A 113068-nucleotide genomic window follows, 5' to 3' on the forward strand; every position below is an offset into this window, starting at 1 on the left:
CAGGGCATGGCCATGGCCAGCACCCTGCTGCGGCTGCGGCCGGCGCAGTTCCGGGCCGCCGTCGGTCTCTCCGGCTTTGTCCTGGAAAACGAACTCCTCGCGATGAGCGAATCGTTCGAGTCACGCCCGCCGTTCTTCTGGGGCCGGGACCGGGACGACCTTGTGATCAACGACGCCGCCACGGAACACACCGAGGAGTGGCTCCACGCGCACACCAGTCTCACGGCGCGGACCTACCCCGGAATGGGCCACTCCATCTCGGCGGCCGAACTGGTGGACGTCAGCGCGTTCCTCCGCCACTACGTGCTGCGCCGGGACGGCCCACCCGGAGCTGCCTAGCCACCAGTACACCGGTGCGGCAGGGCCAAAGGACCTTTTCTTTGTTTATCCACTTGCGCGCCAATTTTGTAAGCGTTTACACTCGACCTTGGCCATGTTTCCGGCCCACGACTTCAGGGGGAAGAAAGGGCTGAGCCCGTGCTGCAGGCCAAGGCGCCGCGCGCCACCATCCAAGACGTCGCCGCACTCTCCGGACTCTCCATCTGCACCGTCTCCCGGGCCCTCCGCAACCTTCCGAACGTCTCCGTCAGCGCACAGGCCAAGGTCAGCGACGCCGCCGCGAAACTCGGGTACAAAGCCTCCCCGGCAGCCTCCCGGCTGGCCGGCGGCAGCACCGGTTCCATTGCCATCATCGCCCCCACCGCCACCGCATGGTTCTTCGCGCAGGCCGTCGAAGCGGCAGAGGAAGTGTTCGCCGGCGGAGGCTACGACACCGTCCTGATCAGCCTCCGGAACCGGCAAAGTGTGCACCGCAAACTCTTCGGCGACCTGGCCGGGCTGTCCCAGCGGGTGGACGGCGTCCTGCTCCTCAATATCGCCCTCAGCGAAGCCGAACTTGCTGACCTGGCCGGCTCCGGACTGGCCGTGGCCAGTGTGGGCATGCACGACGTGCCCTGGGACAACGTCGGAATCGACAACGCCGCAGCGGCCCGCGCCGCCACCGAACACCTGCTGGGACTGGGCCACTGGGACGTGGCCATGCTCTCCGGCAGCGAGACCGGTGAGCCTTCCCTCATCACCGCCAGCGAGCGGCTGCGGGGCTTCGAACAGGCGCTCGGCGCACATCACCTGACGGTCGACCCGGACCTGGTGCTCGACGCCGGGTCCAGCATCGAGGGCGGCCGGCGGGCGATGATCGAGCTGATCGAAAACCGCCGGATGCCCTCCGCGATCCTCGCCGGCTGCGACGAAACGGCCTTCGGCGCCCTCATGGCCCTGAGGGATCTTGGTTTGTCTGCTCCCAAGAACGTGTCCATCATAGGAATAGACGATCATCAGATGAGCTGTTTCCTGGGACTGAGTACCATCTCCCAGCCGGTGGCCGACCAGGGCGCATTCGCGGCCAACCTGCTGATTGACCGGCTCCACCGCTCGGGGCTCCCGAATCCGCCGTCCAGCCACGTGCTGGAGACCAAACTGATAGAGCGCAAGAGCACCCGCCGCCGGCGCTGACCGGCGCCCTCCACTACCCGCCGGCCGGCCTGCGCCGTCCGCATGGTGCCGCCGTCCAAGAGTTTCCGGGCCCGCCCCGGTGCGCCCGACACAACGGCCGCCGGCCCGCCCGCCGATTTAGATACCCCGTCTGAAAGGACCATCGACCATGACTGAGATTTCCAACAGCACGCCATCGAGCTGGACCAGCGCCTCCGCCATCCTCTTTGACCTCGACGGCGTCCTGACGCCCACCGCAATTGTGCACGAGCGTGCGTGGCAGGAACTCTTCGACGGGTTCCTCCGGACCGTCCCCGAGGCGCCCGGATACCGCGAAAGCGACTACTTCGACCATATTGACGGCAAGCCGCGCTTCGACGGCGTCCGCGACTTCCTGGCCTCCCGCAACATCGTGCTGCCCGAGGGCCCGCTGGATGACGACCCGGCGCACAATACCGTCCACGGCCTGGGCAACCGCAAGAACAAGGTCTTCAACGACATCGTCGAGGCAGGCGGCGTCAAGCCCTACGAAGGTTCCGTCCGGTTCATTGACGCCGCGCTGGCCCGCGGGCTCAAGCTCGCCGTCGTCTCCTCCTCCCGCAATGCCCCGGCCGTGCTCAAGGCCGCCGGGCTCTCGGACTATTTCCCGGTGGTGGTTGACGGCATCGTCGCCGTGGCCGAAGGACTGCCCGGCAAGCCCAGCCCGGCCACCTACCAGTACGCCGCCCGGCTGCTGGGCCTGCCCAGCGAGGCCTGCGTCGTCGTCGAGGACGCCGTCTCCGGGGTCCAGGCCGGAAGCGCGGGACGTTTCCACTCGGTGATCGGCGTGGATCGCGGCGCCGGCCGGCAGACCCTGCTGGCCGCCGGCGCCACCCTCGTGGTCAACGACCTCGACGAGCTCCTCTAGCCTTCCCATCCGCCCGGCAGCCACGTTCACCGCAGCACTTTCACCGCCCACAAGGAAAGCCCCCACTATGGCCCTCATCACCTCGGACCGCGCACGGTTCCCCAACGACCCCTGGCAGCTGGTGGAGACCGTCCACCTCCCCGGCAACGCCGGCACCCTGGAGACGCTCTTCAGCCTGGGCAACGGGCACCTCGGCATCCGCGGCGCCCACTGGGCGGCCGCCGACGCCGAGCTGCCGGGCAGCTTCATCAACGGCTTCCACGAAACCTGGGACATCAAGCACGCGGAGAACGCCTACGGCTTCGCCCGTACCGGCCAGCGGATCCTCTACGTCCCGGATGCAAACAACTTCACTGTGATCATCGACGGCGAAAGCCTGAGCCTGGACGAATCCACCGTGCTGGATTACCGGCGGAACGTCGATTTCGCGACCGGAGTCTACGAGTGCCGGATCACCTGGCAGTGCCGCTCCGGCGCCACTGTGACCACCACCGAACGCCGGGCCGTCGGCTATGAGTCCCGCGGCGCGCTCGGCATCTCGCTGGAAGTTGCCGCGGACCGGGACGTCTCCGCTGACGTGACCTCCTCGGTCATCAACCGCCAGGACCAGCCGGTGGAGGACCACTCGGCCCACGACCCGCGCCGCGCGGGCAGGCACGCCGGGCGCGTGCTGCTTCCGGTACGGCTCGACGGCGGCGACGGCTCGCTGCGCCTGTCCTGGGAGACGGCCGAATCCAAACAGCGGATCGGCCTGGCCGTGGACCACTGGACGAACGCCGGCGTGCAGCCTTTCGACACCCAGGTGCACGAGGACGACAGCAGCGTCCGCTACGTCCTGGCCGTCGGCGCCGACGAGCCGTTCGTGCTGGAGAAGAGCGTCAGCTACGCCGTCGGGCAGGCCTCTGCGGACCTGGCCGACGACGCCGAAGCCGGCCTCAAACCGCTCGCGGACATCTTCGCTGAAAGCGCCGCGCACTACCGCAACTACTGGACCACGAGCGACATCGTCCTCGCCGGGCAGACCGAACTCCAGCAGGGGGTCCGCTGGAACCTCTTCCAGCTGGCCCAGGCCACGGCGTGCGCCGACGTCGCCGGCATTCCGGCCAAGGGGGTCAGCGGCTCAGGCTACGAGGGGCACTACTTTTGGGACCAGGAGGTGTACCTGATGCCGTACCTGACGTACACCAGCCCGGGCAACGCCCGCCAGGTCCTCGAGTTCCGCCACAACATGCTGCCCGAGGCCAAGATCCGCGCCAAAGAGCTCAGCGTGGACGGCGCCCTCTTCCCCTGGCGCACCATCAACGGCCTTGAGGCCAGCGCCTACTACGCCGCCGGCACGGCCCAGTTCCACATCGCCGCCGCGATCGCTTTCGCCACCAACCGCTACATCTGGGCCAGCGGCGACCAAGAGTTCCAGGAGACCCTGGGCTCCGAGCTGCTGATCGAGACCGCCCGGATGTGGGCGTCCCTGGGCTTCTTCGGCAAGGACGGACTCTTCCACATCCACGGCGTCACCGGCCCGGACGAGTACACAGCCGTCGTCAATGACAATCTGTACACCAACGTCATGGCGCGGTTTAACTTGCGCGCCGCGGCGGCGCTGGACCACCCGGAGATCGACGACGCCGAACGCGAGTTCTGGGAGCAGGCAGCCACCCGGATGCAACTGCCCTACGACGAGGACCTCCAGGTGCACTCGCAGGACAACGACTTCATGACCCTGGAGCCGTGGGACTGGAGCACGCCGCGGTCCAAGTACCCGCTGCTGCTGCACTTCCACCCGCTGGTGATCTACCGGCACCAGGTCCTCAAGCAGGCGGACAGCGTGCTGGCCATGTTCCTGCAGTGGCAGGACTTCTCCGCCGAGGAAAAGCGCCGCGCCTTCGACTTCTACGATCCGATCACCACCGGCGATTCCACGCTCTCCGCCTGCGTGCAGGGCATCATGGCGGCCGAGGTGGGCTACGGCGAGGCCGCGCTGAACCACTTCACCCATGCCTTGTTCATCGACCTTGACGACACACACGGCAACACGATCGACGGCGTGCACATCGCCTCCACCGGTGGGGTCTGGAGTTCGCTGGTCAGCGGCTTCGCGGGCCTGCGGGACCAGGGCGAGGTGCCGTACTTCGACCCGCGCCTGCCCGCCGACTGGGACGGGCTGTCGTTCCACCTGAAGATCCAGGGCCGGCTCCTGAAAATCGAACTGGACCAGGGTGCCATCAGCCTGACCGTGCGTGAGGGCGCACCGCTCGACGTTGACGTGCGCGGCGAACTGTTCACGGTCGGCGGCGACCCGGTCCGGGTCCCGTTGGCCCCGGTCGCGGAGCCGGAACCCACGATCTTCCCGAGCGGACTTCCGACGGCGTCCATCCCGATCGTGCGCGCGGCGGTCTGAGCACGCCATAGCAACGCGGGGTCACTCCCATGATCCCCGCCGACATGGGCGCTAGCTGTCCCCGCGTTGCTTAGGAGCGGGCCCCGGTGCCGCCGGGGCTCCCGTCCGCGCCGATGCTCTCGCGGCCGTCCTCCAAGGGGTGGGCTTGTTCATCGGCCCGCATTCGCGCGGCGATCATGGCGACGACAGCCATGACCGGGCACACGGTCCCGGCGACCAGGAAGATGAGGCCCACCGGGATCACCTCCGCGGCCGGTCCGGCGAGGGCCATGGAGACCGGCATCAGGGCCAGCGAGACAAAGAAATCCAGGCTTGAGACTCGGCCCAGCAGGTGCGGCGGCACGCGGCGCTGCAGCAGCGTGCCCCAGATGACCATGCCCATGCCGCCGGTGGCGCCGAAGATGAACAGGGCGGCCGCCAGCGCCCAGAAGCTGTCCATGATGCCGACGGCGGCGAGCGGCAGGCTGCCGGCGCCCCAGCCCACCATCATCACGGTGAGGTAGCGGCGCGGCAGCGGGAACGAGGCAGTGGCCAACGAGGCTGCGGCGCCTCCGATGCCCATGACCGCGAGCAGGAAGCCGAACGTGCGCGAGTCGCCGCCGAGCTGATCGCGGACCACGAACGGCAGGAGCACCTCGATGGGGCCGATCAGGAACAGTACGGAGATGCAGGCCCACAGCAGGGTCCACAGCAGCCAGGGGGTCCGGACTGTGTAGCTGACGCCCTCGCGGAGGTCGTGCAGCACGGACGTCTTCGCGCGCGGGCCGGGTGCAGTGCCGCCTTCCGCGGCTGTCAAGCTTTCGGTCCCCGGGAGGGGCTCGCGCCGGAGCAGGTTGAGGATGCAGAACGCCAGCAGGTGGCAGGCCGCCACACCCGTCACGGCGTGCGCGGGGGAGAGGGCGGCCACCAGGATGCCCGCGACGGCCGGGCCGGCGGCCTGCTGCAGGACGGGCCGCATGGTCCCCTCCAGGCCGTTGGCCGCGAGCAGGTCCTCCGGCGGCAGGATCCGCGGGAGGATGGCGGAGTAGGCCGGGAAGAAGAACGCGGCCCCGACTCCCAGCACAAACGCTCCTACCGCCAGATGCCAGAGCTGCAGCCAGCCCAGCATGGCCAGCCCGCTGATGCTGGCGATCACGGCAAGGTTGGCGCCCTCCACCGCGATGATCAGGAGCCGCTGCGGGAACCGGTCCGCCGCGATGCCGCCCGCCAGCAGGAAAGCGACGAGGCCCACGCTGCCCGCGGCCGCCACGAGGGAGAGCTCCAGCGGGCCCCCGCCCAGATGGATCACCTCGTAGACCATCGCCACGGCCCACATCCCGGAGCCGAAAATGGAGATGGCCAGGGCCGCTATCAGCACACGGTATTCCCGGTGCACGAACGGACGGAAGGCCCTCGGTGAGCGCATGGCTCCAGTCTAGGGGCCGGCCCGGACCCGTCCCAGCCCGGCGGACGCGGGCCGTCCCCCGGGGACCGGATGGAATAGCAGGACAGGTGCCGGGGTTGCCGCCTAGTGGGGCGGGTGACCTTATCGGGGCAGCCCGTTCCGACGTACCGGGCCCGGAGGGCCGGACTGCCGCAACAACGCGGCGGCGGCCGGGGACCGGTTGGGCTGGACTACTCAGAAACGGAGATGGTGGATTAATGACTGCCTACAAAACAGTGAACCCCGCGACCGGAGAAACGTTGAAGGAATTTCCCCTCGCCACCGCGGCCGAGGTGGAGCACGCGCTGGCGGACTCGAAGGCGGCCTTCAAGGGCTGGCAATCGGCGCCGGTAGAGGCCCGCGCGAAGGTGATTGCCCGGGTGGCCGAGCTGTACCGGGAGCGCCGGGACGAGCTGGCCCGGCTGATTGCCACGGAGATGGGTAAGCCCCTGGCCCAGTCCCGCGGCGAAGTGGGCCTCGTGGCTGACATCTACGCCTACTACGCGGACGAGGGCCCGTCCTTCCTTAAGGACGAAATCCTTGAGGTCAAGGGCGGCGGCGAGGCCATCGTCCGCTCCGCGCCGGTCGGGCCGCTGCTGGGGATCATGCCGTGGAACTACCCCTACTACCAGGTGGCGCGGTTCGCCGCCCCCAACCTGATCCTCGGCAACACCATCCTGCTCAAGCACGCCGGCAGCTGCCCCCAGTCGGCCCTCGCCATCGAGCAGATCTTCAAGGATGCCGGGCTCCCCGAAGGGGCCTACATCAACCTCTTCCTGAGCAACGACCAAGTGGCGGAGGTCATCGCCGATGACCGGGTCCAAGGAGTCTCGCTGACCGGCAGTGAGCGGGCAGGCTCGGCCGTTGCCGAGGTGGCCGGACGGAACCTGAAGAAGTACGTGCTGGAATTAGGCGGCAGCGACCCCTTTATTGTCCTGGACTCCGAGGACCTCGACGCCACCGTCAAGGCTGCCGTCAGCGGACGGATGGGGAACGCCGGGCAGGCCTGCACCGCCTCTAAGCGGTTCATCATCCTCGAGGACCTGTACGAGGCGTTCGTGGAGAAATTCACCGCCCGGATGTCCGCGATCAAGCCGGGCGACCCCCTGCTGGCCGACACCCGGTTCGGCCCGCTCTCCTCACAGAGTGCCGCCGACGGCCTCATAGAGCAGATCCAGGATGCTGTGGACAAGGGCGCCACCCTGCGGACCGGCGGTCACCACGTCGAGGGCCCCGGCGCCTACGTCGAGCCCACGGTGCTGACTGATGTGATCCCCGGGATGCGGGCGTTCTCGGAAGAGCTCTTCGGCCCTGCGGCGGTCATCTACAAGGTCGCCGGCGTGGAGGAAGCCATCGAGCTGGCCAACGGTTCCCCGTACGGCCTCGGCGGCGCGGTCTTCAGCGCCGATGCCGAGAAGGCCAAGGATGTGGCTGATCAGCTGGATACCGGGATGGTGTTCATCAACTCCGTGGCCGAAACCCAGGCGGATCTGCCGTTCGGCGGCGTGAAACGCTCCGGCGTCGGGCGCGAACTGGCACGGTTCGGCATGAATGAGTTCGTCAACAAGAAGCTCATCCGGACACCGCGCTAGATCCGGAGCCGGCGGGGCGCTTCAGCGCAGCGGAGGCGCCCCCGGATAGGCTCCTGTCATGAACACATCGGCCACCGTGACGGCGCGGCGCAGCCTGGCATTCATCGGCACCAACGCGTTCTTTGCCGCGTCCCTGGCCACCGAACTGACCCGCCACTTCCCGGAGGCCGCCCGGTTCCCGCTGGACGGCATCAGCCACACGGGCGACGAGTTCGACGTCGAGCTCGACGCCGGGCAGGGTCTGCGGGCCACCGGACGGAAAGCCGAACTGGAGATCAGCGGTGTTCTGGACCGCCGGCAGTTCGCCGCTCCCAACTTCCAGCTCGGCAACGCCAGCGCCGCGCTCAGCAACGTCTACCTGCCGTGCAGCACCGGGCGGCTCACGGAATTCGGAGTCGAATGGCCCGGCGCCGCCACCATGTACCCCGGACCGCTGGGCCCGGCGTCATCGGCCTTCCTGGCCGTGGCCGAATCGTGGGCGCTTTAGCCGCGTTGCCATTCGGCGGCAGAGGCGCGGGCGGAAGGGCCGGTGGCCTAGTGTTAATACCGGATGAAACTCAGCACACTTACGGTTCACGGAGAGGCGATGATGGCCAAGCTACGCAACCCGGCAATAAATATTGCCCAGAAGTCAGCACACAACGCGATGTTCGATGCCCAGGGCAATCCCAAGCCTGGCGTCCACAATGTGCTCCTGCGGGCCGTTGAAGTCCAGCGCCCGTTGGTGCTGGCGAACCTCCGCCGGCTCCAGCGCAGGCACCCCCAGGCCACTGCGGCGCAGCTCGCCGCGACGCTGGAACGGGACTATCTCCTCGCCGTCACCGGCGGCGGTGCGCTGGTGGGCGGGGCGGCCGTTATCCCCGGCGTCGGGACCGCAGCGGCACTGGGCCTCTCGGCCGCCGCCACGGTTGGGTTCCTCGAAGCCACCGCACTGTTCTCCACCTCCCTGGCCGAACTCCACGGGGTGCGGCTGGTGGATCCCGAGAAGGCCAGCACCCTGGTCATGGCGATCATGCTGGGCGAGGAGGGCACCGCGCTGTTGAGCTCCCTGAGCGGGCAGGCAGCCGGGCAGGGCAGGGGCCCCACGCAGGCGTGGGGTTCCCTCTTCTCCCGCCGGGTACCGCTGGCCGGCTTCGGCACGGTGCGGGAACGGATCCAGACGATGTTCCTCCGGACCCTCCTGAAACAGCAGGGCACGGCCTGGCTGGGCCGGGCGTTGCCGTTCGGCATCGGCGCCGTCGTGGGCGGCGTCGGCAACCGCGTGATGGGCCGCGCCGTCGTCGCGAACGCCAAGGAGGCGTTCGGCCCGATGCCGCTCGTCATTCCCGGAGAGCTCGGGGGCCCGCCGCAGGCGGGGCACCCGGAAGCCCTGCAGGAGAAGGACACGAAGGACAGCTCTGCGGAGAAAGGCGGCACGTTTTGGATCTGAATGCTGATCTGGGGGAGTCCTTCGGGACCTGGACCATGGGCGACGACGCCGCGATGCTTCCGCTGGTCACGAGCGCCAGCGTGGCCTGCGGGCTGCACGCCGGGGACCCCGTGACCATGCTGGACACGTGCCGGGAAGCCTACGAGCTGGACGTCCGGGTGGGCGCCCACCTCGGGTACCCGGACCTGGCCGGATTCGGCCTCCGGGCCATGGACATCACTTTCGATGATCTTTTCGGCGCCGTGCTGTACCAGCTCGGCGCCCTGGACGGGGTGGCGCACGCCGTCGGGGCCTCCGTGGACTACGTCAAACTGCACGGGGCTCTCTACGACCGGACAGTGCGCGACGCCGAACAGGCCTCCGCCGTGGTTGCCGCCATCCAGGCCTACGATCCGGGACTCCCCGTCCTGGGCTTCCCGGGCTCGGCCCTCTTGGGGATCGCCAAGGACGCCGGACACCCGGTCTTCTCCGAGGCTTTCGCTGACCGCGCCTACCTGCCCGACGGCACGCTCGTGCCGCGCTCGCAGGACGGTGCCCTGCTGCACGACGTCGGCCGGATCGCCGAACGGGCCCTCCGCCTCGCCACCAAGGGCGAAGTGGAGGCCGTCGACGGCACTGTGCTCCGGATCGAACCGGATTCTCTGTGCATCCACGGCGATAGCCCCGGCTCCATCGAGACGGCCACGGCGATCCGCGCGGCCCTGGTAGGCGCCGGAGTGGAGCTGGAAAGCTTCGCCTGAGCCCTGCCCGACGGCCGGCGCCAGCACCCCGCCCGGCGGATTCTGGCCAGTGCCGCAAGGCCCTATCCGGGTCCGAAACGGCAACCTAGCTTGAAGGCATGACTGCCGGAGGCTCCGCGGGGTTAGACGGACCCGCCTCGGACGCAATGTTGAAGCTGGGCCGATTCTTCACAAAATGGGACCAGACCGGCGACGGCAGGGCGGTGTTCCGGGAAGGCGGCCGCAAGGGCGACATCTTCTACCGGGACCGGTGGAGCCACGACAAGGTGGTCCGCTCCACCCACGGGGTGAACTGCACCGGCTCGTGCTCCTGGAAGGTGTACGTCAAGGACGGCATCATCACCTGGGAGTCACAGCAGACCGACTACCCCTCCGTGGGCCCGGACAGCCCGGAATACGAGCCTCGGGGGTGCCCGCGCGGCGCGGCCTTCTCCTGGTACACCTACTCGCCGACGCGCGTGCGTTTCCCCTACGCCCGGGGTGTCCTCGTCGAAATGTACCGCGAGGCGAAGGCCCGGCTGGGCGACCCGGTGCTGGCCTTTGCCGACATCGTGGGAGACCCGGAGCGGCGCCGCCGCTACCAGCTGGCCCGCGGCAAGGGCGGCCTGGTCCGGGTGTCCTGGCAGGAAGCGATCGAAATCGCGGCTGCCGCCCATGTGAACACGATCAAGAACTACGGCCCGGACCGCTGCGCCGGCTTCTCTCCGATCCCCGCGATGTCGATGGTCTCGCACGCGGTCGGAACCCGCTTTATCCAGCTGATCGGCGGGGTGATGACGTCCTTCTACGACTGGTACGCGGACCTGCCCGTGGCCAGCCCCCAGGTCTTCGGCGACCAGACCGACGTCCCGGAATCCGGCGATTGGTGGGACGCGGGCTACCTCATGATGTGGGGATCCAACGTCCCCGTGACCCGCACCCCGGACGCGCACTGGATGGCTGAGGTGCGGTACCGCGGCACGAAGGTGGTCACGGTCAGCCCGGACTATGCGGACAACACGAAGTTCGCCGACGAATGGCTCCCCGCCCAAGCCGGAACCGACGCCGCGCTGGCCATGGCGATGGGCCACGTGATGCTCAAGGAATTCTTCGTCGAGCGGGAGGTCCCGTTCTTCTCAGACTACGTCCGCCAGTACACCGACCTGCCGTTCCTGGTCCGGCTCGAACGGCGCGACGATGGCTCCCTCAGCCCGTCGAAGTTCCTCACCGCCCGGGACCTCCCGGCCGAGGCCGGGGCCGAGGACGCGGCGTTCCGCACCGTAATGTTCGACAAGGCGGCCGGGCGCCCGGCCGTCCCCAACGGCTCCCTGGGGTTCCGCTACTCCGGCAGCGGCGAAGGCAAATGGAACCTGGACCTTGAAGGGATCGAACCGGCGCTGTCGCTGCGCGAAGTGTCCGCCGAGAGCGCCGAGATCCTGTTGCCCTGCTTCGAGGAAGCGGACGGCACCGGCAGCGTACTCCGGCGTGGAGTACCTGTCCTGGAGGTGGAGGGCCAGCTTGTCACCACCGTGTTCGACCTCATGCTGGCCCAATACGGCGTGGGCCGTGCCGGGCTCCCGGGGGAGTGGGCCGCTGGCTATGACGACGCCGCGACGCCCTACACCCCGGCCTGGCAGGAAGAGATTACCTGCGTCCCCGCGCAGGCCTGCATCCGGGTGGCGCGCGAATTCGCCCGGAACGCCGAGCAGTCCAAGGGCCGGTCCATGATCATCATGGGCGCCGGGATCTGCCAGTGGTTCCACGGCGACACCACCTACCGCGCGGTGCTGGCGCTCGTGATGCTGACCGGCTGCATGGGCCGCAACGGCGGCGGCTGGGCGCACTACGTGGGGCAGGAGAAGACCCGGCCGGTCACCGGCTGGCTGTCGCTGGCCAATGCCCTGGACTGGTCACGCCCGCCCCGGACCATGATCGGAACTGGCTACTGGTACATGCACACGGACCAGTGGCGGCAGGACGGCTACTCCGCGGACGCGCTGAAGTCCCCGCTGTCCACCGGGGCCATGGACGGCATGCACACCGCCGACGCACTAGCCCAGTCCGCCCGGCTCGGCTGGATGCCGTTCTACCCGCAGTTCGACCGCAACCCGCTGGACCTCGCGGACGAGGCGGAGGCCGCCGTCGCCGCCGGCACGGCGAAGGACACCCCGGGCTACATCGCGGACGCGCTCAAGAACCGCACCCTCAACCCGGCGATCGAGGACGTGGACGCCCCGGAGAACTGGCCCCGAACCCTGGTGCTGTGGCGCTCCAACCTGTTCGGCTCCTCCGCCAAGGGCAACGAGTACTTCCTGCGGAACCTGCTGGGAACCCACAACAATGTGCTCGGCCAGGACCACGCCGAAGGCCTCAAACCCCGGGACGTGAAATGGCACGATCAGGCGCCGGAAGGGAAACTGGACCTGCTGGTCTCCGCGGACTTCCGGATGACGTCCACCACGCTGCTGTCCGACGTCGTGTTCCCGGCCGCCACCTGGTACGAGAAGCACGACCTGTCCTCCACCGACATGCACCCTTTCGTGCACGCCTTCACGCCGGCGATCGACCCGCCGTGGGAGACCAAAACGGACTTCGACATGTTCCACCTGCTGGCCCAGGAGTTCTCCCGGCAGGCCGTGACCCACCTAGGCGTGCGCCGGGACCTCGTGAGCGTGCCGCTGCAGCACGACACCCCCGGCCAACTCGCCCAGCCCGGCGGAATCGTGCGGGACTGGCGGGACACGTCCATCCCCGCGGTTCCGGGGCAGAACATGCCCGTCTTTTCCGTCGTGGAGCGTGACTACACGGCCATCGCGGACAAGCTGGCCGCCGTCGGGCCGCTGGCCGACAAACTGGGCTTCACGGTTAAGAACGTCAGGTACAAACTCGCTGGAGCGTTGGACCGGCTCAGCCGCTCCAACGGGGTGATGCTCGGCGGCGCCGCGGACGGCCGCCCCGCGATCGACACCGACGCGAAAATGGCCGAGGCCATCCTGGCCTTCTCCGGCACCACCAACGGCGCCCTGTCGGTGCAGGGATTCAAGGACCTGGAACTGCGCACCGGGCGGAAACTGGCGGACCTGTCCGAGGGGTCCGAGGAAAAATTCATCACCTTCGCCCAGACCCAGGCCGGCCCCGTCCCGGTGATCACCTCCCCGGAATGGTCCGGCTCCGAAACGGGCGGGCGGCGCTACGCCCCGTTCACCATCAACGTCGAACGGCTCAAGCCCTTCCACACCCTGACCGGCCGGATGCACTTCTTCCTCGACCACGACTGGATGATCGACATCGGCGAAGCCCTGCCGATCTACCGGCCGCCGCTGGACATGCACAAGCTCTTCGGCGAACCCAGACTCGGCCAGGACGGGGCCATGGAGGTGGTGGTCCGCTACCTGACGCCGCACTCCAAATGGTCCATCCACTCCGAATACCAGGACAACCTGCTGATGCTCTCCCTCTCCCGCGGCGGGCCAACGGTCTGGATGAGCCCCGCCGACGCGGAGGCCATCCAGGTCAAGGACAACGACTGGGTGGAGTGCCTGAACATCAACGGCGTCCTGGTGGCCCGGGCCATCGTCAGCCACCGGATGCCGGCCGGCGTCGTCTACGTCCACCACGCGCAGGAACGCACCATTGATGTGCCCAAGTCCGAGGCCACCGGACGCCGCGGCGGCATCCACAACTCCGTGACCCGGCTGCTGGTCAAACCCTCGCACCTGATCGGCGGGTACGCCCAGCAGGCCTACGCGTTCAACTACCTCGGCCCCACCGGGAACCAGCGCGACATGGTCGCCACCGTCCGCCGTCGTTCCCAGGAGGTGCAGTACTGATGCGTGTTATGGCTCAAATGGGCATGGTCATGAACCTGGACAAATGCATCGGCTGCCACACCTGCTCCGTGACCTGCAAGCAGGCCTGGACCAACCGTGCGGGCACCGAATACGTCTGGTTCAACAACGTCGAAACCCGCCCCGGGCAGGGGTATCCGCGCCGCTACGAGGACCAGGACAAATGGAAGGGCGGCTGGGCGCTGAACAAGCACGGCAAGCTGGTCCTCAAGGCCGGCGGCCGGGTCAAGAAACTCCTGGGGATCTTCGCCAGCCCGGTCCAGCCCGAGCTCAAGGACTACTACGAGCCGTGGACCTACGACTACAAGACCCTCGTGGACGCGCCCCTGGGCGACGATTTCCCGGTGGCCCGGCCCAAGTCGCTGATCACCGGGAAGGACACGAAGATCACCTGGTCGGCGAACTGGGACGATGACCTGGGCGGTTCCACCGAAAACGGGCACCTGGACCCGATCGTGGAAAAGGTCCGGCGGGACTCCGAAGACAAGATCAAGTTCGCCTACGAGCAGACCTTTATGTTCTACCTGCCCCGGATCTGCGAGCACTGCCTCAACCCCTCCTGCATGGCCTCCTGCCCCTCCGGCGCGATCTACAAGCGGGTGGAGGACGGGATTGTCCTGGTGGACCAGGACAAGTGCCGCGGCTGGCGCCAGTGCGTCACCGGCTGCCCGTACAAGAAGATCTACTTCAACCACAAGACCGGCAAGGCCGAGAAGTGCACGTTCTGCTACCCGCGGGTGGAAGTGGGGCTGCCGACGGTCTGCTCGGAAACCTGCGTGGGCCGGCTGCGGTACCTGGGTCTGTTCCTGTACGACGCCGACGCCGTCACCGGGGCGGCGTCCGTCACGGACCCCCAGGAACTCTACGACGCCCAGATGGATGTGCTGCTCGACCCGAACGACCCCGCCGTCCAGGCCGAGGCCAGGGCCCAGGGCATCCCGGAGGACTGGATTGACGCCGCCCGGCGCTCGCCGGTGTACGCCCTGGCGAAGGTCTACAAGGTCGCCCTGCCGCTGCACCCCGAATACCGGACAATGCCGATGGTCTGGTACGTCCCGCCGCTCTCACCCGTGGTGGACCTGCTGCGGGACCAGGGGCACGACGGCGAGGACGCCGGCAACCTGTTCGGCGCCATCGACGCGCTGCGCATCCCGGTGGAATATCTCGCAGAACTCTTCACCGCCGGCGACGCCGACCGGGTCACCGCGGTGCTGAAGAAACTCGCGGCCATGCGCTCCTTTATGCGCGGCATCAGCCTCGGCAACGACCCCGACGACTCCATCCCCGAAGCCGTGGGCATGGACAGCCAGACCATGTACGAGATGTACCGGCTGATGGCGATCGCGAAGTACGAGGAGCGCTACGTCATCCCGAAGGCCCACGTGGAACAGGCCCACGATCTGGAGGAGATGGGCTGCTCGCTGGACTTCGAGGGCGGGCCTGGCATGCAGGATTCCGCCCCGTTCGGCGAGGCCAGCGGCAGGCCCGTCCCGGTGGCCGTGGAAACCTTCAACGCTCTCCGCGACCGGCAGACGTCCGGCTCCGCGCCCGGCGACACCACCCTGCGCGGCAGGGTGAACCTGCTGAACTGGGACGGTACGGGGGCGCCGACGGGGCTTTTTCCGGAGAAGCCGCCCGCTGGCTCCGCAGCGGCCCCGCCGGCGGCGGGGGAACGGCCGTGAGCCGGCGCGAGCAGGTGGTCTACCTCGCGGCGGCCTGGTGCCTGTCCTACCCGGACGAGGACCTCATCGGCCGGGTGCCGCTCATGCGCGCCGCGCTGGGCGAGTTCCCCGGCGCCGCCGCGGACTTCCGGGAGGTGCTGGATTCGCTGGAATTCACGCCCCCGATGGAGAGCCAGGCCCATTACGTGCGCGAGTTCGACCTCGGCAAACGCCACGCCCTGCATCTGTCCTACTGGACGGACGGGGACACGCGGCGCCGCGGCGAAGTCCTGGGTAACTTCAAGAAAACCTACCGGCAAAGCGACATCCTGGTGGACACCCACGGGGAACTGCCGGACTACCTCCCGATGGTCCTCGAGTACGCCGCGCTGGTGGACCTCGCCGCCGGCCGCGACCTGCTGACCCGCTTCCGGGCGAGCCTGGAGATGCTCCGCTTCGGGCTCCTCCGGGACGAACTTCCGCACGCCCGGATCCTGCAGGCCATCTGTGCCACCCTGCCCGGGAAATCCCCGGCAGACGAGCAGGCTGTCATGCGGATGGCCGGTTACGGCCCACCCACCGAGGCGGTGGGCCTGGACCCCTACGATCCGCGGCTGCTGCCCGTGAAGGGGGCCTGACCATGCTGGCATCCGAAGCCGAGCCCGGATCCGCCGTCGGAATCTCCGCACTGGACATCGTGCTCTGGGGCGTGCTGCCCTACGTCATGGTGGTTGTGCTGGTGGGCGGGCTGGTCTGGCGCTACAAGTACGACCAGTTCGGCTGGACCACAAGGTCTTCCCAGCTGTACGAATCCCGGCTGCTCCGGATCGCCTCACCACTGTTCCACTTTGGCCTGCTCGCCGTGATCGCCGGCCACTTCTTCGGCCTGGTCATCCCGATGGCGTGGACCCAGGCGGCGGGGATGAGCCAGGACTTCTACCACTTCAATGCCCTGCTGGTGGGCGGGATCGCGGGGGTGGGGACCTTGGGCGGGATTCTTCTGCTGATCTACCGCCGCCGCACCACGGGGCCGGTTTTCATGGCCACCACCACGAACGACAAGACCATGTACGTGGTGCTCACTGCCGCCATTGTGTTCGGCCTGTGGACCACCCTGGCCAGCGTCTTCGAGGGCGAGCACGGACACAACTACCGCGAAACCGTGGCCCCATGGTTCCGCTCCCTGTTCATCTTCCAGCCGGACCTCGCGGCGATGGCGGCTGCGCCCTTCTCCTTCCATCTGCACACCCTAATGGGCATGGCGCTCTTCGTGATCTGGCCCTTCACGCGGCTGGTCCACGCCTTCACCGCCCCGTTCCACTACCTCTTCCGCCCCTACATCGTCTACCGCTCGAGGGACCGGGACCGGGACGGCAGCACAACCGGCCCCGCGGGCGCCCGGACCTCCAACGTCGCGGCCCGCCGCGGCTGGTCCGCCGTCGGGACCCGCGACCGGGACACCCGGAACCGCTGAGCCGGACCGGTGCCGCCCTGTTGAACTGACGTCGAACTGAGAGGAAGACCAGTGGCCGGATCCGGGCCTGTTCCTTCAACCGCCACTGCGGGGCGGACGCTCAACCTCGTGCTCGCCACCTCGGCGTCGGTGGCCGGATTCTGGGCTTGGAACTCGGTGGCCACCCTCGGCGCCTTCTATACCGTGAATCTTCAGCTGACCCCGGCCGCTACGGGCGTGCTCGTGGCCATGCCCGTCTTCGTCGGCTCGCTGGGCCGGATCGTCGTCGGCGCCTTGACGGACAGGTACGGCGGCCGGGCCATGTTCACCTTCGTGCTGCTGGCCTCCATCCTGCCGATCCTGCTCGTGGCCGTCGGCGGGGTCCTCAGTTCCTTCGCCCTGGTGCTCGGTGCCGGGCTGCTGCTGGGCGTCGCCGGGACCGTTTTCGCCGTCGGGATCCCGTTCGTCAGTGCCTGGTACGAGCCGTCGCGACGCGGCTTCGCCACCGGCGTCTTCGGCGCCGGGATGGGCGGCACGGCGCTGGCCGCCTTCCTGAACCCGAGGCTGGTCGCGGGAATCGGCTACTTCCCCACGCACCTGCTGATCGCCGGGATCCTCGCGGTCATGGCGGCCCTGGTGTGGTTCCTGATGAAGGAAGCACCGGGCTGGACCCGCAACAACCTCCCCGTCCTGCCCAAGCTGCTCGATGCCGTGAAGACCCCGATCGCGTGGAAGATGTGCTTCCTCTACGCCGTAGTCTTCGGCGGCTTCGTTTCCTTCGCGACGTACCTGCCGACCTACCTCCGCGACGTGTACAGCTTCGATCCGAGCGGCGCCGGCGCCCGCACCGCCGGCTTCGCGCTGGCGGCCGTGCTGGCCCGGCCGGTGGGCGGCGTGCTCGCGGACAGGTTCGGGCCTAAGCCCGTCGTGATCACCTCACTGACCGGCGTCGCGGTCCTGGCCTGGGTGGTGAACCTGCAGCCCGACGGCGAAGTCCCCGCCGGCCTGACGTTCGTCGCCATGGCGGCGGCGCTGGGCCTCGGAACAGGCGGAGTGTTCGCCTGGGTGGGGTTGCTCGCCCCGCCGGGGAAAGTCGGCAGCATCAGCGGCGTGGTCAGCGCGGCCGGGGGCCTGGGCGGCTACTTCCCGCCGCTGATCATGGGAGCGACGTACGATCCCGCGACGCACAGCTACTCGATCGGGCTGCTGCTCCTGGTCTTTACGGCGCTGGCCGCGCTGGCCTTCACGATCGTTGCCCTGCCCGGCCGGGCAAAGGCCAAGGTCATGGCCGCCTAGCCGTACTTCCCAAGGAGTGGCGGATTGTCAGCCGAAGACCAGATGCGCCACCGTGAAAATGGCGAGCCCGGCAAGGGCCCCCACCACGGTGCCGTTGATCCGGATGAACTGCAGGTCCTTGCCGATCTGCAGCTCGATCTTCTGCGAGGTCTCCTCGGCATCCCACCGGGCCACGGTATCGGTGATCACGCCGGCAATGTCCGAGCGGTACGTCCGGACAAGGTAACCCGCGGCGTCCCCGATCCACTTGTTCACCTTGCCGGCCAGTTCGGGATCGACCACCAGGCGGGTGCCGAAGTCATGCACGGCGGCTTTGAACCGTACGGTGAGTTCGCTGTGCGGGTCGTCGACGGCGGACAGCAGAGCGGCTTTGATGGTGCCCCACGTGCGGGAGGCCAGTTCGCGGATCTCGGGATCGCCGAGCACCTGGGCTTTGATGCCTTCGGCCCGGGCGATCATCACCGGATCATGCTGCAGATCCTGCGCGAGGTCCTTGAGGTACTTGTCGATCGACAGGCGGACCTGGTGCTGCGGATCCGACTGCACGGCCCGGGTGAACTTCAGGATCTCCACGTAGACTTTGTCGCCCACAAGCCCGTCCACGAACGACGGCACCCACGTCGGCGAACGGTCGGTGACCAGCCGGTTGACCGTTTCCTGGTTGTCCCGCACCCAGTCCACGGTGCGGTCCACCAGCACGTCCACCAGGGCGTGGTGGTGCCCGTCCTCGAAGATCCGCTGTGCCACCCGGCCCACCGGGGGACCCCACGGCGGGGCGAGCAGATGCCGGCGGACCATGCCCTCGATCACGGCCTGGACGTCGTCGTCGTTGAGCACCGTAAACGCCCCGCGGATGACGGCGGCGCCTTCCTTGGCGACGCGGTCGGCGCCGCCGGGCCCGGAGAGCCAGGTCCCGGCTTTGCGGGCGATGTCAACGGAGGCGAGCTTTTCGTGGACCACCTGTTCGGAGAGGAAATTGGTTTCCACGAATTCGCCCAGCGAGGCGCCGATCTGGTCCTTGCGCTGCGGAATGATGGCGGTGTGCGGGATCTTGATGCCCATGGGGTACTTGAACAGGGCTGTCACGGCGAACCAGTCCGCGAGGGCGCCCACCATGCCGCCCTCAGCCGCGGCCCGGACGTATTCGAGCCAGGGGTACTGCTCCTGGAACGCAAAGGCGACCACAAAAATGACGGCCATCAGGACCAGCAGCGAGAGCGCCAGCAGCTTCATCTTCCGCAGCGCGGCCGCCTTCTCGGCGTCGCCCGATGCCACGGACCGGCGGCGGGCCGGCTCCCCGGCAGTGCGTTCTCCGGCGCCGCCGGGGCCTTCCGGACGGGTACTTGGCTCAGTGTTCACCTGCATGTGCCCAGCCTAGCCCCGCTTTGGCGGGGCCCGTCGGCTAACGTGGCAGCATGACGACTGACGAGTCCGCCGCAGCCCGTCCCCTGGTCTACGCCCACCGCGGGGCGAGCGAAGCGTTCGCCGAACACACCCGGGCCGCTTACCTGCAGGCAATCGCCGACGGCGCCGACGGAGTGGAGTGCGACATCCACCTCACCCGGGACCAGCATGCGGTGCTGCTGCACGACGCCAACCTGGACCGCACCTCGGACGGTACCGGCCCCGTGGCGGACCGTACTCTTAACGAGCTCCGGCAACTGGACTTCTCCTCCTGGAAGGGCGTCAGGATTCCGGACGACTATGGCGCCAGGTCCGCCCAGTTCCTGACACTCCCGGAACTGCTGGTGCTGCTGCGGAACGCCGGCCGGGAAATCGGCCTGGCGATTGAGTTCAAGCACCCCAGCCCCTTTCAGCTCAAACTCGAGGACCGCGTCCTGCAGGTCCTCCGGTCCGAAGGCTGGGATCCGGCGACGTCGCGGCTGGGCAACATCACGGTGTCCTTCATGAGCTTCAGCCCGGACTCGGTGAAGCACCTGCTGAGGTCAGTCCCGGCCTCCGCCGTCTGCCAACTGGTGGACGAGGTGAACGTCGAGGAACTCCGGGAGGAACTCGGCCTGGGCGCGTTCACCGGCGGGGCGCTGGCGAACGTCATGAAGGCAGCGCAGACCGAAGCTGAGCGGATCCTGGACGACTGCGAGACCGGGCTGGCCGGTCCGGGGATTGACTATGTCCGCGAGCATTCCCGCACCATCCGGCGCTGGCTCGGCTCCGGGCGCCGCTTCCGGGTGTGGACGGTGGACTCGGAAAACGACGTTGCCCTGTGCCAGGGCCTCGGGATCCACGAGATCACCACGAACAGGCCGGCGCAGGTCCTCGCCCAACTGTCGGCCGGCTCCCGGAGCCACTAAACGGGCAGAGTCACCGGCTACGCTGCCAGGTCGCGGCGCCGCCAGCCGGCGTAGCCCAGCGCCGCGACGGCCGCCGCGGCCACGGTGAGAGCCGCCAGCGCCGGCAGGCCCCCGGAGTCCACCGGGAGCAACGGCGAATGCCTGAACGGGGAAAGGTCCATGAGCCACTCGGGCGCGTTCCAGAGCACCCCGAATTCGCCCAGGGCCACCAAGGCCAGGAGGAAGCCCCAGACCGCCCCGGCCAGCCGCGGCGCCCAGCCAAACACCCCCAGCGCCACGCTGGTCACTACCCACGCGGCCGGGACCTGGGCCAGGGCGGCGACGGTGCTGCGGCCCACCAGTGCGGCGTCGCCGATGGCGAAGGCGGCGCCCGCCCCGATCGACACCCCGGCCAGCAGGAGCAGCGCAGCGACCCCGGCCAGGGCAAACATGAAGTGGCTGCTGGCCCACCGGATGCGCGTAGTGGCCGTGCCCAGCAGCGCTTCGGTGTGGCCCGCGGCCTCCTCGCTGCGCAGGTGGTTGGCCGCAGACACCCCATAGGCCGCCGCCAGCACGCCCATGATGCTGATCTCGGCGGCCAGGAAAGCGTCCGTCAGGGCTTCCCGGCCGCCCAGCAGCCTGATCAGGTCCTGGGCGTTTGGCGAATTCAGCAGTTCCCCCACGTTGCTGACCAGGGATCCGATCACGACGCCGAAAAGGACGAACGCCATGGCCCAAGCGAGGAGCACACGGTACTGCAGGCGCACCGCCAGGTCCCAGACGCCGGAGAGCGACCCGGCGGCCGGCCCGGGGCGCTCGGCGCGGAGGCCGGCCCCGAGGTCGCGCCCGGCCCGGAGCACAAAAGCGGCCGGGACCAGGACCAGGCACAGGGCCACCGGCAACGCCAGCACCCACCAGCGGTCCCCGGCGAACGCCCGGATCTGCTGGTTCCACCCGATGGGTGAGAGCCAGGACAGTACGGAGGGCCCCGGCTCGGCCAGGTCTCCGACCGCGCGCAGCCCATAGGTGACGGCGATGAACCCGATGCTGAGCCCGGTGGCGGCCCGGGCACTGGCGGTCAGCTGCGCGGCCAGACCCGCCACGGCACTGAACGCCATCCCCGTGGCGGCCCAGCCGAGGCCGAACGCGAGAGACCCGGCGGCCGGCAGCCCGCCGGCGGCCAGCGCGGCCGCCGCGAGCAGCCCGAGCACCACATTGGCGCCGAGGCTGATGGTGAGGGCGGATGCCAGCGGCGCGTCACGGCCCAGCCGGCCGCCGCCGAGCAGCTCCAGGCGGCCGCTCTCCTCGTCGCCGCGGGTGTGCCGGATGACGAGGATCACCATAAGGACGGCCAGGATGGCGGTCATAAACGCGGTGTATTTGATCAGCGACAGCGCACCGATCGAGGTGGGATCGTAGATCCGCCCGAACAGGGCCACCATCGAGGCGGTCGCGTTCAGGGCGGTGGCGGCTTCCACCCGGCTCGCCGTATCCGGGTAGAGTTCGGTGCCGGCCAGCGCCGTCGAGTAGGTAACCAGGGCAAAACCGGCAATCCAGAAGGGCAGCAACCAGCGGTCCCGCCGCAGTCCGAGCCGGATCAGGACGCCCGTTCCCGCCAGGGTCTCAGGCATCGCCGGACCGCCGCGGGACTGCGCTGTCGGCAACGGCGCCGACGGCCGTACCGGCGCCGGTGCCGGCGTCGTTTCCGGAGCCGTAGTGCCGCAGGAACAGATCCTCCAGTGTCGGCGGCTGGCTGGTCAGCGCGTGCAGGCCCACGGAGGTCAGCGCGTGCAGGAACGGGCCCAGGCCGGCGGGCTCGACCTGGGCGCTGACCCGGTGGTCTGTCACCACGACGTCGTGAACGCCGGGCAGGAGGTCCAGTCCGGGCGGCACCGCGGCGACGTCGGCCGTGACCGAGGTGCGGGTCAGGTGCCGCAGCTGCTCCAGCGGGCCGGTCTCCACTACCTTCCCGGCGCGGATGATGCTGACCCGGTCGGAGAGGGCCTCGGCCTCGCTGAGGATATGGCTGCTCAGCACCACGGTGCGCCCCTGCCCGCGCAGTTCGCGGACACAGCCGCGGAACGCGTCCTCCATCAGCGGATCCAGCCCGCTCGTCGGCTCGTCCAGGAGGAACAATTCGGCGTCGGTGGCCAAGGCGGCGACAAGCGCCACTTTCTGCCGGTTCCCTTTGGAATACGTGCGGGCCTTCTTGCTGGGATCCAGCTCGAACAGGTCCAGGAACCGGTCGCGGCGGGCGCGGTCCTGGCCACCGTGCAGCCTGCCGAGCAGATCGATCACCTCGCCGCCCGTCAGGTTGGGCCACAGGGCAACGTCCCCGGGGACGTAGGCCAGCCTGCGGTGCAGCGCCGCCACGTCGCGCCACGGATCCAGCCCGAGCACCCGGATGGACCCGGCGTCGGAACGCAGCAGGCCCAGCAGGAGCCGCAGGGTGGTGGACTTGCCGGACCCGTTGGGGCCCAGGAAGCCGTGCACCTCGCCGGCGGCCACGTCGAAATCCAGTCCGTCCAGGGCCGTCACGGACCCGAAGCGTTTCACCACACCGGTCATGTCCACCACACTGCTCATAGTCAACAAGCTACGCCGGTTTGCCCGGGATGGGCCCCTGCGGAAAGTCCCCTTTCCGGCGCCTTCGGACGCAGTTAGCGAGGGGTCCGTCGCTGTGATTGAGTTGTTCCATGCCATCTCGCTGGTCCGGCCGGGACACCCAGACGCTTTCTGCCGTGGCGATGAGTGCCCTGCTGCTGGCCAGCGCCGGCAAGCACTTCGAGGACCCCGGGTTCTTCGGCCCCGTTGTGCCCGACTTCCTCTGCCGCGACGACTCCGGCGAACAGTCCAACAGCCCCCTGGCCGTGTTGTCCCGGGAGGAATGGGTGGCGGTCAGCGGCCTGCTCGAGGCGGGTGCCGCCGTCGGGCTGCTGGTTCCGGCGACCCGTCGCGCGGCCGCCGGCTGCGTCACGGCCATGTTCACGCTGTTCATCGCAGGACACCTCGGCGCCCTGCGCAAGGCCTACGGCCCGGACGGGACGCCCGGCCAGCGCCGCATCCACTCCCTGCGGCTGCCGCTGCAGGCGCCGCTTATCGCCTGGGCCTGGAGCCTGACAAAACCTGTCCCGCGGAAACCGGTCCGGCCGTGAAACTCCTGCAGTCCCCGGCGGTGCGGGTGGGGCTCTCCATCAGCATCGCCACCGGGCTCTACGGGGTGTCCTTCGGTGCACTGTCCGTCACCTCCGGTCTCGACTTCTGGCAGACCATGGCCCTGAGCCTGCTGCTGTTCAGTGGCGGCTCGCAGTTCGCGTTCATCGGGGTGGTGGCGGGGGGCGGTTCCGGCGTCGCGGCCATGGGCGCCGCCACCTTGCTCGGCATGCGCAACGGGATCTACGGCATGCAGATCAACGCCCTGCTGCAGCCGCGTGGCCTGCTGCGGTTTGCCGCCGCCCACGTCACTATCGACGAGTCCACCGCCACAAGCACCGGGCAGACGGATCCGCTTGAGCAGAAGCGCGGCTTCTGGACCGCGGGCCTGGGGATCTTCATCCTCTGGAATGTGTTCACCGCCGTCGGCGCGCTCGCCGGAGGCGCGCTGGGGGATCCCAAGCAGTGGGGTCTCGACGGCGCCGCCGTCGCGGCGTTCCTGGGGCTGCTGTGGCCGCGGCTCAAGGGTCGCGAACCTGTGGCGATCGCCGTCGTCTGTGCCCTGGCCACCGTGTTGGCCGTACCGTTCGTGCCCGCCGGGGTGCCGATCCTGGTGGCGGCGGTGGTGGCGGCTGCCATTGGCTGGTTCAGCCACGGCCGCAGTGACGAAGGGCTGGAACCCGACGTGGACCCCTACGCGGAACACCCGCACACGCACCCGCAGGGGGATGCCACATGACCCTTTGGATGTGGCTGCTGCTCTCCTGTGTGCTGGCGTACGGCTGGAAACTCCTGGGCTATCTGGTCCCGGCGAGCGTGCTGCGGGACCCCCGGATGTCGCGGATCGCCGGGACCATGACCATCGGCCTACTGGCGTCCCTCACGATCGTGAACACCGTGGCCTCCGGCCAGGCCCTGGTGCTGGATGCGCGGCTGGGGGCCCTTGCTGCCGCCGGCATCGCCCTGATGCTCCGGGCGCCCTTCCTGGTGGTCGTCCTCGCCGGAGCCGGCGCCGCGGCCGGACTCCGGCTCATGGGGTGGAGCTGACCGGTTAGCAACGGTCTTTAGTCCCTACTTGCCGCCGGGGCCCCGTGGGAGCATTCGGATATGAGCGACAAAGACGATCCGGATACTCCTGCGCCCGGCAAGGGCCAGCATCCCAAACCGCACGAGCCGTTCGTTCCGCCGGGAGCCGAGTCCACCAGGGAACTGCGCGATGTGTCGCGCCGGCGCCGGGAAGCCGAGGAGAAGCTGCAGCACCACCTCGACGAGGCCAAAGAGAAGCCCGCGGAAGACTGATGTTCAGATCTCGGCTGTCGGAGCGTCTGCAGGATCTGTTGCTCGAAAATGACGTGCTGGAGGACTTCCTCCGCCAACTCTCCGCCCTGGCCGCCGAGTTTGCCTCAGCCGAAACCGGCCGCGAAGTACTGTGCTCCGTGCGGCTGGCCCGGCCCCGCCGGACGGTGGTTGTGGCTGCCAGCAACCCCGAGGCCCGGATCCTGGACGGCCTGCAGGACGGACTCGGGGAGGGGCCGGGGTTGGAGACCCGGAAGACCAGGCAGGCCGTGCTGGTGCCGGACACGACGATGGATCCGAGATGGCGGCGCTACCAGCGGGCCGCCGCCCAGCGCGGGAACCGCAGCGTTCTCGCCGTGCCGCTGCTTGAGGACCGGGACGCGGCGGCCACCCTGACGTTCTTTTCGGCGTCGCCTGAGGCGTTCGACGACGGCGCCGTGGCAGCCTGCGAGGCGCTCGCCGTCCGGGCCGCCAAGGTGGTCAGGCTGGCTGTCCGGTTCGAAACCGCCCAGGGCATGAGCCGGGACCTGCTGCAGGCGATGAGGTCGCGGACCGTGATCAACCTGGCCACCGGCATTCTTATGGCCCAGAGCCGCTGCTCGCAGTCGGAAGCGTTCGAGCTGCTGACCAAGGTCTCCAACACCAGGAACGTCAAACTCAGGATCGTGGCCGAGGAGATCCTCCGGCGGTTCGACGGTGCCCCCGCCGCGGCGGCCTTCAGCGCCTGAAACCCTACCGCGGTGCCCCGAGGCCGGCGAGCCGGAGGATGAGCTGAAGCCCGTCGGACGTTCCCGGCCAGTGCCGGCGCACCGCTTCCTCGCCCGCCCGCGCGATCACCGAGCGCAGCACGAGGGCCACAATGATGATGTCGTCCGCGTAGCCGATCACGGGCAGGAAATCCGGCACAAGATCGATCGGCGAGAGCAGGTACACCAAGAGCAGGGCGAGCCGTATCCGCACACCGGCGCCCAGAGACTTGTCAGCCAGCAGCCGCCGCAGGAGCCGCAGCAGGTCCGGCAGTAACCGCAGTGCATCCTTCATCGCGACTGTTTCCGGGTGCCGGCGCGCATAGCCCCACAGGAGGAGCAACAGGACGGCGTAAACCACCAAGACCCCGCCAACGGCGCCCGCCAGGGTTTCCCATGACACGGGTGTCAGCCGAGGTAAGAGTCGAACGCGGTGCCCGGCAGCGGGGCCTGCGGCGGGAGGGGACGCGTCGGGCGCTCCGTGCGGATGGCGTCCTCGACGAGGGCGACGGGACGGCGCCAGGCATCCGAACCGGCCTCCATGGTGTCCACGACGCCGATCAGCATGGCCAGCAGGCGGATCATGTCCGTCATGGAAATGTCGCTGCGCAGGGTTCCCTGCCCCTGGCCGCGGCCCAGGAGCACGGCCACGGATTCGATCAGGTCACCGGTGATGCCGGTGAGCAGTCCGCGCCGGCCGGCGACGGCTCCCAGCAGGTTGGCTTCCTCGCTGGCTACGCCCATGAGGGCATCGATGACACGGAAGAGGCCGTCGGCGGCATCGGGCCCGGCCAGGGCCTCTTCGATGACGGGATCAACCAGCAGTCCGAGCTGCCGGTGCAGCGCCGCGAGGACCAGTTCCTCTTTGTCCGCGAAGTTCCTGAACAGCGTGGCCGGGCCGACGCCGGCGGTCACGGCAATGGTCTGCAGCGGGACTTCCGGGCCGTGCTCCCGGAAGCACTGGCGGGCGGCGGTGATGATCTTGTCGACGTTCCGCGCGGCATCGGCGCGGAGCGGCCTGCGGTCTGCTACCCGGTTCATTTGCTTAGGTTAGCAACGCTAAGCCGTAGCCGGGAGGTTACTACCGGGTAGTCCCTTATGTGACGGCTCCGGCCCGATCCGGGGCCCAGTCCAGGCCCGGCAATGGAGAGTAACGGGCCCGTAGCCACGCCGTCAGAGGGCCCGATCACGTGCGAGACTGGAGCCATGCTGCTTGCCTTTTCCGTCGCACCCTCGGGCCGTCCCGTCCGCACCGATGACTCACCCGCCGGTTCCGCGGCCGTCCGGTCGGACGAGGCGTCGGTCCACGATGCCGTCGCCGACGCGGTTCGGATCGTGCGGGAGTCCGGTCTGCCCAACCACACCGACTCGATGTTCACCACGATCGAGGGCGAGTGGGATGAAGTCTTCGACGTCGTGAAGCGCGCCACCGAGGCCGTGGGCCGCTACGGCAGCCGGGTTTCCCTCGTCATCAAGGCGGACATCCGGCCGGGCTACACAGGCGAACTCACCGGAAAGCTGGACCGCCTGGAACACGCCCTCGGGGACGCCGCAGACCCGGCCGCGGGCTAAAATCCCGACGGCCCGGAGCCTACCGCCGGGACGGGCCAGCTGGAAGACTGAAGGGCATGTTCGAGCATCAGCCCACCAGCCGGTGGATCGCTGTCGAGGACTTCCTCTCCGAGGCCGTGGTCCGCCCTGACAACTCACTGAAACGCGCCGTCACCACCGCCCTCGAGGCGGGCATGCCCCCGATCGAAGTCGCCCCGAATGCCGGCAAACTGCTGAAACTGCTCGTCCAGCTTTCGGGCGCCCGCCGCGTGCTGGAGATCGGAACGCTGGCCGGCTTCAGCACCATCTGGATGGCCCAGGGACTGCCCGACGGCGGCCGGCTGCTCACGTGCGAATACCTCCCCAAACACGCCGAGGTGGCCCGCGCCAACGTGGACTCCGCCGGGCTGGGCCACCTCGTGGAGATCCGGGTCGGGGCAGCGCTGGACACACTTCAGGCGCTCGCCGACGAGGGCGCGGAGCCCTTCGATTTTGTCTTCATCGACGCGGACAAGGAAAACAACCCGCACTACCTCGACTGGGCCATCCGCCTGGGCCGGCCCGGCACCGCCGTCGTGATGGACAACGTGGTCTGGGAAGGCGCCGTGCTGGATCCCTCGATGGACGCCGTCAACGCCCCCGGCATCATCAGTGCGCTGAACATGTTCGGCGAGGACCCGCGGCTGGACGCCACCGTCATCCAGACCGTGGGCTCCAAAGGATGGGACGGCTTCGCCTTGGCGCGGGTGCTGTAACAGCCGGGAGTCGGCGCCGCCGGCCAGCAGCTGGCAGCGCATTTCCGAAAGTGCTAAGTGTGCTTAGATTTACTGGACGGGCTGGATCTACCGAGCAGTAGCCACACCCGGCCGGCATGGGTGCCGGCAGCACCAGTCGCACTTCGAAGGAGAGCAGGCCGAATGAACCGGACTTCCGCTTCCCCGCGGCCCCGCGCAGTGAGGATCAGTTCCGCGCCGGAGGATCTGGCGGGCCTCAACCCCCTGCTGGTCGACGCACTGTCGGCCGTCGGCGACGTCCCGGCGTTGCTGGACCTGGCCAAAGCCGCAGGCGACGCCGCACCGAAACCTGGCGAGGGCCGCACCGCCTTCCTATGGGAGCTCCTGGCCTCCGTCACCGCCGTCGACGTCGCGGCCGGCCGGGCCATCGAACCGCACTTGGACGCCTCCGCGATCCTCGCCCAGGCCGCCGGCCACGCGGCGCTGGCAGGCTGGGACTGCCCGGACTTCGACGGTGTCCACTTCGACGGCGCCTGGGGTGTCTTCGCCGCCGAAGCCGCGGGCCTGCGGCTCGAAGCCAAACCGGCGGACGGCTGCTTCCTGCTGCAGGGATCCAAGCCCTGGTGCTCCCTAGCGGCCCAACTGGACCACGCCGTCGTGACCGCCCATCTGGACGACGGCGGCCGGGCCGCGTTCGCCGTCGACCTCCATGCCCCTGGCGTGGGCTTCGCGGACCCGGAATGGACCAGCCGGGGACTCCGCGAAATCCCCAGCGGCACCGTGCATTTCGACTCGGTTCCGGCCGTGCCCCTGGGCGACGCCGGCTGGTACTACCGCCGGCCCGGCTTCGCCTGGGGCGGCATGGGGGTGGCCGCCTGCTGGCTGGGCGGCGCCGTCGCCGTGGCCCGCGGCTTCCAGGACTCCCTGCTCAAAGCGGCCGACGGCGGCCGCGAACCGGACCAGCTCGCGCTCGCCCACCTTGGCGAGATCGACCGCACCCTCACCGCCCTGACCGCGTACCTCGCCCGGACCGCCGCACGGATCGACGCCGGGGACCTCTCGGGCCCCGGCACGTGGAGCGAGGCCCTGCGGGTCCGCGGCAACACTGCCACCGCCGTCGAACGCATCCAAACGCTGGTCAGCCAGAACCTCGGCCCCGGGCCGCTGGCGTTCGACCCCGTCTACGGGAAGCGCATGGCTGACCTCGCCCTGTACATCCGCCAGCACCACGGCATGCGCGACGACGCCCAGCTCGGTGCCCTCACGCTCAAAGGGGACCACCCGTGGTGAGCTTCACGCACCAGGACGCCGGAACCAGCGAGGACGCCTGGGCCGCCAGCGGACTGGCCGCGCTCCCGGAGCTGCCGCTCGACGCCGGAGAACTCGCCGGCCAGGCGTTCATCGTGCTCGCCGCGCACCCGGACGACGAATCCCTCGGCGCCGGTGGGCTGATGGCCCGGCTCCGGCGGCTCGGCGCCCGCGTCACGGTGCTGCTGTGCACCGCGGGGGAGGCCTCCCACCCGGACTCACCCACCACGACGCCGGAACAGCTCGCCGCCGTCCGGCTCCAGGAATTCGGCGGCGGGCTCAGCTACTTGCTGCCGGATCCGGACTGGCGCTTCCTCGCCCTGCCGGACGGCCAGCTCGCCGCACACCGGGCCGAGGTGATCTCCGCACTGCGGCAGGCCATCGCCGATGAGACGGCCGAGTCGGGACTGCTGGCGGAGCAGATCACGCTGGTGGCCCCCTACCGGCACGACGGCCACACGGACCACGACACGCTCGGCTCCGCCGCCGCCGAAGCAGCCGGCGCAGGCGGCCACGGACTGCTGGAATACCCCATCTGGTACTGGCTCTGGGCCGACGCCGCGGACCCGGCCTGGCAGTCCTGGCTGCGCCTGCCGCTGGCCCCCGCCGAGCAGCAGGCCAAGGCGGCGGCCATGGCCTCCCACACTTCCCAGGTCCGCGCCCTCTCCGGCCAGTCGGGCGACGAGGTGCTGCTCCCGCCGTCATTCCTGGAGCACTTTGAGCGGCCGTTTGAGACGTTCGCGTGGCAGCGTCCGGCCGCCCGAGCCGCCGGCACCGGGGGCGCGTACGCCGCCGCTGACGCGGAAGGCGTTTTTGACGCCGTCCATACCGGCAACGACGACCCGTGGCAGTACACGACCAGCTGGTACGAACACCGCAAGCGTTCCCTCACCCTCGCGGCGCTGCCCGGCCGGAACTACACTGCAGGACTCGAGATCGGCTGCTCGATCGGGACGCTCAGCGTGGAACTCGCCCAACGCTGCGGAACCTTCCTGGCCGTCGACGCGAGCAGCGCCGCGCTGGCCCACGCCGCCCGGCGCCTCGAACACCTGCCGGCCGCCCGGACCCGCCACCTCACCGTCCCGCAGGACTGGCCGGAGGGCCGGTTCGACCTGATCGTGGTCTCCGAGGTGGGCTACTACCTCGCGCCCGGCGAACTGGCGGAGCTGTTCGAGCGGGTCGAGGCCACACTCCTGCCCGGCGGCACCCTGGCCCTGTGCCACTGGCGCCACCCAGTCTCCGGCTGGGAGCTCGACGGCGACTCCGTCCACGCCGCCGCGCGCCGCCACCTCGGCTGGGCCGACGCCGGACTGTACCGGGAACGCGACTTCATCCTGGAAATCCTGATCGCGCCCCGTCCCGGCGGGGATCAGCGGACGGCAGCCACCGTCGTGCCGGGAGCGGACAGCTAGATGGCCGCCCTTGCCCTGCCGCTGCCCCGCGGACTCAGCATCGACCGGTTCGCCGTCGTCCTCCCCGCGCACAACGAGGAGGAGCACCTTGGCCGCGCCCTGCTCGCCCTGCAGCGCGCCGCCGACGCGCTGCACCGGGTCCGGCCCGAAGTGGACGTCCGGGTGACAGTGGTGCTGGACAGTTGCACGGACGGCTCCGCCGGCATCGCGGCCCAGTACGTTGCGGCGGACCGCCGCTTCAACGCCCTCGAAGTAAGCCTCCGCAACGCCGGGGCAAGCCGCGCGGCCGGCATCCGGGCCGCCGGTATCGGTGCAACCCGGCGGAGGCCGCCCGGCAAACGCTGGACACCGCCGCCGTGGGCGGGACGGACATGGCTGGCCAACACCGACGCCGACTCCCAGGTTCCGGAAAACTGGCTCGTCCGCCAGCTGGAATTCGCCGAGGCCGGAGCCGACGCGGTGCTGGGTTCGGTGGAACCGGACCCCGCCGGGATGGACGCGGAGCTGCGCCGGCGCTGGTTGGAGCGGCATCCCTTCGAGGAGGACCACCCGCACATCTACGGAGCAAACTTTGGGGTCCGGGCCTCTGCATACCTGGCCGCCGGAGGCTTCCCCAAGCTCGCCTCGCACGAGGACCGGACCCTGGTGCAAAGCCTCCGGAACCGGGCCTTCACCGTGACAGCCACCGACAGCATGCGCGTACTGACCTCGGGCCGGATCCACGCCAGGGCACCGCACGGCTTCGGCGCCTACCTCCGCACGCTGGGATTACACCGGGCACCGGCGGCCGACTGACGCGGACCGGGGCGGGCAGATGCCGCGCGAACCGTTCCGGTCTGCCTAATCGCCGTTGTACTCGTCATCGGTGATGTGCTCGCCCCAGGTTGTCGTGGTGGTGGGGTCTTCGCAGTTCTGGAGCATGGCGATGTGTTCCATGAAGCAACCGGGGGCGGCAGCATGCCAATGCTCCTCGCCGGGCGGGGTGTACAGAGTCTGGCCCGGGTGGACTTCAATGATCCTGCCGTCACGGCCGCCGAAGCGGGCGACGCCCTGGGTGACCCGCAGGTACTGGCCATGCTTGTGGGAGTGCCAGGCGGTCCGAGCTCCGGGGGCGAAGCGGACGGTTGCGACCACCATCGTCTGGTCCGGCTCGTGGGGCAGCGCGATCGGGTCGAGCCAGACGTCGCCGGCGAACTGCGCGGCCGGGTTTTTCGCAGTGGGCATGGTGGGTTCGATGTTCATGATTTTTCCTTACTTGTTGTCGATGAAGAGTTGCTTGGCTACGCCCATCGCGGCCATGCCCTTGGGCCAGCCGGCGTAGATCGTGACGTGGGTGATGGCTTCGATGAGCTCTTCCTGGGTTACGCCGTTGTCGACGGCGCGGCCGAGGTGGAAGCCCAGTTGCTCGGTGTTCCCGCCGGCGGTGCGCACGGCCACGGTGATGAGGCTGCGGTCCCGGGCGGAGAGTTCGGGACGCGCTCCTGCCCGGGCTGCCGGTGCAGCCAGTCATAGCGATAGCGGTAGCGATCAGAACCAGTACAGGCGCCACGAGGCCTGCCCGCAAGGCTTTTCCCGGTGAAAAACGGTTGCGAGTGTTCACAGGTGGATCCTTTCCGGGGATGCGCGGAGGGCGAATCTGCGGCCGTTTCATGTTGTTAGAGGCGGGCGGGGAATGCGGTGCGGCGTCCGTAGATGGTCAGCATGAGTGCGGCCAGGCCGGCGACGATCATCACGACCGCAAGTACCAGGCCGCTGGAATTCGTCAGCAGGGCGGCGCCGAGGATGCCGGCGGTGAAGATGGCAAGGTTGAACGCCACCGGCAGGAACGAGTTCGCCACGTCGGAGTCCGCGCCTCCGGTGGTGGTGAGGGCGGCTTGGAGCTGGGCGGCCGCCCCGCCGAACGTGATCCCCCACAGCACGGTCGCGGCGATGATCGCCGGGGCCGATGTGTGGCCGACCAGCAGCACCACCGCGGCTGCGATGAACAAGGTGACGCTTCCGTGCAGCAACGGGCGGGGGTGGCGGTCCAGGAGCGCGCCTGTGATGATGATCCCGGCGATCGAGGCGACGCCGAAGATGAAGAGTTCGACGTCGAGGGTGAGGCTGCTACCCGTAGTCCTCAAGTACGGGGCGATGTAGGTGTAGATGGTGTTGTGGGCCAGCATCCAGGTAAAGATGACGGCCAGGATCACGGCGATGCCGGGGATGCGGAAGACCCGCGCCAGCGGAAGCCGGGAGGTTCCGGGCTGCCCATCGGCATCGGGCGCGATCGCCGCGATGAGCACACCGGCGATAACGGCCACCGCGGTGAGCCCGGCGAAGGCCCACCGCCAGTCGAAGGTCGTGCCGAGCCAGGCCCCCAAGGGTGTGCCGAGAGCGAATCCGACGGGTGCCCCGAGGGAGACGATCGCCAGCGACAAGCCTGCATGGGAGGGAGGGCTGATCTTCCGGCCGTAGGCGGCCAGCATGCCCCAGAGGATTCCTGAGAACGCGCCGGCGATGAAACGCGACACCAGTGACAGGGTTACGTCGCTTGAGAGGGCGGTGGTGGTGTTGGCCAGGATGAGGCCGAGGACCGCGCCGAGGAGCAATGGCTTGCGGCGCATGCCCCGGGTCATCGTGATGGCGGGGATCGTGATGATCACTGTGCCCAGGGCGTAGGCGCTGACGAACAGTCCGACGGTGCCTTCGCTGGTGCCCATCCCGGTGGCGATAACCGGCAGCAGCCCGGCCGGCATGGTCTCCATCGCGACGAGGACGAAGCCGATGACCGCCAGAGCGGCCAGAGTGGCGAGCGGCAGTTGTTTCGCCTGCTCGGTAGCTACCGGGGCCGGCGCCGGAATGGTGGTGGTGTTCATTAGTCTCCTTGCCCGCAGGCGGCTCGCGCGGTTACGTGCTGGTCGGGGGCGTACCGCTGGTAAGTCTTTATCCAGTCAACACGCGGACCATCCCGCGGGGGAGTCCCTATCAAGGGGCGTACCAGCAGGGGACCCCACCGAAGTTCGCAGGGACGTATTCTCGTGGCATGGACAATAAAGCCGAGGTACGCGAGTTCCTGATGTCGCGCCGGGCAAAGATCACCCCCGAACAGGCCGGACTTCCCGCCGGGCCGAACAGACGCGTTGCCGGGCTTCGCCGCACAGAAGTTGCGACACTCGCCGACGTCAGCGTCGAGTACTACGCCAAGCTCGAACGTGGTGCTATCGGCGGAGCCTCCTCGTCCGTGCTTGACGCCATCGCCCGCGCCCTTCTCCTCGATGACACGGAACGAACCCACCTCTTCGACCTCGCCCGCGCAGCTGACGGCATTCCGCTATCCGGGCGTCCCCGCCGGCGATCCACGAAAAACGCCATCAGTCGACCTAGCCTGCACTGGGTGCTCAACACAATTACCGACGGCGTTGCCTTCGTTCGCGACCAGAACCAGGACCTTCTAGCTACGAACGAGCTCGGCAGGGCCTTCTATGCACCCCTCATCGGCGCCGGCGGTCGTACGCCGAACCTGGCCCGGTTCCAGTTCCTCGACCCTGCATCCCGCGATTTTTATCCTGACTGGGAGCTCTTCGCTGAGATGTGCGTGGCGATCATGCGGGCCGAAGCCGGCCGTGACCCCAACGACAAGGGGCTCCAGGACCTCGTTGGTGAGCTGTCCACGCGCAGCGATGTATTCCGGCAGCTGTGGGGCGCGCATGACGTTCGGACCCACGGGACCGGCACAAAACGATTCAACCACCCCGTCGTCGGCGAACTCACTCTCGCCTACGAAGAACTCATTATCACTGCCGACCCGGGCTGCGTCCTTATGATCTACACCGCCGAGCCCGGCTCGCCCAGCGCTGAGCGACTGCGGCTGCTCGCCAGCTGGGCAGCTACCGGATCCATAGCGGCTGCGCCCCGTCAGGAAAACTCCAACACAACGGGTTCACCCGGGAGGAGATAGCGGAGACCTTCACTCATTGGGCTTTCTGCTGGGGCTGGCCTGCCTACCGTCTGCGATCACATGGCGCAGAAGGTCTTCGAGGCCAAAAATCACCTTGCACGCAAACTCCGTCTGACATCGGAATGAATGGACACATGGAACTCGACGATCTCCTTGAAATGCTTAATGCCGGCCGGACCATAACGGGGGACTCGCCCTGGCATGATCTCATGCACCGGGCAAGCCAGGATGCCCTGCGCATTACCGGCGAGCTTAACGGCGGATATCAGGAACCGGCGCGGGTGCGGGAGCTGTTGGCCCAGCTGACCGGCAAGCCAATTGACGAATCCGTAACGGTTTTCCCGCCTTTCTACTCCGACTTCGGGAAGAACATCACCTTCGGAAAACGGATCTTCATCAACTCGGGGTGCAAGTTTCAGGACCAGGGCGGTGTCGTCATCGGGGACGACTGCCTGATCGGGCACAACACGGTGATGGCCACACTCAACCACGACCTGATGCCGAGCCGCCGCACGGACATGCACCCGGCCCCTATCGTCGTTGGCCGCAATGTGTGGGTCGGATCCAACGCCACCATTCTGCCGGGCGTGACGATCGGTGATAACGCCGTCGTGGGGGCTGCGTCCGTAGTGACGAAGGACGTACCGGAAAACTCCGTTGTTGTGGGCTCGCCTGCCCGGGTGGTGCGCTCACTTCCCAACTGAACCACCGCGCTGAGTCTTCTACAGGTGAGGGATCCGGCAGCGCACCGTGTCGCGGTATTGCTGGAATCTTCGCCGAACCGTTTCTTGAGGTCGGATTCCTCGAGCGGTCTGACGCGGTAGTTCGGCGAGGGTACACCCAGCAATGGTTCGCATGCTTTGCCCACCTGGCGAGTAGATTGTTCACATCCGCTAATCTTCGGAGTCCGGCGGATCAACGCGACGGGCACGTGGACAAGGATCCGGATGAGCCGGCCGAACCGCATCGACACACACCAGCACATCGTTCCGCCGGGCTACGCACGCTGGATGCACGACAAGGGCATCCGGTCCGGCGGCTTAAGTCTGCCGTCGTGGTCCGAACGTTCAGCGCTGAAGTTCATGGACAGGCACGACGTGCAGACCGGCATCCTGTCCCTGTCCACGCCCGGAGTGCACTTCGGGGACGCAGTTGAGACGCGGCAGTGGGCTCGGGATGTCAACGAGTACAGTGCCGAGGTGGTGGCCGGGCGGCCAGAGCGGTTTGGCTTCTTCGCGACCCTTACGCTGCCGGACGTGGAAGGTGCCCTCGCGGAAGCCCGGTACGCCCTGGACACCCTGCTCGCGGACGGAATCGTGCTGCTGGCCAACAACGACGGACGATACCTGGGCGATCCGGGCTTTGAGCCTCTGCTGGAGTTTCTTCACCACCGCCGGGCCGTAGTGTTCATCCATCCCGGCGAACTGCCCGCACCGGCGGTACCGGGCATACCCGCTTTCGCCGCAGATTTCCTGCTCGATACCACCCGCACTGCACTCAGCCTGATCCTGTCCGGTGCGATGGAGAAGTATTCGGGAATCAAGTTCATCCTCGCCCACGCGGGCGGCTTCGTGCCTTACATCGCCTACAGGATCCTGCTGACGATGCTCAACAATAGGGAACTGGCTCTCAGCGCGCTGGCGGCGCTGACAGATAAGGAACAGTCCGTCCTGCGGCGGTTTTATTACGACGTCGCGCTGTCCGCCAGCCCATCGGCGCTGCCCAGCCTGCTCGAGGTGGCCGATCCTGGCCGCATCACATACGGCACTGACTTCCCGTTTGCGCCGGCGCCGGGGATCGATTTCCTGAACATGCAGTACGAGCATTACCCGATGGCCCCCTCCTTGCGCGCGTCGATAGACCGCGGCAATGCCGAGGCGCTGTTTCCCCGCCTCAAGCCTGCACAAGGCTAAGCCGAGTTCGGTAACAGACCACACGGGGGCGAGCCTGCCAGCCATCAACGGGCTGCCAAGATCGCCGTCGCCTGCCGCTGCGCGCAAGAGGTCCGCGAGTTTGTGCCCGACCCAAGCGTCTGATCGAGAGTACGCCGGCCCGGACCAAGCTACGGAGCTGGAACGAGCCTGAAGACGCCCGCGTGACCTTTGGCCCTAACCTGCGGCGGCGACCGGGAGCACGCTCGATCCATGAGCTACCTGACCCGGGCCGGTCTGCGGTGCTACGCCTGAGCGGCCCCGGCCAGCCGTGACACCGGAGGCTCCCGTCGGGGGCCCGGACGCCGGCGCTCTGCCTGGCGTCGCCGGCCTGAGCTCGGCGGAGGCGGCGCGAAGGCTGCAACAAATCGGGGCAAACAAGCTGCCCGAGGCCGGCACGGTGCCTGGCTGGCGGAGGCTACTGGCCGAACTGACCCACTTCTTCGCCATCCTGCTGTGGTGTGCCTCCGTACTGGCCTACCTGGCCGGCATGCCGCAACTGGCCGTCGCGATCGTCGTCGTGATCCTGGTCAACGGGGTGTTCGCTTATATCCAACAGGAGCGCGCCCAGCATGCGGCCGCGAAGCTCCGCGAACTGCTCCCGGCGATGGTCTCGGTCCGCCGCGACAGCCGGATCGTCAAGATCCACACCACCGAGCTCGTCCCGGACGACGCCGTCCTGCTGGTGGCCGGCGACCGGGTCCCGGCGGACCTCCGGCTGGCCGTCGCGGCAGGCTGTTCGGTGGACGAATCGATGCTTACCGGTGAGAGCGAGGCGCTCACCAAAGTCCCCGGCGACACTGTTTATGGCGGGACCTTCCTGGTCAACGGCCAGGCTGAAGGCGTGGTGGCGGGCACGGGCGGGCAAACCAGGCTCGCCGAAATCGCAGCCCTGACGGGAAAGGTCGAAGCTCCGCCGAGTCCGCTGGCGCTGGAACTGCAACGAATCGTCCGCATCACCGCCGCGATGGCCCTGGGCATTGGCGCGCTGTTCTTCGTGCTCTCCCTTCTGGTCGGCATCTCCTGGCGCGATGCGTTCCTCTTCGCCATCGGCGTGATGGTGGCGCTGGTGCCTGAGGGCCTGCTGCCCACGGTCACGCTGTCCCTGGCCGTCGGGGCACAGCGGATGGCACAGCGCAACGCGCTCGTCCGGAACCTGGAAGCGGTGGAAACCCTCGGCTCCACCACCTTCATTTGCACGGACAAGACCGGCACGCTGACCCAGAACCGGATGAACGCCGTCGAGGTGTGGACCCCGGCCGGGCTGGTCAGCATTATCGGCGCAGGGTACGGGCCGGAGGCTGAGGTCACCGGGACGGGAGCCGGGGAGGCGCGGCACCTCAGCATCGCCGCGCTGGCCGCCTCCGTGGGCCGCGCGGTGCCCCACGAGGGCCGGTGGATCGCCGAGGGCGATCCGATGGAGGCCGCCATAGGCGCGCTGGCCGCGCGGCTGGCAGCATCGGGGGAGCAACCCGAGGAACCCGACGTGTCGCACCGCTTCGCCTTCGATCCGCGCCGGCTGCGGGAGTCCGCGATCGTTGGCACCACACTCTTCGTCAAGGGGGCACCGGAATCCGTGATTCCACTGTGTGGCGAGGACGGCGCCGGCCGCGCCCTGGAGATGGTCGACCAGATGGCCTCCCATGGATTGCGGGTTCTGGCTGTGGCCGAGCGGAGCTTGCCCGGCCCGCCGGGCGCCAACTTCAGGCTCGAGGAAGTGGAGAGCGGCCTGACTCTGCTGGGACTCATCGGCCTGCACGACCCGCCGCGGGCCGAGGTCCGGGTGGCGCTCGAGGCGGCCCGCGAGGCCGGCATCAAAGTGGCCATGGTCACCGGCGACCATGCCTTCACCGCCGCCGCCATCGCCCGCGAAACCGGACTGATCGGCTCACCCGAACTGGTGTTGGAGGGACACAGCCTGCCCGAGGACGACGCCGTCCTGGCGGCGCTGCTGGACCGCGACGGCGTGGTGGTCAGCAGGGTCACCCCGGAACAGAAACTCCGGGTGGCCCGCCTGCTCCAGCACCGCGGCCATGTGGTGGCGATGACCGGTGACGGCGTCAACGACGGCCCGGCCCTCCAGCAGGCCGACATCGGTGTAGCCATGGGGCTCAGCGGCACGGACGTCGCCCGCGAGGCGGCGGACCTGGTGCTGCTGGATGACGACTTCGCCACCATCATCGCCGCGGTGGAGCAGGGCCGCGCCACGTACGCGAACATCCGGCGCTTCCTGACCTACCACCTGACGGACAACGTCGCCGAGCTCACCCCTTTCGTCATCTGGGCCCTCTCGGGCGGACGGTTCCCGCTGGCGCTGAGCGTGCTCCAGATCCTCGCACTGGACATCGGCACGGACCTGCTCCCCGCGCTGGCGCTGGGCAGCGAGGCCCCGAGCAAGGGAACACTGAAGCGGCCGCCGGAGCGCCGCCACCTGATGGACAAGGCGCTGATGTTCCGGGTGTTCGGGCTGCTGGGCCCGGTGGAGGCCTTCTTCGAAATGACGGCGTACACGGCCGTGCTGCTCGGTGCCGGCTGGACGCCGGGCGCGGAACTGCCCCCGGCGGACGTGCTGATGGCAGCCTCCGGAGCCGCGTTCACCACCGTGGTCCTGGCCCAGCTGGCCAACGCGTTTGCCTGCCGCAGCGCCTCCGTGCCGCCCTGGCGGCTCGGCTGGTTCAGCAACCGGCTGCTGGTGTGGGCGGTGCTGGCCGAACTGGGACTGCTGGCCGTCTTCCTGTTCCTCGGACCGCTGGCCGCCCTGCTGGGCCACGCCCCGCCGTCGCCCGGTGGCCTGGCGGTGGCGCTCGCCGCCATACCCGCCGTGCTGCTCGCCGACTGGCTGTACAAGATCGCCCGCCACCGCCGGGCCGGGACTGCCACACCGGGCACAAAGGTCCAAAGACTCTGACCCCGGACCGCCCGCCGCCACAGGATGGGTGCATGGCTGACTCCCCGGTGTTGTGGTTCGAAGAGATCGGCATGGGTGATGTCCCGCAGGTGGGCGGCAAGAACGCGTCCCTCGGCGAACTCATCCAGTCCCTCAAAGCCAAGGGTGTGCGGGTGCCGGACGGCTTCGCCACCACCGCGGACGCCTACCGCCGGTTCCTCGACGCCAACGGGATCGAGGCCGCGATGCGCTCGCGGATCCAGTCCTATCGCGCGGGTGAAACGTCGCTGCGCGCCACCGGGGAGGCCATCCGGGAGCTGTTCCTGGACAGCGAGTTTCCCGACGACATCGCCGGATCCATCCGTTCCCATTACCGGGACCTGGGGGAGCGCGCCGGCCAGGACCGGCTCTCGGTCGCGGTCCGAAGCAGCGCCACCGCCGAGGACCTGCCGGACGCCAGCTTCGCCGGGCAGCAGGAGACATTCCTGAACATCACCGGGGAACGTGAACTCCTGGACGCCTGCCGCCGCTGCTACGCCTCCCTGTTCACCGACCGGGCCATCAGCTACCGCGAGGTCAAGGGCTTTGACCACCTCGATGTCGCCCTCTCGATCGGCGTCCAGCGGATGGTGCGCTCCGACGTCGGCGCCTCCGGGGTGATGTTCTCCATCGACACCGACTCGGGCTTCCCCCGCGTGGCCGTGGTCAGCGCCGCCTGGGGCCTCGGCGAAACCGTGGTCCAGGGCACCATCAACCCGGACAAGTACCTTGTGTTCAAGCCGCTCCTGGCGGCTCCCGCGGGCGCGGGCGACATCAGCCCGATCATTGAAAAGACCCTCGGTTCCAAGGACCGGAAGATGGTCTACAGCCGGGGCGGCCATGCGCGGACCAAGATGGTGGACACCTCCGACGCCGAACGCCGCGCTTTCGTCCTGGCCGACGCCGAGATCCTCGCGCTGGCGCGCTGGGCGGTGAGCGTGGAGGAGCACTACGCGCGGCCGATGGACATGGAGTGGGCCCGGGACGGCGTGACCGGGGAGCTGTTTATGGTCCAGGCCCGCCCGGAGACGGTCCAGTCGCAGAAATCAGGCTCCCGGTTCACCCTCCACCACCTGCGGGAAACCGGCACGGTGCTGGCCTCCGGCGCCGCGATCGGCGACTCGATAGCGCAGGGCACCGCGTGCGTGATCCGGAGCGCGGCGGACATCGAGAATTTCCGCGACGGCGCCATCCTTGTCACGGAGATGACCGACCCGGACTGGGTTCCGGTCATGAAGCGGGCGGCCGGCATCGTCACCGACCACGGCGGCCCCACAAGCCATGCGGCGATCGTGAGCCGCGAACTCGGGGTCCCCGCCGTCGTCGGCACCGGCAACGCCACCACGGTCCTGGCGGAAGGCCTGGCCGTGACCATTTCGTGCGCCGAGGGCGATGAAGGTCGCGTGTACGAGGGGAGCCTGGCATTCGACACCGAGGAGGTGGACCTCGGGGAGCTGCCGGAAACGCGCACCAAAGTCATGGTCAACATCGCCAGCCCCGCCGCCGCCTTCCAATGGTGGCGGCTGCCCGCCGACGGCGTCGGGCTCGCCCGGATGGAATTCATCATCAGCAGCCTCATCCGGGTCCACCCGATGGCGCTGGTCCACCCGGAGCGGGTCACCGACGCCGGGGACGCAGAGCAGATCCGCCTCCTCACCAGCAGCTACGCGGACCCGAAGGACTACTTTGTGGACGCCCTGGCCCTCGGCATCGCCAAGATCGCCGCGCCGTACCATCCCCGGCCCGTGATCGTGCGGCTCAGCGATTTCAAGACCAACGAGTACGCGCACCTGATTGGCGGTTCGGCCTTCGAGGAACCGGAGGAGAACCCCATGCTCGGCTTCCGCGGCGCCTCCCGATACTACGACGAGCGCTATCGCGAGGGATTCGCCCTTGAGTGTGCGGCCCTCAAACGGGTCCGGGAGAAGCTCGGCTTCGGCAACATCATCGTGATGATCCCGTTCTGCCGGACCCCGCAGGAAGCGGACCGGGTGCTGTCCGTGATGGCGGAGAACGGCCTGGTCCGGGGTGAGAACGGCCTGCAGGTCTACATGATGTGCGAGATCCCATCCAACGTTGTCCTCGCGGAAAAGTTTGCCACCCGCTTCGACGGCTTCTCCATCGGCTCCAATGACCTCACCCAGCTGGTCCTGGGCGTGGACCGGGATTCGGCGCAGCTGGCCGCGCTCTTCGATGAGCGGGACGAGGCCGTCATGGCGATGATCAGCGAGGCCATCCGCAAGGCCCATGCCGCCGGGATCAAGATCGGCATCTGCGGCCAGGGTCCCAGCAACCACCCGGAGTTCGCGGCATTCCTGGTCCGCGAGGGCATCGACTCGATCTCGCTGAACCCGGACAGCTACCTCAGGACTGTTCCGCGGATCGCGGAAGCCGAGAAACAGGCGCCGGCCCGGTAGCGCCGCCGTCGAGCGTTCGACGCGTCCCCGGGGTGCCCGTTCCCTTCTTCCCGGCGCCCCTGCCGGCACTCTTGCCGGGACTGAGCGCGCGCAGCGCGTTGAGGATCGTGGCCAGGTCCACGAGTTCCTGGGACAGGGCCCCGGCGATCGCCGGGACATAGCCGGCCGCCGCCGCGAGCATCAAGGCGACGCTCAGCCCGATGCCGATCCAGATGCTCTGCAGCGCCACCTTCACGGTGCGCTGCCCGATCCGCACGGCGGACGCCACCTTGGACAGGTCGTCGAGGATGATCACGACGTCGGCGGACTCGCCGGCCGCCGTCGAGCCGCGTGCGCCCATGGCGATCCCGACGTCGGCGACCGCCAGGACGGGGGCGTCGTTGACGCCGTCGCCGACCATCATGACCGGACGGAGCGGCAGGGACCGGACGGCTTCAACCTTGTCCGGCGGCAGGCACTCGGCGCGGACATCGGTGAGGCCGGCCCCTTGTGCGATGTGCTGGGCGGTGGCGAGCGCGTCCCCGGTCAGCATGACTGTCCGGGTCACGCCCATGGACTCCAGCTCCGCCAGCGTGCGGCGGGCTTCCGTGCGGATCGGGTCGCTCATCACGAGTGCGCCGGCGAATTCACCGGCCACGCCCACGTAAATGGCGAGTTCGCCGCTGGCCAGTGCCATTTCCGCGACGCCGGCGGCCGATTCGGCGACAAATTTGGGCTTGCCGACCACCACGTCGCGGCCGTCGAAGCGGGCCCGGACGCCGTGTGTGGCGAATTCACTGGCTTCCGTGGCGGATTCGAAGACCAGGCCGCGGTCCCGCGCTGCGTCCATCACCGAGGCGGCCAGCACATGGGAGGAATACTGTTCGGCCGAGGCCGCCAGACCCAGGACCTCGTCCTCCGTCAGGGACCCGGCTGTCCGGACACCGATCAGGGCGGGCCGGCCGTAGGTCAGGGTGCCCGTCTTGTCGAAGGCGGCCGTCTTGATCCGGCTCAGTTGTTCCAGGACGCCGGCGTATTTGACGATGATGCCGGAATGCGCGGCGCGGCTCATCCCGCCGAGGAACGCCACGGGGGCAGCGATCAGCAGCGGGCAGGGAGTGGCCACCACCAGCACTTCGGCGAACCGGGCAGGGTCTCCGCTGATGATCCAGCCGGCGGCGCCCAGGGCGTAGGCGAGGGCCGTGAAGGGTATGGCATACCGGTCAGCCAGCCGCACCATGGGTGCCTTGCTCTCCGAGGCTTCCTTGACCAGGGCAACAATGCGGCTGTACTGCGAATCCTCCATCAGGGCCGATACCTGCATCCGGACCGCGGCCTCGCCGTTGAGGGATCCGCTCATCAGCGGATCGCCGGCGACCCGTTCCACCGGCAGGCTCTCCCCGGTGAGTGAGGATTCGTCGAAGGTGCCGGATTCGGAGAGCAGGACGCCGTCCAGCGGCACCACCTCACCGGGCCGCACCAGCAGGATGTCGCCGATCCGGACATCAGTGGCGGCCACGTCCTCGTGCTGGCCGTTTGTTTGCGATTCGGATGCGGTGGATCCGTCAGTTTGGGTTCCGGCGGCGGAGGTGCCGCCGCGCTCGCGGTGGGCCGTCTGCGGGACGCGTTCCAGCAGGGACGTCAGTTCCTTTTTGGCCCGGCCGGCGGCGTAGTCCTCGAGGGCGGTCCCGCCGGCCAGCATGAGGACAATGATCATGGACGCGATGAACTCGCCCACCAGGACGGTGCTGACGATCGCGGTGACCGCCAGGATGTCGATGCCCCATTGGCCGCCCGCCAGCCGGCGGGCCATCCCGACGGCAAGGTAAGCCGCCACGGCCAGGGCATAGATGCTGGCTGCGATCTGCGCAATCAACAGCTGCCCGGACAGCAGGAGTATCAGCACCCCGAGCAGGGCAACGAGAGTGCCCGCAACCAGCGGATAGCGGAGCAAGAGTTTCACGGATATCCTGCCTTCGAATTCGCGCTATCTTCACGCGCCTTCCACTAATTGCATCCTACTGCCGTCCCCTTCCCCGGAGGCCCGTTCGGGCCCAGGTTACGAAGCGCCGGCGGGCCGCCCCCCACAGGCATGAGACGCTGGAACGGGCCGGGAGCGAGCCGTCCCGGCCAGACCGGCCCGCAGCCTGGGACCCGGTGACGGCGCAACGGACAGTATCAGGAGGAATGGCGTGCAAAGCAGTTCAGACACCGTCAACACGAAGACTGCCTTGGTGGTTGGGGCCACGGGGATTGCCGGATCCGCCCTGGTCGACAGGCTCGTGGATGAGGGCTGGGACGTGGTGGCCCTGTCCCGCAGCCGGATCCGGCGCGGCGGTATCCGCCAAGTGAGCGCGGATCTGAATTCGGTGGAGAGCTTGCGGACAGCCCTGGCCGGCGAAAGGCCGAGCCACGTGTTCTACACCGCCTGGTCGCGGATGAACACGGAACAAGAAAACATCGAGACCAATGCGGCCATGCTGCGGAACCTGCTCGCCAGCCTCAGCAGCCACCCGGTGAAGCATGTGGCCCTCATGACCGGGCTGAAGCACTATCTGGGCCCCTTTGAAGCGTATGCGGCGGGGGAGATGCCGGACACTCCCTTCCGCGAAAGCGAGCCGAGGCTGCCGACGCCCAACTTCTACTACGCCCAGGAGGACGAGTTGTGGGCTGCCGCGGGGAAGCAAGGCTTCGGCTGGTCCGTCCACCGGGCGCATACGGTGATAGGGCATGCGGTCGGAAATGCGATGAACATGGGTCTCACGCTCGCCGTACAGGCATCCATTTGCCGCGAACTCGGGCAACCCTTCATCTTTCCCGGCTCCGAGACGCAGTGGAACAGCCTGACTGACATGACCGACAGCGGTCTGCTGGCAGAACACATGATCTGGGCGGCCACCGCCGACGGGGTAGGCGACGAGGCCTACAACATCGTCAACGGTGACATCTTCCGCTGGCGGCGAATGTGGCCCGCGCTGGCCGCCTATTTCGGCGTCGAGCCCGAAGGCTACTCCGGGCAGCCCCGCCCGCTGGAACAGCAGATGCTCGGCAGGGAGGGCGTCTGGGCGGACATGGCCGCCCGCTATGGGCTGGCTGAACCCCAACTGGCACGGCTCGCGTCCTGGTGGCACACAGACGGTGATCTGGGCCGGAACCTCGAAGTGGTCACCGACATGAGCAAGAGCCGACTGGCGGGCTTCACCGGGTACCGCCGCACGGAAGATGCCTTTATCAGCTTGTTCGACCGGTGCCGGACCGACCGCCTGATTCCCGCCGCGCCGCAGGCCGCGCGGGCCTTTCAGCCCTAGTCCCGCTGCGACCGGCGGCGCCACAGTGAATCATGTGGGCGATCTTCCGGGGCGAGCGACGCCGATGGCTCGCGGTTGCGCTTGCCGTGCTGTTGCTGGCCGCCGCGGTGGTGCTGGCGGGCGTCTTCTCGTCGGTGCCACCCGCGGCGGGGCCGACATCCCCGCCGTCGGCCACTGACAGTCCGGCTTCGCCCTCGGCCACTGCGAGTCCGTCTGCGATGACGCCGGCCAGTGCCGCGCCCCCGCCGCCACCGTCGGACGCTCCGGCCCCCACCGCCAGCGCAACGGTCCCGGCCGCCCCGGCTCCCGCACCGCCGCCCGCCGTCCCGGCTCCGAAGCCTCCCGCTCCGGCGCCCCCGCCGTTTCCTGCCGCCCTGGCCGGCCGCGACCTCGAAGTGATTCCGGGGGCCGGAGCGGTGGTGGCCCTGACGTTCGACGCCGGCGCCAACTCGGCGGGGCTGCCAAGCATCCTGAAGACGCTGTCCGCCAAAGGCGTGCGCGGCACGTTTTTCCTGACCGGCAACTGGGCCGCGGCCAACCCGGCCGGAGTCGCCGCGATCGTCGCGGGCGGCCACCGCCTGGGCAACCACTCCATGACCCATCCGGGGTTCACCGGACTCAGCGATGCCGCGATCGGACAGCAGCTCTCGGCGGCACAGCAGGCAATCCAGGCCGGCGGAGGAGACCCCCGTCCGCTGTTCCGGTTCCCCCTTGGCGACCGGGACGCCCGGACCATCGCCACGGTCAACGCCTACGGTTATCTTCCCGTCCGCTGGACCGTGGATACCCTGGGCTGGAAGGGCAGCAGCGGAGGGATCACGGCGCGGATCGTGGCGGACCGCGTGCTCGCCCGGCTGCAGCCGGGCGAGATCGTGCTGATGCACATCGGTTCCAATCCCGACGACGGAACCACCCTGGACGCAGACGCCCTGCCCGGGATGATCGAGCGGATCCGGCATGCCGGTTACGGCTTCACCACGCTCGATGCGTTGCTGGGCTGATGGCCGTCAGGGAAGCCCGGGACGGGCAGGTAATTGCGGCGGAACGGGACCGCCGCGGTGTCCGGAACGTGGATCCGGGTGTGGCATGACGGAGTCGCCCACCGTTGCCGCCGCCCTGGCCCCCGTTGATGCCGTGATCCTGGACCTCGACGGAGTGGTCACGGACACGGCGGAGCTCCGCGCGGCGGCGTGGAAGGAACTCTTCGACGACGCCCTCCAGGACCCGCGGCTGCCCGCCGGAACCCGCCGGGACCCGTTTACCGCCGACGACTACCGGGACCAGGTGGCTGGCCGGACCTGGGAGGGCGCGGTAGCCGCCTTCCTCGGCTCCCGCGGCGGGGCAGTCCCGGACGGCTCGCCCACGGACGGCTCCGGGGCGTGGACAGCCTTCGGGCTCGCGGCACGCCAGAGCGAACTGTTCGAGAAACTGCTCGGCAACAACCCGGTCCGGGCGTTCCCCGGTACCGCGGACCTGCTTGGCAGGCTGAAGGCGGGCCGGATTCCCGTGGTGCTGGCCACCTCCGCCCGGAACGCGGGGGCACTGCTGGGTGCCGCGGGCCTGGAGGACGTCTTCGATCACGTCATCGACGGGCAGACGGCCCTGGACCGCGACGTCGGGGGCAAGCCTGCCCCCGCGCTGCCGCTGGAAGCGGTGCGCCGGCTCGAGATTCCGCCGGCCCGGGCCATGGTCATCGAGGACTCAGCCGCCGGGGTGGAAGCCGGGCGGCGCGGCGGCTTCGGGCTCGTCGTTGGCATCGACCGGGACGGGCGCCGGGAAGCGCTGGAGGCGGCGGGCGCCGACGTCGTCGTCGAAGATCTCAGCCAACTTGATATCGGACTCGTCATCACCCACCCGTGGCTGCTGGTCTACGAGGGCTTCGACCCGGCGCACGAACGCCACCGTGAAGCCCTCACCACCCTGGGCAACGGCTACCTGGCCACCAGGGGTGCGGCGCCGGAGCACCGCGCCGGGGAAGTGCACTACCCGGGCAGCTACCTCGCCGGCGTCTACAACTCCCTGCGCAGCGTTGTCCTGGGCCAGGAGACGGTGGACGAGCACATGGTCAACATCCCCGACTGGCTGCCTCTGGACCTCCGGATCGGCGACGGTGCGTGGTGGTCCGAGGGCGGGCTCTCGCTCCGCAGCGAGCGGCGCACCCTGGATTTGAAGCGTGCCGTGCTGACCCGGGAAGCGATCCTGGAGGACGACGCCGGCCGGCAGCTCCAGCTGCTGCAGCGCCGCCTCGTCTCCATGGCCGCGCCGCACCTCGCGGCGCTCGAGACTGTCATCACGGCGGTCGGCTGGGGCGGGGACATGAGTGTCCGCAGCGGCTGCGACACGGACGTCACCAACTCCAACGTTCCCGAGGACGCGGCATTGTCCAACCGGCATCTGGGGTCCGTCCAGGTCTCCGCATCCGGGGCCGGCCCGGGCGCCGCGGAGCTCACGGTGGAAGCCCGGACCGTCACCAGCGGGATCGGGATCGCCCTCGCGCTCCGGACCGCCGTCGTCCGGACCGGCGGACCGGCGGGGGCCGGGATTCCCGAGCAGCTGGGCGGCCTGTATACGCACCGCTTCGATGTTTCCCTGGCCGAGGGGGAGCAGCTGACAGTGCTGAAAACCGTGGCCGTGGCCTCTTCCCGGGACCACGCCATTGCCTCGCCGCTGACGGCCGCGCGGGCAGTCCTGGCCCGCGCGTCGGGCGGTTTTGAGGCACTGCAGGCCGAGCACGAGGCCGCGTGGGCGATCCTGCTCCAGCCCTTCGTTATTGAGTTCGACGCCAGCTCCCAGGCGCAGCTCATCCTCAACCTGCACGTCTTCCACCTGCTGCAGACGCTCACCACCCACACCGCGGAACTGGACGCCGGCGTTCCGGCCCGCGGGCTGCATGGCGAGGGCTACCGGGGCCACGTCTTCTGGGACGAACTGTTCGTCCTCCCGCTGCTCAACTCCCGGCTGCCGTCCCTCGCGCGGGAGCTGATCGACTACCGGTGGCGGCGGCTCGGTGCAGCGCGCGATGCCGCGCGGGCGGCCGGGCTGAAGGGGGCGCTGTTCCCGTGGCAAAGCGGCGGGGACGGCACCGAACAGACACCTAAGCTGCTGTTCAACCGGCTGTCCGGGCATTGGATGCCGGACTATTCCCGGCTTCAGCGGCATGTTGGACTCGCTGTCGCCTACAACGCCTGGCAGTACTTCGAGGCCACCCAGGACCGCGGGTGGCTGACCGGGCACGGTGCGGAAATCATCGTCGACGTCGCACGGTTGTTCGCGTCGATGGCCGAATTCGATGCGGCGCATGACCGTTTCCACCTCCGCGGCGTTATGGGTCCGGACGAATACCACACCGGCAACCCGGGCAACCCTGGCGGCGGACTGAACGACAACGCGTACACCAACATCATGGCGGCGTGGGTTTTCGACCAAGCCGTCTGGATCATGCATTCGGTCCAGGGCTTCGATATGGACGAACTGCGCGCCCGGCTGCTGATCACCGCCGCCGAGATCGCGGCCTGGGAACACCTCAGCCGGCGCATGTTCGTCCCGTTCCACGACGACGGTGTCATCAGCCAGTTCGACGGCTACAGTGCGCTCCGGGAACTCGACTGGAAACACTACCGGCGCAGCTATGGGCTCATCGAGCGGCTTGACCTGATCCTGGAGGCGGAAGGGGACAGCACCAATCATTACCGGCTGGCCAAACAAGCCGACGTCCTGATGCTGCTGTACGTCCTGGGCGAGGACCAGCTCATCCGGTTCCTGGCCCGGATGGGTTATGCCGTCACCTCCCCGCAGATGGCCGCCACGGTGGACTTCTACCTGGCCCGGACGGCGCACGGATCCACGCTCAGCCGGGTGGCCCACGCCTCGGTGTTGGCGCAGCGCGATCCCGAGCGGGCGTGGGTGACCTTTCGGGAGGCTCTGGACGCGGACCTGGACGACACCCAGGGCGGAACCACCAGCTCCGGCATCCATCTGGGTGCCATGGCCGGGACGATCGACGTCGTGCAGCGCAGTTTCGCCGGGCTGCGGATCACCCGCGATGCCCTCGATTTCGCGCCCCGGCTGCCAGCGGAGCTCAGCCGCGTGGACTTCCGGGTCCGCTACCGGGACCAGATGCTTGCCGTGCATTTGGAGCGCGACCGCCTGAGGGTGTCGGCAGCTCCCGGGGACGCGGCCCCGGTGCTGGTGCGGGTGGGTACGCGGCGGGTGCTGCTCCGGGCCGGGCAGGAACACGAGTTCCTGCGCCGGGACGACTGACCGGGCGATCCCGCACGGACGCGCCGGCCGCCTGACCCGGCCCCATGGTCGCCGGCTACGCGGAATCCATCCGCAGCACGGCAGCGCCCGTGATCCGGTCCTCCGACAGGTCCAGCAGGGCCCGGTCCGCGGCCGAGAACGGATAGGGCACCGTGGTGGGCCGAAGCGGGATCTCCGCGGCGATGCGGAAGAACTCTTCGCCGTCGGCCCGGGTGTTGGCCGTGACACTGCGCAACTGGCGTTCCTGGAACAGCTCCGTGGCGTAGTGCAGCGGCGGAATGTCACTCAGGTGGATGCCGGCCACGGCGAGCGTGCCGCCGCGGTCCAGGGCCCGCAGGGCCACCGGAACCAGGTCGCCGGCCGGAGCGAACAGTATGGCCGAGTCCAGCGGATCCGGCGGCTGCTCATCGGCGCCGCCCACAAAGGTCGCCCCCAGCTCAAGGGCCAGGTTGCGCGCTTCCTCCGACCGCGTCATCACGTACACGCGGGCACCCCGGTAGAGGGCGATCTGTGCCGCCAGATGCGCTGACCCGCCAAAGCCGTAAATTCCGAGCCGGCCGCCGATCGGCAGCTCGGCCCGGGAAAGCGCGCGGTAGCCGATGATGCCCGCGCACAGCAGGGGCGCAGCTTCTTCGTCCGGGAAGCTTGACGGGAGCCGGTAGGCGAAGTCCTCGGCCACCGTCATGAGTTCCGCGTAGCCGCCGTCGCGGTCCCAGCCGGTGAACAGGGGCGAGAGGCAGAGGTTCTCCTGCCCGCGCAGGCAGAAGCGGCAGACGCCGCAGGTCCCGCCGAGCCAGGCCGCCCCGATCCGGTCGCCGGGGGAGAACCGTGTGGCGCGGGGCCCGCACGCCACTACTTCGCCCACCACTTCGTGGCCCGGAATGACGCCGGGGTGCCGCGGGGCGAGGTCGCCCTCGGCCAAGTGAAGGTCCGTGCGGCAGACCCCGCAAGCCCGGACCTTCAAGAGCACCTCCCCGGGGCCGGGTATGGGATCGGGGCACTCATCCGCCACGAGGGGGCCGCTTCTCATCGGTCCGGGCTGTCCTACCCGCCAGGCTCGCACGGGCGTCCTCCTCTGCTAAAACCTTCAGCTCCCCTCTGAAGGCGGTGGTCCGGTGGGTGGGATCAGCGCGTAATCAGGACGTTGCAACGCGCCTTATTTAGGACGGCGGTGACGGTGTTCCCGGGCCCGCCCTCACGGTTATGGGTTCCAATCACCAGGACCTCGGCGTCAGTGGCGGCCGCCAGTAGTTCCTTGGACGCCGCGTGGCCTTCCCGCAGGACGCCGGTGATCGACAGGTCCGGGGCCAGCGACCGGGCCTCCGCCAGGAAATGGTCCAGCAGGTCCTGGCCGTGCCTGACATGCCGGCCATGGCCTTCACGGGTCCTGCCGGAGGTCTTGTCGATATGGACAATCTGCAGAGGCGCGCCGATGATCGTGGCAAGACGGGCGGCACCGGCCAGCGCCGCGGAGCTCCGGGACGTCCCGTCGATGCCAACCACAACGGGGGCCGCGGCCTGCCCGGGGCCGCGCCGGCGGCGGATCACCATCAACGGGCAGGGCGAGGACCCGGCCAGGGCCAGGCAGACCGATCCGGCAACATGCCCCAGCACACCCCCCAGGCCGCGGCTGCTGACCACCAGGAGGCGGGCGTCACCCGTCGCGTCGCGCAGCACCGGCGCCGGGAGTCCTGCTTCCATGACCCCTTCGACGTCGGAATCGGTTCCGGCGGTGGCGCCGGGGGCCACTCCTTCAGCGGCTCCGTCGGCCGGGGCTCCGTCGGCGGGGACAGGCGCAGCGGATGCGGGGCCGGTTTGTGCCGATTGTGCGGTGGTCCGGGCGGCGGCGAGGGACGCGCGGGCAAGGTCAACGCCCTCGGCGAGGATCGCCTCCGCCGAGTGCCGCAGCCCGCTGCCCTCCACGCCCTTGACCGGGCCGAGCTTCTTGGTGAACACCGGCCAGACCCAGGCGTGGACCACCCGCATCCTGTAATTTCCGGTAGCGGCATATTCCGCGGCCCACCGGACGGCGTCCTGCGCAGCCTCCGAGCCGTCGTAGCCCACGGCCACCGTTCCGGGGCCCTGCCCTGTATCGGGTGCCGTCATGCGTCCTCCCGGTCAGCTGTGTCCGCCTCCGGGCGGTACTTTGGCCCCAGTAGAACGCATGGGGGCCCCGAAGGGCTAGGGGCTTTGGTCCCGCGGGTTGCTCGGCTCGGAGGCGGGACCGGGCCGGGGCGTGGCGGCGTCGGTGTCCGCACGACTGCTCCGCTCACGCAATTCGCGGCCGCGCTGGATGTCTTCCTCTTCGCGCGCCTGCAGCTTGTCGCTCTGCTTGGTATCCCGGGGCGGCAACTGGATGGTTTCCTCGGCTTCGATGCCGGCCTGGAGCTGGCGGCCCCGCTCCATCTCGGCGTCGAACTCCGCCCCGAACAGCAGGGACATGTTGAGGATCCAGAGCCACAGCAGCGAGACGATCACGCCGCCGATCGCACCGTACGTTTTGTCGTAGCTGTTGAAGTTGGCCACGTAGAAGGCGAAGGCCAGGGAGGCCAGCAGGAAGATCACCAGAGCGATGGCCGATCCAAGGCTCATCCAGCGGAACTTCGGCTGCTTCACGTTCGGTGTGGCGTAGTAGAGGATGGCGATCGCAAGGATCACGAGCAACAGGATCACTGGCCATTTGAGAATGTTCCAGGCCGTCAGGACGGCGCCGCCCAGGCCGATGGTGTTGCCGACGGACTCGGCCACCGGCCCGCTCAGGACCAGCATGGCTGAAAGGACCAGGACGATCAGCACGGTGGCAATGGTGACTGCCAGCATCGTGCCCCGAAGTTTGATGAACGGCCGGCCCTCGTCGATTTCGTAGACCCGGTTCATGGCCCGTCCGAACGCCCCGACGTAGCCTGACGCGGACCAGAGGGCGGTGACAATACCCACCACCAGGGTGAGTCCGGCTGCTGAGTTACTGCTGAGCTGCTCGATCGGCTGGCGGATCGCCTCGACGGTTTCAGCCGGCGCGAAACCTTGGACGATCTCCAAGAGCGCGGACGTGGTCTTCTCAGCCTGACCAAAGATGCCCAGCAGGGACACAAGGGCCAAGAGGGCGGGGAATATTGAGAGGACCGAGTAGTAGGTCAGGGCGGCGGCGAGGTCAGGGCACTGGTCCTTCGTGAACTCACGCAGGGTCTTCTTCGCGATGTACTTCCACGAGGGCTTGGTGACGTCGGCCGGACTGTCCGGTTTGCGGGAGTCGTCCGGAGCGGGTGCCGTGCGGGCCTTGGCGGTGCTGCTCTCAGCCGTTTCGGCGTCGGTCATAGAGTCATTGTCTGCCGTGGCAGGGTTCTGGGCCATGGGAAATCTTCTTTCATCGGGTTAAGCACATCGGCCGGCCGCCCGCACGCGTGTGCGCAGGGCGGCCGGCCGGGTCAAGCGGGACTAGAGCTGCTGGACGTTGTCCTTGGCCTCGGCCGTCCGGTCCTTGACGTCCGCCACGGCGCCCTGGCCTTCCGACTTCACGTGCTCGGTGGCGTCGGCGGCTGTTGCCTTGACGTTCTCCACGGCTTCCTGTGCCGGCTCCCGGAGGCCTTCTGCCACGTTCTTGGCGGCCTCGGTGAGTTCCGTGGTGAGCGGTTCGGCCGCAGTCTTCAGGGCATCCGCGGCTTCGCGTTCCTTCTGGCTGGCCGGGATCAGGGAGGAGACGAGCAGGCCGGCCCCGAAGGCGATCAGTCCTGCCGCCAGCGGGTTGCCCTGTGTTTTGGTCTTGACCTGGGTGGGCGCATCTCCGATCGCGGCACCGGCGTCGCTCAGGTGCGCCCCGGCGCTGCCGGCGGCCGAGTGCATGGTGCCCGCAGTGTGGTCGGCAGACCCCATGACCTTCTCCTTCGCGCCGAAGACGGCGTCTTTAACTCTGTCAGTTTGGCGCTGGACGATGTGGGACGGGGTGACCTTGTCCGCGACGGCATCGACGTTCGTGCCCAGCCGCGCTCGGGTTGCTTCAATATCTGCTCGGATGACATCCGGGTTTTCACTCATCGTGTTTCCTCGCTGTACCTAGGGGGTGGGCTTGAGGGTGGGCGGGATTTCCTGAAGCGTCTCGGCGGTCTGGGGCATGCCTTTGATCGCGTTGAGTTCCTTGCGGCCCATGGCCGCCAGGATGGCTGCGACGACGCCCCAGACAACGGCGACGACGACGGCGGACCAGCCGAGCCCCATTACCGTCCCGAGCGCCCACCAGAGCGCCAGGGACAGGAACAGGAGGACGAAGTGGCCTGCGACGCCGGCGCCTGCCAGCATCCCGGCGCCCTTGCCGGCGCGGGTCGCGGACTGCTTGAGCTCGACCTTGGCCAGCTCGACTTCCTGCCGCATCAGGGTGGACATGTCCCGCGTGACATCGCCCAGGAGATCGCCGAGGGACGACGTTTCGGCTTTGGCGTGGGCCGCGGTGTGGGGCATTTCGCTGGTCATCGACGGCCACCGTCAAACGGATCGTCGCGGAGCGGGTCCTGCCGGTCGCCGTTGCCGAAAGGGTCGGAAGCTGCGGGCTCGGAGGCCCAGCGGTCCTGCCGGTCGCCGTTGCCGAGCGGGTCGGCGTCGAGCGGATTGGGCGGGTAGGTGTCCGCGTAGCCCGCCGTCGTGGCTCCCGGGGCAGGCATTTGGACGGGCGGCGGCGGAACCGCCGTGCCGGTGTCCGGGACCCGGGTGGCGCTGGTGCCCGGAGTGTCCGGTGCCCCGGCGCTCAGGCTGCGGCTGAGCCGCCCTGCCAGGACGCCGGCGCCGGCCGCGAGCAGCAGGAAGGTGCCGGGACGCTGGCGGGCGAAGGACTTCACCTCGGTTAGGAGGGAACCCGGGTCGCGGCCGTCGAGCCATGACGCCACGGCGGAGGACCTCTCGGCGGCCTGGCGCACCAGGTCGGTGGCCACGCCAGGCTCCGTTGAAGCGGTGGCCATGCTGTGCAGTTCGGTGGAAATCGAGCGCAGGCCGTCCGCGACCTTCTGCTGTTGCGTGCCGGCCTGGTCGGTCAGATCGGACTTGGCCTGGTGCAGGAGATCCTTGGCGTTGGTCTTCACTTCGGCCGCGACGTTGGAGGCCTCGGTCTTGGCGGTCTCGGCCACACTGTGGGCGGAGTCTGCGGCCTGGCGCTTCACATCCGCGGCCTCATCCCTGGCCACGTCGGTCTTGGAGGTGCTGCCGTCATCGAAGGTGCCTGCGCCGCTGCCGTTGGGAACCGGAGGGAAGGTGGTTTCCGGCCGGAGGGGAGTCTGCTGGGTGGCCGTAGGCGTGCCGTAGCTGCCGTCCTGGGGCCATTGGTTCTCTGTCATCTTCGCTCTCTTTCAAGATCGGCTGCTGATCACGAACCAGCAATAACTGGGGAACTAATAGTAAGCATGATTACTATCAATTAGTAAGTACCCTTGGTTTTAATTTTTTCGGCTGGCGGAGGGGCCGGGATACCGCCGAAACCGGGCCAGCACGGCGGGCCCATAGCGGGGGATGGCGCGGCGGCCGGTGAACTAGGCTGGAAACATGAGCAAAACGGTGCATGGCTGATGGCGAAGCGGGGCAGGGCTGCCGGCCGGAACAGCACCGAAAAGACGGCCGGAGTGGTGGACGTGCCGAAGGGCAGCCGCCCCGACGGGCCCGTGGAGGGCATTTACTACATCGACACCGGTGACTGCGAGCTCATCCCTGACCAGGACAACTCCAGCGGCTGGTTGCTCCGGATCAACGGCGTCATGAGTTCGCATATCGACCTCGCGGATCCGCTGTTCCTCGACTTTGAGTACATGCGCTGGATCGCGGCCCTGGTGGAGTCGCGCTGGCCGCGGGAACCGCGGCCAAAGCTGCGCGCCCTGCACCTCGGCGGGGGAGCATGCTCACTGGCGCGCTACTTCCACGCCGCCTACCCGGAGGCCCGCCAGGTGGTGGTGGAACTGGACGGCAAGCTGGCAGAGTATGTCCGCGGCTGGTTTGACCTGCCGAAGGCGCCACTGATGCGCCTGCGGGTGGGGGAGGCCCGCGAGGTGACTGAAAGCCTGACGCCGCAGACCCGTGACCTGGTCATCCGCGATGTGTTTGCCGGCTCGCTCACGCCGCGGCCCCTCACCACCGGCGAATTCAACGGGCACGTGCAGCGCGTCCTTGCCCCCGGCGGGATCTACGTGGTGAATTCCGGCGACGCCCCGGACCTGAAGAACGCCCGCGAGGACGCCGCGACCATCGCGGAGACTTTCAAACACACCGTGATCATCGCGGACCCGGCGATGCTCAAGGGCAGGCGCTACGGGAACATGATCATGGCCGGCAGTGATGTCCCGTTCGACGACGACCCCGGGCTGGCGCGGCGCCTGCTGGGCGGCGCGGTGCCCGCCCACATCTGGAACGACGCCAAGGTGCGGTCCTTTGCCGCCGGCGCCCCGGTCCGCCATGACCCGAAAACTGTGGACCCGGCGTCGTCGGTTGCTCCGTAACGGCCCTTTTGGCGCCCTAAAACGGCGCCTACGGAGCAGTCGATGAGCCGCCGCGGCCCATAAGCGCCTCGCGGTGGGCCTTCGTCTGTTCGCGCAGCGCCTGCACCACCGCGGCGACGGCGGGGCGGCGCATGGAGTCGGGCCGCAGGACCATCCAGTACGGCAGCAGTTCGGCGAACTCGTCCGGCAGCAGCCGGACCAGGTCCGGATGCAGGTCCGCCGCGAAGCAAGGCAGGAACCCGATGCCGGCGCCGGCGCGCGTCGCCTCCACATGGACGAAGACGTTGGTGGAACTCAGGCCGTCCCGCATGGTCGGGACCAGCCGGCGCGGGGCATCCAGATCGTCCACCTGAAGCATGGAATCGACAAAGTAGACCAGCGAATGGGTGGTCAGTTCCTCGATTGTTGTGGGGGTGCCGTACTCGGCAAGGTAGTCGCGGGAGGCGTACATGCCGAGCATGTACTCGCCGAGCCGGGCCGCCGCGGCCCGGTGCACCTGCGGTTCGCCCACCACCACCTCGATATCCAGCCCGGAACGCTGCTGGAGCGCTCGCCGGGTAACGGTGATGATCTCGACGCTGAGCCCGGGGTGGTCGCGGCGCAGCCTGGCAACCGCGGGGGCGGCAATGTAGGCGCTGAAGCCGTCCGTCGCGGTCATCCGGACCACGCCGGTGATGGGGTCCGGGGTTCTTCCGGGTTGTTCGAGGCTCCGGATCGCTGCCTCCACCCGCTCGGCCACCTGCACCGCTTCCGCGCCAAGGTCCGTCAGCTCCCAGCCGCCGGACGCGCGGGACAGTACCCGCCCGCCCAGAGCCTTCTCCAGCGCGGCAATCCGGCGCGACACCGTGGTGTGGTTCAGCCCGAGGGACTGCGCCGCCGTGGTGAACTTCGCGGAGCGGGAGACGGCCAGGAGAACGAGCAGGTCATCGGGGTTCGCATTCATATCTGCAATTCTGCACATAAGGGGTGCTGGTTTGACCATTGAAACGCCCACTATGTGCGGCAATACTCAGTGAAGCTGCTCAGTGCCGTGCATCGCACTTCCTCTGGGCCGTTGAAGACCGCGAACTTGAGGAGTGCAGACATGGAGAGCAGCTTGAACGGGCGCAAGGCCCTGGTCACCGGCGGAGCCGGCGGGATCGGCGCCGCCAGCGTCCGCGCCCTCGCGGCACGCGGCGCCAAAGTGGTGATCGCGGATGTGGATGAGGCAGCGGCCTCCGCCCTCGCCGACGAAGTCGGCGGCACCTCCTGGGCAGTCAACCTGCTCGACGTGGAGACCCTCCAGGCAGTGAGCCTGGACTGCGACATCCTCGTCAACAACGCCGGTATCCAGCGGATCAGCCCGATCGAGGACTTCGATCCGGCGGACTTCCGACGCCTCATCACGCTCATGCTGGAAGCGCCGTTCCTGCTCATCCGCGCCGCGCTGCCGCACATGTACGCGAACAACTTCGGCCGGATCATCAACCTGTCATCCGTGCACGGGCTCCGTGCCTCGCCGTTCAAGAGTGCCTATGTCTCGGCCAAGCACGGACTGGAAGGCCTGAGCAAAGTCACGGCGCTGGAGGGCGGCGCGCACGGCGTCACCTCCAACTGCATCAACCCGGGCTACGTCCGGACGCCGCTGGTCGAGTCCCAGATCGCGGACCAGGCCAAAGTGCACGGGATCCCGGAGTCCGAAGTGCTCGCCAAGATCATGCTGACCGAAGCCGCCGTCAAGCGGCTCGTCGAGCCCGAGGAGGTCGCCTCCCTCGTTGCGTGGCTGGCCTCCGACGACGCCGGAATGGTCACCGGCGCCAGCTACACCATGGACGGCGGCTGGTCCGCCCGCTGACCGGGCGACGGTGCGCCGGCCAGGGCACCGGTCAGTCCGTCGCCTTGCCGTCGGTGTGGTCGTTGGTTGCCGGTTCGGTGGCGCGGCGGATGTAGTCGTTGACGGCCTCTTCCGGCACCCGGAACGAACGGCCCACCCGCACGGCCGCAATCGCATGCGATTTCACCAGCCGGTAGACGGTCATTTTGGACACCCGCATTGCCGCAGCGACTTCCGCGATGGTCAGGAAGTGGGAGGAAACGTTCGCTGCGCTCATGTCATCTGGCCCGTCCACTAGTCTGGGAACCGTAGTTGCCGGTAGTCGTAGAACAGGACGTCCTCCGGTGTATTGCCGGCCGTCCGGAGCCCTACGAAGGGGGCCTCGATGACTGCAACTGTGCCCAGGCGGCGGCCGTTGAAGGGATCGTCCCCGATCAGCACCTGTCCCACCCGGAACGGAATCCGCGATGACCTGGCGCGGCTGGACCACTTCGACAGGAGGGCGGTCGCGCGGCCTCGTTGGCGTTGCGCCTGTGAAGATGCTGGGGCCATCGGAACCACTCCTTCGAAACGAGTGCCACTTGGTAGATCGGCGGCTCCGGACCAGCTGCGTGTGCTCCCCAGGCGTTGTCGCTGCCCGTCCGGTACCGCCGTGAAGCAACTGTAGCCCTGCGTCCCTTTCGTCACACGAGTAACTTCTACGCCCGCCGGACCGGGCACCACTTGGGGCCGTTGTGCCGACTACTTGCCGGGCTGGGGCTCCGCCGCGTTCCCCGCGAGGGCAAGAAATCCGCCAAGCCCGATCATCATGGCCCCGCCGGTGGTGCCGAGGGCAGCGATGCGCCGGGGTGAGCTCGCAAACCAGCGCCGGGCCGTGCCGGCAATCAGCGCCCAGCCGCTGTCCGAGACCAGCGCGATGGCCAGGAACAGGGCCCCCAGCGTCGCCAGCTGCACCGGAATGGCGCCCGCGGAGTAGTCCACGAACTGGGGCAGCACGGCAACGAAGAAGACAATCGACTTGGGGTTGGTGGCACCAACGATGAATCCCTCCCGGAGGATCCTGAACGTCGACGCCGGGCGCGAGGGTTCCGCCGTCGTCGGACCTCCGCCGCGGTGCCGGATGGCTTGGATTCCGAGGTAGACGAGATAGGCCGCGCCGGCGAACTTGACCGCGCTGAAGAGCACGGCGGACTGGGCCAGCACCACCCCCACGCCCAGCGCAACCGCGGCGATCTGCAGCAGCTCCCCGAGGGCGTTGCCCAGCACGCTCAGAAGTCCGCCCCTGCGGCCCAGGGCCAGCGTCCGGCCGATGACGAACAGCACGCTGGGTCCCGGCACGGCGATGAGGAGGAAGGCCGCGAGGGCAAAGGCCAGCAGGTTGGTGGCGGGGACCATGACTGATTCTAGCCCCGCGGCCGGCTGCGGGGCCCCGGCGTCCCTACCTTCCCGCCGGAACCTGCGGGAGCTGCGCGGTTTCGTCCGTGAGCTCGGCGCGGAGCCGGCCGTGGCCGCGGACCCAAAGCCGGTACCCGATCACGAGCAGTCCAAGCCAGGCGGCGCCCACATAGAGTGCCACGCGGGTGTCCTCGAACGCCCCCAGAATTCCGATGACAAGGGCCATGAACACGATCGTCGCCACCGACGCCGCGGGCCACCACGGGGACGGGAATTCCGACGCCGGCAGCCCTTGGCGGGAGATCTCGCGCTTCATTGCCACGTGGGAGGCCAGGATCATCACCCAGACCCAGACGGTGGCGAACGTCGCGATCGAGGCGATCAGCAGGAAGACGTTCTCCGGAATGACGGCGTTGAGGACTACACCCACCAGCAGGATGCCCGCCATCATGACCACGGTCATCCACGGCACGCCGTGGCGGGAGACCTTGCCGAAGCTCGCGGGGGCGTGCCCCTGCCGGGACAGGCCGAACAGGATCCGGCCGGCGCCGAAGATGTCGCTGTTGATCGCCGACAACGCGGCGGTGATGACCACGGCGTTGAGGATGTGCGGTGCCGCCGGAATGCCCAGTCCGCTGAAGATCTGGACAAACGGGCTGCCGTTGGTGCCGATCTCGTTCCAGGGGAACAGGCTCATGAGGACACCCAGTGTCAGCACGTAGAAGAGGAGCACGCGCACCGGAACCGTATTGACGGCCTTGGGTATGACCTTCTTCGGATCCGCAGCCTCGCCGGCGGTGATGCCCAGGGTTTCAATACCGCCGAATGCGAACATCACGACGGCGAACGAGGCCAGGAGTCCTTCGAAGCCGTTGGGGAACAGTCCGCCGTGCTCCACGAGGTTGCCCAGTCCGGGGGCCACGGTGGCGCCGCCAGCCTGGAAGCCGAAGACGATGATGGCGGCGCCGCCCGCGATCATCGCGATGATGGCCACCACCTTGATGAGCGAGAACCAGAACTCGAGTTCGCCGAAGACCTTGACGCTGAGCAGGTTCAGCGCCGCCAGGAAGAAGATAATCGCCAGGACCCAGATCCAGCGCTCGACCTCGGGAAACCAGAAGCCCATGTAAATGCTGAAGGCGGTGACATCCGCGATGGCCACGATCGCCATCTCGAACACGTAGGTCCAGCCGGTCACGAAGCCTGCCAGCGGGCCGAGGTAGCGGCTGGCGTACTGGCCGAAGGAACCGGACACGGGGTGGCGCACGGCCATTTCACCCAGGGCGCGCATCACCATGAACACTGCGGCGCCGCCGATCATGTACGCCAGCAGCACGGCCGGGCCGGCCTTCTGGATGGCCGAGGCCGATCCGTAGAACAGTCCGGTGCCGATCGCCGAGCCCAGTGCCATGAAGCGGATGTGGCGGACGTTGAGTCCGCGGTTCAGGACAGTCTCGACGGCGGCGCTGACGGTGTTGGCGGCGTTGCCCGGTCCCGGAGGAGGCGTTGGCTTGATGTCCGTAGTGGCTTGTTGCATGCGAATACCTTCTCGTCATTGGGAGGGGGATCGCTATCCAGCAGACCATGTTGGGCCCGGCTGTGATGAGCCTCACGGGCACTTAGTGTCTTCGATTTCAGACATCCCGGCCGCGGCAGCCGGCTGCACAAGCCCGCGGGTTCCTCCTGCGCGGTGCAGCCGGCCCGGGACGACACTATGTCCGGGATTCCAGACAATTCGAGGCGGTCCGGGCCGTCCGGAGGCGCGGTCCGGGCGCATGCTTAAGTACGGGATACCGGACACCGCGCCAATGAAGAGGAAACATGCCAGCCACCAGCACCACCCCGCCTTCCACCACAGCGGCGCCACGGGCCGCCCCGGCAAAGGTGGCCTCCAAGGTTCCGGCGGCAGAAAATACCCTTCGCATCCTGAAACTGCTGGCCTCCAAGCGCGGGCCCATGGCGGCGTCGAACATTGCCTCCGCGCTGGGGCTGCCGCGCTCCAGTGTGTACCACCTGCTCGGTGTGATGGAGGCCAACGGATTCGTGCTCCATCTTCATGAGGAACAGCGGTACGGGCTCGGGATTAGTGCCTTCGAGCTCAGTTCTGCCTATTCCCGGCAGGAGCCGCTCTCCCGCCTGGGCCGGCCGATGCTTGCCTCGCTCGTGGACGTGATCGGCGAAAGCGCCCATCTGGCCGTGCTGCACGGCCGTGATGTGCTCTACATCGTGGAGGAGCGGGCGAAGAACCGGCCCTCCCTCGTGACCGACGTCGGGGTCCGGCTCCCGAGCCACCTCACCGCCAGCGGGCGGGCGATTCTCGCGGCGCTGCCGAAATCACAGGTCCGGGCACTGTACCCGAACGCGGCGGCCTTCAGCGCCCGGCACGAGACCGAGTCGCCCATCATGAAGTACTCGGCGTTGTCCTCCCACCTGGACCAGGTCCGGCAGCGCGGCTATGCGACCGAACACGGGGAGGTGACGCCGGGCTTCGGCTCGATCGCCGCCGCCGTCACGGACCACGTGGGCTGGCCCACCGCCGCCGTCGCCGTGACTTTCCTCGAGGAGAAGCTGCCGGCGGAGGAGTGGCCCGCCCTCGCCGCGAGGGTCCAGAAGGTCGCCGACGAACTCTCCGTCCGGATCCACGGCCGCCCCTCCGCCTGACCCCGTCCCTACCCCCGTTGAGCTATCACTCTTGGTGCTTATACCCGCGATTTAGGCACCAAAAGTGATAGCGCAACAGGGGGCGGGGGAGGCGCCTTCGAGGGTCTGGAATCCCGGACAGCACCGGTCTGCAGGCCCTGTTTCCGCGGCTAAGGACAGGCTTTAGTTGATATAGAACCTCAATCCCAGAACCACCAAGATACAAAGGAGCCCCTCATGGCACCCGCCGATTTCACCACCGGTGCCCGCCCGGTCAAAGCAGCCCGCGGTACCGAGCTCACCGCCAAGAGCTGGCAGACGGAAGCCCCGCTGCGCATGCTCATGAACAACCTCGATCCCGAGGTCGCCGAGCGCCCCGACGACCTGGTGGTCTACGGTGGCACCGGCCGCGCCGTCCGCAGCTGGGCCGCGTTCGACGCCATCACCCGCACCCTGGAATCCATGGAGAAGGACGAGACCCTGCTGGTCCAGTCCGGCAAGCCGGTGGGCGTCTTCCGCACCAACGAATGGGCGCCGCGCGTGCTGCTGGCCAACTCCAACCTTGTCGGCGACTGGGCCACCTGGCCCGAGTTCCGCCGGCTCGAGGCCGAGGGCCTGATGATGTACGGCCAGATGACCGCCGGATCCTGGATCTACATCGGCACGCAGGGCATCCTGCAGGGCACCTTCGAAACTTTCGCCGCGATCGCCCGCAAGCTCACCGGGGACGAGAACGGCACCCTCGCCGGCACCCTGACCCTCACCGGCGGCTGCGGCGGCATGGGCGGCGCGCAGCCGCTGGCCGTCACCTTGAACGACGGCGCCTGCCTGATCGTCGACGTCGACGAAAGCCACCTGCGCCGCCGCGCCGGCAAGCGCTACCTCGACGAGGTGGAGACCGACCTCGACGCCGCCATCGCCAAAGTCCTGAAGGCCAAGGAAGAGCGTCGCGGCTGGTCCGTGGGCTACGTCGGCAACGCCGCCACCGTCTTCCCCGAAATCCTGCGCCGCCACAACGCCGGCGAGCTCACGGTCGACATTGTCACGGACCAGACCTCCGCCCACGACCCGCTGAGCTACCTCCCCGAAGGCATCACCGTGGAGGAATGGCACCGCGAGGCCGCCGCCGACCCGGAGGGCTTCACCAAGAAGGCCCAGGCCTCGATGGCCAAGCACGTCCAGGCCATGGTCGAGTTCCAGGACGCCGGCGCCGAGGTGTTCGACTACGGCAACTCCATCCGCGACGAGGCCCGCAAGGGCGGCTACAACCGCGCCTTCGAGTTCCCCGGCTTCGTCCCGGCCTACATCCGGCCGCTGTTCTGTGAGGGCCTCGGCCCGTTCCGCTGGGTGGCACTCTCCGGCGACCCCGAGGACATCGCGGTCACGGATGCCGCGATCAAAGAACTCTTCCCCGAAAACAAGCACCTCCACCGCTGGATTGACGCCGCGCAGGAACGCGTGGAGTTCGAGGGCCTCCCGGCCCGCATCTGCTGGCTGGGCTACGGCGACCGCGCCAAGGCCGGGCTGCTGTTCAACCAGCTCGTCAAGGAGGGCAAGGTCAAGGCGCCCATCGTGATCGGCCGCGACCACCTCGACTCCGGCTCCGTCGCCTCGCCGTACCGCGAGACCGAGGCCATGGCCGACGGGTCCGACGCGATCGCCGACTGGCCGCTGCTCAACGCCCTGCTCAACACCGCCTCCGGCGCCACCTGGGTCTCCATCCACCACGGCGGCGGCGTCGGCATCGGCCGCTCCATCCACGCCGGCCAGGTGTCCGTCGCGGACGGCACCGACCTCGCCGCGCAGAAGCTCGAACGCCTCCTCACCAACGACCCCGGCATGGGCGTGATCCGCCACGTCGACGCCGGCTACGACCGCGCCGTTGAGGTCGCCAAAGAGCGCGGCGTCCGCATCCCCATGCAGGAGTCCACAGACTCCGCAGAAGCCAAGAAGTAGGAATCACCATGACTCTCACAACCCACGAACCGCTCACCGTCACCCTCGGCTCCAGCGGCGTCACCCCCGACGACGTCGTCGCCGTCGCCCGCCACGACGCCAAGGTGACCATCGCCCAGGACGCCCTCGATGCCGTCGCCAAGGTCCGGGCCCACATCGACGACCTTGCCCACAGCGAGGTCCCGGCCTATGGCATCTCCACCGGTTTCGGGGCGCTGGCCAACCGGCACATCCCCAACGACCTGCGCACCCAGCTGCAGAAGTCGCTGATCCGCAGCCACGCCGCCGGGATGGGCCCGGCCGTGGAACGCGAGGTGGTCCGTGGCATCATGTTCCTGCGCGCCAAGACCCTCGCCTCCGGCCGCACCGGCGTCCGCCCCGTGGTCCTGCAGACCATGGTGGACGTCCTCAACGCCGGCATCACCCCGGTGGTCCGCGAATTCGGCTCGCTTGGCTGTTCCGGAGATCTCGCCCCGCTGTCGCACTGCGCCCTGGTCCTGATGGGCGAGGGCGAAGCCGCAGGGCCCGACGGCGTGACCTACGGTGGGCGGGGTGAGGAACCCGTCGCCGCACTGCTCGCCGCGCACGGAATCGAACCCGTCACCCTGGCCGAGAAGGAAGGCCTGGCGCTGGTCAACGGCACGGAGGGCATGCTGGGCATGCTGCTGATGGCCATCGCGGACATCCGCCAGCTGCTCACGACGGCGGACATCACCGCCGCGCTCAGCGTCGAGGCGCTGCTTGGCACCGACCAGGTTTTCCTGCCCGAGCTGCACGCCGCGCTCCGCCCGCACCCGGGCCAGGCGGCCTCCGCGGACAACATGCTCCGGGTCCTCTCCAATTCCCCGATCGTGGCCTCCCACCGGGTCAACGACACCAAGGTCCAGGACGCCTACTCACTGCGCTGCGCACCCCAGGTGGCCGGGGCCGTCCGCGACACCGTGGACCACGCCGCCCTGGTGGCCTCCCGCGAGCTCGCGGCCGCGATCGACAACCCGGTGGTCCTGCCGGACGGCCGCGTCAGCTCCAACGGCAACTTCCACGGCGCCCCCGTGGCGTACGTGCTGGATTTCCTGGCCATCGCCGTCGCGGACCTGAGCTCCATCGCCGAGCGCCGCACCGACCGGATGCTGGACCCGGCCCGCTCGCACGGGCTGCCGGCGTTCCTGGCCGCCGACCCCGGCGTCGACTCCGGCCTGATGATCGCCCAGTACACCCAGGCCGGCCTGGTCTCCGACAACAAACGGCTTGCCGTCCCGGCGTCGGTGGACTCGATCCCGAGCTCCGCGATGCAGGAGGACCATGTCTCAATGGGCTGGCACGCGGCCCGCAAGCTGCGCCGCGCCGTGGAGAACCTGCGCCGCGTCCTGGCGATCGAACTCGTCACCTCGGCGAGGGCGCTCGACATCCGCACCCAGCTCTCCGGCGGCGAACTCGTGCCGGGTCCGGCGGGAACCGCGGTGATCGCGGCGCTGCGCGACGTCGTCGACGGTCCGGGAACCGACAGGTTCCTGTCCCCGGAGCTGGAGGCGGCCGACGTCCTCGTTGCCTCGGGCAAGGTCCGGGCGGCAGCCGAATCCGCCGTCGGAAATCTCGCCTGAGGGAAAACAAAATGCAGTTTCGGTAAACAATTCCCGGCGCCCCCGAAATAGTGGGCAACACGGCCAGCGGGGGCGCGGGAACTGTAGTACAAATGGAAAGTCACACCAACGAAGTTGTGACGAAGAACATATACAAAGGGGTAGAAGTTCAATGAAAGCACGCGGGACGGTAATGTCCAGGCGCCTGGCCTTGGCCACGGCGGTTTCCGACTGGCGGAGCCTCAAGGCCGGCGATCGGATCGAAATCCTCAAGCATGCACAGGTTCTGGCGGCCGGTGAGGTCGAAGAAGTCTCACTGAGCGGCAATGTTCTCTGGCTGGTCCCGGCGGAATCGTCCGGCGCTGAGAACGGGCTTTTCCTGAAATCCGACGGCGTGGAGGTGCGGCGCAGCTAGCCGCACCCGTTACCGACAGTCCCCGCCCTTCGGGCCCGCTTCCGGCGAACCCCGAGGGCGGGGACTTTCTGTTTCATTGAGCCAACTGGACTGGCCCCTGTTTGGCCGGACATCCCGCTGAGCGCGCGGCTGCTGCGGGAAATGGTGCGGGAAGCCGGGTCAGTCCGGCAGGCCGCCGGCCCCGGCTACCCCAGCAGCGTATTAATCAGCCGGGCGGCGACCCTGGCGGTCCGGCCGTCGATGTCGAACTCCGGGTTCAGCTCGGCCACATCCAGGTGCAGGAGCTTCCCGCTCGCGGCCACCTGGCGGCAGACGGCGCTGATGACCGGCAGCGGCACGCCGAACGCGGCGGGCGCGCTCACCCCGGGGGCCACCGAGGCCGGCAGCACGTCCAGGTCGATGGTCAGGTACAGCGCGTCCACCTGCGCCAGGAAAGCCGCCACGAACGTGTGCGCGGCCTCCGCCGAGCAGTCCTCGTCGAGCAGGTAGTCCACGCCAAGGTCCGCGGCGGTGCCGAACAGCGCCCGGGTGTTGGCCGGCTCGGAGATCCCGACGACGGCGTACTTCAGTTCGCGGCCCGCGGCAGCTTCCGCGCGGGCCATCTGCAGGAACGGGGTGCCGGAACTGGGCCGGGCCTCATCGCGGAGGTCAAAGTGGGCGTCCAGGTTCAGCACCCCCACGCGCAGGCCCTCGCGGACCGCCGCCGAACCGGCCACGCCCAGGTAGCTCGCGAACGCGGTCTCGTGCCCGCCGCCCAGCACCACGGGAAGCTGGCCGGCGTCGAGCATGCTGGTGATGGCGAGCCCGGCACGCGCCTGCCCGGCCTCAAGGGCGTCGCGGGTGACGGTGACGTCGCCGGCGTCGTGCAGGTCCCGGCCCAAGTGGAACGCGAGCGGACCGAGGGCGGCACGGATGGCGGCAGGGGCCTCGGCGGCGCCGGGGCGGCCCTTGTTGCGGCGCACCCCGGCGTCGCTGCCGAAGCCGAGAATGACTGCCGGGCGGGAGGAGCCGGTGCGGGCCGAGGGCGTGCCGGGGCCAGCGGACGAGGGGTGCACGGTAGGGGACTGGGCGCCGTGCGGGGCGTACGGGGTGACAGCCTGCCACCAGCGGCGGTGCTCGGGGCCGTCGCCGTCGAACCGTCCGGTCCAAGGCTGCGGCGGGACATCAACGGCGGGCGCGGGAGAAACCATGCCCCTAGCTCACCGCAGCCCGGGCCGGAAAGCCAGCCGCGGCGCCGTTGTGCTGTCCGAAATCCCGGAAATCCCGCTTAAACGCCGCCGAGGTGAGACTTCGCGCCCATGGTCTGGACAAACATGGGCGCGAAGTCTCACCTCGGCGATGGGTGGGGTTAGTGCATCCCGAGGGCGGCCTCGATCGGGCCGATCGCGAAGAACAGCAGGAAGGCCGCGGCCACAGCCCACATCAGCGGGTGCACCTCGCGCGCGCGGCCCTGGAAGGTGCGGATCAGGACGAAGGTAATGAAGCCGGCGCCCAGGCCGTTGGCGATCGAGTAGGTGAACGGCATCAGCGTGAAGGTCAGGAAGGCAGGGATCGCGATGCCCAGGTCCTGCCAGTCGATCTTGCCGACCTGGGAAACCATCATGAAGCCGACGATGACGAGCGCCGGGGCCACTGCCTCGAACGGCACGAGGTTGATCAGCGGGGTGAAGAACATGGCCACCAGGAACAGCAGGCCCGTGACGATGGAGGCCAGCCCGGTCCGGGCGCCTTCCCCGATACCCGCGCCGGATTCAACGTAGATCTGGTTCGAGGACACGGAAGCCCCGCCGCCGATGATCGCGCCCAGCGCGTCCACCTGCAGCACGCGGTCAACGTTGGGGATGTTACCGTCCTTGTCGATGCTGCCGGCCTCGGTGGCCAGGCCCACCATGGTGCCCATGGCGTCGAAGAAGATGCTCAGCAGGATCACGAACGCCAGCAGGGTCGCGGCGACAAAGCCCAGGTGCTCGAAGGCGCCGAACAGGTTGGCCTGGCCGATCAGCGACAGGTCCGGGGCTGCCCATTCGGAGAACGCCGGGGCCACCAGGGACCAGCCCTGCGGGTTGTAGGTCTTGCCGTCGAAGCTGGGGCCGATGTGCAGCGTGAATTCCAGGATCACGGACAGGATTGTCGAGGCGACGATGCCGATCAGGATCGCGCCCTTGACCTTGCGGACCACGAGGGCGATGGTGAGGATCAGTCCGAAGATAAAGACGAGGGTGGGCCAGCCCATCAGCTTGCCGTCGAAGCCCAGGCCGACCGGAACGGTGGTGCCGGCGACATCCGGGATGCGGCGCACAAAGCCTGCGTTGACGAGCCCGATCAGGGCGATGAACAGGCCGATGCCGACGACGATCGCCGTCTTCAGACCCTCCGGCACCGCTTTGAAGACCGCAGTCCGGAAACCCGTAAGGACCAGGATCAGCATGGTGATGCCCGAGAGCATCACGAGGCCCATCATGTCCGGCCAGGTCAGGCCGGGGTTGGTGGCCACCGTCACGGCGACAAAGGCGTTGACCCCGAGGCCGGTTGCCATTGCGAAGGGGTGCTTGGCCCACGCGCCCATCAGGATAGTTAGGATGCCGGCGACGAACGCGGTGACGGCGGCGACGGCGGGAAAGCCGAGGGTGGCGCCCGTGGAATCGGGGCCGGAAAGGATCAACGGGTTCAGCACCACGATGTAGCTCATGGCGAAGAACGTGGCGAAGCCTCCCCGGATTTCCCGCGAGAAGTTCGACCCCCGCTCGGATATCTTGAAGTACCGGTCAAGTGCGGAGCCCTGCTTGAGCATTAGGTCTTGCATTAGTCCTCCGGGGGTGATGGGTGTTACCCCAAGCCTATTAGGCGCCCGGCGGCCAACCGTGCGTTTTCGCCTAGTCTGTAAGGAAGACAACACTAGGAGCAGCATTTCCATGCGCCTCATGCGACAGCTTTTGAGTGCCCTCCTGGGCGCCGCAATCTTCACCGCCGCGCTGCTGGGTGCCGTTGCCCCGGCCTCGGCCCACGACGCCGCCGAGTCCACCAGCCCGGCCACCGGCGCCACCGTGGCAACGCCGCCGGAGACGGTGTCGGTCACGTTCAATAAGAACCCTCTCGGGCTCGGTTCGCAGATGCTGGTGAACGATGCCACCGGCACCAACTGGGCCGACGGCGCGGTGGAGATCGTGGACAACGTGGCCTCGCAGAAGCTCAAGCCGGGGGCGCCGGCCGGGGCCTACACAGTGGTGTGGCGGGTGGTCAGTTCGGACTCGCACCCGATCGAAGGCACCTTCACGTTTACGGCCACCGCGGCAGCGGCAGGTTCGACGGGGGCTGCTGCGGTTCCCACCATGGGAACCGCCCAGCCGGGCATCACCCAGGAACCGACCCAGCCAGCCGACTCCTCCGAGCCTTTCCCGTGGAGCATAGTGATTTTCGTTGGCACGGCGGTCGGCATCGTGATCGCCTTGGGCGTGATGGCCAAGCGCCGGCTCACGTCGGACTCCGGAAGCGACACCAAGAGCTAACAAGTTGCAACGCGGGTTCACTCCGCGCTGGAACCGCCAGCCCCTTGAGGGGCCGTAGATGACCCCGTTGTGGTAGAAAAAGCGGGCTCCTGGCCGGTGCGCAGCCTAGGCCGGCGCGGCGAGGGCATAGCCCCCGGGCAGGACGGCGGGGAAGCCGTCGGGGTAGACCTTGGCGGAGATCGCCTGGCCCACCACCTTGGCCTGGCGCAGCACTTCCTTCGGCGTCGGGGTGATGAGTTCGCCCACGCCCACGAGGTACATCCCGAGGGCGTGCATGGCCGCCATCAGGTTGTGGCCCGCAGCCATGCCGAGCTCCGAGAGCATCCGGCGCAGCTGGCTGTGGGCGCAGCGGGTCAGGACCAGGTGGTCCGCCAGGAGCACACCGCCCGGCGTGCGGACCGCCCACTGCTGGGTGGGTCCGGTGATGCCGGCGTCGAGATGGTCCAGCTGCAGGGCCCTGATGTTGTTCCGCACATCCAGTTTGTGGCTGGAGGCGTAGTTGCGCAGGTGCCGGAGGATCTCGTTGCGTTCCCGCAAGCTGGCGGCGTCGGCCGCATCGCAGCGCTGCAGCGACGAGGTGTTGGCCGGTTGGCCGGCGCCCAGCAGGTCGAGTCCGTCCACAATGATGGAGTCCACGCCGCGCCGCTGCAGCTCGCTCGCGACGGCCAGACCGGACAGGCCGGTGCCGATCACGATGGCGGCGGTCCGCTCGATTCCCCCGGACATTGGCATGCTCGACACTGCAGGGTCCTCCTCGAATGGTGCAAGTCGCGGAGCCGATGCCCCGGACACGTTCTGAAACACGAGTCTCGGTTCAGTAACGCCTCGAAGAATACCTAACATTTCCCGCCTTGGATAGAGCAGATGAAACATTGGCGGCTCCCGGGATTTCCGGGCTTTCCGGGCGGCGCGGCCCGCCAAATCCGCTGGCGCTCAGGACCGCCGGATGGTGTGCAAACACTGCGTAAAACCTGGGTGAAGACCACCCTCCCGGCGGACGTCCGCTCCGCTTGCTTGTTCCCCGCAATCCGAGAATAGTTGGGAAGATCAGGGGTTCGACCCCGCAGATTCTTCGGGCGCATCGCCATTGGACGCTGCACCCGGACTCGTCTGGCAGAATAGCCGCAACATCAGGCAAGAATCGCGAGGAGGCGGACCCCATGGGCCGAGAACAGGTGCATCCGGATCCGGCAGGGGAAGTCCCCGGCGGGTCCGCAGCTCCCCGTGGGATCGTGGTCGGCGTCGACGGTTCAGACCACAGCAAGTGCGCCCTGGTGTGGGCCGCGCGCGAAGCCGAGCGCCGGCGCCGTCCGCTGCACATCGTGACCGCCTATTCCGTTCCGATCTTCGCGGCATCAGGGCTCGACGGCGGGTACGCCACCGTGGATGATTCGGTCATCCGGGAGGGCGCGGAGGCCATCCTGCAGCAGGCCGTGCACAAGGTCGCCGGGTACCTCATCGACGTCGACGCCTCCGTCGAGAACGGCGATGCCTCCGGGGTCCTGCTGGAAATGTCCGAAACTGCCGAACTGCTGGTCTTCGGCACCCGGGGCCGGGGCGGCTTCGTCGGCCGGCTGCTGGGCTCCGTCAGCAGCGCCCTCCCCGCGCACGCCAAGTGCCCCACGGTCACGGTGCCCCTGATCTGCTCGGACCGCCTGGGCGAAACCACCGACGACAAACATGTCCTGGCGGAGCGCGCGAAGTCCGGGCGCGTGCCGGTGGAAAACGTCGTGGTGGTGGGCGTCGACGGCTCCGAACAGGCCCGCGTGGCGGTGCTGGAGGCGGCGGCGCAGGCCGAGCGGCTCTCGGCGCCGTTGCGGGTGGTGTGCGCCGTTCCGCAGTACAGCGGGTCGCTGGCCTGGGTCCCCGCGCCGATGGACCGTGACGCGCTCTTCGCCGACATCAGGGCGCAGCTCGAGGCCGGTACCGCGTGGATCAGGAGCCATTTTCCCCACCTCACGGTGGAGACCCAGCTCGTGGATGGCTCGCCCGTGGACATCCTCGTCGAGGCCAGCAGGCATGTGGAGCTTGTGGTCGTCGGCACCCGCGGCCGCGGCGGGTTCGCCGGGATGCTGCTCGGGTCCACCTCGGACGGCATCCTGCACCACGCCAAGGGCCCCGTCATGGTGGTCCCGGACCGGGACGATCCACGGCTGGCGGACCGGGTCAACTTCGGCCCCATCCTCGGCGACTCGTAGCCCGGAACGGACACCGGGCGGGCGTTGAAGGGAGGGCCGGCGGGTGGAGCAGCTCCCTGGCGCCGGCACGCCAGCGCAGGACCAGCGGCAGGAACCGGGGCGCAAACCCCTGCAGGAACTCGTGCTCCCGCTTGAACTGGTCAGCGCGGAGATGCTTCCCGACGTCGGCGGCAAGGCGGCCAACCTCGGTGAACTGATGCGGGCAGGGCTGCCGGTTCCGGACGGCTTCGTCCTGACCACGCGGGCCTACCGGCGCGCCACCTCGCCGGCCGGACTCGACGCCATCCACACCGCCCTCGCGGCGACCGCCGCCGACGACTTTCCCGGGCTGGCCGGGCTGGCCTCCACCGCCCGCCGGCTGGTCCTCGCCGCCGACGTCCCCGCTGACATTGCCGACGCCGTCCGGGCCGCCTACGCGGCGCTGGGAACGGAAGCGCCTGTGGCGGTGCGCTCGTCCGCAACCGCCGAGGACCTGCCCTTCGCCAGTTTCGCCGGCCAGCAGGACACCGTCCTGAACGTTGTGGGCTTCGACGCCGTCCTGGCGGCGGTCCGGCAGTGCTGGGCCTCGCTCTGGACGGACCGCGCCGTGAGCTACCGTGCCACCCACGGGATCAGCCCCTCGACGGTGTCTCTCGCCGTGGCGGTCCAGCGGATGGTGGACGCTGCCGTGGCGGGTGTCCTGTTCACCGCGAACCCGTTGACGGGAAGGCGGCACGAGGCGGTCGTCGACGCCAGCCCCGGCCTCGGCGAGGCGGTGGTGTCCGGGGCAGTCAACCCGGACCACTTCGTCATCGACAGCGCCACCCAGAAGATTCTTGAGCGCCGAATCGGGAGCAAGGGAGTGGCCATCCGGCCGCTGCCGGGCGGCGGAACCGAACGGGTCGAGCAGTCCGGCTCCGGGTCGCAGCCCTGCCTGGACGATGCCCGCCTTGCGGCCTTGGACCTGCTGGGCCGCCGGGCGGAAATGCATTTCGGCGCGCCGCACGACCTCGAATGGGCTATCGACGCCGGGGGAATGCCGTGGTTGACGCAGTCGCGGCCCATCACCACCCTCTACCCGCTGCCGGAGCGGCAGCGGGTCCGGGACGGGACGCGGGTCTACCTCTGCTTCAGCCTGGCCCAAGGCCTGACCCGCCCCCTGACCCCGATGGGGCTGGCGGGATTCCGGCTGATTGCCTCGTCCGTGGCACGCGCGGCGCACTTTGACGTCCCGGTGCCCCACGACGGTCCGGGGCCCTACGTCCAGGCGGGCCAGCGCCTCTTCTTCGACCTGACGCCGGTGGTGCGCAGCACCGTTGGACGGGCGGTGGTGCCGCGGGTATTCGACGTCATGGAAGCACGTTCCGCGGCCGTGCTGCGGCGGCTGTTCGACGACCCCCGGTTTTCCGTCACCGTCAGGTCCCCGTGGCAGGTGCTCCGGCACATCGCCCCCGTGGCGGCCCGCGCACGGGTTCCGGAGTCCCTGCTCCGCGCCCTCTTCCGGCCGGAGGCGGCGCTGCGCCGGGCGCAACAATTCGGCGAACGGTTCCGGACTGCCCTGGTGGTGCCCGCCGGGTCAACGCCCGCGCAGCGGCTGGACCATGTGGAGCGCATCCTGGGGCACGAACTCTTTCCGGTGGTACCCAACATCCTGCCGCTGCCCGCGCTGGGGTTTGCCCTGCTGGCAGCCGCCGGAAGGCTGCTGGGAGGCAACGCCGGCCCCGGGGCGCTGCAACCGGTCCTGCGGGGACTTCCCAACAACGTGACCACCGAAATGGACCTGGCCCTGTGGGAACTCGCCGTGGCCATCCGGGCCGACCCCGCGGCGGCCGCAGTCTTCGACGCCGCAGCGTTTGATGACGCAGTATTCGATGGCGCCGCAGCGCATGACGCAGTCGTGCCGGAGTTGGTCCGCCGCTACCGCGCCCGCGGGCTCCCCGCCGTCGTGCAGTCCGGGCTCGCCGGTTTCCTGGGCCGCTACGGCCACCGGGCCGTGGCGGAAATCGATCTGGGGATGCCCCGCTGGTCCGACGACCCGGCCCACATTCTCGGTGTCCTGGCCAATTATCTGCGGCTGGATGATCCCGGCCAGGCGCCGGACCGGCAGTTCAGCAAGGCGGCGCGGGAGGCCGAGGAGCATGTGGCGCGGTTGGCCGCGCTTGCCGGGGAGCGAAGCAGGCTGCGCGGAGCGCTGGTGCGTGCGGCACTGCGGCGCACCCGGATGTTTGCCGGGCTGCGTGAGCTGCCGAAGTACCACATCGTCGAAGCCCTGGCCGCGGTGCGCGGGCAACTCCAGGTCATAGGAGCGGAACTGGCCGGCGCCGGCCGCATCCGGGAGGCGGACGACGTCTTCTTCCTGGACCTGGCCGAGGTCCGCGAAGGCCTCAGCGGGAGGCGGCTGCAGCATCTCGTGGCGCAGCGCCATGAGGACTACGCGCAGGAACTCGGCCGCCGGCACATCCCGCGGGTACTGCTCTCGGACGGAACGGAACCCGAAGCACTGCAGGGGCCCCGGGGCAGGGCGGAGGCCGGACCCGGGGGAGTACTCACGGGCTCTCCAGCGTCGGCGGGCATCGTGACGGCCGCGGCCCGAGTCATCCTGGAACCGCGGGGTGCGCGTCTGGAGCCCGGCGAGATCCTGGTGGCGCCATCCACGGATCCTGGCTGGACGCCGCTGTTCCTCACCGCAGGCGGGCTGGTCATGGAAATGGGCGGGCCCAACTCGCACGGCGCCGTCGTCGCCCGGGAGTACGGAATCCCCGCGGTGGTCGGCGTCCCCGACGCCACCTCGCGGATCGTCACCGGGCAGAACATCACGATCGACGGCGCCGCCGGCACCGTCGTGCCGGACGCCGGGCCGATTGCCGGGGCGGGGATGAATCGTGACCCTTCCAGGCGTACTGTTGAACCATGAGCTGCAAGGTTGGAGCGCGGTCGCAATGACGCGCAGATGGCTGCGTTGGATGCCCGCCGTGGCGGTGCCTGCCGTGATCGCGGCCGGTGTCCTGTCCGGGTCCCTCCCCGCCAGCGCCGGGGACCCGTTGCCGGAGAAGACGCCGCAACAGGTGCTGCTGATGATCGCCCAGCACGGCGAGAAATCCCTGTCCGGGACGCTGGAACAAAGCTCCGAGATCGGTCTGCCGGAACTTCCGAAGACCGGGCCCGGCGCGGGGTCCGCGGAGACCGCGTGGCTGGAGCTGCTGACCGGCCCGCACACGGCCCGCGTCTACCTTGACGGGCCCGGCAAGGCGCGGGTGCAGATCATGGACCGGATGGCCGAACGGAACGCGGTCCGGAACGGCGACGAGCTTTGGTTCTACAACTCCAAGGACAATACCGCCGCCCACGCCCAGCTTCCTGCCGATGCTGCCGGCCGCCATGAAGCCCGCCCCGGAGCCGTGGCGACGCCTGAAGACCTGGCTGACAAGCTCCTCGCCAAGCTCGACGCGAGCACTGAGGTGACCGTCGGCCCGGACGTCCAGGTCGCCGGACGGGCAGCCTACAATCTGGTGCTCACCCCCGCGTCCGAGGTCACCCTGGTGGATTCGGTCGCCATCGCGGTCGACGGCGCCAGCGGACTTCCGCTCGGCGTCGAAGTGAAGGCCCGCGGACAGGCCGAGCCGGCGTTCAGCGTCGCCTTCACTGCTCTCACGCTTGAAACCCCGGATTCCGCCATCTTCAATTTCACCCCGCCGCCCGGGGCCCCCGTCAAAGAGATCCCACTGCCGGCGCATCACGAAAAAGCCGCCGTGCCGCCGTCGGACCCGGCCGCAGCGAAGACCGCGAAGCGGCCCACCGTCACCGGAACCGGCTGGGAATCCGTGCTGGAGTTCCCCGCAGGAACCGCAGCACTTCCTGGCCAGATCCCGCCGCAGACCGAGGTTCAGGACCCCGCGGCCGCCAACCCGCTGCAGCCTGACTCCTCCGTCGCGGCAGGAACCTCGTCCGGCGCCGCCGCGCTGCTGGAACAGGCCGCTGTAGCCGTGCCGGGCGGACGGCTGGTGTCCACGTCGCTGGTGAATGTCCTGATCCTCGACGACGGGCGTATCCTCGCCGGTTCCGTGCCCTTGGAGCGGCTGCAGGCCGCCGCCACGCAGCGGTGACCGCCCCGTGACCGCCCCGTGACCGCCGCGTGACCGCCGCCGGGCCGGCGACGGAACCGTACGCGACGGACCTGTGCATCGAGACCACCGGCCTCAGCAAGCGCTTCGGCCACCAGCTAGCCGTCGACGGCGTCGACCTGGCCGTGCCAAGGGGATCCGTCTTCGGCTTCCTGGGCCCCAACGGCTCCGGGAAAACCACCACCATCCGGCTCATGCTCGGCCTCGCTGCGGCCAGCAGCGGCTCGGTCCGGCTCCTCGGCCAGGAAATGCCGGGGCAACTGCGCGAGGTGCTGCCGCGCGTGGGCGCCCTGGTCGAGGGGCCGGCCTTCTACCCCTTCCTCTCCGGCGCGGCCAACCTGCACCGCTTCGACGCCGCGGACCCGCGTGCTCCCGCCGCCACCCGGAAGGCCCGGGTCCGGTCGGCGCTGGAGCGGGTGGGGCTGACGCATGCCGCGGACAAGAAAGTGCGGGCCTACTCGCTGGGCATGAAGCAGCGGCTGGGCATCGCCAACGCACTGTTGGCCCCCCGCGAACTCCTGGTCCTGGATGAACCCACGAACGGACTGGATCCGCAGGGCACCCGGGAGGTCCGCAGCCTGGTGCGCTCGCTCGCGGCGGATGGCGCCACCGTGTTCGTCTCCAGCCACCTGCTGGCCGAGGTGGAACAGATCTGCACACACGCGGCCATCATGAGCGCGGGCCGGCTGGTGGCCCAGGGGACTCTCGCGGAGTTGCGCCAGGACGGACAGGCCCGCATCCGGGTGCTGACGCCCGACGCCGGCGCCGCGGCCGAGGTGCTGGCCCGGCTGGGCCTGAGCGCGGCGGTGAGCGTCCCCGGTTCCAACGGCGCCGGGGACGTGCTCTACGCGCCTCTTCCGGCCGGGGTACCTCCCGCGGGGGCTGACGGGGCGGTGGCACCGGAGGCGGTGGTGGCCGCCCTGGTGGCGGCAGGTGTCCGGGTCCGCGGTTTCGCGACCGAGCAGGTCAGCCTGGAGGAGCGTTTTGTGGCGCTGACGGGGGAGGGCTTCGACGTTGTCCAGTGAAAAATCCAGTCCCAGTGTCATCTCCGGTGCTGGTGTCAGCCCCGGCCACACCCCAGGAGGCGCCCCCGCTGCGGAGACCGTCCGGCGGGGCGGCCAGAGCCACGGCTTGCTGGCGTCCGAACTCGGTGTGCTGTTCCGGCGCCGCCGTACCTGGGCCATGCTGTGCGCGCTGGCGGCCATCCCCATCCTGATTGCCGTGGCGGTGCGGGTGTCCTCCGCGGTGCCGCCCGGCCGGGGTCCGGCGTTCCTGGACCGGATCACCCAGAACGGTTTGTTTGTTGGCGTGACCGCCATGCTGGTCTCCGTTCCGCTGTTCCTGCCGCTGACCGTGGGTGTGGTGGCGGGCGACACCGTGGCCGGCGAGGCCGGGCAGGGAACCCTGCGGTACCTGCTGGTCGCGCCTGCGGGCAGGGTCAGGCTGCTGCTCGTGAAATACGCCGGTGCGGTGGCGTTCGCCGTCGCGGCGCCGCTCGTGGTGGCGCTGGTCGGGGCCGCGATCGGAGCGGCCCTCTTCCCGGTGGGACCGGTCACCCTGCTCTCCGGGGACTCGATCGGGGCGTCGGAGGCGATGCTGCGGCTCCTGTTGATTGCCGCCTACCTTGCCGTCTCCCTGATGGGCCTCTCGGCGATCGGGCTCTTTATGTCCACGCTCACGGACGTGCCTGTGGGGGCGATGGCGTCCACTGTCGTGCTCGCGGTGGTGTCGCAGGTCCTCGACGCGCTGCCACAGCTGGAGTGGCTGCACCCGTGGCTCTTCAGCCACTACTGGCTGGACTTCGCGGACCTGCTTCGCCAGCCGGTCGCCTGGGATTCCTTCCTGACGAACTCGCTGCTGCAGGGCGGCTACGTCGCCGTTTTCGGTGCGCTCGCCTACGGCAGGTTCATCACGAAGGACGTGCTTTCCTAGGGGAGGGTTCCCGGCAGGAGCCGGTCAGATGTATGCGGCGGGAACGGCTCAGTATCGGGCCGCGACGGGGTGGAGCTGCATCCCGGACACGGACGCAAGGTCCGTCACGGTGATTCCGGCGTCTTCGTTCAGTGCCTGGACCACGCGGCCGCCGCCGAGGTAGATCGCCACGTGGTAGAAACCCGGTGCCGATCCCCAGACCAGCAAGTCGCCCGGCCGGGCCTGGGAGAGCGGAACGTGCACGGGCGCCTGGGCGAACTGCTGGGACGCCGTGCGCGGCAGGTATTTTCCGGCTGCGGCGAAAGCGTTCTGCACCAGGCCGGAGCAGTCGAAGCCGCGGGCGCCCGTTCCGCCGTACTGGTAGAAATAGGGCGCGCCGACCTTGCCGTGAGCCACCGAGATCGCTGTTTGGTTGGATCCGCCAGGAGCAGGAGCAGGAGCAGGAGCAGGAGCAGGAGCAGGAGCAGGAGCAGGAGCCGGCGCGGGCTGAGGTGCCGGTGCAGGAGCGGGGACGGCGGGCGCGGATGGCGCCGGCGCGGGAACGGGTGCGCCCGGCGGCGCCGGAGCGGGCGCGGCGGGTGCCTGCGGACCCTGGTTTCCCGGGGCGGGGTCCCCGGCGTCCGGAAGGGTGCCGGGCCGGGGCTCCGGCCGCGGGCCGGGCGCCTGACCCTGGCCCTGCGCGGCGGCTGCCGTTACTGCCGCCAGCCGGTCCTGCTGGCGCTGCCGCTCCAGGGCATCCACGCGGGCCGATTCCAACGCAACGGTGGTGTTCTTGAGGGTCGCCAGCTGGTCCACCAGCACGGTGCGCTGCGCCCTGGCCGTGGACACGGCCTCCCGCTGGGCGTCGCTGGCGCGCTGGGCGTCGAGCTTGCGTTCCTCCGCTGTCTGCGCGGCCTCATCGGCAGCCCGGTTTGCATCCGCGGCGGCGGCCGTCAGCGAATCAGCTGCCACTGCCGCTGTTTCCGCCGACTGGAAAGCCCGGGAACGGCCGGCGGTCACGGCCTCCAAGGTGGCGGCCTGCTGCAGGGCATTGCCGCTGCCGCTGACAAAGCTGCTCAGCGCGGGATTCAGCCCGCCGTTGCGGTACAGATCGCCGGCGAGCTGGCCGATCTGCTTGCGCGTCTTCTCCTGCTCCTCCCCGGCCGACGAAGCCCTGGCGGCGGCAACTTCAGCGGCGTCGCGCCGGAGCTGGAGTTCCACGAGCGCCTCGCCGTACGCATTGTTGGCCTGCAGGGAAGCCTCGAGGCTGGCGTCCTGGGCCGCCGACGCGTCCGCCAGCAGCCCGTCAATGGCGGCGACCTGCGCCGCCGTCGCGCTTTCACTGGACTTGGCGGCGGCAATCTCGTCCGGAGATGGAACGTCTTGAACAGCCGGGACCTGAACAGCCGGGACCTGTGCAGCCGGGACCTGTGCAGCCGAGAGCTGAACAGCCTTCGCCGGCGGCGCGGCGTGCGCGGGCACGGCCAGTGTTCCCAGGAGTACGACGGCGGCGCACAGCACGGCCGTCTTTCGGCCGGAACCGGTCCAAGTCATGGTCAAACCCTCGCTGCAGATATCGGGCTGGAGCGGGCAAGCGTGGATGCCGGCGCGTGGAAACGCCCGGCTGATCCCCCAGCACGGTCGAGGCTACGTGCCAATGGCCACTTTGGCAACACTGGTCACATCAATAACATAAACAACAAGAATGTCATTTGGTCACACGTTGGCGGGGTGTGTCGCCCGGCGCCGCGGACATTCCGTGCGTTCCGCGCCTAGGCGTGCTGGTGTGATTCGTGCTCCGCGTGGGAGGCCGGTTCCAGCTGGAAGGTGCAGTGCTCCGTGTCGAAATGCGAGCCCAGGCAGCTGACGAGTTTGTCCAGGACCTGGTCTGCGCCGCGGGCGCCCAGGGCTGCATCCTCCACCACCACATGGGCGGAAAACACCGGTACACCGGAGGTGATGGTCCAGATATGGATGTCGTGCACGGACACCACACCCTCCACGGCAAGGATGTGCTCGCGGATCAGCTGCACGTCCACACCCTTGGGGGTCGCCTCGAGCAGTACATCCACCACATCGCGGAGCAGGTGCCAGGCCCGGGGCAGGATCATCAGCGCAATCACGATCGAAGCGATGGTGTCCGCCGACTGGAACCCCGTGACCATAATGACCACTGCGGCGGCGATGACCGCGAAGGAGCCGAGCAGATCGCCCAGGACCTCGAGGTAGGCGCCCCGGACGTTCAGGCTTTCCTTCTGCGCACCGCGCAGGATCAGCAGCGACACGAGGTTGGCGACGGCGCCCAGAAGGGCCGCGTAGAGCATCACGTCGGTCTGGACCTCGGGAGCGGAGCCAATCCGGCGGATGGCCTCCGTGAAGATGACCACCGAGATGACCATCAGCACCAGGGCGTTGGCCAGGGCGGCCAGCACTTCGGCGCGCTGGTAGCCGTAGGTGCGCTGGTCGCTCGCGGGCCGGGCGGCGATCCAGGCGGCCAGAAGGGCGATAAAGACGCCGGCCGCGTCGGACAGCATGTGGCCGGCATCGGCCAGCAGGGCCAGGGACCCCGAAATCAGGGCTCCGACGATCTGGATCAGGACGACGGCGAGGGTGATGGCCAGGACCGCGACCAGGCGCTTGCGGTGCTTCCCGGTCGCGGTAATCCCGTGCGAGTGGCTGTGGTCGTGTCCCATGCCTACAAGGCTAGCCCCAGCCGAGCTCGTGCAGCCGGTCGTCGCTGATGCCGAAGTGGTGCGCGATCTCGTGGACCACGGTGATCGTCACTTCCTCGATCACGTCCTCGCGCGACTCGCAGATGTCCAGGATCGGCTGGCGGTAGATGGTGATGCGGTCCGGCAGGGAGCCGGCGTCCCACCAGGAGTCCCGTTCGGTCAGGGGCACGCCTTCGTAGAGTCCCAGCAGCACGGTGTCGGGGTCCTCGCCCGGCTGCGGTGTGTAGTCGTCCTCGATGAAGATGGCCACGTTGTTCATGGTCTGCGCCAGCTCCGGTGGGATCCGGTCCAGGGCGTCGCTGACGGCGGCTTCGAAATCCGGTTCGGACATCGGGAACGGGGCATGACTGTCGCCCTCGTCGCCGTCATCCGCGCCGTCCGGAATGATGGGCAGGCCTGGCGGCAAGGAAGCGGGCATAGCTGAACTCTAGCGCCGAATCAGCGGGACCGGCGCCGGGTCAGCCCCACCCCCACGAGGCAGATGACACCGCCGACGAGGCCCCAGACGGTGGGGATCTCGCCGAGCACCAGCCAGGAGATCAGGATCGTGGTGCCGGGCACGAGGTAGGTGGTGGCCGCGAGCCGGCCGGCGTCGATCAGGGACAGTGCGTAGGCCCAGGTGGTGAACGCGATCGCAGTCGGGAAGATGCCGAGGTAGACGAGCCCCAGCGTCGCCGGCAGCGGGGCCGCCTGCAGCTCGGAGACCAGCTGGCCGCTGAAGGGCAGGCAGCAGAGCGCGCCGACCATGATTCCGTACCAGGTGGCCTGGGCGGCGGGGAACTTTCGCAGGACGGGCTTCTGCACGATCACACTCACCGCGGCGAGGGCAGCCGCCAGCAGGCACAGCAGCACCCCGGCGACGTCCGCCGTGGACCGCTGCCCGGACCCGAGCGCGATCACGGCGACGCCGGCGAACGCGACTAGGCTGCCGATGATCAGCCAGCGGGGGAAGCCCTCCTTGAGGATCACCCCGGCCATGATGGCCACCAGGATCGGGTTGACGTTGATCAGCAGGGCGGCCGTGCCGGCGTCGAGCAGGTGTTCGGCGGCGTTCAGGGCGACGTTGTAGCCGCCGAACCACATGACACCGTAGGCCAGGATGGGCCACCATTCGCGGCCCCGGGGGAGGTTGGGGTTCTTCCGGATCTGCGGCAGCACCACCAGGCCCAGTACGACGGCGGCAATCGCCAGCCGGCCCAGGGTCAGGGAGCCGGGGGAGAAGCTGGGCCCCACGGCCCGGATGCCCACAAAGGCGGACGCCCACAGCACGACGGTGACCACCACGGCGGCGATGCCGAGGCGGCTGATCTGGGCCGGGGGGAGGGGCTGTTTTGCGGAGCGGGTGGCGGGCGGCACGTCGTGGGTGCGGCCCGGGCGTGCGCTGTCCGGTTGGGGGGAGCCTGTCTGGGCGGTTGTTGCCATGATGCCAATCTAGCCGGTGCGGCGGCCCGGGGACTGGCGGAAATCGGTCACGTCTACGCGAGTTCCTGCCAGTCGCGGCGCGCCCGCCACCGGCGGGCTCACCGGAGGAGGCGGGCGGCGGCCAGGACGGCGGCCGCGACCTCCTCCAGGGCAGCCGAACCGTGCCGCCATTGCTGCCAGTGCAGCGGCACATCCACGCGCGCCGCGGGGTCCAGGGAGACCATCGTGCGGCGCTTCAGTTCGTCCGAGACCTCGATTTCGGGGAGCAGCCCCCACCCCATCCCCCAACGGATGGCTTCCCCGAACTCGTGGGCGGCCGGGACGAAATGCCGCGGCGGCTGGAGGGTTTTGCGGCTCACGCCCCGCAGGTAGCGGTCTTGCAGGTCGTCCTTGCGGTCGTAAACGATCACAGGGGCGACGGCGAGCGTGTCCGCCGTCGCGCCGCCGGAAAACCACCGGGCCGCGAAGTCCGGCGTGCAGACCGGCAGGTAGCGCATGACACCCAGACGTCGGGAGGAGCAGCCCGGCGCCGCCTTGGCCGTGGTGGTGATGGCGGCCGCTGCGGCGCCGCTGCGCAGGAGTTCCAGTGAATAGGCCTGGTCCTCGCGCAGGATCTCCAGCTGGACCTTGTCCGCCACGGAGGCCAGGCCGGGCAGCGCCCACGTGTGCAGCGAATCGCTGTTAATAACCAGGGTCAGCCGGACGCTGGCGGGCCGGGCGCCGGGCTGAAGCTCTTCGGCCAGATCGGCGGAGAGCATGTCCAGTTGCCGGGCGAAGCGCACCACCGCGTGGCCGGAAGCGGTGAGTTCCACCGGGCGGGTCCTTTTGAGCACCGGCCGGCCAACGGCCACTTCGAGGGCGCGGACGCGCTGGCTCACCGCCGACGCCGTAACCAAGAGGTGGCGGGCGGCGGCCTCGAAGCTTCCGTGCGCCACGATGGCCGCGAGGGTCCGGGCCTGCTCCGGATGAATGTCAATCATTAGCCAATCTTATGTTGGACCAGAATTATTAACTGGTTTCATGCTGCCCGGCCCTCTAGCGTGGAACCCGTGATCCTCTCTCTCCTCTCGGGCCTCGCCAGCGGGCTGTCCCTCATCGTCGCCATCGGTGCGCAGAACGCCTTCGTTCTCCGCCAGGGCGTCCAGCGCTCGCACGTGCTGCTGGTGGTTGCCGTGTGCGCCCTCTCCGATCTTGTCCTGATCGTGCTGGGCGTGGCCGGGGTGGGCGTCCTCATCGAGCAGGCGCCCGGCGTTCTTGAGGTGGTGCGTTGGGCCGGAGCCGCGTTCCTTCTGGTTTACGGCCTGATGGCCGCGCGGCGAGCCATCCGCGGAACGCAGGCGTCGCAGCTGTCGACCGGGCAGCAGGGAACCTGGGCGGCCGCGCTCGGGACCTGCCTCGCGCTGACCTGGCTCAACCCCCACGTCTACTTGGACACCGTGCTGCTGCTGGGGTCCCTGGCGGGGACCCACGGCCCGGACGGGCGGTGGTGGTTCGCCGGCGGAGCCGGTCTGGGCAGCATTGCGTGGTTCGCCGCCCTCGGCGCAGGCGCCCGGTTCCTCGCGCCGGTGTTCGCCCGGCCGGGCAGCTGGCGCGTGCTCGACGGCGGCATCGCCTTGGTTATGGTCACACTCGCGGTCATGCTCGTAGCCTGAGATAGCCAGCCGTCCCGCGTAATACCGCCTCAACACAAACCGACAAGGGAAGCCCCCATGTACGTCCCTTCGCACTTCGCCGCCGACCAGGCCGCCATCAACGAGTTGCTCTCAAACCCGGGCGCGGCCAACCTGGTGACCTCGACCGAGCATGGCCTGCTCGCCACCCTGGTGCCGTTCGTTTTTGACCCGGAGTCGGGCGAGCACGGATCCCTGCAGGGCCACCTGGCCCGCAACAACGACCAGTGGCGGCTCCCGGCGTCGGGCGAATCCCTAGTCATCATCCAACGCTCCGATGCCTACATTTCCCCGTCTTGGTATGCCGCGAAGGCCGAACACGGCCGGGTTGTCCCGACCTGGAACTACACCACCGCGCACGTATACGGCCGCCTCGTCGTCCACGATGACCCGGCTTGGGTTGAAGGTCTTGTCCGGCGGCTGACCACGCTTCATGAAGCAGCATCGGAACACCCCTGGGCCGTGGACGATGCGCCCGCGCGTTACATCACAGGGCAGCTCCGGGCGATCGTCGGCGTCGAGCTTGTCATCACGAGGGTTGAAGCGAAACGCAAGCTCAGCCAGAACCGGTCGGCGGCCGACATTGACGGTGTCGTGGCGGGCTTGCGGGCCGGCGGTGAGGTGGATACGGCCGCCGATGTGGAGCGGGCGCACCAAGCCCCGGCCGGCCGCAGCTGAGCGCCGCCAAAGTGCGGCGTCCCGTCGATTTTGGATAATCCGGGGGTCTGCCCTTATAGTTTTATAGTCCAGTTCGGAGGAACCCGAAAGGACAAAAACGGAAGGCTTCGGCCCTTAATTTTTGCCCTTGATTCAGCGGGTTTAGCCGAATGGCGTCCTGGCCCCCATCGTCTAGCGGCCTAGGACACCGCCCTTTCACGGCGGCGGCACGGGTTCGAATCCCGTTGGGGGTACGCAAGGAACTGGTCAAACCGGGTGTGAAAGTCTGGTAGGCTAAAGGCCTTGAAAAATTGCGGTAGCGATACTGCAGAGAAGCAAGAAAATAGCAAGGCCCTGTAGCGCAGTTGGTTAGCGCGCCGCCCTGTCACGGCGGAGGTCGCGGGTTCAAGTCCCGTCAGGGTCGCTCTGATTGCCAGAAGAAATTCCGGCTCTCATGGTGACATGTCACCTAGGCTCTGTAGCTCAGTTGGTAGAGCGTTCGACTGAAAATCGAAAGGTCACCGGATCGACGCCGGTCGGAGCCACCACTGGGAAGCATCAGTTCTTTGAGAACTGGTGCTTTTCTTCTTTAACGCATCGACTGCTCCGTAGCGGCCGTTCCGGGCGGCCAAAAGGGCGGTTACGGACCAGCCGACAGGAAACGGCGGCTAGACTCGCACGCTGGGGAAAGAACGCCAAGGCCGCCGGACGCCCGATCGGGCCCGGCGGTGCAATCTCAACCGAAAAGTGATTCCAAAAACGTGATTTTGAAGAATGTTGCACGCCCGTTGACCGCCGTCGCCCTCCTGGCAGCCTCCGCACTCACTGCCTGCTCCGCGCCCGAAGCCGCCGGCCCTGCGCCGTCGTCCGCGACCGCCAGCGCCGCGCCGGCGTCAGCGACCGCCAGCCCCAGTGAGTCTTCCGGCCCCTGGGGCGGTTTCGCCACGGCAGTCGAGGCCTGCACCACGATTTCCGAACAGGCCACCGGCTCCACCCTCCTCCCGCTCTCGGCGGCTCAGGGCACGGCGGCCGAGCTGGAGCAGGCCAAAGCGGAACTGACCCGCACCGCGGAACGCGCGCCGGACAGCATCAAAGCGGATTTCACCACCCTCAGCCAGGTGGCCATCGCCGGCATCAAGGATCAGACGGTTTTCTCGAGCGGCAAGATCCAGGACGCCATGGCTCCAGTGCAGACCTGGATCGCCGCCAACTGCGGGTAGCGGGCCTGTTCAGCGCGCTTCCGCCGGCGATAGCCTAGGCGTGCCGGGTCTCCACGGATTTCCTCGAAGGGGCACGGCCGTCCCGGGCAGCCCCTCCCCGGGGGCAACCGGCCACCTTGTCGCTGGCAGGTACTAGGGTGGTGACAAAGAGAAGGGGGAGTGCCTCATGGAATACCAGAATCCTCAGCCCGTAGCGGTCCCGGACCCCGGGCAGGCCGCACTGCTACCCGGTAGTGCTCCGCTGCCCGCTAGTGGCAGGACCGTCATTTCCGAAAACGCCGTCGCGAAGGTCGCGGGCATCGCAGCCCGCTCTGTCCCCGGCGTTTACTCCCTGGGCTCCGGCCCGTCCCGTGCGCTGGGTGCCTTCCGCGACGCGGTGGGCAGCTCGGACCACGCCGCCGGCGTCCGCGCCGAGGTCGGCGAAACGCAGGTGGCCGTGGACATCGACCTGGTGGCGCTCTATGGCACGCCTCTCCACCCCTTGGCGGACCAGATTCGCGCTGCCGTGTATGCGGCGGTCGAGGAGCTCGTCGGGCTCCAGGTCATCGAAGTCAACATCGAAATCAACGATGTCTACGTGCCCGGACCGGCAAAGCCCGGCACCGCGGCCGAGACGCGGCCCGCAAGGGAGGCAATCCAGTGAGTCTTACCGTGGTGGGGATCGCCATGGGCGCCTTTGTGGCGTTCATGTCCTTCCAGTTCGGCGTCTGGGGGTTCCTGGGCGCCCTGCTGTTCATGGGGATCGGAGCCCTGCTGGGCCGCGCCGCGGAAGGAAAACTGGACCTGCGCAGCGTGCTTGATGCCCTCACAGGCCGGCGTTCCTCCTCATGAGCGGCACGGCAGGTGCTGTCCGCGTCGCTGAGATGGCCGGGCACACCCGGATCAGCACCCAGGCGCTGACCAGCGTGGCCCGGGCCGCCGCGGCGGAAGCCCTCGGCGTCACGCCGCACGAGGTCCGGGCGGAATGGTCCGACGACGACGGGCTGCTGGCGCTGTCCCTTGTCGCACCCATCGCCGCCCCCGCGCTCACCGCAGTCCTGCGGGACCCCGGACGGGTCGCGGGCTTCGGCGGGACCATGTGGGACCGGGCCGTGGCCGCCAAATCCGAAATCCTCCAGCGCGTAACCGCGCTGAGCGGGGCCCGGCTGAGCCGGGTGGACATCCGCATCAGCGGCGCCAGCATGAGTGAAGGAGGACGCGTCCGTTGAGTCACGTCACCCACCACAATTCCGGCCGCGGGAGCTACGAGCCGTCCGCTCCCGGCGAGGCACCTTCGGCCGGCAATGACGATGCGGGGACCGGCCGCGCGGGGGAAGAAATCCTCAAACGCGAAACCCACTCCTCAAGGGCCGTTGCCTCGATCATCGCCGCCGTGCTGGTCATTGCACTGTGCATCTACGCCCTCCTGGAAACCGCGGTCCGGGCCGTCGGCCAGCCACCCTGGCTGGTGGATCCGCAGACTGCCGCGGAACGGGTGGTGGCACTCCCGGACGGGGTCCCGCCGCTCCTGCTCGGCGTCCTCGGCGCGGTGCTGGTGATGGCGGGGCTGTTCTTTTTCCTGAACGCTGTACTGCCCGGACGCCGTGCCCGCCACGTACTGCCGGACCGCCGCGCCGCCGTCGTCGTGGACGACGAAGTCATTGCGTCCGCGCTGGCGCGGCGTACAAGGCTGGCCGCCAACGTGAGCCAAGAACAGGTGATGGTGACCGTGTCCAGACGTCAGGTCGACGTCAGCGTCCGGCCCACTTCCGGCGTGCCGCTGAGCCCGGACGCCGTCCTCGCCGCGGTGAAGGATGAGCTCCGGGACATGGGTCCGGTTCCCGCACCGGAAGTCCGGATCAATGTGACCACAACCGGGGTGGTCGGCGCATGAACGGCACCCCCAGGATCCTCAACCGCATCCTGATCGGCGTCCTCGGCTTCAAGCTCCTCGCCATCGGAGTCCTGCTCATCCTGCTCGCGAGTGTGCCGGCCGTCGGCGTGTGGTGGCAGAGCTGGGCCGCCGGAGTCTGGAGCCTCTGGCGCGATCTCTTCGAACGCACGCGCTTCCCGGGGCGTGCGGAGAGTTGGCTCTGGATTGTAGTGGTTCTGCTGCTGCTCCTGGTGATTGGCGCCATGGTGGCGTGGGTCGCCCAGCAGGGCAAGGGCCGGGCCAACCTCCTCGTGTCCGAAGAAGAGCCGGGCGACGTGCCGGGAAACGTCCGGATCGGCAGCGGCGTGGCCGAACAGGCGCTCCGGACCGCCTTGGCGGACCGTCCGGACCTGGCAGGCGTCACCGTCGCCACGTACGAATTCCGCGGTGAACCGGGCCTGAGAATCAGGATCCAGCCCCGCCAGGGCGTGGCCCCCCACCGGCTGGCGGCGGAGGTGTCCGCCCTCGTGGAGGCCCTCGATGCTGCGCTCGGCAAACGCACCCCGGTGCTCATCCACATTGCCTCCGGTGCGAGGTCGAGATTCGGGCGGGCCGACCGGGTCCGCTGACCAGGCCGTGGACTTTCGGCGCCATCTTCACGCGCCACACAGCGGCCGTTGGTCCGCCGGCCGCCCCTGAAAAGGCGCGGAACGGCGCCTGAGGCAGCCCACGCGTCGACGGTCTCCTTTTTGTAAAGGTGTGTGTAAACGCTTGCATTCCTCGCAGGGTGTTGATTAGTGTGATGGGCACCACTGCAACGCACCGCCTTTTTTGTCCGGTACTCAGCGAGGAGACCTCCAGTATGAAAACACCGAAGTTCCTACTTCCCATCGCCACAGCAGGCGTTCTAGCCCTCACCCTCTCCGCCTGTGGCGGCGGAGGCGGCGGCGGAACGACCGCCGGCGGCGACGCCGAGCAGGGCCTCGACAGCCGCGGTCCCATCACTTACGTCCAAGGCAAGGACAACAGCAACGTGGTCCGCCCGCTGATCGAGAAGTGGAATGCGGCCCACCCGGACGAGAAGGTCACGTTCAAGGAGCAGACCGACCAGGCCGACCAGCAGCACGATGACCTGGTCCAGAACTTCCAGGCCAAGAACGCCAACTACGACGTCGTCAGCGTCGACGTCGTGTGGACCGCCGAGTTCGCCGCCAAGGGCTGGCTCCAGCCGCTCAAGGACAAAATGGCGCTGGACACCTCGGCGATGCTGAAGCCGACTGTTGAGAGTGCCTCGTACAAGGGCACGCTTTACGCGGCCCCGCAGAACTCCGACGGCGGCATCCTGTACTACCGCAAGGACCTCGTCCCCACAGCACCCAAGACCTGGGACGAGATGATGAGCATGTGCTCCATCGCCAAGGAAAACAACATCGGTTGCTTCGCGGGCCAGTACGCCAAGTATGAAGGCCTCACGGTGAACACGTCGGAGGCCATCAACTCCGCCGGCGGCTCCGTCCTGAACGCGGAAGGCAAGCCGAGCCTGAATACCCCCGAAGCCAAGGCCGGTCTCGAGACTCTGACCAAGGCCTACGCCGACGGCAGCATCCCGAAGGAAGCCATCACCTTCCAAGAGGAACAGGGCCGTCAGGCCTTCCAGAACGGCAAGCTCCTGTTCCACCGCAACTGGCCCTACGTCTACAACCTGGCAAAGACGGAAGGATCGTCAAAGGTCAAGGACGTCCTCGGCATGACCGCGCTGGTCGGCGCGGACGGCCCCGGCGCATCGACACTGGGCGGACACAGCGCCGGCATGAGTGTGTACTCGAAGAACAAGGCCACTGCCCTGGACTTCCTGAAGTTCCTCACCTCCGAGGAAACCCAGAAGTTCTACGCCACGCAGGGCTCCCTGGCCCCGGTGCTCGGCGCGCTGTACGACGATAAGGAACTCGTCGCGAAGCTGCCCTACCTCCCGGTGCTGAAGACCTCGATCGAGAACGCCGTGCCGCGTCCCGTCACCCCGTTCTACCCGGCCGTCACCAAGGCCATCCAGGAAAACGCGTACGCCGCCATCAAGGGCGAAAAGACCGTAGAGGCGGCCTTGTCCGACATGCAGGCGTCCATCGAGTCCGCTAGCGCGGGACAGTAGTCCAGCCATGGCTACCGAATTGGGCCCGACGCCGGTCAAGGAACCGGCGTCGGGCGGTACCCCGATCCACCACGGGCCCAAGGGCGTGGGGGAGGACAACGCAATAGCGAGCCAGGGCAAGTGGGCCTCGTGGCTGCTGGCGCCAACCATCGTCGCGCTGGCAATTGTGATCGTCTACCCGATCATCAGCGCCATCGTGATGTCCTTCCAGAAGGATGCCGGCCTTGACCCCGTCACGGGACTCTTCACCGAGGGTGGGCCCGCCGGTTTCTCGAATTACACCAACTGGCTTTTCCAGCAGTGCGCCGCCCCGGGCGGCGGAACCGTGGCCTGCCCGCCGGGTACCCTCGGTTCGCAGTTCTGGTCCGCCACGGGAACCACCTTCTACTTCACCATCGTCACGGTGACGCTGGAGACGATCCTGGGCTTCTGGATGGCGATCATTATGGCCCGCACCTTCCGGGGTCGCAGCCTGGTCCGCGCGGCCGTGCTGGTGCCGTGGGCCATCCCCACAGCCGTCACGGCCCAGCTGTGGCTGTTCATCTTCGCTTTTGAGGGCATCGGCAACAAGCTGTTCAACACCACCATCCTGTGGACGGGCAGCGAAATCCCGGCCCGGTGGGCGGTCATCATTGCCGACACCTGGAAAACGACGCCGTTTATGGCCCTCCTGATCCTGGCAGGGCTGCAGATGATTCCGGCCGAGGTCTACGAAGCTGCCAAGGTCGACGGCGCGTCCGCATGGCAGCGGTTCCGGATGATCACCCTGCCGCTGGTGAAGCCGGCGCTGATGGTCGCCATCCTCTTCCGGACGCTGGATGCCCTGCGCATGTTCGACCTCCCGTACATTCTGACGGAAGGCTCCAACAACACCACGACGCTCTCCATATTGGTGGTCAACCAAATCAGGCAAGGTTTCAACTCAGCCGCGGCCTTGTCCACCATTACGTTCATCATCATCTTCATGGTGGCCTTCATCTTCGTCCGCTTCCTCGGAGCGAATGTCGTGGAGCAGCAGACCGGTGCAGGTAAGGGGAAGAAATGACCGCCGCGACCGAACTCCGGGCCGAGCAGGACCGTGGCCGCAAGGCGGCCCAGAACCGCGAGAAGTGGGCCAGCGTCCGCACGTACGTCAGTGCCGCCGTGATCCTGTTCTGGTGCCTCGCTCCGGCGTACTGGATGGTGGTGACGGCGTTCCGCGACGTGGGGTACACCTACGACACGTCGCTCCTGCCCACCCACATCACGCTCGACAACTTCCGCACCGCCTTTGATACCTCGTTCGGCAACAGGTTCGGCCAGGCACTGCTGAACAGTGTGTTCATCGGTGTGACGGTAACCGTGATCTCGCTGGTTCTCGGTGTGTTCGCGGCCTATGCCCTGGCCCGGTTGAACTTCCGGTTCAAGTACCTCGTGCTGGGCTTCATCCTGGGAGCCTCCATGTTCCCCGGCGTCGCCCTCATCACCCCGTTGTTCCAGCTGTTCACGAACATCGGCTGGATCGGCACCTACCAGGCACTGATCATTCCGAACATCTCCTTCGTCCTCCCGCTGACGGTGTACACCATGACATCGTTCTTCCGGGAAATGCCGTGGGAGCTTGAAGAAGCGGCCCGCGTGGACGGGTGCACCCAGGGGCAGGCGTTCCGCAGGGTGATCATGCCGCTTGCGGCGCCGGCCATCTTCACGACGGCGATCCTGGCGTTCATCTCCTCGTGGAATGAGTTCCTGATTGCCAGCCAGCTCTCGAACGACGCAACCCAGCCGGTAACGGTGGCTATCGCCAACTTCGCCGGGGCCCAGCCGCAACAGATTCCGTACACGGCCATCATGGCTGCCGGAACGATCGTCACAATTCCGCTGGTCATCCTGGTGCTGGTCTTCCAGCGTAAGATCGTCGCTGGTCTCACCGCCGGCGCCGTGAAGTGATGGCCCGGCAGTGAACGGCAAACCTACCCGTGGTCTGGTCCGGAGCGAACACCGTCGTGTCCGCTCCGGCGAGGACTTCGACATCATTATCGGTCTCCTCGGCTTCTGGGCGCTGGTGCTGTTTGTGGTCACCGTCTGGATGGAGGTAACCGGCGAGCCGGCGCTTGGCTGGGCCCTGGGCCTGCTGGCTATGGTGCTGGCCCTGTACGGATTGATCCGGCTGCGCCGCCGCCTGCCCGAAAGGACGGCAACCAGACGCAACTGAGGACGGGCGCGGGGGCGCCGTTGCCGTGGGGGAGGCGAACAAGGAACTCCTGCGCCGGACATCAGGCGGCAGCAGACAGTCGACAAGGGGACACGGTGGCAAAGACAACAGACAGGGCGCAACGCGGAGGCCACTCCGGCGTCAGCATCGAGGATGTGGCCCTTGCCGCCGGAGTGTCCACCGCCACCGTGTCCCGCGCCGTCCGCGGTCTGCCCAGGGTCTCCCCGGCCACCCGGGAGAAGATCCTGGGCATCGCCGAAGCCCTGGGCTACGTCGCCTCCTCCTCGGCGTCCGGGTTGGCCACCGGGCGCACCAAGACCATCGGCGTGCTGGCCCCGTTCGTCAGCCGCTGGTTCTTCTCCAAGGCCATCGAGGGCGCAGACCGGGAACTGCATGCCCGGCAGTACAACCTCTCTTTATTCAATCTGGGCGGCCACGGCAGCCACCGCGAGCGGCTCTTCAGCAAAACGATGGTCTACAAGCAGATCGATGCGCTGCTGGTGCTGTGTATGGCGCTGACGCATGAAGAAATCGAGCACCTCCAAAAGATCGACATCCCGTTGGTCGTCGTCGGAGGCCACGTCGAGGAATGCCCCTACATCGGAATCGACGACTACGCCGCCGCCGCGACGGCAGTGCGGCACCTGATCGGACTCGGGCATACGGAGATCGCGCTGCTGCACGGGGACGACGAAACCGACCTCAACTTCGACGTCCCCCGGGTCCGGATCAAAGCGTTCCAGGACGTGATGGCCGAAGCCGGCCTGAACGTCCGCGAGGAATGGGACGAATGGGGGGATTTCACGGTCCGCAGCGGCCAGAACGCCTTCCGCCGGCTGTGGGACAGGCCCGGTCCGAAACCCACGGCAATTTTCTGCGCGTCGGACGAGATGGCCATGGGGATCATCTTCGAGGCCGCGCGGGCCGGGGTGCGGGTCCCTGCGGATCTCTCCGTGATCGGGATCGACGACCACGACTTTTCCGAGGCCATGGGTCTCACCACCGTCGGGCAGCGCCCGGACGAGCAGGCCGAACTGGGCACCAAAATGCTGCTGGACGAGCTCGACGGGATCGCCGGGTCAGTGCGCTCCACGGTCGCCCCGCACCAACTGATCGTCCGCAGCACCACGGCGCCGCCGCCACGGAGCGCCGGTACAACCCGGAACGGCGCAGCGCCGGGTGGCTGACCGCCGGCAGCACGCCTAGTCCGGACGCTGACGGCGTCCGGCACGCGAACCGCAAGCGCGGCAACGTACTAAAAGCGCGGGGACGTCAGGACGCGCGGGCCAGTTGCCGGATCGGAATCCAGCGGGACGCCAGGCGCCGGTAGGCGGCAGCCGCCCCGGTCATGTCCCCTTCGGCCAGGCATTCAATGCCCAGCCGCACATCCATCGGCGAGTCATCCGGGTAGACCTTGTCCGCCACGGCGCCGTAGTCCAGCTCCACCACCGACTCCGGGTGGAAGAGTTCCAGCCATTCGGTGAGCTGCGTCAGGTCCTCGAGCATGTCCAAGTCCGGTGCGGCGAGGGCCAGGTGGGCCACCGCATAGCGGACCCGCTCCAGGGCTTCGCCGATCGTCGCCCGGATCCGCACGGTGACAATGTGCCCCTCGGATTCCACCACGTCCGTGGGATCCGATTCCTGGAACAGGCAGAACCAACTGAACGGGATGCCCCACGTGGAGGCCCGGGTGTGCACCCGGCCCAGCCCGGCATGCGCCCGCACATCATCGATGCGCTCCTGGTGCCGATCGCGCTGCTCTTCGGGGATCAGCAACTGCGCCAGCGGCCCGTGGATGCCCTCCATCAAGGCGTTGGCCGCCAGCCCGGCGCGGAGCACCAGCTGGCTGGGACAGTACAGCAGGCTGTCCTGCGGCCCGGCGTCGGGGTTCCCGGCGCCGGGGGTAACTGTGCCGCCGTCGTTGGCCGGCGGTGCCGGCGGCGCGCTCTTCCGGGGTGCCGCCAGGACACGGACCAGGTCCGTCGCCCCGGTGGGGAACGGGTCTCCGCCCTGGCGCGTGATGCGGCCCAGGGAGGCGAGCAGCTCGGCGTTTTCGACGGCCGCCCGGGAAACGCTCCGGGCTCCCGCCGTGCGCAGGGCGCCCTGCTGCTCCTCGGGAAACGCCGCCAAGGGCTCGTAGACCCGCAGTGCCGAGGAGAACGGCAGCCCGGCCTGTCCGCGGTAGAGGTTTCCTGTCATGGGACCACCTCGATTCGCTGGGCGGCGCACATCAGTCGCTCAACTCCACGATCACGGGGGCATGGTCCGAGGCGCCCTTGCCCTTGCGTTCCTCACGGTCGATCGCGGCGCCGGTGACCCGGGCGGCCAGAGCGGGGGAGGCCAGGACAAAATCGATCCGCATCCCTTCCTTCTTCGGGAAGCGCAGCTGCGTGTAATCCCAGTAGGTGTACACGCCGGGCCCGGGGGTGTGCGGGCGGACAACGTCCTGGAAGCCGGCCTCTTCGAAGGCGTGGAAGGCGGCGCGTTCGGGGTCGCTCACGTGGGTGAGGCCCTCGGCGCGGAAGTAGTCGATGTCCCAGACGTCGTCGTCCTGCGGGGCAATGTTCCAGTCGCCCATCAGGGCAATCTGCGCCTCGGGATCGTCCCGCACCCAGCCTTCGGCATGGGTCCGCAGGGAGTCCAGCCAGCTGAGTTTGTATGGCATATGCTCATCGTCGAGGGCCCGGCCGTTGGGGACATAGAGGCTCCAGACCCTGATGCCGCCGCACGTGGCGCCGATCGCGCGGGCCTCCTGCACGGCGTCCTTGCCGTTCTTGCCGAAGACCGGCTGGTCAATGAAGGTGCGTTCGACGTCGTCGAGTCCCACCCGGGAGGCGATGGCCACGCCGTTCCACTGGCTCAGCCCGAAGTGCGCCACCTCGTAGCCCATGTTCTCGAACAGCTCCCAGGGGAAATTGTCGTCCTTGCACTTGGTTTCCTGGATGGCCAGGACATCACAGTCGGTGCGCTGAAGCCACGCTTCAACACGGTCGGCGCGGGCACGGAGCGAATTCACATTCCAGGTAGCTATCTTCACACCCCCTAACTTACCGAACTTGGCTGCCGGACGAAGCTGCCCGCCGGCTGGAGGCCCTCTGGAATTTAGTAGGAAGTCCGAGTATATTCAGGAGCAGAAGATGATGTGGGTCACAGGCGGCCTGGCCGTCACCACGTCAATCACACGGTGCAAAGGAGCATTCCATCATGGTTCGCGAACTATCCCACTACATTGACGGACAGCATGTTGAAGGCACCTCCGGGCGCTTCAGCGATGTCTACGATCCGTGCACTGGCGAGGTCCAGGCCCGGGTGCCGCTGGCCAGTACCGAAGAGGTCCGCAACGTGGTCTCCAACGCGGAGAAGGGCCAGCTCGAGTGGGCGGCCATGAACCCGCAGCGCCGCGGCCGGATCCTGCTCAAGTTCGTTGACCTGGTCAACCAGAACCTGGACGAACTCGCCACCCTGCTCTCCTCGGAACATGGCAAGACCTTCCTCGATGCGAAGGGTGACATCCAGCGCGGCATCGAGGTCGTGGAATTCGCTGCCGGCGCCCCGCACCTGCTCAAGGGCGAATTCTCGGACAGCGCCGGAACCGGCATTGACGTTCATTCGCTGCGCCAGCCGCTCGGCGTCGTCGCCGGCATCACCCCCTTCAACTTCCCGGCCATGATCCCGCTCTGGAAGTCCGGCCCGGCCCTCGCCGCGGGCAACTCCTTCATCCTCAAGCCGTCCGAGCGCGATCCCTCCGTGCCGCTGCGCCTCGCCGAGCTCTTCACCGAGGCCGGCCTGCCCGCCGGCGTCTTCAACGTCGTCAACGGTGACAAGGAATCCGTGGACGCCCTGCTGGAGGACCCCCGCGTGCAGGCGATCGGCTTCGTGGGCTCCACGCCGATCGCCCAGTACATCTACGCCACGGCAGCCGCGAACGGCAAGCGCGCCCAGTGCTTCGGCGGCGCCAAGAACCACATGGTGATCATGCCGGACGCGGACCTGGACATGGCAGCGGACGCCCTGATGGGTGCCGGCTTCGGCTCCGCCGGCGAACGCTGCATGGCCATCTCGGTGGCCGTGCCGGTCGGCAAGGCCACCGGCGACGCTCTCGTCGCCAAGCTAGAGGAGCGGATCGCGGACCTCAAGGTGGGCCACAGCCTCGCGAAGGACTCGGACTTCGGCCCGGTGGTGGCCGCATCCGCGAAGGAACGGATTGAAGGCTACATCCAGGCCGGCGTCGACGAGGGCGCCACGCTGCTGGCCGACGGCCGCGGCCTCAAGGTGGAGGGTTACGACGGCGGCTTCTGGGTCGGACCCACGCTGTTCGACAACGTCACCAAGGACATGACGATCTACAAGGAAGAGATCTTCGGCCCGGTGCTGAGTGTGCTCCGCGCGGAGGACTACGACGAGGCCCTGCGCCTGTGCAGCGAGCACGAGTTTGGCAACGGCGTGGCCATCTTCACCCGCGACGGCGACTCCGCCCGCGACTTCGCCAGCCGGGTCCAGGTGGGCATGGTGGGCATCAACGTCCCCATCCCGGTGCCGATCGCCTACTACACCTTCGGCGGGTGGAAAGCCTCCGGCTTCGGCGACCTCAACCAGCACGGCGCGGACGCCTTCCGCTTCTACACCAAGACCAAGACGGTCACCACCCGCTGGCCCTCCGGTATCCGCACCGGTGCCAGCTTCGTGATGCCGGAAGGCAGCTGATGGCGGGGAAGCACTCCGGGGATTCCCCGCCCGCGGAGGTGCTGTTCGAGCGGCGCGGCCGGCTCGCCGTGGTCACGCTCAACCGGCCCAACGCCGTCAACGCGCTCACCGCCGGCATGGCGTCCGCCATGCTGGAGCAGCTCACCCTCTGGGCGGACGACGACGCCGTGGCCGCCGTGCTGGTCCGCGGCGCCGGCGACCGGGGGCTGTGCGCCGGCGGCGACATCGTGGCCATCTACCGGGACATGCTCGACGGTGGCGGCGCGACCGTCGGCTTCTGGGCCGAGGAATACCGGCTGAACCTGCTGATTTCCGAGTACCCCAAGCCGTACGTGGCGATGATGGACGGACTGGTCCTCGGCGGCGGGGTGGGGATCTCCGCGCACGGCTCGGTCCGGATCGTCACCGAACGCACCCGGATGGGCATGCCGGAGACCACGATCGGTTTTGTGCCCGACGTCGGCGGAACCTTGTTGCTCTCCCGCTCGCCGGGCGAATCCGGCACCCACGCAGCCCTCACCGGGGCGCACCTGAGCGGCTCCGACGCGTTGTTCCTGGGGCTCGCGGACCACTTTGTGCCGTCCGCAAGCCTGCCTGCGCTGGAGGAGGCGCTGGAGAACGAGCCGGTGGACGCCGCCGTCGCACGCTTCGCCGGGGAAGCCCCGGGCTCTGTCCTCGCAGCGCAGCAGGAATGGATTGACGCCTGCTACTCGAGCGACGACGCCGAAGAGATCCTGCGGCGGCTGCGCGCGGTGGGCGGGGAAGCCTCGGACGTCGCCGACACGATCGAAACCAAATCACCGACCGCCGTGAAAGTGGCGCTGGCATCCCTGCGCCGGGCCACAGGCCTGAGCCTCGAGGAAGCCCTCGAGCAGGAATACCGGGTGGGACTGCGGTTCCTGGCCGGCCCCGACTTCCGCGAAGGCATCCGGGCGCAGGTGGTGGACAAGGACCGCGACCCGCACTGGCAGCCGGCCAGCCTGGCGGAAGTCAGCCGTGGCGACGTCGAATCCTATTTCGCGCCGCTGGGCGACCGTGAACTGAACCTTTCGAAGGAGCGGGACAATGTCTGAAGCAACGGGGTCTGAAGCAACGGGGTCTGAAGCAACAGGGTCCGGACCGGCCCACGCCGGCACCATCGCTTTCCTGGGCCTCGGCCACATGGGCGGACCCATGGCCATCAACCTGGTCAAGGCCGGCTATTCGGTGACCGGCTTCGATCCGGTGCCGGCCGCACTGGAAACCGCCCGTGCCCACGGCATCACCACCGCGGACACGGCGGTGGAAGCGGTAGCCGGCGCCGCCGTCGTGCTGACCATGCTGCCCAGCGGCCAGCACCTCCTGGACGCCTACCGCGGCACCCCCAACCGCCCAGACAACGCAGGCCGGCCGGGCCTGCTGGACATCACCCCTCCGGGCACGCTCTTCCTGGACTGCTCCACGATCAACGTGGACGAGGCGCGCGAGGCAGCCGACCTGGCCGTCGCGGCCGGTCACCGGGCCGTTGACGCTCCGGTATCCGGCGGCGTCGTGGGGGCCGAGGCCGGCACCCTGACGTTTATGGTGGGGGCACTTCCGGAGGACTTCGAAGCGGTCAAACCCCTGCTGGAAGTCATGGGCAAGCGGGTGGTGCACTGCGGGGAACACGGTGCCGGGCAGGCCGCGAAGATCTGCAACAACATGATCCTCGGCGTCTCGATGATCGCCGTCAGTGAAGCCTTTGTGCTCGGGGAGAAGCTGGGGCTCACGCACCAGGCCCTGTTCGACGTCGCCTCTGCGGCCTCGGGCCAGTGCTGGGCGCTGACCACCAACTGCCCGGTCCCGGGGCCGGTGCCCACCAGCCCGGCCAACCGCGACTACCAGCCCGGCTTCGCGGGGGCGCTGATGGCCAAGGACCTCAAACTGGCCCTCAACGCCCTGGAAAGCACCGGCGTCGCCGCCCGGCTGGGGCCGCTCGCCTCCGAAATCTACGATACCTTTGCCGCGGAAGGCGGGGCGGGCCGGGACTTCTCCGGCATCATCACCGACATCCGGGACAAATCCGGCCACTAGCCGGCCGAAGACCAAGCATTTCTGAACAGCAACCTTTCTGAACAGCAAACTTTTCTGAACAGCAGCCGAGGGGACAGGCATGACGGAGCAGTACACAAACATTCTGGTGGAGCGGCGCGGCCGGGTGGGGCTCGTGACGCTCAACCGGCCCGAAGCGCTGAACGCCCTCAACAAGGCCACCATGGACGACCTCGTGGCCGCGGTGACGGCCATGGACACCGATCCGGACGTGGGCGCCGTGGTGGTGACAGGTTCCGCCAAAGCCTTCGCGGCGGGCGCGGACATCAAGGAAATGCAGTCCAAGGGCTACATGGACATGTACGCGGCGGACTGGTTCCGGGGCTGGGAAGACTTCACGCGGCTGCGCATCCCCGTGGTCGCGGCAGTATCCGGCTTCGCCCTCGGCGGCGGCTGTGAGCTGGCGATGATGTGCGATTTCATCATCGCCGGGGACAACGCCAAATTCGGCCAGCCGGAAATAAACCTGGGCGTACTGCCCGGGATGGGCGGCTCACAGCGACTCACCCGCGCCGTGGGCAAATCCAAGGCCATGGACATGATCCTGACGGGACGCTTTATGGACGCCGAAGAAGCCGAACGCGCCGGCCTCGTGTCCCGCGTGGTGCCGGCCGCCGACGTCGTCGAGGAGGCCCTGAAAGCCGCCGAGGTAATTGCCTCCAAGTCCAAGCCGGTGGCGATGGTGGCCAAGGAAGCAGTCAACGCGGCCTTCGAGACCGGACTGGCCCAGGGCGTGCTGTTTGAACGCCGCGTGTTCCACTCGTTGTTTGCCACCGAGGACCAGAAGGAAGGCATGGCGGCCTTCACTGAAAAGCGCCAGCCGGACTTCACGCACCGCTAGGCAGGGGCGCGCGACCTTCCTGCGCTTCGGCTAACGCTCCACGACGCGCAAAAGCCCTGACGCCACGTTATTCCCGTAGCGTCAGGGCTTTTGCGCGTCGTCAGGCCGCGCTGATCCCGAACAACCCGATGATGAGCGCCATCACCGCCAAAGTCACCAGTTCGTGGGCGCAGTTCAGGACCGTCAGCCCGGCCGGGCGGCCCTCGAAGGCGTCGTGGGTGATGAACCGGGCCGCCGTGAAGCCGGCCCAGAGGATCACGGCGGTGACCAGGGTGTTGGCCAGGAAGTTCCCGCCGTAGAAGTGCTGTGAGATGGCGGCTGATCCGGCCAGGACCGCTGCGCTGATGAAGCTCACGACGAGGGTGACCAGGATCGGTTTCACGGCGTCCTTCGCGTCACCGCTGGGCGTGACCTTGGCGACGCGCATCCAGTAGTTGCCGAATACCTTCGGCGTGTACCAGACGGACCCGACCACCATGCTGGACAGGGTGGCCAGCAGTACCGCCCAGATGTTGATCTCCGGAATCATTGCGCTCCTCTAGTTTCAGGGTTGGTTTCTTTCCGAAGTCTAGGGGACCGCCCGGGCGGCCCGGCGCTCATCCCAGCTACCTCTTTTAGGAGGTAGTTGGATGTCCACGCTTTGGTTACGGTGAGCTGAGTCACAAAGCAGTGCACCGAGTCTGACATCAAAGGAGATCGCCATGACTTCAGTTTCACCGAGTTCGCCGGCCGGGCTGCAGGCGCCGCCCAGCCGCAGGACACTCCGCAAGGTCGCCTTCGCCAGCTTCGCCGGCACCACCATCGAGTTCTACGACTTCTTTATCTACGGGACCGCGGCTGCCCTGGTCTTCCCCGTCGTCTTCTTCCCGGCGCTCGGGGCCGCCGCGGGCACGATCGCCTCCTTCGGCACCTTCGCCGTCGCCTTCTTCGCCCGCCCGGTGGGCGCCATCATCTTCGGCCACTTCGGCGACCGGATCGGCCGGAAGAAAACCCTCATCACCACGCTGCTCATGATGGGCATCGCCACCGTGCTGATCGGCTTCATCCCCGACGCCAACACAATCGGCGTGGCCGCCCCGATCATCCTGGTGGTGCTGCGCTTCGTGCAGGGCCTCGCCGTGGGCGGAGAGTGGGCCGGGGCTACCTTGCTGGTCGCCGAATACGCGCCCAAGGGCAAGCGGGGCCTCTTCGGATCCTTTCCACAGATTGGTCCGTCGGTGGCCTTTTTCCTGGCCAGCGGCACCTTCCTGATCACCAACCTCACCCTCGGGGACAAGTCCGAGGCGTTCATCTCCATCGGCTGGCGCGTGCCGTTCATCCTCAGCGCAGTGCTGGTACTCGTGGGCCTGTGGGTTCGGCTGAGCATCGAGGAAACCCCGGTGTTCAAAAACGCCGCCACCACCGTCCACACCACCACCAAGCTTCCCGTCCTCGAATCGATCAAGCGCCAGCCGCGCGAAATCCTGCTCGCCGGCGGCTCGCTGACCCTGCTGTTTGCCTTCTTCTACATGGGCACCGCCTACCTCACCAGCTACGCCTCGAGCCCCACCGGCATGCAGTTGAGCCGGGTGGAAGTGCTCAGCACCGGCATGGTCGCTTCCGTTTTCGTCGCCGCCGCGACCCTGGCTTCCGGCATTCTCTCGGACCGCTTCGGCCGCAAGAAGGTCATCGCCACCTCCTGCATCCTCGCCGTGCCGTGGTCCCTGGCGCTGTTCCCGATCCTGAGCGCAAACACCGTCTTCGCGTTCGCCGTCGGCCTGACGGTCACCCTCGTCATTTTCGCCATCGCCTACGGTCCCGCCGGGGCGCTGCTGCCCGAACTGTTCGAGACCCGCTACCGCTACACCGGCGCCGGCATGGGCTACAACCTCGCCGGCGTCGTCGGCGGCGGCATCGTGCCGCTCGTGGCCGCCCAGCTGGCCGGGACGTCCGGGGCGTGGTCCGTCGGATTCCTGCTCGCCGGAATCGGCGTGTTCAGCGTGCTGTGCACCCTCTTCCTGCCCAACCGCGAAAAGCAAGGACTGGAAGGCGCGACGCCGGATGTGTCCGCAGCCGTAAGCGCCGCCGGAGCCGCGGAGCCCGCCTCCCGGCACTAGGGGGGATTCGAAGCCCAAGGATCCTGTTGTGGGAGAACTGCCATTGGGGGAGCGGGGCTGCCGGTGAAATCCGGCAGCCCCGCTCTACGGGATGAGTCCCAGCCGGCGGGCCGCGGACACGGCCTCGAGCCGGTTGTGCGCGGACAATTTGGCCATGGCGTTCTGCAGGTAACTTTTGACGGTCACGGCTTTCAGCCCGAGGCGCTCCGCGGTTTCCTGGTACGAGCAGCCGAGTGCCACCTGCGCCAGCACGTCGAGTTCCCGGCGGGCCAGCCGTGCCGTCGGGTGGACCCCATCCGCGGGCGGCGGCGCCAGATGGCTGCCGATAATGTCCAACTGCCGTGCCAGGGCAGGATCGGACACCGAGCCGGCCAGGGAGCGCAGCTCGGCGTGGGCCTCCCGGACGTGCTCCAGCCAGCTCCGGTCAAGGGTCAGGGCGGGCTCGGCCCGTGCCGTGTCGATAATCGACACCCTGCGGTCCACCTCGTCCCGGACGCGGAGTTCCCCGGCAATCTCGGCGGCAGCCCCCATCGCCTCGCGCACAGCAGTTTCCCCCAGTGGCGCACTGTCGCGGCTGGCGACGTACAGCACCGCCCGCGACGTGCCCTTGACCACCACGGGGACGGCCGCCATCGAGGTCAACCGTTCCCGCCTGACGGCGAGATCGTATTCATGGGTGATTCCCTCGGAGGCGATGTAGTCCTCCACCAGGAACGGCCGGCGCTGGGCGAAGACCCGGCCGCCGAGGCCGGCTCCGGGGACCACCACCACCTGGTGCAGGCTGGACGTCGCGGTGCCCAGGAAGTCCGTCAGTTGCAGCCGCTCGCCGCTGGCCAGGCCGGCGAAGAGCACGGCGGGCCGGAACCTGCCGGAGAGCAGGCGCAGGGATGCGCGGAGCAGCTCCCGGTCATCGGGGCGGGAATAGGCGTTCGGCTGCATGAGTCGTCTCCTGGTGCCGCGGAGCCCGTCACTGCAGTGTGACGGGCGGTCAGTGTTGGTCGGTCCGTTCAGTCCGGGCGGATCATCCGCTGAAGTCGCCGGCATTGCGGCGGAAGGTGCCCAGGATCCGGATCAGCTGGTCGACATCCTGCTCCGCGAAGCCTGACTGGGCGAACACCTCGGTGTTGAGTGCCGCCGTCGCGCGTTTGGCCAGCGTCCGCCCCTCCGGGGTGAGCTCAATGAGAGTGGTGCGCCCGTCGGTGGGATGCGGCGAGCGGAGGACCAGCCCCGCCTGCTGGAGCCGGTCGACGGCGTTCGTCACCGAGGTGGGGTGGACCTGCAGCAGCGCGCTTGCCTTGTTCATGGGCAGCGCGCCGCTGCGGGCGAAGCTCAGCAGGGCGAGGAGCTCGTACCGGGCAAACGTCAGCCCGAACGGCTTCAGGACCCCTTCGATCCGGGCCAGCAGGAGCTGCTGGGTCCGCATGATGGCGGTGATGGCAGCCATGGGCGCGGCGACGTCGGACCAGCCGTGCCGTTCCCAGTTCAGCCGGGCGTCGGCGATCGGATCACGCGGCAGGGGCGTTGCCACGGCACCCCCAGCTTCTTGTCCTGAGTTTCATGGGGTTCAGCCTAGCTTTTCGGCCGGGCTTTTCAGCCCCGGGAAGTCCGCCTCGGAGTACTCCGTGCCGAGACCCGCCGGGACCGCCCCGCCGCCGTGGCGCAGTTCTTCGCTGTGCCGCAGCTCCACGCGCCGGATCTTGCCCGAGATGGTTTTGGGCAGCTCGGCGAACTCCAGCCGGCGGATCCGCTTGAACGGTGCCAGGTGGTCGCGGCAGTAGCGCAGGATGTCCTCGGCCAGCTCCGGGCCGGCCTCGTGCCCGGCGGCCAGGACCACAAATGCCTTGGGCACGGAGAGCTTGAGCGCGTCCGGGGAGGGGACGACGGCGGCCTCGGCCACCGCCGGGTGCTCGATCAGCACGCTTTCCAGCTCGAACGGGGACAGCCGGTAGTCGGAGGATTTGAAGACGTCGTCGCCGCGGCCCACGTAGGTGATGATGCCGCGCTCGTCCCGGCTCGCCATGTCGCCCGTGTGGTAGTAGCCGTCGCGGAACGCCTCCGCCGTCTTGTCGGGGTCCCCGTAGTACGCCTTCATCAGCCCGACGGGGCGGGGGTCAAGGCGCAGGCAGAGCTCGCCGTCGTCGCCTTCCGCACCGGTGGCGGGGTCCACGAGGACCACGTCGTAACCCGGCAGGGGTTTGCCCATGGCGCCGATCTTGATCGGCTGGCCCGGGGTGTTCGCGATCTGCACCGTGGATTCGGTCTGGCCGAAGCCGTCGCGGATGGTCTGGCCCCAGGCGCGCTGGACCTGGTCGATCACTTCGGCGTTGAGCGGCTCCCCGGCGGACACCACCTTGGTGGGCGGGTTCTTGAGCAGGGTCAGGTCGGCCTGGATGAGCATGCGCCACACCGTGGGAGGGGCGCAGAAGCTCGTGACTGCTTCGCGGTCCATCTGCTCCATGAGCGCCTTGGCGTCGAAGCGCTCGTAGTTGTAGATAAAGACGCAGGCTTCGGCGATCCACGGCGTGAACACGTTGGACCAGGCGTGCTTGGCCCAGCCGGGGGAGGCCACGTTCAGGTGCACGTCGCCGGGTTCCATGCCGATCCAGAACATGGTGGACAGGTGGCCCACCGGGTAGGAGGTGTGCGTGTGCTCCACCAGCTTGGCCTTGGACGTGGTGCCCGAGGTGAAGTAGAGCAGCAGGGTCTCGTCGGCCAGGGTCGGCGCGTCCGGGGTGAACTCTTCGCCCGAACCGGCCGAGGCTGCGTACTGCAGGACGTTTTCATCGGCGGCCGCGCTGCCGGCGCCGATTTCGATCAGCGTGTAGTCGCCCGGGACCTCGGCGAACTTCCCGATATTGGCGCTTCCGACGGCGGCCCAGTTCGCCCCGCCGCGCTCCACGCGGTCCTTCAGGTCGGCAGGCCCCATCAGGGTAGTGGTGGGGATCATGACGATGCCCAGCTTGATCCCGGCGAGCATCAGTTCCCAGAGTTCCACCTGGTTGCCGAGCATGATGATCATCCGGTCGCCGCGCCGCACACCCTGGCCGCGCAGCCAGTTGGCCACCTGGGCGGAGCGCCGGGAGAGGTCTGCGTAGCTGCGCCGCGTGGCGGAGCCGTCCTGCTCGACGATGACAAGGGCCGGCCTGCCGGCTTTGGCCGGGTCCGCCGCGATCTGGTCGAACCAGTCCAGCGCGAAGTTGAAGTGCTCAAAACGCGGCCACTGGAATTCGGTGCGCGCCGCCTCGTAGTCCGTGCGGAGGCCAAGCATCCGGTCGCGTGCTGCGCGGAATTCCTCAGTAACTGTCATGGTGCACCTTTCGACGTCTGGTGGCGCAGCCGTTTTCAGGCCCGGCGCCGTTGCCCGGAGATCCACCGTTGCCTAGTGATCCCCATCACTGTGCAATATACTAGGACATCCAAGGGTTTGGAAGAGCCGGACCGGTTCATGACCGGTTCACTACGAAGGGATACATGCCCGTGCAGCCACAAGGACGTGCCAGCGGACAGAAGGTCACTGGGGACGAAGCAGCGCCGGGAGGCGTAACCGCCCCGCCCTTCCCGGACGCCGACCTGATGTACATCGTGGACCTGCTGCCTCCGGCGGAGCAGGCCCGCTACCAGGAAATCCGCGATTTCCTCCAGTCCCGGATCCGGGCGGCATCGATCGACTACTGGAACCGCGAGGAATTCCCCTTCGGGCTGCTCGCCGAACTCGGCAAGTACGGCCTCGGCGGACTGCAGACCGACGGCACTTCCAAGCTGTTCAAGGGACTGATGTATGTCGAGGTGGCACGCGCCGACGTGTCACTCTCGGCGCTCGTCGGGATCCACAACGAGCTGATCGTCGGCATGATCGACCAGCTCGGCTCCGAGGAGCAGAAGGCACGCTGGCTGCCGGGCCTGACGGCCCTGACCCAGATCGGCGCCTTTGCGCTGACCGAGCCGGACCATGGTTCCGACATCGCCGGCGGGCTGGCGACGACGGCCCGGCTGGAGGGCGGTGAGTGGGTGATCAGCGGTGCCAAGCGCTGGATCGGTGCCGGCACTATTGCGGACTTTGCCCTGGTCTGGGCACGGGATGTGGCGGACCAGCAGATCAAGGGCTTCATCGTGGAGACGGACCGTCCCGGCTACACTGCCACCAAGATCGCGAACAAGATCGGGCTGCGGATCATGCAGAACGCGGACATCGTGCTCGACGAGGTCCGCATCCCGCAGTCCAACCTGCTCCCGGGCGCCACGGACTTCTCCAAAGCCAACGAACTGCTCCGCGATTCGCGCGCCTGGGTGGGCTGGCAGGCCGCCGGCATCCAGCTGGCCGCGTTCGACGTCGCGCGTTCCTACTCGCTGGAGCGGAAGCAGTTCGGCAAGGAGCTGGCGCGCTTCCAGCTGATCCAGCAGCAGCTGGCCGAAATCCTGGGCAACGCGTCCGCCTCCCTATCGCTGATGGCGCAGCTGGCCCGGATCCAGGAAGACGGCAAGCTCGAGATGGTCCAGGCCGCGATGGCCAAATCCACCACCACCCGGCTGGCCCGGGCGTCGGTGGCGATGGGACGTTCACTGATGGGCGGCAACGGGATCAGCAGCGACTACGAAATGGGCAAGCTCTTTGGCGACGCCGAAATCCTGTACACGTACGAGGGCAGCTACGAGATCAACTCATTGATCGTGGCCCGGGCCGTGACCGGGAAGTCCGCGTTCGTCTAAGGCCGGGCCGGGGCCGGGCAACTGCGGCACCCGGCCGGCGTCAGGGCAGGAAACGGTAACCGATCCCCGCCTCTGTGATCAGGTGCCGCGGAGCGGCGGTCTCCGGTTCCAGCTTGCGGCGGAGCTGGGCCATATACACGCGGAGATAGTTGGTCTCCTTGGCATAAGCCGGACCCCAGACCTCGGACAGGAGCTGCTGCTGGGTGACGAGTTTCTCCGGATTCCGGACCAGCACCTCGAGCATTTTCCATTCGGTCGGAGTAAGCCGGATGTCCTGGCCGTCCCGCGTGACGCGGTGTTTTTCCAGGTCCACGGTGAACGCATCTGTAGTGACTACGGGTTCCTGATCCGGGTCAGCGCTGCGACGCAGCAGGGCGCGCAGCCGCGCCAGGAGTTCATCCAGGCCGAACGGCTTCGTGATGTAGTCGTCGGCTCCGGCGTCCAGGGCCTCCACTTTGTCCTCGGAACCGTGGCGGGCGGACAGCACCAGAACGGGCACCCGGCTCCAGGTCCGGAGTTCCCGGATCACGGAGGTGCCGTCCAAGTCCGGCAGGCCGAGGTCCAGGATAACAAGTGCCAGGGGGTGCTGGGTGGCCGCCAGCAGGGCCGAATGGCCATCAGCCGCGGTGGTCACATCGTAGCCGTGGGCCTGCAGGGTGATCCGCAGGGCCCTGAGCAGATGAGGGTCGTCGTCGACCACCAGGACGGCGGTCATCCGGCGTCCGTTCCGGACGCACTGAGCGGCAGGGTGTGACGCCGGTGGTCCATGGCGGACTGCGGTTCCAGGGGGGCCTGTTGGCGGCGTGTCTCGAAAGGCATGCCGGTGGACAGCGGCAGCCGGATGACCATGGTGAGGCCGCCCCCGGGTGTTGCTTCGGCGGTCAGGCTTCCGCCCATGGCGTCGGTGAACCCCTTGGCCACGGCCAGGCCCAGGCCGATGCCGGTAGTTTGCGGGGCGTCGTCCAGACGCTGGAACGGCCGGAACATTTCCACGACCCTCTCTGCCGGGATTCCCCGGCCGTGATCGATGATGCGCAGTTCTCCTGCCGGGCGGCCTTCGAGGGTAACCGGGCTGAGCCCGCCCCCCGCGCCGACCAGGACGACGTCGGAGTCGGGCGCGTACTTCACGGCGTTTTCGACGACGTTGGCAATGACGCGCTCAAGCATCCCGGGATCCGCGTCGACTTCCGGCATGTTGGCGGGCAGTTCCACCCGGGCACGCCCCTCCGGCACGGCGCGCAGGGCGTCCGGGATGACCTCGTACCAGCGCACGGGCTTGAGCAAGGGGTGGGCGGCGTCGGCGCTGATTCGGGACATATCCAGCAGGTTGCCCACCAGGCCGTCCAGCCGGTCCGAGCATTCCTCGATGGTCGCGAGCAGCTCCTGTTGTTCGTCCGGGGTATACCGGGCGCCGTCGCGGCGCAGGCCGCCGACGGCGAGTTTGATTCCGGCCAGCGGAGTGCGGAGGTCATGGGACACGGCACGGAGGATGGACGTTCGGATTGTATTGCTTTCGGCGAGGCGCAGCATCTGACGGCGGCTGGCCGCGAGCTGCTGGCGTTCCAGTTGGGCATTCAGATGGACTCCGAAGGCCCCCAGCAGGCGCCGGTCACTCGCTGGCAGGATCCGGCCGAACAGCACGAGGCGCGTCGAGGAATCGATCTCTTCAATGTTCTCGCCGTCGGCGCCGCCCCGTTCGGTGTCGCCTGCGGCAAGGTCCCCGGCTGCGGCAAGCAGCCTCCACTTCCGCCCGTTGGCGCCAGAAGCCCCTCCGTCGCTCCGGGAATCAGCGAGGCTGAAGATGGCGGCCCCCCGGACCTGGAAGACGCCTAGTGCCTGCTCCAGGAGGGCCCGGACCGTATCGTCGGCGCCGGATGCACTCCTGGCCAGGTCACTGAGGGTCGTGGCTTCCGCACGGGCGCGGGCAGCTTCCTTGGACCGCCGGGCCGACAAGTCGACAACGACCGCCACGGCTGCCGAAACCCCCACAAACACCAGCAGGGCGAGGAGGTTCTGCGGATCGCTGATGGTGAGGGTCCCGACTGGCGGGGTGGAGAAGTAATTGACGAGCAGGCTGCTCCAGAGTGCGGCGAGGATCGCGGGCCAGAGTCCGCCGACGAGTGCCACCCCGATGGAACCGCTTAGCTGGACCAGCATCACGGTGGCCACGTTGCGCTCAGGGTTCAGGACCAGCAGCAGGAGCTGCAGCACGGCCGGGAGGAGCGCGGCCAGAATGAAGCCGACCGTCACCCGGACGCGGCCCAGATCGCGTTGCCGGGACGGCCGGGTGCCATGCCCGCCCAGCGGGTGGGAAACCATGTGGACGTCAATGTCGCCGGAATCGCGCACAACCCGCGTGCCGACGCCTCCGCCAAGCAGGTTTCCCAGCAAAGCGGAGATCTTCTTGCGCCGGGAGATGCCGACGACGATCTGGGTGGCGTTGACGCTGCGGGCGAAGTCCAGCAGGGCCCCGGCCGGATCCTCACCCGTCACAATGTGGTAACTGCCGCCCAGGTCCTGGATCAGATGGCGTTGGGCTTCGAGCGCCTGGGGGGACTCGCTGGCGACCCCGTCCGAGGCCCGAACGTGTAACGCCAGCAGGTCACCGCCGCTGACGCGGTTGAGGATCCGGGCGCCGCGGCGGATCAGGACCTCCCCTTCGGGGCCGCCTGTCAGGCCCACCACGATCCGCTCCCTGGCCGGCCAGCTTTCCTCGATACCCTGTTCCGCCCGGTACTTGGCGAGGCCCTCATCCACACGGTCGGCCAGCCACAGCAGCGCCAGCTCCCGCAGTGCGGTGAGGTTGCCCAGACGGAAGTAGTTCGAGAGTGCCGCATCGATCTTCTCGGGGGCGTAGATCTTTCCGTCGCCCAGACGCTGCCGCAGCAGCTCGGGGGAGATGTCGACGAGATGGATCTGATCGGCCCGGCGGACGACGTCGTCCGGTACCGTCTCCGCCTGGTGGACGTCGGTGATCGCGCTGACGACGTCGCCCAGCGATGCCAGATGCTGGATGTTAACCGTGGACAGGACGTCGATTCCCGCGTCGAGCAGCTCGTCGACGTCCTGCCAGCGTTTGGGGTTTCGGCTCCCCGGGATGTTGGAGTGGGCGTACTCGTCCACGATCGCCGTTCCGGGTGCCCGGGCGAGGACGGCGTCCAGGTCCATTTCCTCAAATTCGGTGCCCCGGTATGGCATGCGCCTCGGGGGTATGATTTCCAGCCCCTCCAGCAGCGCCCGCGTCTCGCTGCGTCCGTGGTCCATGGCAAGCGCGACGATGACATCCTCGCCGCGCTTGCCGAGCCGGTGCGCCTCTTCGAGCATCTCGTAGGTCTTGCCGACTCCGGGCGCGGCCCCCAGGAAAATCCGCAGCGTTCCACGTGCCATGCCGTCATTCTCTCACTCGGATTGTGCCGGCTGCGACGCTTGCGAGGCCTCAGCGACCGCCAGGTTCAGCGAGGTCACGTTGACGGACGGCTGGCCCAGGAAAGCGAGTAACCCGCTGCTCGTGTGCCGGTCCACCAGCGACGCCACGGCTTCAGTGTCCAGGCCATGCGCCGCGGCCACCCGGGCCACCTGCAGCCCGGCGTATGCCGGCGAGATATCAGGGTCCAGCCCGGACCCGCTTGCCGTGACGGCGTCGGCCGGAACCTCGGACTCGTTGATGCCTTCCGCGGCGGCGACGGTGGACCGGTTCGCGGTGACGGCCTCGAGGAGCTTGGGCTCGTTGGGGCCCAGGTTGCTGGCCGAGGACGACGCCGGGTCCCAGGCGACGGCCGACGGCCGGGCGTGGAACCACCGCGGATCCCGGGCGCCGTTGTCATCGGCGCTGGCCTGGGCAATCAGTGCGGACGCCGCCGGGGCGCCGGCGGCGTCCTTGATGATCGAGCCGTTGGCCTGATAGGGGGCGATCAGCTGTCCGACGCCGAAGACGGACAGAGGGTAGGCCAGTCCGAGGACGAGGGTGGCAAGGACAAGGAAACGCAGGGCGGTTCCTGCCTGGCGGAGATAGCCGGTAAGGATGTTCATGAGGGCGGGCTCCTAGCCGATTCCGGGAATGAGGGAAATGATCAGGTCGATGATCTTGATGCCGATGAAAGGGGCGACGAGCCCGCCGAGTCCGTAGACCAGCAGGTTCCGGCTTAGGGCCTGGTTGGCCGACACGGCACGGTACTTCACGCCGCGCAGGGCCAGCGGGACCAGGGCGATGATGATCAGGGCATTGAAGATCACCGCGGACAAGATCGCCGAGGCCGGCGTGGACAGGCCCATGATGTTCAGCAGCCCGAGGCCCGGGAAGGCCGCAGTGAACAGGGCCGGTACAATCGCGAAGTACTTGGCGACGTCGTTCGCCACGGAAAAGGTGGTCAGCGCGCCGCGGGTGATGAGCAGCTGCTTGCCGATGCCGACGATGTTGATGAGTTTGGTGGGGTCGGAGTCAAGATCCACCATGTTGGCGGCGTCCTTCGCGGCCGGGGTGCCTGAGTTCATCGCGACGCCGACGTCCGCCGCGGCCAGCGCCGGGGCGTCGTTGGTGCCGTCCCCGGTCATCGCCACGAGGCGCCCTGCGGCCTGCTCCTTCTTGATGACCGCGAGTTTGTCCTCGGGGGTTGCTTCGGCCAGGAAGTCATCGACCCCGGCCTCGGCGGCAATCGCCTTGGCGGTGATGGGGTTGTCACCGGTGATCATCACGGTCCGGATGCCCATTTGCCGCAGTTCGGCGAAGCGGGCGTGCATACCCGGCTTGACGACGTCGGCCAGATGGATGGTTCCCAGAATCTCCGCGCGGCCGCCTTTACCCACCTGGGCGACCAGCAGGGGTGTACCGCCCTGGGCCGAGATTTCCTTGACCCGCTGCTCGACCTCCGCCGGGGTGTGGCCGCCGTATTCGGCAACGAAGGCAGCCACAGTGGAAGCGGCGCCTTTGCGGATCTGCAGCCCGTCAAGGTCAAGTCCGCTCATGCGCGTGCTGGCGCTGAAAGGTACCACGGCAAAATCGCCGGAGCTGCGTTCGAGGGTCACCAAATCGGATCCGGTGGCGCCTTTGTCCGCGGCGAGGTCCACGATGGACCGGCCCTCGGGGGTTTCATCCGCCAGGCTGCAGACACGGGCCGCTTCGATGAGCCGGGTCCTCTCCACATGGCTGGCGGGGAAGAAGTTGACGGCGCGACGGTTGCCGTAGGTGATCGTTCCGGTCTTGTCCAGCAGGAGGGTGGTGATGTCCCCTGCGGTCTCGACGGCGCGGCCGGACGTGGCAAGGACGTTGTGCTGGACCAGGCGGTCCATACCCGCGATGCCGATTGCCGGTACCAGGGCACCGATGGTGGTGGGGATCAGGCAGACCAGCAGGGCCACCAACACGATCGGGGACGGGGTGGCGCCGGCCAGTGCGGCGAACGGGGCCAGGGACATGGTGACGGCCAGGAACACGATGGTCAGGGACACCAGCAGCACGTGGAGTGCGATTTCGTTGGGGGTCTTCTGCCGGACGGCACCCTCGACCAGCTTGATCATCCGATCGATGAACGTCTGTCCGGGCTCCGCCGTGATGCGGATGACAATCCGGTCCGAGAGGACCCGGGTGCCGCCGGTGACCGAGGACCGGTCTCCGCCGGATTCGCGGATCACCGGGGCTGATTCGCCGGTGATGGTTGATTCGTCGACACTGGCCAGGCCCTCGATGATTTCGCCGTCCGAGGGGATGACGTCCCCGGCTTCGCAGATCACGACGTCGCCCCGCCGAAGCTCCGTTCCGGGGATCTCTTTGTCGGTGCCGTCGGCTTGCCGGAGCCGGGCCTGGACACCTTTGCGGCTGGCGCGGAGGCTCTCGGCCTGGGCCTTTCCGCGGCCCTCGGCGATGGATTCGGACAGGGTGCCGAAGAGGACGGTGAGCCAGAGCCAGGCGGTGACGGCGATGCCGAACACCGAGGGCCGGTACACCGAGATCGCGGTGCACAGGGCGGCGCCCACCAGCACGGTGAACATGACGGGGGAATGGATCATCTGCCGCGGGGAGAGTTTCCGGACTGCGAGGGGCAGTGCGGCGGCGACGGACCCGAGCGTCAGTTTGGCCGGTGCCTTGGTGTGGTGTTTGTGTTCGCCGGGGGTGCCGAGGGGGTTGCCGTCCGCGTACGTGGCGGCGGCGGTGTCCGTGCTGGACGGGGTCATTTCAGGAGTCCTTCTGCGAGGGGGCCGAGCGCAAGGGCCGGGAAGTAGCTCAGGGCGGTCAGGATCACTGTCACGCCCAGCAGGAGACCGCCAAAAAGCGGGCCGTGAGTGGGGACGGTGCCGGCTGAGGCGGGAATCTTGCCCTGCCGGGCGAGGGAGCCGGCGAGGGCAAGGACCAGGACAATCGGAAGGAAACGGCCCAGCAGCATGGCCAGGCCCATCATGACCGAGAGAAACGGGCCCGAGGTGGTGATGCCGCCGAACGCGGAGCCGTTGTTGTTCGCCCCGGAGGTGAAGGCGTAGAGCACTTCACTGAATTGGTGCGGCCCTGATGCCGGGGCGTTGGCCAAGATGCCCGGCAGCAGGACGGTGATACCGGCCAGCGCGAGCACAAGGGTCGGAGTCACCAGGATGTACATGGCGGCGAGCTTCATTTCCGTCGGGCCGATCTTCTTGCCCAGGTATTCCGGGGTTCGCCCTACCATGAGGCCTGCGATGAAGACAGAAATGATGGACAGGATCAGCAGACCATAGAGCCCGGAACCGGTTCCGCCGGGGGCGACCTCGCCAAGCATCATGTTCACCATGGCGACGCCGCCGGCCAGCGGCGGCAGGGAATCGTGGGCGGTGTTCACGGCGCCGGTGGAGGTCAGCGTGGTGGACGCGGCGAAGATCGCGCCCGGCACCGGTCCGAAGCGCTGTTCAAATCCCTCGCCCAGCCCACCGGCCGCCGCCGTGGCTGTTCCCTGGCCGGAAGCCACGGCCCAGCCCATCAGCGAAACCGATGCCAGCCACAGAGCGCCCATCACCGCGGCCACTGTGTAGCCCTGCTTCTGGTCACCCACCATCCTGCCGAAGGCGTAGGGCAGAGCCGAGGGAATAAGCAGGAGCAGGAACACCTCGAAGAGGCTGATGAGGGCATTGGGGTTCTCGAACGGGTGCGCGGAGTTGGCATTGAAGTACCCGCCGCCGTTGGTGCCGAGTTCCTTAATGGCCTCCTGGGACGCGACCGGCCCACCGGGGATGCTCTGGCTGATTCCCGCCGCCTGGTTGGTGACGTCGGTGGGCCAGAAGTTCTGCACCACCCCGCCCAGGACCATCACCACTGCCGCGACGAACGCGATCGGCAGCAGGATCCG

General features: G+C 68.4%; 103 protein-coding genes and 3 tRNA genes (2 of these 106 running past the window's edge). 66 read left to right on the forward strand and 40 right to left on the reverse strand.

Going from position 1 to position 113068, the window contains the following annotated elements; translation table 11 throughout:
• From AC6EUH_RS04410 to AC6EUH_RS04425, 4 genes are all read left to right on the forward strand, one after another.
• Positions 1-339: the 3' portion of an alpha/beta hydrolase gene (locus tag AC6EUH_RS04410; RefSeq protein ID WP_499737907.1), read on the forward strand. 303 nt of this gene lie to the left of the window's left edge; the window shows 339 of its 642 coding nt (coding positions 304-642); its start codon lies off the left edge, out of view; it ends in the stop codon at positions 337-339.
• A gap of 138 nt (positions 340-477) precedes the next feature.
• Complete coding sequence (locus AC6EUH_RS04415; RefSeq protein ID WP_056428056.1) at positions 478-1512, forward strand: LacI family DNA-binding transcriptional regulator; 1035 nt, start codon at positions 478-480, stop codon at positions 1510-1512.
• 148 nt (positions 1513-1660) lie between these two features.
• Positions 1661-2398, forward strand: coding sequence for an HAD family hydrolase (locus tag AC6EUH_RS04420; RefSeq protein ID WP_056428054.1), 738 nt, complete (start codon positions 1661-1663; stop codon positions 2396-2398).
• A gap of 67 nt (positions 2399-2465) precedes the next feature.
• On the forward strand, positions 2466-4796 hold the full coding sequence (locus AC6EUH_RS04425; protein WP_056428051.1) for a glycoside hydrolase family 65 protein: 2331 nt from the start codon (positions 2466-2468) through the stop codon (positions 4794-4796).
• Positions 4797-4866: 70 nt separating this feature from the next.
• Here the strand turns inward: AC6EUH_RS04425 and AC6EUH_RS04430 are convergent, their stop codons facing one another.
• Positions 4867-6201, reverse strand: a complete 1335-nt coding sequence (locus AC6EUH_RS04430; protein WP_056428050.1) for an MFS transporter — start codon at positions 6199-6201, stop codon at positions 4867-4869.
• 236 nt (positions 6202-6437) lie between these two features.
• On the opposite strand from AC6EUH_RS04430, the gene AC6EUH_RS04435 reads away from it, so the two are divergent.
• The 9 genes from AC6EUH_RS04435 (at position 6438) to AC6EUH_RS04475 (ending at position 18217) form a co-directional block, all read left to right on the forward strand.
• Positions 6438-7811 (forward strand): NAD-dependent succinate-semialdehyde dehydrogenase, encoded by a 1374-nt coding sequence (locus AC6EUH_RS04435; protein WP_499737908.1) that lies wholly within the window; start codon positions 6438-6440, stop codon positions 7809-7811.
• A gap of 58 nt (positions 7812-7869) precedes the next feature.
• Positions 7870-8298, forward strand: coding sequence for a hypothetical protein (locus tag AC6EUH_RS04440; RefSeq protein WP_499737909.1), 429 nt, complete (start codon positions 7870-7872; stop codon positions 8296-8298).
• A 102-nt stretch (positions 8299-8400) separates the two neighbouring features.
• Entirely contained in the window at positions 8401-9240 is an 840-nt protein-coding gene (locus tag AC6EUH_RS04445; RefSeq protein WP_056429245.1) for a hypothetical protein, read from the forward strand.
• Positions 9231-9980, forward strand: coding sequence for a LamB/YcsF family protein (locus tag AC6EUH_RS04450; protein ID WP_499737910.1), 750 nt, complete (start codon positions 9231-9233; stop codon positions 9978-9980). Before AC6EUH_RS04445 ends, AC6EUH_RS04450 begins: the two co-directional genes overlap by 10 nt.
• Positions 9981-10078: 98 nt before the next feature.
• A complete protein-coding gene (locus tag AC6EUH_RS04455) occupies positions 10079-13789 on the forward strand; it encodes a nitrate reductase subunit alpha (protein ID WP_499737911.1) in 3711 nt (1236 codons plus the stop codon).
• A complete protein-coding gene (gene narH, locus AC6EUH_RS04460; RefSeq protein WP_056428035.1) occupies positions 13789-15489 on the forward strand; it encodes a nitrate reductase subunit beta in 1701 nt (566 codons plus the stop codon). Before AC6EUH_RS04455 ends, narH begins: the two co-directional genes overlap by 1 nt.
• A complete protein-coding gene (narJ, locus tag AC6EUH_RS04465; RefSeq protein ID WP_056428034.1) occupies positions 15486-16106 on the forward strand; it encodes a nitrate reductase molybdenum cofactor assembly chaperone in 621 nt (206 codons plus the stop codon). The genes narH and narJ overlap by 4 nt, the downstream gene beginning before the upstream one ends.
• Before the next feature lie 2 nt (positions 16107-16108).
• The gene (narI, locus tag AC6EUH_RS04470) at positions 16109-16942 is read left to right on the forward strand and encodes a respiratory nitrate reductase subunit gamma (RefSeq protein WP_499737912.1); all 834 of its coding nucleotides are present in this window, start codon (positions 16109-16111) and stop codon (positions 16940-16942) included.
• 51 nt (positions 16943-16993) lie between these two features.
• Positions 16994-18217, forward strand: coding sequence for an MFS transporter (locus tag AC6EUH_RS04475; protein WP_499737913.1), 1224 nt, complete (start codon positions 16994-16996; stop codon positions 18215-18217).
• Between the two features lie 27 nt (positions 18218-18244).
• Here AC6EUH_RS04475 and AC6EUH_RS04480 read toward each other — a convergent pair whose 3' ends face one another.
• Complete coding sequence (locus AC6EUH_RS04480) at positions 18245-19582, reverse strand: DUF445 domain-containing protein (protein ID WP_056428031.1); 1338 nt, start codon at positions 19580-19582, stop codon at positions 18245-18247.
• Between the two features lie 50 nt (positions 19583-19632).
• On the opposite strand from AC6EUH_RS04480, the gene AC6EUH_RS04485 reads away from it, so the two are divergent.
• Entirely contained in the window at positions 19633-20529 is an 897-nt protein-coding gene (locus tag AC6EUH_RS04485; RefSeq protein ID WP_056428029.1) for a glycerophosphodiester phosphodiesterase, read from the forward strand.
• A gap of 17 nt (positions 20530-20546) precedes the next feature.
• On the opposite strand, the gene AC6EUH_RS04490 is transcribed toward AC6EUH_RS04485, so the two are convergent.
• On the reverse strand, positions 20547-22139 hold the full coding sequence (locus tag AC6EUH_RS04490; protein ID WP_056428026.1) for an ABC transporter permease: 1593 nt from the start codon (positions 22137-22139) through the stop codon (positions 20547-20549).
• On the reverse strand, positions 22132-23094 hold the full coding sequence (locus tag AC6EUH_RS04495) for an ABC transporter ATP-binding protein (RefSeq protein WP_499737914.1): 963 nt from the start codon (positions 23092-23094) through the stop codon (positions 22132-22134). Before AC6EUH_RS04495 ends, AC6EUH_RS04490 begins: the two co-directional genes overlap by 8 nt.
• A gap of 110 nt (positions 23095-23204) precedes the next feature.
• Here AC6EUH_RS04495 and AC6EUH_RS04500 point away from each other — a divergent pair, with 110 nt between their 5' ends.
• Genes AC6EUH_RS04500 through AC6EUH_RS04520 form a run of 5 tightly spaced genes read left to right on the forward strand, consistent with a single transcriptional unit; the run spans position 23205 to position 25685 of the window.
• Entirely contained in the window at positions 23205-23663 is a 459-nt protein-coding gene (locus AC6EUH_RS04500) for a DoxX family protein (protein ID WP_056428022.1), read from the forward strand.
• Complete coding sequence (locus tag AC6EUH_RS04505) at positions 23660-24400, forward strand: AzlC family ABC transporter permease (protein ID WP_200913009.1); 741 nt, start codon at positions 23660-23662, stop codon at positions 24398-24400. The genes AC6EUH_RS04500 and AC6EUH_RS04505 overlap by 4 nt, the downstream gene beginning before the upstream one ends.
• Entirely contained in the window at positions 24397-24708 is a 312-nt protein-coding gene (locus tag AC6EUH_RS04510; RefSeq protein WP_056428018.1) for an AzlD domain-containing protein, read from the forward strand. Before AC6EUH_RS04505 ends, AC6EUH_RS04510 begins: the two co-directional genes overlap by 4 nt.
• 60 nt (positions 24709-24768) lie before the next feature.
• On the forward strand, positions 24769-24960 hold the full coding sequence (locus AC6EUH_RS04515) for a hypothetical protein (RefSeq protein WP_056428015.1): 192 nt from the start codon (positions 24769-24771) through the stop codon (positions 24958-24960).
• Positions 24960-25685, forward strand: coding sequence for a GAF and ANTAR domain-containing protein (locus tag AC6EUH_RS04520; RefSeq protein ID WP_056428005.1), 726 nt, complete (start codon positions 24960-24962; stop codon positions 25683-25685). Before AC6EUH_RS04515 ends, AC6EUH_RS04520 begins: the two co-directional genes overlap by 1 nt.
• 4 nt (positions 25686-25689) lie before the next feature.
• Here AC6EUH_RS04520 and AC6EUH_RS04525 read toward each other — a convergent pair whose 3' ends face one another.
• Positions 25690-26106 (reverse strand): YkvA family protein, encoded by a 417-nt coding sequence (locus AC6EUH_RS04525; RefSeq protein WP_056428003.1) that lies wholly within the window; start codon positions 26104-26106, stop codon positions 25690-25692.
• A 5-nt stretch (positions 26107-26111) separates the two neighbouring features.
• Positions 26112-26744 carry a TetR/AcrR family transcriptional regulator gene (locus tag AC6EUH_RS04530; RefSeq protein WP_056428001.1) on the reverse strand — a complete coding sequence of 211 codons (633 nt, stop codon included), beginning with the start codon at positions 26742-26744 and terminating at the stop codon, positions 26112-26114.
• Between the two features lie 165 nt (positions 26745-26909).
• On the opposite strand from AC6EUH_RS04530, the gene AC6EUH_RS04535 reads away from it, so the two are divergent.
• The 5 genes from AC6EUH_RS04535 (at position 26910) to AC6EUH_RS04555 (ending at position 31503) form a co-directional block, all read left to right on the forward strand.
• Positions 26910-27275, forward strand: a complete 366-nt coding sequence (locus tag AC6EUH_RS04535; protein WP_499737915.1) for a thiamine-binding protein — start codon at positions 26910-26912, stop codon at positions 27273-27275.
• A 56-nt stretch (positions 27276-27331) separates the two neighbouring features.
• On the forward strand, positions 27332-28009 hold the full coding sequence (locus tag AC6EUH_RS04540; protein ID WP_056427994.1) for an O-methyltransferase: 678 nt from the start codon (positions 27332-27334) through the stop codon (positions 28007-28009).
• Between the two features lie 162 nt (positions 28010-28171).
• Positions 28172-29278, forward strand: coding sequence for an acyl-CoA dehydrogenase family protein (locus AC6EUH_RS04545; RefSeq protein WP_056427992.1), 1107 nt, complete (start codon positions 28172-28174; stop codon positions 29276-29278).
• A complete protein-coding gene (locus AC6EUH_RS04550) occupies positions 29272-30708 on the forward strand; it encodes a bifunctional PIG-L family deacetylase/class I SAM-dependent methyltransferase (RefSeq protein WP_056427989.1) in 1437 nt (478 codons plus the stop codon). The genes AC6EUH_RS04545 and AC6EUH_RS04550 overlap by 7 nt, the downstream gene beginning before the upstream one ends.
• A complete protein-coding gene (locus tag AC6EUH_RS04555) occupies positions 30709-31503 on the forward strand; it encodes a glycosyltransferase family 2 protein (protein ID WP_056427986.1) in 795 nt (264 codons plus the stop codon).
• Positions 31504-31548: 45 nt separating this feature from the next.
• Here the strand turns inward: AC6EUH_RS04555 and AC6EUH_RS04560 are convergent, their stop codons facing one another.
• The 3 genes from AC6EUH_RS04560 to AC6EUH_RS04570 form a co-directional block, all read right to left on the reverse strand.
• Complete coding sequence (locus tag AC6EUH_RS04560) at positions 31549-31950, reverse strand: (R)-mandelonitrile lyase (RefSeq protein WP_056427983.1); 402 nt, start codon at positions 31948-31950, stop codon at positions 31549-31551.
• Positions 31951-31959: 9 nt separating this feature from the next.
• Positions 31960-32214: a carboxymuconolactone decarboxylase family protein gene (locus AC6EUH_RS04565; protein WP_082492625.1), complete on the reverse strand. Its 255-nt coding sequence runs from the start codon at positions 32212-32214 to the stop codon at positions 31960-31962.
• A gap of 149 nt (positions 32215-32363) precedes the next feature.
• Entirely contained in the window at positions 32364-33566 is a 1203-nt protein-coding gene (locus AC6EUH_RS04570) for an MFS transporter (protein ID WP_499737916.1), read from the reverse strand.
• Between the two features lie 167 nt (positions 33567-33733).
• On the opposite strand from AC6EUH_RS04570, the gene AC6EUH_RS04575 reads away from it, so the two are divergent.
• The 5 genes from AC6EUH_RS04575 to ppsA all read left to right on the forward strand — a co-directional run bounded on the left by AC6EUH_RS04575 (position 33734) and on the right by ppsA (position 41922).
• Positions 33734-34648, forward strand: a complete 915-nt coding sequence (locus AC6EUH_RS04575) for a helix-turn-helix transcriptional regulator (protein ID WP_499737917.1) — start codon at positions 33734-33736, stop codon at positions 34646-34648.
• Positions 34649-34782: 134 nt separating this feature from the next.
• Positions 34783-35352: a sugar O-acetyltransferase gene (locus AC6EUH_RS04580; RefSeq protein ID WP_499737918.1), complete on the forward strand. Its 570-nt coding sequence runs from the start codon at positions 34783-34785 to the stop codon at positions 35350-35352.
• 243 nt (positions 35353-35595) lie between these two features.
• Positions 35596-36561 (forward strand): amidohydrolase family protein, encoded by a 966-nt coding sequence (locus AC6EUH_RS04585; RefSeq protein ID WP_499737919.1) that lies wholly within the window; start codon positions 35596-35598, stop codon positions 36559-36561.
• A gap of 331 nt (positions 36562-36892) precedes the next feature.
• Positions 36893-39487, forward strand: a complete 2595-nt coding sequence (locus tag AC6EUH_RS04590) for a cation-translocating P-type ATPase (RefSeq protein WP_499737977.1) — start codon at positions 36893-36895, stop codon at positions 39485-39487.
• Positions 39488-39519: 32 nt separating this feature from the next.
• Positions 39520-41922, forward strand: coding sequence for a phosphoenolpyruvate synthase (gene ppsA / locus AC6EUH_RS04595; protein WP_056427968.1), 2403 nt, complete (start codon positions 39520-39522; stop codon positions 41920-41922).
• On the opposite strand, the gene AC6EUH_RS04600 is transcribed toward ppsA, so the two are convergent.
• Positions 41870-43864, reverse strand: a complete 1995-nt coding sequence (locus AC6EUH_RS04600; RefSeq protein ID WP_499737920.1) for a heavy metal translocating P-type ATPase — start codon at positions 43862-43864, stop codon at positions 41870-41872. The genes ppsA and AC6EUH_RS04600 overlap by 53 nt on opposite strands.
• A 229-nt stretch (positions 43865-44093) precedes the next feature.
• Here AC6EUH_RS04600 and AC6EUH_RS04605 point away from each other — a divergent pair, with 229 nt between their 5' ends.
• From AC6EUH_RS04605 to AC6EUH_RS04615, 3 genes are all read left to right on the forward strand, one after another.
• The gene (locus tag AC6EUH_RS04605; RefSeq protein ID WP_499737921.1) at positions 44094-45209 is read left to right on the forward strand and encodes an SDR family oxidoreductase; all 1116 of its coding nucleotides are present in this window, start codon (positions 44094-44096) and stop codon (positions 45207-45209) included.
• Between the two features lie 218 nt (positions 45210-45427).
• Positions 45428-46210, forward strand: a complete 783-nt coding sequence (locus AC6EUH_RS04610) for a polysaccharide deacetylase family protein (protein ID WP_499737922.1) — start codon at positions 45428-45430, stop codon at positions 46208-46210.
• Between the two features lie 85 nt (positions 46211-46295).
• Positions 46296-49469, forward strand: coding sequence for an HAD-IA family hydrolase (locus AC6EUH_RS04615; RefSeq protein WP_499737923.1), 3174 nt, complete (start codon positions 46296-46298; stop codon positions 49467-49469).
• A 55-nt stretch (positions 49470-49524) separates the two neighbouring features.
• On the opposite strand, the gene AC6EUH_RS04620 is transcribed toward AC6EUH_RS04615, so the two are convergent.
• The 6 genes from AC6EUH_RS04620 to AC6EUH_RS04645 all read right to left on the reverse strand — a co-directional run bounded on the left by AC6EUH_RS04620 (position 49525) and on the right by AC6EUH_RS04645 (position 54787).
• On the reverse strand, positions 49525-50532 hold the full coding sequence (locus AC6EUH_RS04620) for a zinc-dependent alcohol dehydrogenase family protein (protein ID WP_082492623.1): 1008 nt from the start codon (positions 50530-50532) through the stop codon (positions 49525-49527).
• 62 nt (positions 50533-50594) lie between these two features.
• Positions 50595-51575, reverse strand: a complete 981-nt coding sequence (locus AC6EUH_RS04625; RefSeq protein WP_499737924.1) for a universal stress protein — start codon at positions 51573-51575, stop codon at positions 50595-50597.
• A 75-nt stretch (positions 51576-51650) separates the two neighbouring features.
• Entirely contained in the window at positions 51651-52820 is a 1170-nt protein-coding gene (locus AC6EUH_RS04630; protein ID WP_499737925.1) for a YihY/virulence factor BrkB family protein, read from the reverse strand.
• Between the two features lie 84 nt (positions 52821-52904).
• Positions 52905-53501 (reverse strand): DUF3618 domain-containing protein, encoded by a 597-nt coding sequence (locus AC6EUH_RS04635; RefSeq protein WP_499737926.1) that lies wholly within the window; start codon positions 53499-53501, stop codon positions 52905-52907.
• A gap of 18 nt (positions 53502-53519) precedes the next feature.
• A complete protein-coding gene (locus tag AC6EUH_RS04640; protein ID WP_499737927.1) occupies positions 53520-53933 on the reverse strand; it encodes a phage holin family protein in 414 nt (137 codons plus the stop codon).
• A complete protein-coding gene (locus AC6EUH_RS04645) occupies positions 53930-54787 on the reverse strand; it encodes a hypothetical protein (protein ID WP_499737928.1) in 858 nt (285 codons plus the stop codon). The genes AC6EUH_RS04640 and AC6EUH_RS04645 overlap by 4 nt, the downstream gene beginning before the upstream one ends.
• A gap of 228 nt (positions 54788-55015) precedes the next feature.
• Between AC6EUH_RS04645 and AC6EUH_RS04650 the strand changes: the two genes are divergently transcribed.
• Positions 55016-55936 carry a spermidine synthase gene (locus AC6EUH_RS04650; protein WP_499737929.1) on the forward strand — a complete coding sequence of 307 codons (921 nt, stop codon included), beginning with the start codon at positions 55016-55018 and terminating at the stop codon, positions 55934-55936.
• Between the two features lie 28 nt (positions 55937-55964).
• Here AC6EUH_RS04650 and AC6EUH_RS04655 read toward each other — a convergent pair whose 3' ends face one another.
• Positions 55965-56879 (reverse strand): LysR family transcriptional regulator, encoded by a 915-nt coding sequence (locus tag AC6EUH_RS04655; protein ID WP_056427942.1) that lies wholly within the window; start codon positions 56877-56879, stop codon positions 55965-55967.
• A 141-nt stretch (positions 56880-57020) separates the two neighbouring features.
• Here AC6EUH_RS04655 and AC6EUH_RS04660 point away from each other — a divergent pair, with 141 nt between their 5' ends.
• Positions 57021-57770, forward strand: a complete 750-nt coding sequence (locus tag AC6EUH_RS04660; protein WP_499737930.1) for a 3-hydroxybutyrate dehydrogenase — start codon at positions 57021-57023, stop codon at positions 57768-57770.
• A 31-nt stretch (positions 57771-57801) separates the two neighbouring features.
• Here the strand turns inward: AC6EUH_RS04660 and AC6EUH_RS04665 are convergent, their stop codons facing one another.
• The 4 genes from AC6EUH_RS04665 to AC6EUH_RS04680 all read right to left on the reverse strand — a co-directional run bounded on the left by AC6EUH_RS04665 (position 57802) and on the right by AC6EUH_RS04680 (position 60681).
• Positions 57802-58026 carry a helix-turn-helix domain-containing protein gene (locus AC6EUH_RS04665; RefSeq protein WP_056427937.1) on the reverse strand — a complete coding sequence of 75 codons (225 nt, stop codon included), beginning with the start codon at positions 58024-58026 and terminating at the stop codon, positions 57802-57804.
• 17 nt (positions 58027-58043) lie between these two features.
• Positions 58044-58301 (reverse strand): hypothetical protein, encoded by a 258-nt coding sequence (locus tag AC6EUH_RS04670; RefSeq protein WP_499737931.1) that lies wholly within the window; start codon positions 58299-58301, stop codon positions 58044-58046.
• Between the two features lie 189 nt (positions 58302-58490).
• The gene (locus AC6EUH_RS04675) at positions 58491-59144 is read right to left on the reverse strand and encodes a LysE family translocator (RefSeq protein ID WP_056427935.1); all 654 of its coding nucleotides are present in this window, start codon (positions 59142-59144) and stop codon (positions 58491-58493) included.
• Between the two features lie 43 nt (positions 59145-59187).
• Positions 59188-60681: an amino acid permease gene (locus tag AC6EUH_RS04680; protein ID WP_499737932.1), complete on the reverse strand. Its 1494-nt coding sequence runs from the start codon at positions 60679-60681 to the stop codon at positions 59188-59190.
• Between the two features lie 284 nt (positions 60682-60965).
• Between AC6EUH_RS04680 and AC6EUH_RS04685 the strand changes: the two genes are divergently transcribed.
• From AC6EUH_RS04685 to AC6EUH_RS04700, 4 genes are all read left to right on the forward strand, one after another.
• Complete coding sequence (locus tag AC6EUH_RS04685) at positions 60966-61805, forward strand: IclR family transcriptional regulator (RefSeq protein WP_056427930.1); 840 nt, start codon at positions 60966-60968, stop codon at positions 61803-61805.
• Between the two features lie 216 nt (positions 61806-62021).
• Positions 62022-63740, forward strand: a complete 1719-nt coding sequence (hutU, locus tag AC6EUH_RS04690; RefSeq protein WP_499737933.1) for a urocanate hydratase — start codon at positions 62022-62024, stop codon at positions 63738-63740.
• An 8-nt stretch (positions 63741-63748) separates the two neighbouring features.
• Complete coding sequence (hutH, locus tag AC6EUH_RS04695; protein ID WP_056427923.1) at positions 63749-65341, forward strand: histidine ammonia-lyase; 1593 nt, start codon at positions 63749-63751, stop codon at positions 65339-65341.
• Positions 65342-65492: 151 nt separating this feature from the next.
• The gene (locus tag AC6EUH_RS04700) at positions 65493-65735 is read left to right on the forward strand and encodes a hypothetical protein (RefSeq protein ID WP_056427919.1); all 243 of its coding nucleotides are present in this window, start codon (positions 65493-65495) and stop codon (positions 65733-65735) included.
• Positions 65736-65920: 185 nt separating this feature from the next.
• On the opposite strand, the gene hutG is transcribed toward AC6EUH_RS04700, so the two are convergent.
• Both hutG and AC6EUH_RS04710 read right to left on the reverse strand, forming a co-directional pair.
• A complete protein-coding gene (hutG, locus tag AC6EUH_RS04705) occupies positions 65921-66925 on the reverse strand; it encodes a formimidoylglutamase (RefSeq protein WP_499737934.1) in 1005 nt (334 codons plus the stop codon).
• Between the two features lie 158 nt (positions 66926-67083).
• Positions 67084-68526: an NCS2 family permease gene (locus AC6EUH_RS04710; protein WP_056427911.1), complete on the reverse strand. Its 1443-nt coding sequence runs from the start codon at positions 68524-68526 to the stop codon at positions 67084-67086.
• 121 nt (positions 68527-68647) lie between these two features.
• Here AC6EUH_RS04710 and AC6EUH_RS04715 point away from each other — a divergent pair, with 121 nt between their 5' ends.
• Positions 68648-69241, forward strand: a complete 594-nt coding sequence (locus AC6EUH_RS04715) for a copper resistance CopC family protein (RefSeq protein ID WP_499737935.1) — start codon at positions 68648-68650, stop codon at positions 69239-69241.
• Positions 69242-69346: 105 nt separating this feature from the next.
• On the opposite strand, the gene AC6EUH_RS04720 is transcribed toward AC6EUH_RS04715, so the two are convergent.
• On the reverse strand, positions 69347-69973 hold the full coding sequence (locus AC6EUH_RS04720) for an NAD(P)/FAD-dependent oxidoreductase (protein ID WP_056427905.1): 627 nt from the start codon (positions 69971-69973) through the stop codon (positions 69347-69349).
• Between the two features lie 428 nt (positions 69974-70401).
• Here AC6EUH_RS04720 and AC6EUH_RS04725 point away from each other — a divergent pair, with 428 nt between their 5' ends.
• The 5 genes from AC6EUH_RS04725 (at position 70402) to AC6EUH_RS04745 (ending at position 77471) form a co-directional block, all read left to right on the forward strand.
• The gene (locus tag AC6EUH_RS04725) at positions 70402-71439 is read left to right on the forward strand and encodes a universal stress protein (RefSeq protein WP_056427902.1); all 1038 of its coding nucleotides are present in this window, start codon (positions 70402-70404) and stop codon (positions 71437-71439) included.
• A gap of 151 nt (positions 71440-71590) precedes the next feature.
• Entirely contained in the window at positions 71591-74332 is a 2742-nt protein-coding gene (locus AC6EUH_RS04730) for a PEP/pyruvate-binding domain-containing protein (RefSeq protein WP_499737978.1), read from the forward strand.
• A 25-nt stretch (positions 74333-74357) separates the two neighbouring features.
• On the forward strand, positions 74358-75521 hold the full coding sequence (locus tag AC6EUH_RS04735; RefSeq protein WP_499737936.1) for a LolA family protein: 1164 nt from the start codon (positions 74358-74360) through the stop codon (positions 75519-75521).
• A gap of 29 nt (positions 75522-75550) precedes the next feature.
• Complete coding sequence (locus tag AC6EUH_RS04740; RefSeq protein WP_056427897.1) at positions 75551-76564, forward strand: ABC transporter ATP-binding protein; 1014 nt, start codon at positions 75551-75553, stop codon at positions 76562-76564.
• Positions 76565-76670: 106 nt separating this feature from the next.
• Complete coding sequence (locus AC6EUH_RS04745) at positions 76671-77471, forward strand: ABC transporter permease (RefSeq protein ID WP_056427894.1); 801 nt, start codon at positions 76671-76673, stop codon at positions 77469-77471.
• Positions 77472-77519: 48 nt separating this feature from the next.
• Here AC6EUH_RS04745 and AC6EUH_RS04750 read toward each other — a convergent pair whose 3' ends face one another.
• From AC6EUH_RS04750 to AC6EUH_RS04770, 5 genes are all read right to left on the reverse strand, one after another.
• Positions 77520-79004, reverse strand: a complete 1485-nt coding sequence (locus AC6EUH_RS04750) for a C40 family peptidase (RefSeq protein ID WP_499737937.1) — start codon at positions 79002-79004, stop codon at positions 77520-77522.
• Between the two features lie 218 nt (positions 79005-79222).
• Positions 79223-80143 (reverse strand): cation diffusion facilitator family transporter, encoded by a 921-nt coding sequence (locus AC6EUH_RS04755; protein WP_499737938.1) that lies wholly within the window; start codon positions 80141-80143, stop codon positions 79223-79225.
• A 10-nt stretch (positions 80144-80153) separates the two neighbouring features.
• Positions 80154-80600: a metallopeptidase family protein gene (locus tag AC6EUH_RS04760; RefSeq protein ID WP_056427889.1), complete on the reverse strand. Its 447-nt coding sequence runs from the start codon at positions 80598-80600 to the stop codon at positions 80154-80156.
• Between the two features lie 20 nt (positions 80601-80620).
• Complete coding sequence (locus tag AC6EUH_RS04765) at positions 80621-81604, reverse strand: DMT family transporter (protein ID WP_056427886.1); 984 nt, start codon at positions 81602-81604, stop codon at positions 80621-80623.
• Between the two features lie 98 nt (positions 81605-81702).
• Positions 81703-82584 (reverse strand): ArgP/LysG family DNA-binding transcriptional regulator, encoded by an 882-nt coding sequence (locus AC6EUH_RS04770; RefSeq protein ID WP_499737939.1) that lies wholly within the window; start codon positions 82582-82584, stop codon positions 81703-81705.
• Positions 82585-82653: 69 nt separating this feature from the next.
• Between AC6EUH_RS04770 and AC6EUH_RS04775 the strand changes: the two genes are divergently transcribed.
• The 16 genes from AC6EUH_RS04775 to AC6EUH_RS04850 all read left to right on the forward strand — a co-directional run bounded on the left by AC6EUH_RS04775 (position 82654) and on the right by AC6EUH_RS04850 (position 92530).
• Positions 82654-83256, forward strand: coding sequence for a LysE/ArgO family amino acid transporter (locus AC6EUH_RS04775; RefSeq protein ID WP_056429236.1), 603 nt, complete (start codon positions 82654-82656; stop codon positions 83254-83256).
• Between the two features lie 57 nt (positions 83257-83313).
• Positions 83314-83952: an FMN-binding negative transcriptional regulator gene (locus AC6EUH_RS04780; protein ID WP_056427881.1), complete on the forward strand. Its 639-nt coding sequence runs from the start codon at positions 83314-83316 to the stop codon at positions 83950-83952.
• 160 nt (positions 83953-84112) lie between these two features.
• Positions 84113-84185 (forward strand) — tRNA-Glu (locus tag AC6EUH_RS04785).
• A 96-nt stretch (positions 84186-84281) separates the two neighbouring features.
• Positions 84282-84355, forward strand: a tRNA-Asp gene (locus AC6EUH_RS04790).
• A 48-nt stretch (positions 84356-84403) separates the two neighbouring features.
• Positions 84404-84479 (forward strand) — tRNA-Phe (locus AC6EUH_RS04795).
• Between the two features lie 213 nt (positions 84480-84692).
• Positions 84693-85151, forward strand: coding sequence for a hypothetical protein (locus tag AC6EUH_RS04800; protein ID WP_499737940.1), 459 nt, complete (start codon positions 84693-84695; stop codon positions 85149-85151).
• 166 nt (positions 85152-85317) lie between these two features.
• Complete coding sequence (locus AC6EUH_RS04805; protein WP_499737941.1) at positions 85318-85794, forward strand: Asp23/Gls24 family envelope stress response protein; 477 nt, start codon at positions 85318-85320, stop codon at positions 85792-85794.
• Positions 85791-85982, forward strand: coding sequence for a hypothetical protein (locus tag AC6EUH_RS04810; RefSeq protein WP_056427875.1), 192 nt, complete (start codon positions 85791-85793; stop codon positions 85980-85982). The genes AC6EUH_RS04805 and AC6EUH_RS04810 overlap by 4 nt, the downstream gene beginning before the upstream one ends.
• Entirely contained in the window at positions 85979-86359 is a 381-nt protein-coding gene (locus AC6EUH_RS04815; protein WP_056427873.1) for a hypothetical protein, read from the forward strand. Before AC6EUH_RS04810 ends, AC6EUH_RS04815 begins: the two co-directional genes overlap by 4 nt.
• Positions 86356-87024 (forward strand): DUF6286 domain-containing protein, encoded by a 669-nt coding sequence (locus AC6EUH_RS04820; protein WP_056427870.1) that lies wholly within the window; start codon positions 86356-86358, stop codon positions 87022-87024. The genes AC6EUH_RS04815 and AC6EUH_RS04820 overlap by 4 nt, the downstream gene beginning before the upstream one ends.
• Positions 87021-87632, forward strand: a complete 612-nt coding sequence (locus tag AC6EUH_RS04825; RefSeq protein ID WP_056427867.1) for a hypothetical protein — start codon at positions 87021-87023, stop codon at positions 87630-87632. Before AC6EUH_RS04820 ends, AC6EUH_RS04825 begins: the two co-directional genes overlap by 4 nt.
• Positions 87633-87865: 233 nt before the next feature.
• Positions 87866-89149, forward strand: a complete 1284-nt coding sequence (locus AC6EUH_RS04830; RefSeq protein WP_056427864.1) for an ABC transporter substrate-binding protein — start codon at positions 87866-87868, stop codon at positions 89147-89149.
• Positions 89150-89156: 7 nt separating this feature from the next.
• Positions 89157-90194, forward strand: coding sequence for a carbohydrate ABC transporter permease (locus AC6EUH_RS04835; RefSeq protein WP_056427862.1), 1038 nt, complete (start codon positions 89157-89159; stop codon positions 90192-90194).
• Complete coding sequence (locus tag AC6EUH_RS04840; protein WP_499737942.1) at positions 90191-91078, forward strand: carbohydrate ABC transporter permease; 888 nt, start codon at positions 90191-90193, stop codon at positions 91076-91078. The genes AC6EUH_RS04835 and AC6EUH_RS04840 overlap by 4 nt, the downstream gene beginning before the upstream one ends.
• A 10-nt stretch (positions 91079-91088) precedes the next feature.
• Positions 91089-91343 (forward strand): hypothetical protein, encoded by a 255-nt coding sequence (locus tag AC6EUH_RS04845; protein WP_056427858.1) that lies wholly within the window; start codon positions 91089-91091, stop codon positions 91341-91343.
• Positions 91344-91438: 95 nt separating this feature from the next.
• A complete protein-coding gene (locus AC6EUH_RS04850; RefSeq protein ID WP_056427855.1) occupies positions 91439-92530 on the forward strand; it encodes a LacI family DNA-binding transcriptional regulator in 1092 nt (363 codons plus the stop codon).
• Between the two features lie 85 nt (positions 92531-92615).
• Here the strand turns inward: AC6EUH_RS04850 and AC6EUH_RS04855 are convergent, their stop codons facing one another.
• Positions 92616-93542 (reverse strand): DUF8083 family protein, encoded by a 927-nt coding sequence (locus AC6EUH_RS04855; RefSeq protein ID WP_499737943.1) that lies wholly within the window; start codon positions 93540-93542, stop codon positions 92616-92618.
• A 31-nt stretch (positions 93543-93573) separates the two neighbouring features.
• Entirely contained in the window at positions 93574-94380 is an 807-nt protein-coding gene (locus tag AC6EUH_RS04860; RefSeq protein WP_499737944.1) for an exodeoxyribonuclease III, read from the reverse strand.
• A 167-nt stretch (positions 94381-94547) separates the two neighbouring features.
• On the opposite strand from AC6EUH_RS04860, the gene AC6EUH_RS04865 reads away from it, so the two are divergent.
• The 4 genes from AC6EUH_RS04865 (at position 94548) to AC6EUH_RS04880 (ending at position 98958) form a co-directional block, all read left to right on the forward strand.
• A complete protein-coding gene (locus AC6EUH_RS04865) occupies positions 94548-96047 on the forward strand; it encodes a CoA-acylating methylmalonate-semialdehyde dehydrogenase (RefSeq protein ID WP_056427846.1) in 1500 nt (499 codons plus the stop codon).
• Positions 96047-97120, forward strand: coding sequence for an enoyl-CoA hydratase/isomerase family protein (locus AC6EUH_RS04870; RefSeq protein ID WP_499737945.1), 1074 nt, complete (start codon positions 96047-96049; stop codon positions 97118-97120). Before AC6EUH_RS04865 ends, AC6EUH_RS04870 begins: the two co-directional genes overlap by 1 nt.
• On the forward strand, positions 97113-98099 hold the full coding sequence (gene mmsB / locus AC6EUH_RS04875; RefSeq protein WP_268753745.1) for a 3-hydroxyisobutyrate dehydrogenase: 987 nt from the start codon (positions 97113-97115) through the stop codon (positions 98097-98099). The genes AC6EUH_RS04870 and mmsB overlap by 8 nt, the downstream gene beginning before the upstream one ends.
• Before the next feature lie 79 nt (positions 98100-98178).
• Positions 98179-98958 (forward strand): enoyl-CoA hydratase, encoded by a 780-nt coding sequence (locus tag AC6EUH_RS04880; protein ID WP_056427840.1) that lies wholly within the window; start codon positions 98179-98181, stop codon positions 98956-98958.
• Positions 98959-99058: 100 nt separating this feature from the next.
• Here AC6EUH_RS04880 and AC6EUH_RS04885 read toward each other — a convergent pair whose 3' ends face one another.
• Entirely contained in the window at positions 99059-99487 is a 429-nt protein-coding gene (locus AC6EUH_RS04885; RefSeq protein ID WP_056427838.1) for a DUF1761 domain-containing protein, read from the reverse strand.
• 172 nt (positions 99488-99659) lie between these two features.
• On the opposite strand from AC6EUH_RS04885, the gene AC6EUH_RS04890 reads away from it, so the two are divergent.
• Positions 99660-101054 carry an MFS transporter gene (locus tag AC6EUH_RS04890; protein ID WP_499737946.1) on the forward strand — a complete coding sequence of 465 codons (1395 nt, stop codon included), beginning with the start codon at positions 99660-99662 and terminating at the stop codon, positions 101052-101054.
• An 84-nt stretch (positions 101055-101138) separates the two neighbouring features.
• Here the strand turns inward: AC6EUH_RS04890 and AC6EUH_RS04895 are convergent, their stop codons facing one another.
• The 3 genes from AC6EUH_RS04895 to AC6EUH_RS04905 form a co-directional block, all read right to left on the reverse strand.
• On the reverse strand, positions 101139-101993 hold the full coding sequence (locus tag AC6EUH_RS04895) for a LuxR C-terminal-related transcriptional regulator (RefSeq protein ID WP_499737947.1): 855 nt from the start codon (positions 101991-101993) through the stop codon (positions 101139-101141).
• An 82-nt stretch (positions 101994-102075) separates the two neighbouring features.
• Positions 102076-102582 carry a MarR family winged helix-turn-helix transcriptional regulator gene (locus AC6EUH_RS04900; protein WP_499737948.1) on the reverse strand — a complete coding sequence of 169 codons (507 nt, stop codon included), beginning with the start codon at positions 102580-102582 and terminating at the stop codon, positions 102076-102078.
• 36 nt (positions 102583-102618) lie between these two features.
• The gene (locus AC6EUH_RS04905) at positions 102619-104361 is read right to left on the reverse strand and encodes an AMP-binding protein (protein ID WP_499737949.1); all 1743 of its coding nucleotides are present in this window, start codon (positions 104359-104361) and stop codon (positions 102619-102621) included.
• A gap of 164 nt (positions 104362-104525) precedes the next feature.
• On the opposite strand from AC6EUH_RS04905, the gene AC6EUH_RS04910 reads away from it, so the two are divergent.
• Positions 104526-105761 carry an acyl-CoA dehydrogenase family protein gene (locus AC6EUH_RS04910; RefSeq protein ID WP_499737950.1) on the forward strand — a complete coding sequence of 412 codons (1236 nt, stop codon included), beginning with the start codon at positions 104526-104528 and terminating at the stop codon, positions 105759-105761.
• A gap of 40 nt (positions 105762-105801) precedes the next feature.
• On the opposite strand, the gene AC6EUH_RS04915 is transcribed toward AC6EUH_RS04910, so the two are convergent.
• The 5 genes in view from AC6EUH_RS04915 to kdpA are tightly spaced (at most 12 nt apart) and all read right to left on the reverse strand, a layout consistent with a single transcriptional unit that may run on beyond the window.
• Positions 105802-106476 (reverse strand): response regulator, encoded by a 675-nt coding sequence (locus tag AC6EUH_RS04915; RefSeq protein WP_056427824.1) that lies wholly within the window; start codon positions 106474-106476, stop codon positions 105802-105804.
• Positions 106473-109148, reverse strand: coding sequence for a DUF4118 domain-containing protein (locus AC6EUH_RS04920; RefSeq protein ID WP_056427820.1), 2676 nt, complete (start codon positions 109146-109148; stop codon positions 106473-106475). The genes AC6EUH_RS04915 and AC6EUH_RS04920 overlap by 4 nt, the downstream gene beginning before the upstream one ends.
• 12 nt (positions 109149-109160) lie before the next feature.
• Positions 109161-109790 carry a potassium-transporting ATPase subunit KdpC gene (gene kdpC, locus AC6EUH_RS04925; protein ID WP_499737951.1) on the reverse strand — a complete coding sequence of 210 codons (630 nt, stop codon included), beginning with the start codon at positions 109788-109790 and terminating at the stop codon, positions 109161-109163.
• A gap of 12 nt (positions 109791-109802) precedes the next feature.
• Positions 109803-111929 carry a potassium-transporting ATPase subunit KdpB gene (kdpB, locus tag AC6EUH_RS04930; RefSeq protein WP_056427814.1) on the reverse strand — a complete coding sequence of 709 codons (2127 nt, stop codon included), beginning with the start codon at positions 111927-111929 and terminating at the stop codon, positions 109803-109805.
• Positions 111926-113068 carry the 3' portion of a potassium-transporting ATPase subunit KdpA gene (gene kdpA, locus AC6EUH_RS04935; RefSeq protein WP_056427810.1) on the reverse strand. It continues 525 nt past the right edge of the window, so 1143 of the gene's 1668 nt are visible here — the last part of the coding sequence; the start codon falls outside the window, past its right edge; it ends in the stop codon at positions 111926-111928. Before kdpA ends, kdpB begins: the two co-directional genes overlap by 4 nt.

This window comes from Arthrobacter sp. 001422645 (assembly GCF_059816125.1).

Bases quoted from the DNA above. Each gene is read 5' to 3' on its own strand.
- AC6EUH_RS04420 (WP_056428054.1), top strand. From the start codon at position 1,661: ATGACTGAGATTTCCAACAGCACGCCATCGAGCTGGACCAGCGCCTCC.
- AC6EUH_RS04425 (WP_056428051.1), top strand. From the start codon at position 2,466: ATGGCCCTCATCACCTCGGACCGCGCACGGTTCCCCAACGACCCCTGG.
- AC6EUH_RS04430 (WP_056428050.1), bottom strand. From the start codon at position 6,201: ATGCGCTCACCGAGGGCCTTCCGTCCGTTCGTGCACCGGGAATACCGT.
- AC6EUH_RS04435 (WP_499737908.1), top strand. From the start codon at position 6,438: ATGACTGCCTACAAAACAGTGAACCCCGCGACCGGAGAAACGTTGAAG.
- AC6EUH_RS04440 (WP_499737909.1), top strand. From the start codon at position 7,870: ATGAACACATCGGCCACCGTGACGGCGCGGCGCAGCCTGGCATTCATC.
- AC6EUH_RS04445 (WP_056429245.1), top strand. From the start codon at position 8,401: ATGGCCAAGCTACGCAACCCGGCAATAAATATTGCCCAGAAGTCAGCA.
- AC6EUH_RS04455 (WP_499737911.1), top strand. From the start codon at position 10,079: ATGACTGCCGGAGGCTCCGCGGGGTTAGACGGACCCGCCTCGGACGCA.
- narH (WP_056428035.1), top strand. From the start codon at position 13,789: ATGCGTGTTATGGCTCAAATGGGCATGGTCATGAACCTGGACAAATGC.
- narI (WP_499737912.1), top strand. From the start codon at position 16,109: ATGCTGGCATCCGAAGCCGAGCCCGGATCCGCCGTCGGAATCTCCGCA.
- AC6EUH_RS04480 (WP_056428031.1), bottom strand. From the start codon at position 19,582: ATGCAGGTGAACACTGAGCCAAGTACCCGTCCGGAAGGCCCCGGCGGC.
- AC6EUH_RS04485 (WP_056428029.1), top strand. From the start codon at position 19,633: ATGACGACTGACGAGTCCGCCGCAGCCCGTCCCCTGGTCTACGCCCAC.
- AC6EUH_RS04490 (WP_056428026.1), bottom strand. From the start codon at position 22,139: ATGCCTGAGACCCTGGCGGGAACGGGCGTCCTGATCCGGCTCGGACTG.
- AC6EUH_RS04495 (WP_499737914.1), bottom strand. From the start codon at position 23,094: ATGAGCAGTGTGGTGGACATGACCGGTGTGGTGAAACGCTTCGGGTCC.
- AC6EUH_RS04500 (WP_056428022.1), top strand. From the start codon at position 23,205: ATGCCATCTCGCTGGTCCGGCCGGGACACCCAGACGCTTTCTGCCGTG.
- AC6EUH_RS04510 (WP_056428018.1), top strand. From the start codon at position 24,397: ATGACCCTTTGGATGTGGCTGCTGCTCTCCTGTGTGCTGGCGTACGGC.
- AC6EUH_RS04515 (WP_056428015.1), top strand. From the start codon at position 24,769: ATGAGCGACAAAGACGATCCGGATACTCCTGCGCCCGGCAAGGGCCAG.
- AC6EUH_RS04520 (WP_056428005.1), top strand. From the start codon at position 24,960: ATGTTCAGATCTCGGCTGTCGGAGCGTCTGCAGGATCTGTTGCTCGAA.
- AC6EUH_RS04530 (WP_056428001.1), bottom strand. From the start codon at position 26,744: ATGAACCGGGTAGCAGACCGCAGGCCGCTCCGCGCCGATGCCGCGCGG.
- AC6EUH_RS04535 (WP_499737915.1), top strand. From the start codon at position 26,910: ATGCTGCTTGCCTTTTCCGTCGCACCCTCGGGCCGTCCCGTCCGCACC.
- AC6EUH_RS04540 (WP_056427994.1), top strand. From the start codon at position 27,332: ATGTTCGAGCATCAGCCCACCAGCCGGTGGATCGCTGTCGAGGACTTC.
- AC6EUH_RS04545 (WP_056427992.1), top strand. From the start codon at position 28,172: ATGAACCGGACTTCCGCTTCCCCGCGGCCCCGCGCAGTGAGGATCAGT.
- AC6EUH_RS04555 (WP_056427986.1), top strand. From the start codon at position 30,709: ATGGCCGCCCTTGCCCTGCCGCTGCCCCGCGGACTCAGCATCGACCGG.
- AC6EUH_RS04560 (WP_056427983.1), bottom strand. From the start codon at position 31,950: ATGAACATCGAACCCACCATGCCCACTGCGAAAAACCCGGCCGCGCAG.
- AC6EUH_RS04570 (WP_499737916.1), bottom strand. From the start codon at position 33,566: ATGAACACCACCACCATTCCGGCGCCGGCCCCGGTAGCTACCGAGCAG.
- AC6EUH_RS04575 (WP_499737917.1), top strand. From the start codon at position 33,734: ATGGACAATAAAGCCGAGGTACGCGAGTTCCTGATGTCGCGCCGGGCA.
- AC6EUH_RS04580 (WP_499737918.1), top strand. From the start codon at position 34,783: ATGGAACTCGACGATCTCCTTGAAATGCTTAATGCCGGCCGGACCATA.
- AC6EUH_RS04585 (WP_499737919.1), top strand. From the start codon at position 35,596: ATGAGCCGGCCGAACCGCATCGACACACACCAGCACATCGTTCCGCCG.
- ppsA (WP_056427968.1), top strand. From the start codon at position 39,520: ATGGCTGACTCCCCGGTGTTGTGGTTCGAAGAGATCGGCATGGGTGAT.
- AC6EUH_RS04610 (WP_499737922.1), top strand. From the start codon at position 45,428: ATGACGCCGGCCAGTGCCGCGCCCCCGCCGCCACCGTCGGACGCTCCG.
- AC6EUH_RS04615 (WP_499737923.1), top strand. From the start codon at position 46,296: ATGACGGAGTCGCCCACCGTTGCCGCCGCCCTGGCCCCCGTTGATGCC.
- AC6EUH_RS04625 (WP_499737924.1), bottom strand. From the start codon at position 51,575: ATGACGGCACCCGATACAGGGCAGGGCCCCGGAACGGTGGCCGTGGGC.
- AC6EUH_RS04630 (WP_499737925.1), bottom strand. From the start codon at position 52,820: ATGGCCCAGAACCCTGCCACGGCAGACAATGACTCTATGACCGACGCC.
- AC6EUH_RS04635 (WP_499737926.1), bottom strand. From the start codon at position 53,501: ATGAGTGAAAACCCGGATGTCATCCGAGCAGATATTGAAGCAACCCGA.
- AC6EUH_RS04640 (WP_499737927.1), bottom strand. From the start codon at position 53,933: ATGACCAGCGAAATGCCCCACACCGCGGCCCACGCCAAAGCCGAAACG.
- AC6EUH_RS04645 (WP_499737928.1), bottom strand. From the start codon at position 54,787: ATGACAGAGAACCAATGGCCCCAGGACGGCAGCTACGGCACGCCTACG.
- AC6EUH_RS04650 (WP_499737929.1), top strand. From the start codon at position 55,016: ATGGCGAAGCGGGGCAGGGCTGCCGGCCGGAACAGCACCGAAAAGACG.
- AC6EUH_RS04655 (WP_056427942.1), bottom strand. From the start codon at position 56,879: ATGAATGCGAACCCCGATGACCTGCTCGTTCTCCTGGCCGTCTCCCGC.
- AC6EUH_RS04660 (WP_499737930.1), top strand. From the start codon at position 57,021: ATGGAGAGCAGCTTGAACGGGCGCAAGGCCCTGGTCACCGGCGGAGCC.
- AC6EUH_RS04665 (WP_056427937.1), bottom strand. From the start codon at position 58,026: ATGAGCGCAGCGAACGTTTCCTCCCACTTCCTGACCATCGCGGAAGTC.
- AC6EUH_RS04670 (WP_499737931.1), bottom strand. From the start codon at position 58,301: ATGGCCCCAGCATCTTCACAGGCGCAACGCCAACGAGGCCGCGCGACC.
- AC6EUH_RS04675 (WP_056427935.1), bottom strand. From the start codon at position 59,144: ATGGTCCCCGCCACCAACCTGCTGGCCTTTGCCCTCGCGGCCTTCCTC.
- AC6EUH_RS04680 (WP_499737932.1), bottom strand. From the start codon at position 60,681: ATGCAACAAGCCACTACGGACATCAAGCCAACGCCTCCTCCGGGACCG.
- AC6EUH_RS04685 (WP_056427930.1), top strand. From the start codon at position 60,966: ATGCCAGCCACCAGCACCACCCCGCCTTCCACCACAGCGGCGCCACGG.
- hutU (WP_499737933.1), top strand. From the start codon at position 62,022: ATGGCACCCGCCGATTTCACCACCGGTGCCCGCCCGGTCAAAGCAGCC.
- hutH (WP_056427923.1), top strand. From the start codon at position 63,749: ATGACTCTCACAACCCACGAACCGCTCACCGTCACCCTCGGCTCCAGC.
- AC6EUH_RS04700 (WP_056427919.1), top strand. From the start codon at position 65,493: ATGAAAGCACGCGGGACGGTAATGTCCAGGCGCCTGGCCTTGGCCACG.
- hutG (WP_499737934.1), bottom strand. From the start codon at position 66,925: ATGGTTTCTCCCGCGCCCGCCGTTGATGTCCCGCCGCAGCCTTGGACC.
- AC6EUH_RS04710 (WP_056427911.1), bottom strand. From the start codon at position 68,526: ATGCTCAAGCAGGGCTCCGCACTTGACCGGTACTTCAAGATATCCGAG.
- AC6EUH_RS04715 (WP_499737935.1), top strand. From the start codon at position 68,648: ATGCGCCTCATGCGACAGCTTTTGAGTGCCCTCCTGGGCGCCGCAATC.
- AC6EUH_RS04720 (WP_056427905.1), bottom strand. From the start codon at position 69,973: ATGCCAATGTCCGGGGGAATCGAGCGGACCGCCGCCATCGTGATCGGC.
- AC6EUH_RS04725 (WP_056427902.1), top strand. From the start codon at position 70,402: ATGGGCCGAGAACAGGTGCATCCGGATCCGGCAGGGGAAGTCCCCGGC.
- AC6EUH_RS04730 (WP_499737978.1), top strand. From the start codon at position 71,591: ATGCTTCCCGACGTCGGCGGCAAGGCGGCCAACCTCGGTGAACTGATG.
- AC6EUH_RS04735 (WP_499737936.1), top strand. From the start codon at position 74,358: ATGACGCGCAGATGGCTGCGTTGGATGCCCGCCGTGGCGGTGCCTGCC.
- AC6EUH_RS04750 (WP_499737937.1), bottom strand. From the start codon at position 79,004: ATGACTTGGACCGGTTCCGGCCGAAAGACGGCCGTGCTGTGCGCCGCC.
- AC6EUH_RS04755 (WP_499737938.1), bottom strand. From the start codon at position 80,143: ATGGGACACGACCACAGCCACTCGCACGGGATTACCGCGACCGGGAAG.
- AC6EUH_RS04760 (WP_056427889.1), bottom strand. From the start codon at position 80,600: ATGCCCGCTTCCTTGCCGCCAGGCCTGCCCATCATTCCGGACGGCGCG.
- AC6EUH_RS04765 (WP_056427886.1), bottom strand. From the start codon at position 81,604: ATGGCAACAACCGCCCAGACAGGCTCCCCCCAACCGGACAGCGCACGC.
- AC6EUH_RS04770 (WP_499737939.1), bottom strand. From the start codon at position 82,584: ATGATTGACATTCATCCGGAGCAGGCCCGGACCCTCGCGGCCATCGTG.
- AC6EUH_RS04780 (WP_056427881.1), top strand. From the start codon at position 83,314: ATGTACGTCCCTTCGCACTTCGCCGCCGACCAGGCCGCCATCAACGAG.
- AC6EUH_RS04805 (WP_499737941.1), top strand. From the start codon at position 85,318: ATGGAATACCAGAATCCTCAGCCCGTAGCGGTCCCGGACCCCGGGCAG.
- AC6EUH_RS04815 (WP_056427873.1), top strand. From the start codon at position 85,979: ATGAGCGGCACGGCAGGTGCTGTCCGCGTCGCTGAGATGGCCGGGCAC.
- AC6EUH_RS04825 (WP_056427867.1), top strand. From the start codon at position 87,021: ATGAACGGCACCCCCAGGATCCTCAACCGCATCCTGATCGGCGTCCTC.
- AC6EUH_RS04830 (WP_056427864.1), top strand. From the start codon at position 87,866: ATGAAAACACCGAAGTTCCTACTTCCCATCGCCACAGCAGGCGTTCTA.
- AC6EUH_RS04835 (WP_056427862.1), top strand. From the start codon at position 89,157: ATGGCTACCGAATTGGGCCCGACGCCGGTCAAGGAACCGGCGTCGGGC.
- AC6EUH_RS04840 (WP_499737942.1), top strand. From the start codon at position 90,191: ATGACCGCCGCGACCGAACTCCGGGCCGAGCAGGACCGTGGCCGCAAG.
- AC6EUH_RS04855 (WP_499737943.1), bottom strand. From the start codon at position 93,542: ATGACAGGAAACCTCTACCGCGGACAGGCCGGGCTGCCGTTCTCCTCG.
- AC6EUH_RS04865 (WP_056427846.1), top strand. From the start codon at position 94,548: ATGGTTCGCGAACTATCCCACTACATTGACGGACAGCATGTTGAAGGC.
- AC6EUH_RS04870 (WP_499737945.1), top strand. From the start codon at position 96,047: ATGGCGGGGAAGCACTCCGGGGATTCCCCGCCCGCGGAGGTGCTGTTC.
- mmsB (WP_268753745.1), top strand. From the start codon at position 97,113: ATGTCTGAAGCAACGGGGTCTGAAGCAACGGGGTCTGAAGCAACAGGG.
- AC6EUH_RS04880 (WP_056427840.1), top strand. From the start codon at position 98,179: ATGACGGAGCAGTACACAAACATTCTGGTGGAGCGGCGCGGCCGGGTG.
- AC6EUH_RS04885 (WP_056427838.1), bottom strand. From the start codon at position 99,487: ATGATTCCGGAGATCAACATCTGGGCGGTACTGCTGGCCACCCTGTCC.
- AC6EUH_RS04890 (WP_499737946.1), top strand. From the start codon at position 99,660: ATGACTTCAGTTTCACCGAGTTCGCCGGCCGGGCTGCAGGCGCCGCCC.
- AC6EUH_RS04895 (WP_499737947.1), bottom strand. From the start codon at position 101,993: ATGCAGCCGAACGCCTATTCCCGCCCCGATGACCGGGAGCTGCTCCGC.
- AC6EUH_RS04905 (WP_499737949.1), bottom strand. From the start codon at position 104,361: ATGACAGTTACTGAGGAATTCCGCGCAGCACGCGACCGGATGCTTGGC.
- AC6EUH_RS04910 (WP_499737950.1), top strand. From the start codon at position 104,526: ATGCCCGTGCAGCCACAAGGACGTGCCAGCGGACAGAAGGTCACTGGG.
- AC6EUH_RS04915 (WP_056427824.1), bottom strand. From the start codon at position 106,476: ATGACCGCCGTCCTGGTGGTCGACGACGACCCTCATCTGCTCAGGGCC.
- AC6EUH_RS04920 (WP_056427820.1), bottom strand. From the start codon at position 109,148: ATGGCACGTGGAACGCTGCGGATTTTCCTGGGGGCCGCGCCCGGAGTC.
- kdpC (WP_499737951.1), bottom strand. From the start codon at position 109,790: ATGAACATCCTTACCGGCTATCTCCGCCAGGCAGGAACCGCCCTGCGT.
- kdpB (WP_056427814.1), bottom strand. From the start codon at position 111,929: ATGACCCCGTCCAGCACGGACACCGCCGCCGCCACGTACGCGGACGGC.